This is a genomic window from Brevundimonas poindexterae (assembly GCF_020524625.1).
GTDB classification, from domain to species: domain Bacteria; phylum Pseudomonadota; class Alphaproteobacteria; order Caulobacterales; family Caulobacteraceae; genus Brevundimonas; species Brevundimonas poindexterae_A.
On the sequence record NZ_JAIVLL010000001.1, the window covers coordinates 110,869 to 220,428 of the forward strand.

At 67.5% G+C, this 109,560-nt stretch carries 120 protein-coding genes and 3 tRNA genes (2 of these 123 cut by a window edge); 79 read left to right on the forward strand and 44 right to left on the reverse strand.

Translation table 11 applies throughout. The features are described from left to right. The 3 genes from LC068_RS00560 to alr all read right to left on the reverse strand — a co-directional run. Positions 1-345 carry the 5' portion of a CvpA family protein gene (locus LC068_RS00560; protein WP_226633654.1) on the reverse strand. The gene continues 249 nt to the left of window position 1, outside the view, so the window shows 345 of its 594 coding nt (coding positions 1-345); it begins with the start codon at positions 343-345; its stop codon lies beyond the left edge, outside the window. Between the two features lie 165 nt (positions 346-510). Next, entirely contained in the window at positions 511-1,887 is a 1,377-nt protein-coding gene (gene radA / locus LC068_RS00565) for a DNA repair protein RadA (protein WP_226633655.1), read from the reverse strand. 74 nt (positions 1,888-1,961) lie between these two features. Continuing rightward, entirely contained in the window at positions 1,962-2,999 is a 1,038-nt protein-coding gene (gene alr / locus LC068_RS00570) for an alanine racemase (RefSeq protein WP_226633656.1), read from the reverse strand. 108 nt (positions 3,000-3,107) lie between these two features. On the opposite strand from alr, the gene LC068_RS00575 reads away from it, so the two are divergent. Then, positions 3,108-3,899, forward strand: coding sequence for a hypothetical protein (locus LC068_RS00575; protein ID WP_226633658.1), 792 nt, complete (start codon positions 3,108-3,110; stop codon positions 3,897-3,899). A 31-nt stretch (positions 3,900-3,930) separates the two neighbouring features. On the opposite strand, the gene LC068_RS00580 is transcribed toward LC068_RS00575, so the two are convergent. The 6 genes from LC068_RS00580 to rpsF all read right to left on the reverse strand — a co-directional run bounded on the left by LC068_RS00580 (position 3,931) and on the right by rpsF (position 8,476). Beyond that, positions 3,931-5,052 carry a hypothetical protein gene (locus LC068_RS00580; RefSeq protein WP_226633659.1) on the reverse strand — a complete coding sequence of 374 codons (1,122 nt, stop codon included), beginning with the start codon at positions 5,050-5,052 and terminating at the stop codon, positions 3,931-3,933. 97 nt (positions 5,053-5,149) lie between these two features. Continuing rightward, complete coding sequence (locus tag LC068_RS00585; RefSeq protein WP_226633660.1) at positions 5,150-6,631, reverse strand: replicative DNA helicase; 1,482 nt, start codon at positions 6,629-6,631, stop codon at positions 5,150-5,152. 82 nt (positions 6,632-6,713) lie between these two features. Next, positions 6,714-7,091: a hypothetical protein gene (locus LC068_RS00590; protein WP_209119310.1), complete on the reverse strand. Its 378-nt coding sequence runs from the start codon at positions 7,089-7,091 to the stop codon at positions 6,714-6,716. Positions 7,092-7,228: 137 nt separating this feature from the next. Continuing rightward, positions 7,229-7,813, reverse strand: a complete 585-nt coding sequence (gene rplI / locus LC068_RS00595) for a 50S ribosomal protein L9 (RefSeq protein ID WP_226633661.1) — start codon at positions 7,811-7,813, stop codon at positions 7,229-7,231. A 1-nt stretch (position 7,814) separates the two neighbouring features. After that, positions 7,815-8,090 (reverse strand): 30S ribosomal protein S18, encoded by a 276-nt coding sequence (gene rpsR, locus LC068_RS00600; RefSeq protein WP_209119308.1) that lies wholly within the window; start codon positions 8,088-8,090, stop codon positions 7,815-7,817. 11 nt (positions 8,091-8,101) lie between these two features. Then, a complete protein-coding gene (rpsF, locus tag LC068_RS00605) occupies positions 8,102-8,476 on the reverse strand; it encodes a 30S ribosomal protein S6 (protein WP_226633662.1) in 375 nt (124 codons plus the stop codon). A gap of 252 nt (positions 8,477-8,728) precedes the next feature. On the opposite strand from rpsF, the gene LC068_RS00610 reads away from it, so the two are divergent. The 3 genes from LC068_RS00610 to LC068_RS00620 all read left to right on the forward strand — a co-directional run bounded on the left by LC068_RS00610 (position 8,729) and on the right by LC068_RS00620 (position 11,648). Continuing rightward, complete coding sequence (locus LC068_RS00610; protein WP_226633663.1) at positions 8,729-10,102, forward strand: class II 3-deoxy-7-phosphoheptulonate synthase; 1,374 nt, start codon at positions 8,729-8,731, stop codon at positions 10,100-10,102. Positions 10,103-10,109: 7 nt separating this feature from the next. Continuing rightward, entirely contained in the window at positions 10,110-10,661 is a 552-nt protein-coding gene (locus tag LC068_RS00615; RefSeq protein WP_226633664.1) for a prephenate dehydratase domain-containing protein, read from the forward strand. A 237-nt stretch (positions 10,662-10,898) separates the two neighbouring features. Continuing rightward, positions 10,899-11,648 carry a chorismate mutase gene (locus LC068_RS00620; protein ID WP_226633665.1) on the forward strand — a complete coding sequence of 250 codons (750 nt, stop codon included), beginning with the start codon at positions 10,899-10,901 and terminating at the stop codon, positions 11,646-11,648. 10 nt (positions 11,649-11,658) lie between these two features. Here the strand turns inward: LC068_RS00620 and panC are convergent, their stop codons facing one another. After that, positions 11,659-12,519: a pantoate--beta-alanine ligase gene (gene panC, locus LC068_RS00625; RefSeq protein WP_226633667.1), complete on the reverse strand. Its 861-nt coding sequence runs from the start codon at positions 12,517-12,519 to the stop codon at positions 11,659-11,661. Positions 12,520-12,595: 76 nt separating this feature from the next. Here panC and LC068_RS00630 point away from each other — a divergent pair, with 76 nt between their 5' ends. The 3 genes from LC068_RS00630 to LC068_RS00640 all read left to right on the forward strand — a co-directional run bounded on the left by LC068_RS00630 (position 12,596) and on the right by LC068_RS00640 (position 14,463). Then, on the forward strand, positions 12,596-13,264 hold the full coding sequence (locus LC068_RS00630; RefSeq protein WP_226633670.1) for an SPOR domain-containing protein: 669 nt from the start codon (positions 12,596-12,598) through the stop codon (positions 13,262-13,264). Positions 13,265-13,366: 102 nt separating this feature from the next. Continuing rightward, positions 13,367-14,194, forward strand: a complete 828-nt coding sequence (locus LC068_RS00635; protein ID WP_226633672.1) for a division plane positioning ATPase MipZ — start codon at positions 13,367-13,369, stop codon at positions 14,192-14,194. Further along, the gene (locus LC068_RS00640; RefSeq protein ID WP_226635472.1) at positions 14,191-14,463 is read left to right on the forward strand and encodes a J domain-containing protein; all 273 of its coding nucleotides are present in this window, start codon (positions 14,191-14,193) and stop codon (positions 14,461-14,463) included. Before LC068_RS00635 ends, LC068_RS00640 begins: the two co-directional genes overlap by 4 nt. On the opposite strand, the gene LC068_RS00645 is transcribed toward LC068_RS00640, so the two are convergent. The 3 genes from LC068_RS00645 to LC068_RS00655 form a co-directional block, all read right to left on the reverse strand. Then, positions 14,460-14,954: an FKBP-type peptidyl-prolyl cis-trans isomerase gene (locus LC068_RS00645; RefSeq protein ID WP_226633674.1), complete on the reverse strand. Its 495-nt coding sequence runs from the start codon at positions 14,952-14,954 to the stop codon at positions 14,460-14,462. The two genes, LC068_RS00640 and LC068_RS00645, sit on opposite strands and share 4 nt — an antisense overlap. A gap of 41 nt (positions 14,955-14,995) precedes the next feature. Further along, positions 14,996-16,318 (reverse strand): D-alanyl-D-alanine carboxypeptidase, encoded by a 1,323-nt coding sequence (locus LC068_RS00650; RefSeq protein ID WP_226633676.1) that lies wholly within the window; start codon positions 16,316-16,318, stop codon positions 14,996-14,998. A 168-nt stretch (positions 16,319-16,486) separates the two neighbouring features. Continuing rightward, complete coding sequence (locus LC068_RS00655; RefSeq protein ID WP_226633678.1) at positions 16,487-17,299, reverse strand: hypothetical protein; 813 nt, start codon at positions 17,297-17,299, stop codon at positions 16,487-16,489. Between the two features lie 464 nt (positions 17,300-17,763). Between LC068_RS00655 and LC068_RS00660 the strand changes: the two genes are divergently transcribed. From LC068_RS00660 to clpA, 4 genes are all read left to right on the forward strand, one after another. After that, entirely contained in the window at positions 17,764-18,234 is a 471-nt protein-coding gene (locus tag LC068_RS00660) for a hypothetical protein (RefSeq protein ID WP_226633681.1), read from the forward strand. Between the two features lie 224 nt (positions 18,235-18,458). After that, positions 18,459-18,929 carry a phasin family protein gene (locus LC068_RS00665; RefSeq protein ID WP_226633683.1) on the forward strand — a complete coding sequence of 157 codons (471 nt, stop codon included), beginning with the start codon at positions 18,459-18,461 and terminating at the stop codon, positions 18,927-18,929. 171 nt (positions 18,930-19,100) lie between these two features. Then, positions 19,101-19,430: an ATP-dependent Clp protease adapter ClpS gene (gene clpS, locus LC068_RS00670; protein ID WP_209118008.1), complete on the forward strand. Its 330-nt coding sequence runs from the start codon at positions 19,101-19,103 to the stop codon at positions 19,428-19,430. Between the two features lie 15 nt (positions 19,431-19,445). Then, positions 19,446-21,761, forward strand: a complete 2,316-nt coding sequence (gene clpA / locus LC068_RS00675) for an ATP-dependent Clp protease ATP-binding subunit ClpA (protein WP_209118006.1) — start codon at positions 19,446-19,448, stop codon at positions 21,759-21,761. A gap of 69 nt (positions 21,762-21,830) precedes the next feature. Here clpA and LC068_RS00680 read toward each other — a convergent pair whose 3' ends face one another. Then, complete coding sequence (locus LC068_RS00680) at positions 21,831-22,151, reverse strand: CsbD family protein (RefSeq protein ID WP_226633685.1); 321 nt, start codon at positions 22,149-22,151, stop codon at positions 21,831-21,833. A gap of 104 nt (positions 22,152-22,255) precedes the next feature. Next, positions 22,256-23,023 carry a pseudouridine synthase gene (locus tag LC068_RS00685; protein ID WP_226633687.1) on the reverse strand — a complete coding sequence of 256 codons (768 nt, stop codon included), beginning with the start codon at positions 23,021-23,023 and terminating at the stop codon, positions 22,256-22,258. A 284-nt stretch (positions 23,024-23,307) separates the two neighbouring features. Here LC068_RS00685 and LC068_RS00690 point away from each other — a divergent pair, with 284 nt between their 5' ends. After that, positions 23,308-23,805: a type 1 glutamine amidotransferase family protein gene (locus tag LC068_RS00690; RefSeq protein WP_209118001.1), complete on the forward strand. Its 498-nt coding sequence runs from the start codon at positions 23,308-23,310 to the stop codon at positions 23,803-23,805. Positions 23,806-23,812: 7 nt separating this feature from the next. On the opposite strand, the gene LC068_RS00695 is transcribed toward LC068_RS00690, so the two are convergent. Continuing rightward, positions 23,813-24,439 carry a DUF938 domain-containing protein gene (locus tag LC068_RS00695; protein WP_226633689.1) on the reverse strand — a complete coding sequence of 209 codons (627 nt, stop codon included), beginning with the start codon at positions 24,437-24,439 and terminating at the stop codon, positions 23,813-23,815. Between the two features lie 220 nt (positions 24,440-24,659). Here LC068_RS00695 and LC068_RS00700 point away from each other — a divergent pair, with 220 nt between their 5' ends. Beyond that, positions 24,660-26,507, forward strand: coding sequence for a phosphoenolpyruvate carboxykinase (GTP) (locus tag LC068_RS00700; RefSeq protein WP_226633691.1), 1,848 nt, complete (start codon positions 24,660-24,662; stop codon positions 26,505-26,507). Between the two features lie 48 nt (positions 26,508-26,555). Further along, positions 26,556-27,524 (forward strand): NAD(P)/FAD-dependent oxidoreductase, encoded by a 969-nt coding sequence (locus LC068_RS00705; RefSeq protein ID WP_226633693.1) that lies wholly within the window; start codon positions 26,556-26,558, stop codon positions 27,522-27,524. A 21-nt stretch (positions 27,525-27,545) separates the two neighbouring features. Here the strand turns inward: LC068_RS00705 and LC068_RS00710 are convergent, their stop codons facing one another. Further along, a complete protein-coding gene (locus LC068_RS00710) occupies positions 27,546-28,280 on the reverse strand; it encodes a TonB family protein (protein WP_226633695.1) in 735 nt (244 codons plus the stop codon). 148 nt (positions 28,281-28,428) lie between these two features. Between LC068_RS00710 and LC068_RS00715 the strand changes: the two genes are divergently transcribed. Beyond that, on the forward strand, positions 28,429-29,211 hold the full coding sequence (locus tag LC068_RS00715) for a transglycosylase SLT domain-containing protein (RefSeq protein WP_226633697.1): 783 nt from the start codon (positions 28,429-28,431) through the stop codon (positions 29,209-29,211). A 98-nt stretch (positions 29,212-29,309) separates the two neighbouring features. Continuing rightward, positions 29,310-30,455 carry a DUF2336 domain-containing protein gene (locus LC068_RS00720; protein ID WP_226633699.1) on the forward strand — a complete coding sequence of 382 codons (1,146 nt, stop codon included), beginning with the start codon at positions 29,310-29,312 and terminating at the stop codon, positions 30,453-30,455. Positions 30,456-30,479: 24 nt separating this feature from the next. Here LC068_RS00720 and LC068_RS00725 read toward each other — a convergent pair whose 3' ends face one another. The 3 genes from LC068_RS00725 to LC068_RS00735 form a co-directional block, all read right to left on the reverse strand. After that, positions 30,480-30,956, reverse strand: coding sequence for an Hpt domain-containing protein (locus tag LC068_RS00725; RefSeq protein ID WP_226633701.1), 477 nt, complete (start codon positions 30,954-30,956; stop codon positions 30,480-30,482). 62 nt (positions 30,957-31,018) lie between these two features. Beyond that, entirely contained in the window at positions 31,019-31,795 is a 777-nt protein-coding gene (locus tag LC068_RS00730; protein WP_226635402.1) for an NAD kinase, read from the reverse strand. Between the two features lie 45 nt (positions 31,796-31,840). Continuing rightward, positions 31,841-32,983 (reverse strand): DUF2336 domain-containing protein, encoded by a 1,143-nt coding sequence (locus tag LC068_RS00735; protein ID WP_226635404.1) that lies wholly within the window; start codon positions 32,981-32,983, stop codon positions 31,841-31,843. Between the two features lie 178 nt (positions 32,984-33,161). On the opposite strand from LC068_RS00735, the gene LC068_RS00740 reads away from it, so the two are divergent. The 5 genes from LC068_RS00740 to LC068_RS00760 all read left to right on the forward strand — a co-directional run bounded on the left by LC068_RS00740 (position 33,162) and on the right by LC068_RS00760 (position 39,616). Next, on the forward strand, positions 33,162-33,926 hold the full coding sequence (locus LC068_RS00740; RefSeq protein WP_226633703.1) for a class II aldolase/adducin family protein: 765 nt from the start codon (positions 33,162-33,164) through the stop codon (positions 33,924-33,926). Continuing rightward, positions 33,923-34,711: a hypothetical protein gene (locus LC068_RS00745; protein WP_226633705.1), complete on the forward strand. Its 789-nt coding sequence runs from the start codon at positions 33,923-33,925 to the stop codon at positions 34,709-34,711. The genes LC068_RS00740 and LC068_RS00745 overlap by 4 nt, the downstream gene beginning before the upstream one ends. A gap of 111 nt (positions 34,712-34,822) precedes the next feature. Next, positions 34,823-35,920 (forward strand): efflux RND transporter periplasmic adaptor subunit, encoded by a 1,098-nt coding sequence (locus LC068_RS00750; RefSeq protein ID WP_226633707.1) that lies wholly within the window; start codon positions 34,823-34,825, stop codon positions 35,918-35,920. After that, entirely contained in the window at positions 35,920-39,099 is a 3,180-nt protein-coding gene (locus tag LC068_RS00755; RefSeq protein ID WP_226635406.1) for an efflux RND transporter permease subunit, read from the forward strand. The genes LC068_RS00750 and LC068_RS00755 overlap by 1 nt, the downstream gene beginning before the upstream one ends. A gap of 127 nt (positions 39,100-39,226) precedes the next feature. Continuing rightward, on the forward strand, positions 39,227-39,616 hold the full coding sequence (locus LC068_RS00760) for a hypothetical protein (RefSeq protein WP_226633709.1): 390 nt from the start codon (positions 39,227-39,229) through the stop codon (positions 39,614-39,616). Positions 39,617-39,666: 50 nt separating this feature from the next. Here the strand turns inward: LC068_RS00760 and LC068_RS00765 are convergent, their stop codons facing one another. Both LC068_RS00765 and LC068_RS00770 read right to left on the reverse strand, forming a co-directional pair. Next, on the reverse strand, positions 39,667-39,948 hold the full coding sequence (locus LC068_RS00765; protein ID WP_226633712.1) for a hypothetical protein: 282 nt from the start codon (positions 39,946-39,948) through the stop codon (positions 39,667-39,669). A 114-nt stretch (positions 39,949-40,062) separates the two neighbouring features. Next, the gene (locus tag LC068_RS00770; protein ID WP_226633714.1) at positions 40,063-40,557 is read right to left on the reverse strand and encodes a c-type cytochrome; all 495 of its coding nucleotides are present in this window, start codon (positions 40,555-40,557) and stop codon (positions 40,063-40,065) included. 173 nt (positions 40,558-40,730) lie between these two features. Between LC068_RS00770 and LC068_RS00775 the strand changes: the two genes are divergently transcribed. Genes LC068_RS00775 through LC068_RS00785 form a run of 3 tightly spaced genes read left to right on the forward strand, consistent with a single transcriptional unit; the run spans position 40,731 to position 43,564 of the window. Further along, positions 40,731-41,033 carry a FeoA family protein gene (locus LC068_RS00775; protein ID WP_226633716.1) on the forward strand — a complete coding sequence of 101 codons (303 nt, stop codon included), beginning with the start codon at positions 40,731-40,733 and terminating at the stop codon, positions 41,031-41,033. Then, complete coding sequence (feoB, locus tag LC068_RS00780) at positions 41,030-42,889, forward strand: ferrous iron transporter B (RefSeq protein WP_226633719.1); 1,860 nt, start codon at positions 41,030-41,032, stop codon at positions 42,887-42,889. Before LC068_RS00775 ends, feoB begins: the two co-directional genes overlap by 4 nt. Before the next feature lie 12 nt (positions 42,890-42,901). After that, on the forward strand, positions 42,902-43,564 hold the full coding sequence (locus LC068_RS00785; protein ID WP_226633722.1) for a prepilin peptidase: 663 nt from the start codon (positions 42,902-42,904) through the stop codon (positions 43,562-43,564). On the opposite strand, the gene LC068_RS00790 is transcribed toward LC068_RS00785, so the two are convergent. From LC068_RS00790 to LC068_RS00800, 3 genes are all read right to left on the reverse strand, one after another. Beyond that, on the reverse strand, positions 43,551-44,177 hold the full coding sequence (locus LC068_RS00790) for a TetR/AcrR family transcriptional regulator (RefSeq protein WP_226633724.1): 627 nt from the start codon (positions 44,175-44,177) through the stop codon (positions 43,551-43,553). The genes LC068_RS00785 and LC068_RS00790 overlap by 14 nt on opposite strands. A gap of 26 nt (positions 44,178-44,203) precedes the next feature. Beyond that, a tRNA-Thr gene (locus LC068_RS00795) sits at positions 44,204-44,279 on the reverse strand. Positions 44,280-44,342: 63 nt separating this feature from the next. Further along, positions 44,343-44,786: an HIT family protein gene (locus tag LC068_RS00800; RefSeq protein WP_226633726.1), complete on the reverse strand. Its 444-nt coding sequence runs from the start codon at positions 44,784-44,786 to the stop codon at positions 44,343-44,345. 127 nt (positions 44,787-44,913) lie between these two features. On the opposite strand from LC068_RS00800, the gene LC068_RS00805 reads away from it, so the two are divergent. The 14 genes from LC068_RS00805 to gmk all read left to right on the forward strand — a co-directional run bounded on the left by LC068_RS00805 (position 44,914) and on the right by gmk (position 57,601). After that, the gene (locus tag LC068_RS00805) at positions 44,914-45,267 is read left to right on the forward strand and encodes a phage holin family protein (protein WP_226635408.1); all 354 of its coding nucleotides are present in this window, start codon (positions 44,914-44,916) and stop codon (positions 45,265-45,267) included. A 58-nt stretch (positions 45,268-45,325) separates the two neighbouring features. Then, on the forward strand, positions 45,326-45,832 hold the full coding sequence (locus LC068_RS00810) for a DUF2059 domain-containing protein (protein ID WP_226633729.1): 507 nt from the start codon (positions 45,326-45,328) through the stop codon (positions 45,830-45,832). Further along, positions 45,829-47,103 (forward strand): Nramp family divalent metal transporter, encoded by a 1,275-nt coding sequence (locus LC068_RS00815; RefSeq protein WP_226633731.1) that lies wholly within the window; start codon positions 45,829-45,831, stop codon positions 47,101-47,103. The genes LC068_RS00810 and LC068_RS00815 overlap by 4 nt, the downstream gene beginning before the upstream one ends. Positions 47,104-47,179: 76 nt before the next feature. Beyond that, positions 47,180-48,136 (forward strand): ACP S-malonyltransferase, encoded by a 957-nt coding sequence (gene fabD, locus LC068_RS00820; protein WP_226633734.1) that lies wholly within the window; start codon positions 47,180-47,182, stop codon positions 48,134-48,136. 79 nt (positions 48,137-48,215) lie between these two features. Then, complete coding sequence (fabG, locus tag LC068_RS00825) at positions 48,216-48,956, forward strand: 3-oxoacyl-[acyl-carrier-protein] reductase (protein ID WP_209117961.1); 741 nt, start codon at positions 48,216-48,218, stop codon at positions 48,954-48,956. Between the two features lie 91 nt (positions 48,957-49,047). Beyond that, complete coding sequence (locus LC068_RS00830; protein ID WP_226633736.1) at positions 49,048-49,929, forward strand: OmpA family protein; 882 nt, start codon at positions 49,048-49,050, stop codon at positions 49,927-49,929. Between the two features lie 11 nt (positions 49,930-49,940). Then, on the forward strand, positions 49,941-51,263 hold the full coding sequence (locus tag LC068_RS00835; protein ID WP_226633739.1) for a voltage-gated chloride channel family protein: 1,323 nt from the start codon (positions 49,941-49,943) through the stop codon (positions 51,261-51,263). Between the two features lie 11 nt (positions 51,264-51,274). Further along, positions 51,275-52,534 carry a hypothetical protein gene (locus LC068_RS00840; protein ID WP_226633741.1) on the forward strand — a complete coding sequence of 420 codons (1,260 nt, stop codon included), beginning with the start codon at positions 51,275-51,277 and terminating at the stop codon, positions 52,532-52,534. A gap of 20 nt (positions 52,535-52,554) precedes the next feature. Continuing rightward, positions 52,555-53,100 carry a hypothetical protein gene (locus LC068_RS00845; RefSeq protein WP_226633743.1) on the forward strand — a complete coding sequence of 182 codons (546 nt, stop codon included), beginning with the start codon at positions 52,555-52,557 and terminating at the stop codon, positions 53,098-53,100. Between the two features lie 251 nt (positions 53,101-53,351). After that, on the forward strand, positions 53,352-53,591 hold the full coding sequence (locus LC068_RS00850) for an acyl carrier protein (RefSeq protein WP_092312098.1): 240 nt from the start codon (positions 53,352-53,354) through the stop codon (positions 53,589-53,591). Positions 53,592-53,697: 106 nt separating this feature from the next. Continuing rightward, positions 53,698-54,978, forward strand: a complete 1,281-nt coding sequence (gene fabF, locus LC068_RS00855; RefSeq protein ID WP_226633746.1) for a beta-ketoacyl-ACP synthase II — start codon at positions 53,698-53,700, stop codon at positions 54,976-54,978. Position 54,979: 1 nt separating this feature from the next. Further along, entirely contained in the window at positions 54,980-56,089 is a 1,110-nt protein-coding gene (gene mltG / locus LC068_RS00860; protein ID WP_226633749.1) for an endolytic transglycosylase MltG, read from the forward strand. Then, the gene (locus LC068_RS00865) at positions 56,086-56,970 is read left to right on the forward strand and encodes a YicC/YloC family endoribonuclease (protein WP_226633751.1); all 885 of its coding nucleotides are present in this window, start codon (positions 56,086-56,088) and stop codon (positions 56,968-56,970) included. Before mltG ends, LC068_RS00865 begins: the two co-directional genes overlap by 4 nt. Further along, complete coding sequence (gene gmk / locus LC068_RS00870) at positions 56,960-57,601, forward strand: guanylate kinase (protein ID WP_209117957.1); 642 nt, start codon at positions 56,960-56,962, stop codon at positions 57,599-57,601. Before LC068_RS00865 ends, gmk begins: the two co-directional genes overlap by 11 nt. Positions 57,602-57,605: 4 nt before the next feature. Here gmk and LC068_RS00875 read toward each other — a convergent pair whose 3' ends face one another. Genes LC068_RS00875 through LC068_RS00890 form a run of 4 tightly spaced genes read right to left on the reverse strand, consistent with a single transcriptional unit; the run spans position 57,606 to position 59,362 of the window. Next, positions 57,606-58,034 carry a VOC family protein gene (locus LC068_RS00875; RefSeq protein ID WP_226633753.1) on the reverse strand — a complete coding sequence of 143 codons (429 nt, stop codon included), beginning with the start codon at positions 58,032-58,034 and terminating at the stop codon, positions 57,606-57,608. 17 nt (positions 58,035-58,051) lie between these two features. Next, positions 58,052-58,528 carry an SRPBCC family protein gene (locus LC068_RS00880; protein WP_226633754.1) on the reverse strand — a complete coding sequence of 159 codons (477 nt, stop codon included), beginning with the start codon at positions 58,526-58,528 and terminating at the stop codon, positions 58,052-58,054. 2 nt (positions 58,529-58,530) lie between these two features. Further along, positions 58,531-59,031, reverse strand: coding sequence for an SRPBCC family protein (locus LC068_RS00885; RefSeq protein WP_226633755.1), 501 nt, complete (start codon positions 59,029-59,031; stop codon positions 58,531-58,533). After that, a complete protein-coding gene (locus tag LC068_RS00890) occupies positions 59,015-59,362 on the reverse strand; it encodes an ArsR/SmtB family transcription factor (RefSeq protein ID WP_226633756.1) in 348 nt (115 codons plus the stop codon). The genes LC068_RS00885 and LC068_RS00890 overlap by 17 nt, the downstream gene beginning before the upstream one ends. Positions 59,363-59,506: 144 nt before the next feature. Here LC068_RS00890 and LC068_RS00895 point away from each other — a divergent pair, with 144 nt between their 5' ends. The 6 genes from LC068_RS00895 to LC068_RS00920 all read left to right on the forward strand — a co-directional run bounded on the left by LC068_RS00895 (position 59,507) and on the right by LC068_RS00920 (position 66,454). Continuing rightward, the gene (locus LC068_RS00895; protein WP_226633757.1) at positions 59,507-59,995 is read left to right on the forward strand and encodes a nuclear transport factor 2 family protein; all 489 of its coding nucleotides are present in this window, start codon (positions 59,507-59,509) and stop codon (positions 59,993-59,995) included. Then, a complete protein-coding gene (gene recO / locus LC068_RS00900) occupies positions 59,995-60,726 on the forward strand; it encodes a DNA repair protein RecO (protein ID WP_226633758.1) in 732 nt (243 codons plus the stop codon). The genes LC068_RS00895 and recO overlap by 1 nt, the downstream gene beginning before the upstream one ends. A gap of 53 nt (positions 60,727-60,779) precedes the next feature. Beyond that, positions 60,780-62,462 (forward strand): M20/M25/M40 family metallo-hydrolase, encoded by a 1,683-nt coding sequence (locus tag LC068_RS00905; protein WP_226633759.1) that lies wholly within the window; start codon positions 60,780-60,782, stop codon positions 62,460-62,462. A 102-nt stretch (positions 62,463-62,564) separates the two neighbouring features. After that, positions 62,565-64,766 (forward strand): DNA topoisomerase IV subunit A, encoded by a 2,202-nt coding sequence (gene parC / locus LC068_RS00910; RefSeq protein ID WP_226633761.1) that lies wholly within the window; start codon positions 62,565-62,567, stop codon positions 64,764-64,766. A 96-nt stretch (positions 64,767-64,862) separates the two neighbouring features. Then, positions 64,863-65,432 carry a LemA family protein gene (locus LC068_RS00915; protein ID WP_226633762.1) on the forward strand — a complete coding sequence of 190 codons (570 nt, stop codon included), beginning with the start codon at positions 64,863-64,865 and terminating at the stop codon, positions 65,430-65,432. A gap of 5 nt (positions 65,433-65,437) precedes the next feature. After that, positions 65,438-66,454, forward strand: a complete 1,017-nt coding sequence (locus LC068_RS00920; protein WP_226633763.1) for a M48 family metallopeptidase — start codon at positions 65,438-65,440, stop codon at positions 66,452-66,454. Here the strand turns inward: LC068_RS00920 and LC068_RS00925 are convergent. Together LC068_RS00925 and LC068_RS00930 are read right to left on the reverse strand one after the other, a co-directional pair. Further along, positions 66,451-67,185 carry an arginyltransferase gene (locus LC068_RS00925; protein ID WP_226633764.1) on the reverse strand — a complete coding sequence of 245 codons (735 nt, stop codon included), beginning with the start codon at positions 67,183-67,185 and terminating at the stop codon, positions 66,451-66,453. The genes LC068_RS00920 and LC068_RS00925 overlap by 4 nt on opposite strands. A gap of 136 nt (positions 67,186-67,321) precedes the next feature. Continuing rightward, the gene (locus LC068_RS00930) at positions 67,322-68,221 is read right to left on the reverse strand and encodes a flagellar motor protein MotB (RefSeq protein WP_226633765.1); all 900 of its coding nucleotides are present in this window, start codon (positions 68,219-68,221) and stop codon (positions 67,322-67,324) included. A gap of 103 nt (positions 68,222-68,324) precedes the next feature. Between LC068_RS00930 and LC068_RS00935 the strand changes: the two genes are divergently transcribed. Genes LC068_RS00935 through LC068_RS00945 form a run of 3 tightly spaced genes read left to right on the forward strand, consistent with a single transcriptional unit; the run spans position 68,325 to position 70,254 of the window. After that, a complete protein-coding gene (locus tag LC068_RS00935) occupies positions 68,325-68,831 on the forward strand; it encodes a flavin reductase family protein (RefSeq protein WP_226633766.1) in 507 nt (168 codons plus the stop codon). Further along, positions 68,828-69,706 carry an NAD(P)-dependent oxidoreductase gene (locus tag LC068_RS00940; RefSeq protein WP_226633767.1) on the forward strand — a complete coding sequence of 293 codons (879 nt, stop codon included), beginning with the start codon at positions 68,828-68,830 and terminating at the stop codon, positions 69,704-69,706. The genes LC068_RS00935 and LC068_RS00940 overlap by 4 nt, the downstream gene beginning before the upstream one ends. After that, the gene (locus LC068_RS00945) at positions 69,643-70,254 is read left to right on the forward strand and encodes a hypothetical protein (protein ID WP_226633768.1); all 612 of its coding nucleotides are present in this window, start codon (positions 69,643-69,645) and stop codon (positions 70,252-70,254) included. The genes LC068_RS00940 and LC068_RS00945 overlap by 64 nt, the downstream gene beginning before the upstream one ends. Here the strand turns inward: LC068_RS00945 and LC068_RS00950 are convergent. Together LC068_RS00950 and hemB are read right to left on the reverse strand one after the other, a co-directional pair. Next, entirely contained in the window at positions 70,211-70,939 is a 729-nt protein-coding gene (locus LC068_RS00950) for a carbonic anhydrase (protein ID WP_226633769.1), read from the reverse strand. The two genes, LC068_RS00945 and LC068_RS00950, sit on opposite strands and share 44 nt — an antisense overlap. Before the next feature lie 102 nt (positions 70,940-71,041). Continuing rightward, positions 71,042-72,046, reverse strand: a complete 1,005-nt coding sequence (gene hemB, locus LC068_RS00955) for a porphobilinogen synthase (protein WP_226633770.1) — start codon at positions 72,044-72,046, stop codon at positions 71,042-71,044. Between the two features lie 110 nt (positions 72,047-72,156). Between hemB and LC068_RS00960 the strand changes: the two genes are divergently transcribed. From LC068_RS00960 to LC068_RS01045, 18 genes are all read left to right on the forward strand, one after another. Beyond that, complete coding sequence (locus LC068_RS00960; RefSeq protein ID WP_226633771.1) at positions 72,157-73,296, forward strand: isobutyryl-CoA dehydrogenase; 1,140 nt, start codon at positions 72,157-72,159, stop codon at positions 73,294-73,296. A gap of 8 nt (positions 73,297-73,304) precedes the next feature. Beyond that, positions 73,305-74,366 carry an enoyl-CoA hydratase/isomerase family protein gene (locus LC068_RS00965; protein WP_226633772.1) on the forward strand — a complete coding sequence of 354 codons (1,062 nt, stop codon included), beginning with the start codon at positions 73,305-73,307 and terminating at the stop codon, positions 74,364-74,366. A 36-nt stretch (positions 74,367-74,402) separates the two neighbouring features. Then, the gene (locus LC068_RS00970) at positions 74,403-75,197 is read left to right on the forward strand and encodes a class I SAM-dependent methyltransferase (protein WP_226633773.1); all 795 of its coding nucleotides are present in this window, start codon (positions 74,403-74,405) and stop codon (positions 75,195-75,197) included. 58 nt (positions 75,198-75,255) lie between these two features. After that, positions 75,256-76,026 carry a class I SAM-dependent methyltransferase gene (locus LC068_RS00975; RefSeq protein ID WP_226633774.1) on the forward strand — a complete coding sequence of 257 codons (771 nt, stop codon included), beginning with the start codon at positions 75,256-75,258 and terminating at the stop codon, positions 76,024-76,026. 73 nt (positions 76,027-76,099) lie between these two features. Then, positions 76,100-77,005: a 3-hydroxyisobutyrate dehydrogenase gene (mmsB, locus tag LC068_RS00980; RefSeq protein WP_404825179.1), complete on the forward strand. Its 906-nt coding sequence runs from the start codon at positions 76,100-76,102 to the stop codon at positions 77,003-77,005. Between the two features lie 129 nt (positions 77,006-77,134). Further along, positions 77,135-78,361 (forward strand): 5-aminolevulinate synthase, encoded by a 1,227-nt coding sequence (gene hemA / locus LC068_RS00985; protein WP_226633775.1) that lies wholly within the window; start codon positions 77,135-77,137, stop codon positions 78,359-78,361. A gap of 22 nt (positions 78,362-78,383) precedes the next feature. Further along, complete coding sequence (locus LC068_RS00990) at positions 78,384-78,548, forward strand: DUF6898 family protein (protein WP_226633776.1); 165 nt, start codon at positions 78,384-78,386, stop codon at positions 78,546-78,548. After that, complete coding sequence (locus tag LC068_RS00995) at positions 78,548-78,913, forward strand: hypothetical protein (protein ID WP_226633777.1); 366 nt, start codon at positions 78,548-78,550, stop codon at positions 78,911-78,913. Before LC068_RS00990 ends, LC068_RS00995 begins: the two co-directional genes overlap by 1 nt. A 67-nt stretch (positions 78,914-78,980) precedes the next feature. After that, a complete protein-coding gene (gene glyA, locus LC068_RS01000; RefSeq protein WP_319002468.1) occupies positions 78,981-80,264 on the forward strand; it encodes a serine hydroxymethyltransferase in 1,284 nt (427 codons plus the stop codon). A 6-nt stretch (positions 80,265-80,270) separates the two neighbouring features. Beyond that, positions 80,271-80,756 carry a transcriptional regulator NrdR gene (nrdR, locus tag LC068_RS01005; protein ID WP_209117908.1) on the forward strand — a complete coding sequence of 162 codons (486 nt, stop codon included), beginning with the start codon at positions 80,271-80,273 and terminating at the stop codon, positions 80,754-80,756. Continuing rightward, positions 80,753-81,385 carry a bifunctional diaminohydroxyphosphoribosylaminopyrimidine deaminase/5-amino-6-(5-phosphoribosylamino)uracil reductase RibD gene (gene ribD, locus LC068_RS01010; protein WP_226633778.1) on the forward strand — a complete coding sequence of 211 codons (633 nt, stop codon included), beginning with the start codon at positions 80,753-80,755 and terminating at the stop codon, positions 81,383-81,385. The genes nrdR and ribD overlap by 4 nt, the downstream gene beginning before the upstream one ends. Next, positions 81,386-81,976, forward strand: coding sequence for a riboflavin synthase (locus LC068_RS01015; RefSeq protein WP_226633779.1), 591 nt, complete (start codon positions 81,386-81,388; stop codon positions 81,974-81,976). It begins immediately after the preceding gene. Further along, positions 81,973-83,106 (forward strand): 3,4-dihydroxy-2-butanone-4-phosphate synthase, encoded by a 1,134-nt coding sequence (gene ribB, locus LC068_RS01020; RefSeq protein ID WP_226633780.1) that lies wholly within the window; start codon positions 81,973-81,975, stop codon positions 83,104-83,106. Before LC068_RS01015 ends, ribB begins: the two co-directional genes overlap by 4 nt. Further along, entirely contained in the window at positions 83,103-83,564 is a 462-nt protein-coding gene (ribH, locus tag LC068_RS01025; RefSeq protein ID WP_226633781.1) for a 6,7-dimethyl-8-ribityllumazine synthase, read from the forward strand. Before ribB ends, ribH begins: the two co-directional genes overlap by 4 nt. Next, positions 83,561-84,085 (forward strand): transcription antitermination factor NusB, encoded by a 525-nt coding sequence (gene nusB / locus LC068_RS01030; RefSeq protein ID WP_226633782.1) that lies wholly within the window; start codon positions 83,561-83,563, stop codon positions 84,083-84,085. The genes ribH and nusB overlap by 4 nt, the downstream gene beginning before the upstream one ends. Then, a complete protein-coding gene (thiL, locus tag LC068_RS01035) occupies positions 84,085-85,074 on the forward strand; it encodes a thiamine-phosphate kinase (protein ID WP_226633784.1) in 990 nt (329 codons plus the stop codon). Before nusB ends, thiL begins: the two co-directional genes overlap by 1 nt. A gap of 43 nt (positions 85,075-85,117) precedes the next feature. Beyond that, on the forward strand, positions 85,118-85,543 hold the full coding sequence (locus LC068_RS01040; protein ID WP_226633786.1) for a hypothetical protein: 426 nt from the start codon (positions 85,118-85,120) through the stop codon (positions 85,541-85,543). Positions 85,544-85,715: 172 nt separating this feature from the next. After that, on the forward strand, positions 85,716-87,845 hold the full coding sequence (locus LC068_RS01045; protein ID WP_226633787.1) for a sodium-translocating pyrophosphatase: 2,130 nt from the start codon (positions 85,716-85,718) through the stop codon (positions 87,843-87,845). 63 nt (positions 87,846-87,908) lie between these two features. Here the strand turns inward: LC068_RS01045 and LC068_RS01050 are convergent, their stop codons facing one another. Next, positions 87,909-89,243, reverse strand: a complete 1,335-nt coding sequence (locus LC068_RS01050) for an FAD-binding oxidoreductase (protein WP_226633789.1) — start codon at positions 89,241-89,243, stop codon at positions 87,909-87,911. A 114-nt stretch (positions 89,244-89,357) separates the two neighbouring features. Then, complete coding sequence (locus LC068_RS01055) at positions 89,358-89,834, reverse strand: outer membrane protein assembly factor BamE (RefSeq protein WP_226633791.1); 477 nt, start codon at positions 89,832-89,834, stop codon at positions 89,358-89,360. Positions 89,835-89,922: 88 nt separating this feature from the next. Here LC068_RS01055 and LC068_RS01060 point away from each other — a divergent pair, with 88 nt between their 5' ends. The 7 genes from LC068_RS01060 (at position 89,923) to LC068_RS01090 (ending at position 94,080) form a co-directional block, all read left to right on the forward strand. Next, positions 89,923-90,453, forward strand: a complete 531-nt coding sequence (locus tag LC068_RS01060) for a ubiquinol-cytochrome C chaperone family protein (RefSeq protein ID WP_226633793.1) — start codon at positions 89,923-89,925, stop codon at positions 90,451-90,453. Continuing rightward, positions 90,450-90,974 (forward strand): YceD family protein, encoded by a 525-nt coding sequence (locus LC068_RS01065; RefSeq protein ID WP_226633795.1) that lies wholly within the window; start codon positions 90,450-90,452, stop codon positions 90,972-90,974. The genes LC068_RS01060 and LC068_RS01065 overlap by 4 nt, the downstream gene beginning before the upstream one ends. A gap of 66 nt (positions 90,975-91,040) precedes the next feature. Continuing rightward, positions 91,041-92,138, forward strand: a complete 1,098-nt coding sequence (plsX, locus tag LC068_RS01070) for a phosphate acyltransferase PlsX (RefSeq protein ID WP_404825180.1) — start codon at positions 91,041-91,043, stop codon at positions 92,136-92,138. Beyond that, the gene (locus LC068_RS01075; RefSeq protein WP_226633799.1) at positions 92,135-93,112 is read left to right on the forward strand and encodes a beta-ketoacyl-ACP synthase III; all 978 of its coding nucleotides are present in this window, start codon (positions 92,135-92,137) and stop codon (positions 93,110-93,112) included. The genes plsX and LC068_RS01075 overlap by 4 nt, the downstream gene beginning before the upstream one ends. A gap of 75 nt (positions 93,113-93,187) precedes the next feature. After that, complete coding sequence (locus LC068_RS01080) at positions 93,188-93,490, forward strand: integration host factor subunit alpha (protein WP_209117882.1); 303 nt, start codon at positions 93,188-93,190, stop codon at positions 93,488-93,490. A gap of 13 nt (positions 93,491-93,503) precedes the next feature. After that, positions 93,504-93,932, forward strand: coding sequence for a MerR family transcriptional regulator (locus LC068_RS01085; protein ID WP_226633802.1), 429 nt, complete (start codon positions 93,504-93,506; stop codon positions 93,930-93,932). A gap of 71 nt (positions 93,933-94,003) precedes the next feature. Then, positions 94,004-94,080: transfer RNA gene (locus LC068_RS01090), tRNA-Pro, on the forward strand. A gap of 63 nt (positions 94,081-94,143) precedes the next feature. Here the strand turns inward: LC068_RS01090 and LC068_RS01095 are convergent. From LC068_RS01095 to LC068_RS01105, 3 genes are all read right to left on the reverse strand, one after another. Then, positions 94,144-94,407: a DksA/TraR family C4-type zinc finger protein gene (locus LC068_RS01095; RefSeq protein WP_226633803.1), complete on the reverse strand. Its 264-nt coding sequence runs from the start codon at positions 94,405-94,407 to the stop codon at positions 94,144-94,146. 66 nt (positions 94,408-94,473) lie between these two features. Further along, positions 94,474-94,680, reverse strand: a complete 207-nt coding sequence (locus LC068_RS01100; protein ID WP_226633804.1) for a DUF2842 domain-containing protein — start codon at positions 94,678-94,680, stop codon at positions 94,474-94,476. Beyond that, a complete protein-coding gene (locus tag LC068_RS01105; protein ID WP_226633805.1) occupies positions 94,680-94,931 on the reverse strand; it encodes a transglycosylase in 252 nt (83 codons plus the stop codon). Before LC068_RS01105 ends, LC068_RS01100 begins: the two co-directional genes overlap by 1 nt. Positions 94,932-95,062: 131 nt before the next feature. Here LC068_RS01105 and LC068_RS01110 point away from each other — a divergent pair, with 131 nt between their 5' ends. Further along, positions 95,063-96,163, forward strand: a complete 1,101-nt coding sequence (locus tag LC068_RS01110; RefSeq protein WP_226633806.1) for a COX15/CtaA family protein — start codon at positions 95,063-95,065, stop codon at positions 96,161-96,163. Here LC068_RS01110 and LC068_RS01115 read toward each other — a convergent pair. From LC068_RS01115 to LC068_RS01125, 3 genes are all read right to left on the reverse strand, one after another. Next, the gene (locus LC068_RS01115) at positions 96,132-97,520 is read right to left on the reverse strand and encodes an alkaline phosphatase PhoX (RefSeq protein WP_226633807.1); all 1,389 of its coding nucleotides are present in this window, start codon (positions 97,518-97,520) and stop codon (positions 96,132-96,134) included. The two genes, LC068_RS01110 and LC068_RS01115, sit on opposite strands and share 32 nt — an antisense overlap. A gap of 91 nt (positions 97,521-97,611) precedes the next feature. Further along, positions 97,612-99,681: a DNA topoisomerase IV subunit B gene (gene parE, locus LC068_RS01120; protein WP_226633808.1), complete on the reverse strand. Its 2,070-nt coding sequence runs from the start codon at positions 99,679-99,681 to the stop codon at positions 97,612-97,614. Positions 99,682-99,685: 4 nt separating this feature from the next. Then, positions 99,686-101,029 (reverse strand): O-antigen ligase family protein, encoded by a 1,344-nt coding sequence (locus LC068_RS01125; protein WP_226633810.1) that lies wholly within the window; start codon positions 101,027-101,029, stop codon positions 99,686-99,688. Between the two features lie 127 nt (positions 101,030-101,156). Between LC068_RS01125 and LC068_RS01130 the strand changes: the two genes are divergently transcribed. From LC068_RS01130 to LC068_RS01150, 5 genes are all read left to right on the forward strand, one after another. Beyond that, positions 101,157-101,462 (forward strand): ETC complex I subunit, encoded by a 306-nt coding sequence (locus tag LC068_RS01130; protein ID WP_209117866.1) that lies wholly within the window; start codon positions 101,157-101,159, stop codon positions 101,460-101,462. A 27-nt stretch (positions 101,463-101,489) separates the two neighbouring features. Next, positions 101,490-101,566: transfer RNA gene (locus LC068_RS01135), tRNA-Arg, on the forward strand. Positions 101,567-101,629: 63 nt separating this feature from the next. Next, complete coding sequence (locus LC068_RS01140; RefSeq protein ID WP_226633812.1) at positions 101,630-102,757, forward strand: amino acid ABC transporter substrate-binding protein; 1,128 nt, start codon at positions 101,630-101,632, stop codon at positions 102,755-102,757. 30 nt (positions 102,758-102,787) lie between these two features. Then, positions 102,788-104,101 carry a dicarboxylate/amino acid:cation symporter gene (locus LC068_RS01145; RefSeq protein WP_226633814.1) on the forward strand — a complete coding sequence of 438 codons (1,314 nt, stop codon included), beginning with the start codon at positions 102,788-102,790 and terminating at the stop codon, positions 104,099-104,101. A 376-nt stretch (positions 104,102-104,477) separates the two neighbouring features. Further along, complete coding sequence (locus LC068_RS01150; RefSeq protein WP_226633816.1) at positions 104,478-105,050, forward strand: hypothetical protein; 573 nt, start codon at positions 104,478-104,480, stop codon at positions 105,048-105,050. Positions 105,051-105,136: 86 nt separating this feature from the next. Here the strand turns inward: LC068_RS01150 and sseA are convergent, their stop codons facing one another. From sseA to LC068_RS01165, 3 genes are read right to left on the reverse strand one after another with little or no spacing between them, the layout of a single operon-like run. Beyond that, a complete protein-coding gene (sseA, locus tag LC068_RS01155) occupies positions 105,137-105,964 on the reverse strand; it encodes a 3-mercaptopyruvate sulfurtransferase (RefSeq protein WP_226633818.1) in 828 nt (275 codons plus the stop codon). Positions 105,965-105,968: 4 nt separating this feature from the next. After that, on the reverse strand, positions 105,969-107,189 hold the full coding sequence (locus tag LC068_RS01160; protein ID WP_404825181.1) for a class I SAM-dependent methyltransferase: 1,221 nt from the start codon (positions 107,187-107,189) through the stop codon (positions 105,969-105,971). Between the two features lie 36 nt (positions 107,190-107,225). Further along, positions 107,226-108,671 (reverse strand): cryptochrome/photolyase family protein, encoded by a 1,446-nt coding sequence (locus LC068_RS01165; RefSeq protein ID WP_226633820.1) that lies wholly within the window; start codon positions 108,669-108,671, stop codon positions 107,226-107,228. Positions 108,672-108,798: 127 nt separating this feature from the next. On the opposite strand from LC068_RS01165, the gene kdsA reads away from it, so the two are divergent. Beyond that, a protein-coding gene (kdsA, locus tag LC068_RS01170; protein ID WP_226633822.1) for a 3-deoxy-8-phosphooctulonate synthase crosses the window boundary here: on the forward strand, positions 108,799-109,560 show its 5' portion. It continues 105 nt past the right edge of the window; 762 of the gene's 867 nt are visible here — the first part of the coding sequence; it begins with the start codon at positions 108,799-108,801; the stop codon falls past the right edge of the window.

The following is a 109,560-nucleotide window of genomic DNA, read 5'->3' on the forward strand; positions in this document are numbered from 1 at the left end:
GATCAGGACCAGCGCCCGGGCCAGTCCGACGAAGATGCCGAAAAACCGGTCGATGCCGCCCAGATGCGGATGGGCCTGGGCCCTCCGCGACAGGGTCGACCCGAAGATGCGCACGCCGAAATAGACCAGAAGGAAGCTGGCGAGCGCCGCCAGCAGGGTCCCGGCCCAGTCGGGATCGACCAGCGACTTGCCGATCGGGGCGGAGAAGGGCAGGGCGATCAGGGCAATGAAGGCCGCCAGCACAAAGCTGAGCAGGGTCAGAAGCTCGCGCGTGCCGCCCCGGATCCAGCCCGCGGCCCCCGAGGCCAGCAGCACCAGTACGGCAAAGACGTCATAGGCGGTCATGGCGTCTCCTCCCCATTGCAAATGGGGAGGGGGACCGCGAAGCGGTGGAGGGGCACTTTTCGCCCCGCTGACCTGTTCCGGATCGCCTCACAACCCCTCCGTCTCGTCGGCTGCGCCGCCGATCCACCTCCCCGTTCGCGGCGCGAACAGGGAGGAGACAAGCATCTAATACCTGCTTTGCGAGATTCGTTCGACCGCCTCGGCCAGGCGGCTGAGCGAGGTGGCGGCCATGTCGGTGGGCTCGTGACTGAGCGGGGGGCAGAGTGCCTTGTCAAAGCCCAGCTTCATGGCCTCGCGCAGCCTCGCTTCGGCCCGGCCCACGGCCCGGACCTCGCCCGACAGGCCGATCTCGCCAAACACGACGCAGCCGCGCGGCAGGGGTTTGTCGCAGACCGAGCTGATCAGCGCAGCGGCGGCGGCGAGGTCGGCGGCCGGCTCGTTGATCTTCAGTCCGCCGGCGACGTTCAGATAGATGTCGCGGTCGCCGAAGCCGAGGCCACAGCGCGACTCCAGCACGGCCAGCACCATGGCGAGGCGGCCGGAATCCCAGCCCACCACCGCCCGACGCGGCGTGCCATAGGCCGACGGCGCCGACAGGGCCTGGATCTCGACCAGCACCGGGCGTGAGCCCTCGATCCCGGCAAAGACGGCGGTCCCCGGTTCGCGCTCGGCCCGCTCGCCATTCTGGTCGCCGAGGAACAGGGAGGAGGGATTGGTAACCTCGCGCAACCCCGTGTCGCCCATTTCGAAGACGCCGATCTCGTCGGTGGCGCCAAAGCGGTTCTTGCCGGCGCGCAGGACCCGGAACGGATAGCCGCGCTCACCCTCGAAATTCAGCACCGCATCGACCATGTGCTCGACCACCCGGGGTCCGGCGACCTGTCCGTCCTTGGTCACATGGCCGACCAGGATCATGGCCGGCCCGCCGGCCTTGGCCAGCCGTACCAGTTCGGACGCACAGGCCCGGACCTGGACGATCGAGCCGGGCCCGGCCTCATGCACGTCGGACCACAGCGTCTGGACGGAATCGATCACCACCAGATCAAAGGCCTCGCGCTTCAGGGTGGCGACAATCTCGCGCAGGGCCGTGGCCGAGGCGAGGGCGACGTCGGCCTCCGACAGGCCCATGCGCCGGGCGCGCGAGCGGATCTGCTCGACCGCTTCCTCGCCGGACAGATAGGCGACCTTGGCGCCCTTCAGCGCCGCGCGGGCGCAGACCTCCAGCAACAGGGTCGACTTGCCGACCCCCGGATCCCCGCTGATCAGCAGGGCCGAGCCGGGCACCAGGCCGCCGCCGCACACGCGGTCGAACTCTCCGACGCCGGTGATCAGGCGGGGCGGATCGGGGTTTTCGGAGCGCAGGTCCTCGAACTGGATGCCGCGCGCACGCTTGGTCGTGGCCGGCCTGAGCGCTCCGGGCGGGGCGCTTGAAGTCTCTTCCGTCAGGCAGTTCCATTCGCCGCAGGCGGAACACTGACCCGCCCATTTGGCATGGACGGCCCCGCAGACGCGGCAGATGTATTGGGATGAGTCACGAGCCATGCGGTTCGCTTACACCGATTTCGGTGCCGGGCGCAGAGGGTCGGGAGTGGCCTGCGACCGATCCTGACGTAGCCCTACCCGGTGTAGGTGCGATCCACCCGGCTGCCGACCGAAGTCAGCAGCTCATAGGCGATGGTGCCGGTGTCGCGCGCGGCATCGTCGATCGGCCGGTTGGGGCCAAACAGTTCGACCCGGTCGCCCTCGACCACATCCAGTCCGGTAATGTCGACCGCCAGCGCGTCCATGGATATCCGCCCCAGAATCGGCCGCAGCTGCCCGGCGACGAAGACCTGGCCCCTCGGGCTGGTGGCGCGCATGACGCCATCGGCATAGCCCGCGCCGACGGTCGCGACGGTCAGCGGCTGGTCGGCCACCTTGCCCCGGGCATAGCCGACGCTCTCGCCGACGGGGACCGGCCGCACCTGCAGAATCGGCGCGCTGAAGGTGGCGACGGCCTTGATACGCGGGTCGGGCCGCCCCTCGGGTCCACCGCCCCACAGGCTGATGCCGGGCCGAACGGCGTCGAAGCCATAGTCGGGCCCCAGGAAACAGCCGCCTGAATTGGCGAAGGAGGCGGGGATGTCGGGATAGCGACTGCGGACGTCGGCAAAGGTGTCGCGCTGTTGCCGGTTCATCGGGCTGTCCGGCTCATCGGCGCAGGCGAGGTGGCTGATCACCAGTTCCAGTCCGGGGAAGGCGGCCGGGGCCTGCTCCGGGCGAAAGCCCAGCCGGTTCATGCCGGTGTCGATGTGCAGGCCGCACGCGCCGCCGCCCGCCTCTTGCCAGCGGGCCAGTTGATTGGCGTGGTTGATGACCGGGCGGAGGTCTGCGTCTCGAAGGGCTGCCGCGGCGCCTGCGGTGCATCCATCCAGCACATAGATGATGGGGGTCGCTCCCATGGCCTCGCGCAGGGCCAGACCCTCGACCAGACGGGCGACGAAGAAGGTGCCCGCCCCCGCCTGCATCAGACGGGTGACGCAGGCCTCGGCGCCGAGGCCATAGGCATCGGCCTTGACCACGGGCTGTACCGGCCGCCCGGTCAGGCGTTCCAGCGTGTGGAAATTCTGTGCGAGGGCGTCGAGATCGACGGAAAGACTGGCCGGGGAGAGCATCCCCGGCTTATGCCGCAACCTGTAGGGCCTGCGAACCGGTTTGACGGAAATTTCCGACCGCCTTCAAACGGGATTGCCAGACGACCGGAAATCGCGCCTTCCTTCGGAATGAGCACGCAGCCGGTTCGCGACGATCTCCTCACCCTCGCCGCGATCGGCGTGCTGGCCGCGCTGACTGCCGTCGCGTCCCACGAGCTGGTGGGACACAGCGCGGGATGCCTCGCGGCGGGCGGCGAGGTAAGACTGGTCACGACCATCTTCTTCCGCTGCGACGGTGGCAATGGCCTGACCGATCTGGGCGGGCCATTGGGCAATCTGGCGTTGGGTGTGCTGGCGATGGCCCTGACGGCCAGCCGTCGTGTCAGGCTGAAGGAGATGCGGGTCTTTCTGCTGCTGACCGGGGGCTTGGCACTGTTCTGGTTCTTCTCGCAGCTCGTCGTGAACGGTCTGACGGGTTCCGGTGACTGGAGCTTTGCCGCCGGTCAGCTCGCATGGCCGTCGTCGTGGCGTGTCGTCGCCGTGGCGGTGGGCGCGCTGGGCTACGACCTGACGCGTCGCGGCCTGACACGAGGCATGCGGACGCTGTCGGCGGGCGGAGACCCGGCCGGCGACAGGCGACGGTTCCTGGTCCCTTGGGCGGCGGGCATGATAGCGCTCACGGCATCGGCCGCCCTGTTTGCCGGTGATCGACTGGGCGGCATTCGCGACACAGCCCTGACGCTGGGACTGGCCCCACTGGGACTGGTGCTCGCCCTGGTTCTGGCAGAACGGTTCGGCCCCACGGCGCAAATGCCGTTGCAACCGATCCCGCGCCGCCGGGCGTGGATCATAGCTGCCGGGGTCCTGTACGCAGCGTTCTGTCTGATCGTGGCGTCGGGACTGGGTGGCGGTGCGCTATAACCGGGACGTAGCCGCCACCCGAATTCTCCTGCTAGCGAGCCGACCGGGCGGCGTCCCGCAGCGTTTTCATGCGCTCAAGGTGCACGCGGGCGTGATTGATCGCGTTTCCGAAGGCGACATGCGGCGAAAACTCGGCCGGCGCCGAGACATAGGATCCGGCCATCAGGCCCCCCGAGATACGGCTGACTGTGCGCCCGTCCGGCAGGGTTTCGACCAGCTCCTGGCCCTCGCCCTCAAAGGTCGGCACAGCCGTCTGGTTGAGGTCGAGCAGGAGGTAACGGCTGGCCAGGGCGTGAGCGTTATCGACCTCGGCCCGGATCAGGCGACCGTCGTCCTTGAGCCATTCGCGCGTGAGGAAGATGGATATCTCGGCACGGGTCAGCTTGTTGTCGCGTGCCTCTTCGAGCTCCCGGGTCATGGCCCGATATTCGTCCGTTCCTTCTGCGGGCAGGGCGCCGGACTCGTCCCGAGCGCTGTTCTCGATCGAGGCGATGAGTTCTTGCTGCAGCTCAGGGGTCAGCTCCGGGACCGGCAGATGTGCCGAATAATAGACGAAGGTGTTTCTGTAGGTCGGTCCCGACAGCTCCGCCTTGGGCGGCGAGTCTTCAAACGTGTAGGGTGTGACGTACGGAATCTCCTCGCTGCTGTAGCTCGCCGTGATCGTGATCATCAGCGTGGTGGCGTCCTCGGACAGCCAATAGGTGGCCGCAACCTCGATCGCATCGTCTTCGGGCGTGGCTGGCGCCAGCCTTTGAACCGACGTCACCTCGGAAAAGGTCACGCCGGCCCCGGAGTCATCAACCGGAACCAGAGCCAGAAGACTGCCCGTCAGGGAAGCGTTCAGCGTGTCGACCGGCATCACCACAGCGATCTCGTCGGCGGCCTGTGAGGCCCGCTTGCTGGGACCGTAGTTCATCATCGCATCCAGACCTGCGGAGACGAGCGCACCGACGAGACCGTATGGGGCACCTGCGGCCGAGCTGTTCTGCATGAACCAGGTCTTGCCGACCCCGTAGTCGTTCTCGACAACCACGACCCGCGTCGAGCCCATGGCCGCAATCTGGTCGGTGTTAAGAGGTCTCGCCTGAGGCACAGGTGTACCGGCGCAGGCAGCAAGAGACATCGCGCCAAGCGCGGCAATCAGAATACGCAATGGAATCCCCCCAAGGAACGAGCGCGACCTCCCGCCGCTGCTCAGCCTTGATTTATTGACGGTTTTCCAAACCTGTCAATCGACCGCCACGGGAATTCTACTCGTAATTGCTGCTGTCGTAGCGGTTGTCGTGGGCGAGGTTGCCGAAGCGGGTCGTATCGGCGTCGAACGACAGCCGGACCGTGCCGATCGGGCCGTGACGCTGCTTGCCGATGATAACCTCGGCGACGTGCTGCAGCTGGTCCATGTCCTGCTGCCACTTGAGGTGTGCCTCGGTGCCCTCTCGCGGCTCGGACCGGCCCAGATAGTAGCTTTCGCGATAGACGAACATGACCACGTCGGCGTCCTGCTCGATCGAGCCCGATTCCCGCAGGTCGGACAGCTGGGGCCGCTTGTCGTCGCGGCTCTCGACCTGACGCGACAGCTGCGACAGGGCGATGACGGGCACGTTCAGCTCCTTGGCCAGCGCCTTGAGGCCCCCGGTGATCTCGGAGACCTCCTGCACCCGGTTCTTCTGGCTGTTGGCGTCGCCCACGGTCAGCAGCTGCAGATAGTCGACGATGATCAGGTCCAGCCCGTGTTCCTGGCGCTTCAGGCGGCGGGCGCGCGCGGCCAGCTTGGAGATGGGCAGGCCGCCGGTGGCGTCGATATAGAGCGGGCTCTCGCCGATCTCGATGGCGGCATCGCGCAGCCGGCCATAGTCGGAAGCGTCGATCTCGCCCTTTCTCAGCCGGTCGGACGAGATGCCCGAGGCATCGGCCAGAATCCGCATGGCCAGCTGTTCGGCGCTCATTTCCAGCGAGAAGAAGGCCACCACGCCGCCCGATACGGTCTTGCGGCCCTCGGGTGTCGGCTCCCAGCGATAGTTGCGGGCCACGTTGAAGGCGACGTTGGTGGCCAGCGACGTCTTGCCCATCGACGGGCGACCCGCGAGGATCAACAGGTCAGAGGGATAGAGACCGCCCAGTTTCTGGTCGAGGTCATCCAGCTGGGTTGCAAGGCCCGCCAGCTTGCCGTCTCGCTGATAGGCCTCGCCCGCCATCTGCACCGCACCGGCCAGCGCCGTCGAGAAGCTGACGAAGCCCGACGACGGCTTGCCCGTTTCGGCCAGGGTGTAGAGCGACTGTTCGGCGCTTTCGATCTGGTCCAGCGCGGGGGTTTCCGGGTCCGGCGCCGCCCGGGTGATGTCGCCACCGATACGGATCAGGTCGCGCCTGAGGGCCAGGTCATAGATGACCCGCGCATAGTCCGGCGCATTGGCTGCGGGCGGGGCCCGGTCCACCAGATCGGCCAGATAGCGCAGGCCGCCGAACTGTTCGAAGGCCGGGTCCTGTTTGAAGCGCCCCATCAGCAGGGTGGGCTCGGCCAGCAGGCCCTGGCGGATGTGATCCTCGATCACGTCATAGAGCCGCTGGTGGAACGGCTCGTAGAAATGACTGCCCCGCAGCTTGTCCGACAGGCGCTCGAAGGCCGAGTTGTCGAACAGCAGACAGCCCAGCAGCGCCTGTTCGGCCTCCAGGTTGTGAGGCAGGGACTGGGGACCGGCGTCGGACGGGGAGAGGGCAGCGAGGGCGTTCATTGGTTAACGTGTAACCGATGCGGCCCCCCGGAGTCAGGGGTTGTCCTGTCTTGGCCGGGGACGGATTGGCGGGGGCTGTGGATCAGCCGCCCGGACAGGGATAACGCGAGGCCAGCCAGGACCGGATGCCGTCCGTCACCGTCATGCGCTGGCGGCGGGACTGCGGAATGCCGTTCAGATAATCCAGCAACTGCCGCGGATTGAGGTCGAGGCGCTCGGGCGGGCAGGCGGGGGGCGTGCGACCGGCGGCGCGGGCGTCGCGGATCTCGCGGCCGACGGCGGTGAAGGCGCGTTCGGCCTCTCCCTTCAGCCGGTGGGCGTCGGGCATCAGCATGGCCGCAGGGTTCATCGGAATGCGATTGGCCCGGGTGACGAAGGTGTCCAGGTTCATGGCCGCCTGGGCATGGGCGACCCCCGCCAGAACGACGACCGCCAGAGCGATCAAAGCACCGATACGCATGAGACCCTCCCTCGATGGCGGGAGAGTTGTCCGGCCTCGTGTCAAAACTGGGGCGCGGTGCAGGCCGGGATCCCGCCAAGAAAAAGGGCGCGCCACCCGCAGGAGACGCGCCCTGATCTGTCGTCGATCCGCAGGGATCAGGCTTCTTCGCCGAAGCCTTCCTGTTGACCGGCGCCGCCTTCGATGAGGTCCGCGGCAGCCTGTTCGGCGGCCTGACGCTCGTCATCGAACTGCGAGCGGATGACGTCCTCACCGCGCGCCTGACGCTCGGCTTCATCGGCCGAACGCGCGACGTTCATCTTGACGGTGGCCGAGACCTCGGCGTGCAGGCGGACCTGCACCTCGTGGACGCCCAGCGTCTTGATGGGGAAGTGCAGCACGACCTGCGAGCGCTCGACCTTGCCGCCTTCAGCCTGGATGGCCTCGGCGACGTCGCGCCCGGCGACCGAACCGTACAGCTGACCGGTTTCACCGGCCTGACGGATCATCACATAGGTCTGGCCGTCGATCTTGTCGGCGATCTTCTGGGCCTCGGCCTTGTTCTTGTCGTTGCGGGCCTCGATGGCGGCGCGTTCGACTTCGAAAGCCTTCAGGTTGGCGGCAGTGGCCCGGCGGGCCTTGTCGCGCGGCAGAAGGAAGTTACGGGCGAAGCCGTCCTTGACGGACACGACGTCGCCGATGGCGCCGAGGTTCTCGACGCGTTCAAGCAGAACGACCTTCATCTTACTTCACCACATAAGGCAGGAGGGCCAGGTAACGCGCGCGCTTGATGGCCTTGGCCAGCTCGCGTTGCTTCTTTTGCGACACCGCGGTGATGCGCGACGGCACGATCTTGCCGCGCTCCGAGATGTAGCGTTGCAGCAGCTTGACGTCCTTGTAGTCGATCTTCGGCGCGTTATCGCCCGAGAACGGGCAGACCTTGCGGCGACGATAGAACGGACGACGGGCGGGGCCGTCACCGACGGGGGCGCCCGGCTTGGGGGATTGGGTATCGGTCATGTGGCCGGTCCTTATTCCGAGGCGTTGGAGGAATCGTCGCGCGACGAGCGTTCACGCTCGCGCTCGCGACGGGCCAGCAGGGGCGACAGTTCCAGGTCGAGTTCCTCGACGCGGACGGTCAGCCAGCGCAGCACGTCTTCATTGATCGACAGCTGACGCTCGACCTCGGCCATGGCGGCCGCCGGGGCGTCGATGGCGAGCAGCGAATAGTGCGCCTTGCGGTTCTTCTTGACCCGGTAGGTCAGGTTACGCAGGCCCCAGTACTCGATCTTGGCAACGGCACCGCCGCCTTGCTCGACAAGACCCTTGATCGTTTCGTTGAGGGCTTCGGCCTGTTGCGCGCTGATATCCTGGCGCGACATGACCGTGTGCTCGTATAGAGCCATCGTCATCTCCCTTGTGGGGCTCGGCATGGAGTGACCGGGTAAGTCGGCTCCACGATGGTTCCCGAAGCGGCGGCCGGAAGGCATTCCCGGACCCTTTGACATTCCGCACCGGGACCGAGGCCCTGGAAAGCGGCGGCGTATAGGGGATTTCCGCCCGCACGGCAAGCGCGCGCGGTCACCCCTCTCTATCCTGCGACCGAATGGCTTCAACCGTTTATTGTTCGGGAAGCTTCAACGCCCTATCTTGGCGGTATGACCCGCCGCTGGACCCCTGATAGCTGGAGAGAGAAACCCGTCGTGCAGATGCCGACGGACTATCCGGACGCCGGTGCGCTGGCGGCCGTCGAGGATGAACTGCGGGCCCTGCCGCCGCTCGTCTTCGCCGGAGAGGCGCGTCGCCTGACCGACCGGCTGGCGGATGTCGAGGCGGGGCGGGCCTTCCTGCTCCAGGGCGGCGACTGCGCCGAGAGCTTCAAGGAGTTCTCGACCGACAACATCCGCGACACCTTCCGCCTGATCCTGCAGATGGCGGTCGTCCTGACCTTCGCCGGCCGCAAGCCCGTTGTGAAGGTGGGCCGGATCGCCGGCCAGTTTGCCAAGCCGCGTTCCTCCTCTGTCGAGGCCATCGATGGCGTGGAGCTGCCCAGCTACCGCGGTGACATCATCAACGGCATGGGCTTTACGCCCGCCGAGCGCGTGCCCGACCCCCAGCGCCTGCTGAAGGCCTATCACCAGTCGGCCTCGACGCTGAACCTGCTGCGCGCCTTCGCAGGCGGCGGCTATGCCGATCTGTACAACATTCATCGCTGGACCCTGGGGTTCGCGGCCGACAACACCTATGGCGCGCGCTACCGCGAGCTGGCCGACAAGATCGGTGAGGCCTTGGCCTTCATGGAAGCGGTTGGCGTGACGCCCGAAAGCCATCCCGACCTGTCCCGGGTTGAGGTCTTCACCAGCCATGAGGCCCTGCTGCTGAACCTAGAGAGTGCGCTGACGCGGCTGGATGGGGCCACCGGGGAATGGTTCGACACCTCGGCCCATATGGTCTGGATCGGCGAGCGCACCCGCCAGCCGGACGGCGCCCACATCGAATTCGCCCGCGGCATCCGGAATCCGATCGGCCTGAAGTGCGGGCCGACGATGGAGCCCCACGACCTGCTGGCCCTGCTGGATATCCTGAACCCGGAGAACATCCCCGGGCGCATGACGCTGATCGGCCGGTTCGGCGCGGACAAGGTCGGCGAGCGCCTTCCGAAACTGATGCGCGAGGTGAAGGCCGCAGGCCGCCGGGTCATCTGGTCGATCGATCCGATGCACGGCAACACCCTCAAGGCCGGAAACGGCTACAAGACCCGCCCGTTCGAGCGGATCCTGAGCGAGGTGCGCACCTTCATCGATGTGGCCGAGGCCGAGGGCGTGCATCCCGGCGGCGTCCATCTGGAGATGACGGGCCAGAACGTCACAGAATGCCTGGGCGGCGCCCAGATGCTGACCGAGGACGACCTGAGCAGTCGCTATCACACCCATTGCGATCCGCGCCTCAACGCCGACCAGGCGCTGGAGCTGGCCTTCCTGGTGGCGGAACGCCTGACGTCGGGACGCCAGTCCCGATCTGCTGCGGCCTGAGGTCATCATGGCCCGGGGACGCGTCGCCTATCAGGGGGCACCGGGGTCCTTCAGCCATGAGGCCTGCGCCGTGCTGCGGCCGTGGGATGAACCGGTCGGCCACGAGACCTTCGCCCAGGCCATCGATGCGGTCCGGCAAGGCGATTGCGACTGCGCCCTGATCCCCGTCGAGAACAGCCGGATCGGCACGGTTCAGCCCGCCAGCGATCTGGTCGCCGCGTCCGGGCTCGAGGTCCTGGCGGAAGTCTGGCGGCCCATCCGCCTGGCCCTTATGGCGCCCGAGGGGGCGCGTCTGTCGGACATCCGCACGGCTGAAAGCCATCCGGCCGCACTGGGCCAATGCACGGGAACTTTGGCGGACCTGGGGCTCAAGGCCGTCGAGGCCTATGACACCGCCGGGGCCGCCCGCGCCGTGGCCGAGGCAGGAGACACCAGCCGCGGGGCGCTGGCGCCCACCGGGGCGGCCGAGATCTACGGATTGTCGATTTTGCGCAACGACATGCAGGATTCGGCCGATAATCGGACGCGATTTGTCCTGCTGGGCCGGAAGGGCGCTTGACGGCGCACGATTTCTGCGGGCATCACCGACCCATGGCCACCAAGCGCGCCCTGACTGCCGCTTTTGACGCCCGCGCTTTCGCGGCGTCGGCCCCCTATGCCTACGGCTTCTATTTCTACGGCTTTCGATACGCCGGCTGAGGCGTCCGGACCCTGTTCCTGACCTCTCACCGGCGACCGCTCCCCTCGGAGCGGCGGACTTCGGCCCCCCCGATCCTCCCCCTCGAAAGTTCTGAAGATGCCCCTGACCCTTGTGAAATCCCCCGATCCGACCGCCGACCTTGAACGCATGACGCTGGCTGCCCTGCGGCACGAGATCGACGAGATCGACGCCGAGATGGTGTCGCTGTTCCAGAAGCGCCTGGCGCTCGCGGACCGCGTCGGCAAGGCCAAGGACGCCCCGACCGGCGGCTTTGTGAAGCTGCGTCCCGACCGGGAGCAGGCCGTGCTGGCCCATGTGCTGCAGGGCGCACGTCCCGACACGCAGGAGGCCGTCGAGGCCCTGTGGCGCGAGATCGTGGGCCATGGTCTGGCGCGTCAGGGCCAGCTGGCCGTGCGGGTCTGGGCCCCGGTCGAGCCCGCGCGTGCCTTCGACGCGGCCCGCCTGCGCTTCGGGCGCGCCGCGGAGCTGAAGTCCGAGCGCGATCCCCAGGCCGCCCTGGCCTTCGCGGCCGAGGGCAAGGGCGTGGCGGTCCTGGCCATCAATGCGGGCGACCCGTGGTGGATGGGCCTGCGCCGTGAATGGTCGACCCTCAGCGTCTTCGAGGGCTTCGGCAAGGGCGTGCCGACAGCTCTGGCGGTCGGGCGGATCGATCCCGGCGCCCTGCCGCGCGGGGACCGGGTACTGGTCACCGCGGGCGGTGACGCGGGCGATGGCTCGGGCGCAGGGCGACGCGGGCTGGACACCCACCATGGCTGGAGCCTGTCGCTGACCTCGGCGGCGGTCGTGCCCGGTGGCCCCGAGGGCTGCGTGGGCGCCATCGCCTGACGGCGGCGGCTCAGACCGCCATATTGTCGATCAACCGGGTGCGCCCCAGCCATGCGGCCGCCAGGATGCGCAGGGGCGCGCCCGTGGCTCCGTCGACCGGTGCCAGAGTGTCGGCGTCGCGCACGGCGACATAGTCCACGCTGGTAAAGCCGTCCGCGACCAGGGCCGCAGCGGCGTCTTGTTCGACCGTGGCGATCGGGGCGCCTTCCCGAACGCGGGCGGCGGCGTCGGCCAGCCGGCCATTGAGGCGGCGGGCGATCGCCAGCTCCTCGTCGCTGAGGTACGCATTCCGCGACGACAGGGCGAGGCCGTGCCCGTCCCGCTCGGTCGGCACCCCGAGGATGCGCGTGGGGATGTCGAGGTCCGCCGCCAGCCGGGTAATGACCCGCAGTTGCTGGTAGTCCTTCTCGCCGAACAGGGCGACGTCGGCCTGGACCTGGTTGAGCAGCTTGGCCACGACGATGCAGACCCCGCCGAAGAAGTGCGGGCGATGGTCGGTCTCCAGCCCGAGGGCCGGGCCGTCCATGGCGATCCGGGTGGCAAAGCCCTCCGGATACATGGTTGATGCGGTCGGGGCATAGAGCAGGTCACACCCGGCCCCGGCCAGCAGCCCGGCATCGCGCTCCAGCGTGCGCGGATAGGTGTCCAGGTCCTCGTGCGCGGCGAACTGGGTCGGGTTGACGAACACGCTGGTGACCACGCGCCGGGCCTCCATGCGGGCCTGCTCGACGAGGCGCAGATGGCCCTCATGCAAGGCGCCCATGGTCGGCACGAAGGCGACGGCCTCGCCCGCCGCGCGCCATCCGGCCACCGCCGCGCGGACGTCCGCGGGCGTGTGGGCACGGGCGAGGAGGGAAGCGGCTGTGGGCATGATCAGACCCCGTTAACCTATCTACTTAAGGGTGTTCGTGAACCGGGCTGAAATGCGCTCCGGGTAGGGTCGCCTTATGACGTCCGCAGAAGTGTCCCGTCCAGTGCAGAAGCGCCGCGTGGGTATGGCCCTGATCCTCGGAGGGGCCCTGACCCTGTCGGGGTGTGGCTGGGTCGAGCATGACCCTCACCGGTTCGAACAGATGGCCGAGCGTGTCGCCGCCATCCCCGTCAGCCTCGACCGACCCGGCAAGACCCCGCTGGAAACACCCCGCAAGGCCGCCGAGATGGGCTTGCGCGAGGGGCGCCCCGGTGCTGTTCGCGTCGAGGTGATGGATCCGCACGACCTCTGGGAGGCCCGCGACGGCGCCATGGAAGGCCTGGTGCAGGCGGCTGCGCCGGCGATCGCCGAGGCCGCAGTGGATGCCGTCGAGACGCGCGTCGCCGATGCCGTGCCGGAGCTGCGGGTGCGCCCGGTCTCGACCCGACCCGCTGCGCGGCCGCGCGAGGATGGGTCGCTGGTCCAGCTGGGCGCGTTCGGCAGCGAGGCCTCGGCCCGCACGGCCTGGGCCCGCATCCGCGCTGCCGCTCCCGAGGTGCTGGGCGACATGACCCCCCGCTACGAGCCGGTGACCGTCGACGGACGCCAGCTGGTACGCCTGAAGGTCCCTGTTCCGGCCTCCGGCGCCGCCGCGGTCTGTGCCGCCGCGCGCATCCGCGATCCGTGGTGCCAGAGGGGCACTTAGGGCCGCTTCCCGGACCCTGCGGCCAAAGAGGCGTTGACCCGGACGGGTCTGCCCCCGATTTTGCCCCGGGCCCCGCATGAGTCGCGGGACGGGATCGAGTGCATGAAGCAGCCAAAAGTCATCGTGGTCGGCAATGAGAAGGGCGGGGCGGGCAAGTCCACCCTGGCCATCCATATCGCCGTGGGCCTGCTGTACTCGGGGCGGAGCGTGGCGCTGCTGGACCTGGACCTGCGCCAGCGGTCCATGGCGCGCTTCTTTGACAATCGCCGGGCGTGGATGGTGGCCAATGGACAGAAGCTGCCCCTGCCGGTCGAGCCGGACCTGGGCGACGGCAAGGCCTTGGCGCGCGCGCCCGAGGAGGAGCAGCTGGCCCGCTTCGAGGCCGCCTTCGCCGAGGCCCGCCAGATGGCCGACGTCGTGCTGATCGACACCCCGGGCGGAGACACCCCCCTGTCGCGCAGGGCGCACGGGCTGGCGGACCAGATCGTCACGCCGATGAACGACAGCTTCGTGGACTTCGACCTGCTGGGGCAGGTGGACCCGGTCACGCTGGACCTGATCCGGCCCTCGATCTACTCGGAGAGCGTGTGGGAAGCCCGCAAGAACCGGGCGATCGCGGGCGGGACGCCGATCGACTGGGTGGTCGTGACCAACCGCCTGGCGGTGGCGGCGGCGCGGAACCGGCAGCGGCTGACCGACCGGATGAAGAAGCTGGCCAAGCGGATCGGCTTCCGCATCGGGCCGGGCCTCCGGGACCGGGTGATCTACCGGGAGCTGTTCCCCTTCGGGCTGACGGTGGCGGACCTGTCCAACGAGATCCGGCCGGTGGCGGTGTCGCTGGCCCATGTGGCAGCGCGGCAGGAGATGCGCTCCCTGATGATGGCGCTGGGACTGGAGGGGGCCGAGGCGGCCTTCGACGTCACGGAATGATGCTGCTGGCGGTCCTCGCGGTGGGGGTGGCCTTCTGGGCCCTGGTCCAGCTGGGCCGCCGCGCCGACGCCGAGAAGCGGGCCCGCAGGGGCGCCATGCCCCTGGCCGAGGCCCGGGCCCTGCTGGGCGTCGGCGAGGGCGCCAGCGCCCGGGAAATCAACGACGCCTGGCGGCGGCTGATGGCGCGGGCCCACCCCGATCAGGGCGGAACCGAGGGGCTGGCGGCCCAGCTGAATGCCGCCCGGGACAGCCTGCTCGACGCGCGCTAGAGGACGTCGAGCAGCTCGACGCGGAACAGCAGGACCGAGTTGGGCGGGATCTCGTCGCCGCCGACCCAGCGATTGCCATAGGCGAGGTCGGCCGGGATGACGAAGTCGTAGGTCTCGCCGACGCGCATCAGGGCCACGCCCTCGGTCCAGCCCTTGATCACCCGGTTCAGCGGGAACTCGGCCGGCTCGTTGCGGGAATACGAGCTGTCGAACTCGCGCCCGTCGATAAAGGTGCCGCGGTAGTGGACGCGGACAGTGTCGGTGGCGGCCGGCTGGCGCGCGTCGCGGTGGGCGCGGCCGACGCGGCGATACTGCAGGCCGCTGTCCGTGGTAGTCCAGCCGCGCCGGTCACCATTCCACGCGAGATAGGCGACCTGACCCGCTTCCCAGCCCGCCTGGCTGGGCACGACGTCGGCAACCGGCGTGGCCGTGGCGCAGGCCGAGAGGGTCAGGGCCGCGAGGGCGGGCAGGGGGGTATGGTGCAGCTTCATGCGGGGGACGCTATCAGGCCTTTCCGGGGAGGCAAGCCGGATCAGTTCGGCCGCACGACCATACAGGTGACATTGCGGGCCGAGAGGGTCTCGCAGGCCGCGCGGGCCTGCTCCTCGGTGAAGCCGGTGAAGCGCGACCGGTACCAGCCCTGCGCCTCCTCCACCGACTGACCACTGCCGCGGAAGGTGGAGCGGAAGCGGCGGTTGACCTCGGTCAGCCAGTCAGCGGCCACGGTCCGGTCGCGGAAGGCGCCGACCTGGACACCCCATGACGGGGAGGGGGCCGCACGGCGGGCGGGCGTGTCGCTGTTGAGACGCGCGGTCGTGCTGGAGGGGAGGGTGGCGGGGCCGGAGGTCAGGACCACATCGGGGTCGCGGTCGCCCATGGCCTGGGCCAGCGGCGCCGGCGGCGCGGGCGTCGCCGAGGCATAGACGACGGGCGGCGGGCCGGGCGGCGTCGCCGGGCCGATGCCGTAGCCCTTTTGCTCGAAATAGAGCTGGGCGACCTCGATCCGCTCGCCATGGGCGCGCTTGTCGGCGATTTCGAAGCCGGTATCCATCAGCTCCTCGACGTGGGCATTGCGGGTGGCGCTGCTGCGGCCCCCGAGCACGACGGTGATCAGGCGGCGGCCGTTGCGAACCGCCGAGGCGGCCAGATTATAGCCCGAGGCATTGGTGTAGCCGGTCTTGATGCCGTCATAGCCGTGGCCCGAGCGGAGCAGGCCGTTGGTGTTGCGGTATTCGCGGCCCTGATAGGTCCAGTTCGAGACACCGAAAAAGCGGTAGTACTGGGGGTAGTCGCGCATGACGGCGCGGGCCAGGACGGTGATGTCGCGGGCCGTGGTGATCTGGCGGCTGTCCGGCAGGCCGTTGGCGTTGACGAAACGGCTGTCGGTCATGCCCAGCTGTTCGGCCTTGAGCGTCATCATACCGGCGAAGCGGGCCTCGGACCCGGCGACGTGTTCGGCGAGGGCGACGGCCATGTCATTGGCCGAGCGGAGCGCCGTGGCCTGGATGGCGTCGGCGACAGTGATTGTCTGGCCGGCGGGCAGGCCCAGTTTGGACGGCGGCTGGGAGGCGGCGCGCGGCGAGACGCGGATGACGTCGTCGAGCTGGATCCGGCCCTCGGTGATGGCCTCGAACACCAGATAGAGGGTCATGACCTTGGTGATGGAGGCCGGATAGCGGCGGCTGTCGGCGTGGCGGGCGAACATGACCTCGCCGGTCGCGGCATCGACCACAATGGCGGCGTAGCGCAGATTTTCCTGCGCCTGGGCCTGGTGCGAGAAGGCGGGCAGGGGGCCGACGGCCAGCAGCGAGAGGGACAGAAGCAGGGCGACGGCACGCCGGAGAATGAGGGGCATCGAGTTGTTCTGCCTTCTGAATCAAACAAAAGCGTACACGCGACCCCGTGCCGATCGGCAGGCCGCACAGGCGGAATGGTCTTACCCTATCATGAAGATCGAGGGTTTCATCGGGGTTAAGAGCCGGTGAACGGAGTTGTGAACGCCGTGAGTGGCGAGTGGCGAGTGTCAGCTATCGGGTCGGAAAATACCGTCTGAATGGTCTGAATGGTCTGAAAGCGGTGCGGGCAAATCCTCCCCCATTGGGGGAGGGGGACCATCCGAAGGATGGGGGAGGGGGCTGACCTCGGCGGCATCGACGCCGAAGGGTGGCACTGCCCCCACCACCCCGGCGCTACGCACCGCGGTCCCCCTCCCCCGAGGGGGGAGGATTGCCGCGTCTGCGCCTCCCGCGGCCTCCCCCTGCAACTGGTCGAGTTGGCGCAGCTTTGCTTCCAGGGCGGCGAGGTCGGCTTCGATGGCCTCGGCGACGGGATCGGGGGCGGGCTTTGCCGGACGGGGCGCGGGGCGGCGGGCGAGCTCGAGCAGGCGGACGTGCAGGCGCATCCATCGGCCGGCCTCGGTCGCGTGGCCCCTGAGGATCGCGCGGTTGAGGCGGATCAGGGCATGGGCGGCCATGTCGGCGGGATCGGGAAGGCCCTGTTCCCGCTCAAGCTCCAGATCGACGGGGTCGGGTTCGGGCTGGTCCTGTCGGCGCCAGCCCTCGGCGGCGGCCCGGTTGCGCAGGGTGGACAGGCGCATGCCGTAGCGGTCGCAGACGACCGGGGCGGACTCACCCGCCAGATAGTCGGCCCGGGCCCGGGCCCAGGTGTCGTCCGATACGCGGTGATAGCCCGAGCGTGCGCGGGGCTCGCGCTCGGTGAAGATGCCGGCGCATTCGTCGTCGATCGCGGCGCGGTCGGGATCATAGTCGGGATCGTGCCCCGGCCAGTCGCGGGGCCAGTAGCCCTGATCGGTGTGGTTGGGGTCGTGGTGGTTCATGGCGTCCTCCCTGTCTTCAACCGACCAGAGTGCGGGGGCGGTGAGGCAAGGCGAGGAAGTCTGTTCGGGATGCCGTGGGGACGTTGAAAGGATGGGGGAATTGGGGCGTGGCCACGAGGGCCGAGGGGCTCGGCTCAGCATTCCTTCTCCCCTTGCGGGAGAAGGTGCCCCCTGAGAAGGGGGCGGATGAGGGGTCTCTCGGCCGGTTGCCGGAGAGCCTGCATCCTCCGCAACGATGAGCGTTCGAGCGCGGCGCGACCCCTCATCCGAGCCGCTCACGCGGCCCACCTTCTCCCGCAAGGGGAGAAGGGCGAGGTGGGGGCGGTGAAGGGGTTCATCACAGCGGACACGGTGAAGGCACGGGGGCCAAGGGTCCGCATAGGTCGAAGGAACCAGGCCAAACGCGGGTGTTTCTGGCAACAGTCTTGGCTAGAAGAATGGTTTCGTCGAAGGGCTGTGAAGATATGGCACATCACATAGTAGCGCTTATCGGCTCCCAGCAGGCGGTCGCTCGGGTTTTGACCGTTGCGGACACACCGAGCCCTACAACCTTGGGGTCCGAACTGCAGATCGTTCCGTTAGGGTACGAGCAGATCGACCAACTGACCCGGCTTGTGCCGGGGGAGCGCCTCGACGGGTTTATGTATCTGTCAGTCGGGCTCGAGGCGGCGATTCTCAGAGCTGTTGATGGGCTGATGATCGGCTACGTCGAAACCGATTATGTTGGCGGTACGGGGGCTCAGGCAGCGGCGGTGTTTGCAGATGGCGCCGTAACATTCCGGGCAGCCACACCGATACGCAGGGGGCCAGCCAAGCGAGAGGATCCTATCAACACGGCTCTCCGACAGCTCGGCGTAATGGCATCCCCTCAGGTCGACGAGTTTGATACCCTGGGTTTGGGCCGGTTCCGAAACCTAGAGGCTCTGGGGCTATGAGATTGCTACGAAGCCTCCTGAGCACAAGGTTTGAGGCTCACGGGCTGGCTCCGGCTTTTTGAACGCGAGTTCGGGAACAACTCTGACCAAAATTGTGCGTTGCACAAAATTCACTTGAACTCTCTTCGCACTTGCACCATATGGTTCATCAACGCCCCGGAGTGTCATGGGGTGGATCATCAGAGCGGCGCGTGATGCCGCCACCCGAACCAGGAGAGTGACTCATGGCCGATACTGCCGAGACCACCAAGAAGACCGTCGAAAACGCCACCGCCAAGGCCCAGGCCCAGGCTGAGAAGATCCAGGCCGCCGGTGCGCAAGCCGTCCGCGAAGGCATGGACAAGTCGCTGGCCTCGATGAGCGAGCTGAGCGTCCACGCCAAGAAGAACCTCGACGCCGTGGTCGAGTCGGCCGCCGCTGCCCAGAAGGGCACCGAGGCCCTGACCAAGCAGGCCGCCGCCTATTCGCGCAAGTCGTGGGAAGACGGCATGGCCGCCGCCCAGTCGCTGGCCCAGGCCCGTTCGGTCCAGGAAATGATCGAACTGCAAACCAGCTTCACCAAGTCGGCCATCGAGCTGTACGTGGCCGAAATGAACAAGGCCGCTGAAGTCATGACCGCCTCGGTCAAGGACAGCTTCAAGCCGATCAACGAGCGCGTCACCGCCTCGGTCGAGAAGTTCCAGGCCGCTCGCTAACCCCGAGCTTCCTGACGGAACAGGAACGGGCCCCGGTGGAAACGCCGGGGCCTGTTTTCGTTTGTGCCGGAGCGAGGACCGTGAGCTTTCACAAGGAGGTGTGACTGGACGCCGCTTCAATTCGGGACATGATGACCTACATGATCAGTTCTTCCCCGAACCGGACGTCGAATGCCCAAATCCCGGCCTGATGAAACTGGTGGACTGCCCGGATCCGCCGTCGTTACCGAGACCCGCCCGCAGCTGAAGAAGCCTTCGCTGTACCGGGTGCTGATCCTCAACGACGACTACACGCCGATGGAATTCGTCGTCTATGTGCTGGAGCGGTTCTTCGGAAAAAGCCGCGAGGACGCGACTCGCATCATGCTGCTGGTGCACCAGACCGGCATGGGGGTGTGTGGCGTCTATACCTATGAGGTGGCCGAGACCAAGGTCGCCCAGGTCGTGGAGACCGCCCGCAGGCACCAGCACCCCCTGCAATGTACGATGGAAAAGGACTGAGAGGAGCCTTCGCCCATGCCTTCATTTTCCCGTCCTCTCGAAGAGACGCTGCACCGCGCGGTGGCCTATGCCAATGAGCGCCGTCACGAGTATGCGACCCTCGAGCACCTGCTGCTGGCGCTGATCGACGACCCGGACGCCTCGGTCGTGATGAGCGCGTGCAACGTCGATCTGGCGGCGCTCAAGGTGGCGCTGACGCTCTATGTCGACAACGATCTGGCGGCCCTGACCACCCCCGACGGTGACGACGCCAAGCCGACCGCCGGCTTCCAGCGCGTGATCCAGCGCGCGGTCATCCATGTGCAGTCCTCGGGCCGCGAAGAGGTGTCCGGCGCCAATGTGCTGGTCGCCATCTTCAGCGAGCGCGAGAGCCACGCGGCGTACTTCCTGCAGGAGCAGGACATGACCCGCTATGACGCGGTCAACTATATCGCGCACGGGATCGCCAAGCGGCCCGGCGCTTCCGAGACGCGGCCGGCCAAGGCCACCTCTCCGGAAGAGGCCGAGGATGCGGCGGCGGCTAAGTCCGGCAATGAGGCGCTGGAAGCCTATTGCGTGGACCTCAACGAGAAGTCGCGCCAGGGCAAGGTCGATCCGCTGATCGGCCGCCAGAGCGAGGTCGAGCGCTCGATCCAGATCCTGTGCCGCCGGACCAAGAACAACCCGCTGCTGGTGGGTGATCCGGGCGTCGGCAAGACCGCCATCGCCGAGGGCCTGGCCCGCAAGATCGTGAACGGCGAGGTGCCGGATGTGCTGGCCGACGCCACCATCTTCTCGCTGGATATGGGCTCGCTGCTGGCAGGGACGCGCTATCGCGGGGACTTCGAGGAGCGGCTGAAGCAGGTCGTCAAGGAACTCGAGACCCACGACAACGCCATCCTGTTCATCGACGAGATCCACACGGTGATCGGGGCCGGCGCGACCTCGGGCGGCGCCATGGATGCCTCGAACCTGCTGAAGCCGGCGCTGGCGTCAGGTACGCTGCGCTGCATGGGCTCGACCACCTACAAGGAATACCGCCAGCATTTCGAGAAGGACCGGGCCCTGGCGCGGCGCTTCCAGAAGATCGATGTGCACGAGCCCACGGTCGAGGACACGGTCAAGATCCTGCGCGGGCTGAAGTCGTACTACGAGACGCATCACAAGGTGCGCTACACTGATGCGGCCATCCGCACGGCGGTGGAGCTGTCCTCGCGCTACATGTCGGACCGGAAACTGCCCGACAAGGCGATCGATGTGATCGACGAGGCCGGGGCCAGCCAGATGCTGCTGCCGGAATCGCGCCGCAAGAAGACCATCGGCCAGAAGGAGGTCGAGGCCGTCATCGCCCGGATGGCGCGCATTCCGCCGAAGTCGGTCTCCAAGTCCGACACCGAGAGCCTGAAGGAGCTGAAGGGCGATCTGGAGCGGGTGGTCTATGGCCAGGAACAGGCCATCGAGCAGGTGTCTTCGGCGATGAAGCTGGCACGGGCCGGGCTGCGCGAGGCGAACAAGCCGATCGGCAGCTTCCTGTTCAGCGGCCCGACGGGCGTCGGCAAGACCGAGGTGGCCAAGCAACTGGCTGCGACGCTCGGCATCGAGATGCTGCGCTTCGACATGTCGGAATATATGGAGCGCCACACCGTCAGCCGTCTGATCGGGGCACCCCCGGGCTATGTCGGACACGACCAGGGCGGGCTGCTGAGCGATGCCGTCGATCAGAACCCGCACGCCGTGGTGCTGCTGGACGAGATCGAGAAGGCCCACCCCGACGTCTACAACATCCTGCTGCAGGTCATGGACAACGGCATGCTGACGGATGCGCTGGGCAAGAAGGTCGACTTCCGCAATGTGGTGCTGATCATGACCACCAATGCCGGGGCTGCCGACAATGCCCGGGCGGCGATCGGCTTTGGCCGGGGCAAGGTCGAGGGTGAGGACGAAAAGGCCATCCAGCGCCTGTTCACGCCCGAGTTCCGCAACCGGCTGGATGCGATCATCACCTTCAAGGCGCTGGACGCAGACACCATCCGTCAGGTGGTGACCAAGTTCATCCTGCAGCTGGAAGCCCAGCTGGGGGATCGCAACATCACCCTGGAGCTGACGGACGAGGCCACCGACTGGCTGGCGAAGAACGGCTTTGACGAGCTGTACGGCGCTCGCCCGCTGGGCCGGGTGATCCAGGAGCACATCAAGAAGCCGCTGGCCGAGGACATCCTGTTCGGCCGCCTGACCAAGGGCGGCCACGTCAAGGTGGCGCTCAAGGACGGCAAGATCGTCTTTGACATCTCGGGCACCGAGACGGCCGCGAAACAGGCCGCCAAGGCGGACGAGGATGCCAACGCCGACTGAGGGCTAAATCGCTCAGGAAAAAGGGCCCGGAGAGCGATCTCCGGGCCCTTCGTCTGTCGGGGGAGGCGTTTAGCGGCGACGGCCGAGCGCACCCAGCAGTACCGCCAGACCGGCGACGATGCCGGTCGTCAGCAGCGGCTTGCGGCGCGCGAAGTCGAGCCCCTTGCGGGCGCTGTCCTGATAGTCGGCGGGGGCCTTGGCGACCAGGCCGTCGAGGCCGTCGATGACGCGGCCATAGGCGTCACGGGCCTTGCCCTTGTATTCGGTCAGATGCCCCTGGACCTGCTGGCGACGATTGCCGGTCAGGCGACCGAGCGCGGCGCGCGCCCGCCCCACCGTCTTCTCGCGGGTGCCTTCGATACGGGGGTCGATAACGGGCTGGTCGGTCATGCAGAGTCTCCTGCTGCGTCTGGGGAAAGGTCCTCCTGAAGCGCATGCGGGAGAGGGCGGTTCCGCCGGTGCCCTGCGACACGGGCGCACGTGGGGAAGGTCGCCTAACGGCCCGCGCCGCTGATCAGGGCGGTGCGTTCGGCGGGGGTCAGGTGACGCCAGCGGCCCTCGGGCAGGTCCTCGAGGCTGAGAGGACCGATATGGGTGCGCCACAGGTCCATGACGCGCAGGTCCAGCATTTCACACATCCGGCGGATCTGGCGGTTGCGCCCCTCGCGCAGGACGAACCGCAGGCACAGCGGCCCCAGCTGTTCGACCTCGGCGCGCTTGAGGGCCCGGCCGTCCAGCGACAGGCCGAAGCGCAGGCGGGCGATCTTGGAGTCGGTGAGGGTGCCGCGCACCCAGACCTGGTAGGTCTTGGGCAGGTCGGCGTCGGGGCCGATGACGGCCTTGGCCACCACGCCGTCGGTCGACAGGATCAGCAGCCCGCGGGAGTCCTCGTCGAGGCGGCCGACCGGCGGCAGGCTGTCGCGCGAGGACGGCAGGGGGCCGTCGCCCAGCTGGGCCGTGGCCGTCAGCAGGCGGGCGGCCGGAATCTTGCCGGGCTCGGGCTGACCCGAGACATAGCCCATGGGCTTGTTCAGCAGGACCGTCATGGCCGAGTCGAGGCGGCGGGTGGCGTCGTCGGACAGGACCAGGGTCTGGCCGGGCAGGATCTTGCGGCCGGCGTCGGTGACGACCTCGCCGTCGATCTGCACCAGACCGCCCGCGATCAGACCCTCGGCTTCGCGCCGCGAGCAGACCCCGGACTGGGCCAGCCATTTGTTCACGCGGACCGGCTCTTCGCCGGAATATTGCCCTGTCCAGGCCATGAGCATCCCTCTTGAAGCGCCTGCCTTAGAGCAAGGGCGCATGGGCCGCCAACCCCCGGAGCGATTGAGGAAATCACGCGGGTTTCAAAGCAATGTGTGGAGTGCTCGCGTTGACTTTGAGTAACGGCTTCCTATATCAGGCCCCTACCAACCGAACCGCGCACGCCTCGCGCCCCGTGATGACAGATCACGGGTCATGGTCGTTTTTATCGATGTAAGGCGCCGCTCCCTGAATATCTCGGGATCGCTGCCGCTCGGGCGTGGCCATAACAGAAGGACTCGTTTTGAAACCTCAAGCCGCCAAGAAATCCCCCAACCGCAATCGTTTCCAGCGCGTTCCGACGCGCGCGCGCATTGGTCTGGCCATGCGCCGCGACATGAATTTCGGCCCGCTCGGCGATGTCGAGCCGATGATCCAGGCCGGTGGCCTGTCGATCGCGCCGATTTCGACCGGCGAGGCCAGCCTGCACGTCAATGGCGTCACCGTGCTGCCGACGGCCAAGGGCAAGGATCTGGAGAGCGGGGATCTGAAGGCACTGGTGGTGCCCGGCGGCTATTCGGATGAAGCCGGGGACAAGGCCGTGCGCGAACTGATCGACATGGCCAAGAGCCAGGGCGTGCCGGTCATCGCCTTTGGCGAGGGCGTGGTCCATGCGACCCGCGCGGCGGGCGCCAACCCGTCCGACTATGTGGATGCGCCGGCCGTGGTGACGGATGGCGACGTCGTGACCATGCTGGCCGACCGGGATGCCCTGTCGGCGGCGACTGCCCGGATCGGCTGAGGGGCGTTCAGACCGTACGGAAGAGGAGGCCGAGGTTGTTGGCCGGCAGGGCGGCGCGCCGCGTCAGCCTGAGCCCGTTGGCCCTGGCCTCCATCACGACGTCTTCGAGGGCGCGCAGACCCCAAGCGGGGTCGCGCGCCCTCAGGCTTTCGTGGAAGGCGAGATTGCTGGGCGCGGTCTCGACGTCCGCCTCGACATAGGGGCCATACAGCATCAGCAGGCCGCCGGGACGGGCCAGTCGCTCGCCCGCCATCCGCATGAGCCCGACGGTCGCTGACCACGGGCTGATGTGGATCATATTGATGCAGACGATGGCGTCGAACCGGCCTTCGGGCCAGGTCGCTGCATCCGCCGCGTCGAGCCGTTTCGCAGGCTTCAGATTGTCGGGGCCGCCCGAGGACTGCCAGACCCGGAGGGCCTCGACGGCAGAGGCATCGATATCGGTCGGCAAGACCTCAAGGCCCGGGTGGGCGCGCGCGATCCCGAGGCCGTGGCCGCCGGTGCCGGTCGCGACCTCGACCAGGCGTCCGGACGCGGGCAGGTGGGGCTTCAGGAAATCGAGGATGTGCGGCAGGTTTCGTTCGCCAGCGGGCGTAAGCAGGGCCGTATCGTGTGCCGTTTGGCGCTCACTCAAAAAAGATTCTCCATCCGTTTTCTCCCCCGAGTAACCGGTTACAGCCGCTTTGGCTGCCGGTTTCAGGGGTATTGCATGTCGCGGCCGGTGAAAAGTTGCAGCAGTTGACCTCGGGTCCGCGAGGGTGTTTTGAGCGTGTAACAGAGCGTGATCGTTGCGCTCTATGGGGGGTATGTCGGCGAAGATCGACGCTCCCGGACGACGTTCAGGAGCGCGTTTCATGGCCCAATCCTCCATTCCCGGTTTGCACCCTGCACCGACCCGCCACGCCCGACTGGTGGCCTGGGTTGAGGAGATCGCCCGGCTGACGAAGCCGGACCGTGTGCACTGGTGCGACGGCTCGGAGGCCGAGAAGGCCGCGATCGTCGCCGACCTGATCGACAAGGGCACGCTGCGCCAGCTGGACCCGGTCAAGCGTCCGGGCAGCTATTATGCCGCGTCGGATCCGCGCGATGTGGCGCGCGTCGAGAGCCGCACCTTCATCTGCCCCGCCGATCCGAAGGATGCCGGCCCGACCAACAACTGGGCCGACCCGGCCGAGATGCGCGACCGGCTGAACGGGCTATTCGACGGCTGTATGGCGGGCCGGACGATGTATGTCGTGCCTTTCTGCATGGGGCCGCTGGGCTCGGAGATCAGCGCGCTGGGCGTCGAGATCACCGACAGCGGCTATGTGGCCGTGTCGATGGGCATCATGACCCGCATGGGCAAGGATGCGCTGGACGCGCTGGGCGACGACGGGATGTTCGTGCCGGCCGTCCACACCCTGGGCGCGCCGCTGGCGGACGGCCAGGCCGATGTGCCGTGGCCCTGCAATGACGACAAATGGATCGTGCATTTCCCCGAAACGCGGGAGATCTGGTCCTATGGCTCGGGCTATGGCGGCAACGCCCTGCTGGGCAAGAAATGCTACGCGCTGCGCATCGCCTCGGTCATGGCCCGCGATGAGGGCTGGCTGGCCGAGCACATGCTGATCCTCAAGCTGACCGATCCGAAGGGCCGGGTGAAATATGTGGCCGCGGCCTTCCCCTCCGCCTGCGGCAAGACCAACCTGGCCATGCTTCAACCGTCGATCCCGGGCTGGAAGGCCGAGACGGTCGGCGACGACATCGCCTGGATGCGCTTCGGCGACGACGGGCGCCTGTATGCCGTGAACCCGGAAGCGGGCTTCTTCGGCGTGGCGCCGGGCACCAGCCGCAACACCAACCGGAATGCGCTCGAGACGCTGGCGACCAACACCGTCTTCACCAATGTGGCGCTGACGGCGGACAATGATGTGTGGTGGGAGGGCCTGACCAAGGAGGCCCCCGAGGGCCTGACCAACTGGAAGGGGCAGCCGCACGATCCGGCCTCGGGCGAGCCGGCGGCGCACCCGAACGCGCGCTTTGCGGCCCCTGCTGCCCAGTGCCCGACCATCGCGCCCGAGTGGGAAGACCCGAAGGGCGTGCCGATCGACGCCATCCTGTTCGGGGGACGCCGGGCCTCGGCCGTGCCGCTGGTGACCGAAGCGTTCGACTGGGACCACGGGGTGTTCCTGGGTTCGACCGTGGCGTCGGAAGGCACGGCGGCGGCCGAGAACAAGGTCGGCGAACTGCGCCGCGACCCGTTCGCCATGCTGCCGTTCTGCGGCTACAACATGGGCGACTACTTCGCCCACTGGCTGGCCATGGGCAAGAAGAGCGACCCGGCCAAGCTGCCGCGCTTCTACTTCGTCAACTGGTTCCGCAAGGGCCCGGACGGAAAGTTCGTCTGGCCGGGCTTTGGCGACAATGCGCGGGTCCTGAAGTGGATCTCGGAACGGCTGGACGGCGAGGCCGGGGCGGTCGAGACGCCGGTCGGCCGGGTGCCGACGCGCGAGTCGCTGGATCTGGACGGGCTGGACCTGACCGAGACCGACCTTGAGACCCTGCTGGACGTCGACGCCGAGGTCTGGACCGAGGAGGCGTCGCGCATTCCGGCCTTCTTCGAGACCTTCGACGATCGCATGCCGCAGGCGCTGTGGGACCAGCTGAAGGCGCTGGAAGCCCGTCTGGCGGACGCGCGAAGCGCCTCGCTGGCCGCCGAATAGGTCAGGCGACGACTTGATTTCGGGTCACGTCCGGTCGATGCACCGGGCGTGACCTTTTCCTGTGACATTGTGGTGCTGGGCGCGGGCGCCCTCGGCCTGGGCGTGGCCGCAGAGCTGCGCGCGCGCGGTCGGGACGTCCGGGTGGTCGACCCCGGCGGGGCCAACGCCTCCTCGGTCGCGGCCGGCATGATCGCACCGGCGATGGAGAGCCTGCTGGACCCATGGGACGCCGATCCGGCGGGGCGCGCCGCCCTGTTGCGGCAGGCGCGGGACCTGTGGCCGGGGTTCGCCGAGCGGCACGGCATTGAGCTGATCCGGGACGGGGTGGACTGGATCGGCGAGGATCCGGACGGGGTGGCGGCCCGGCTGGACGCGCTGGGCTTTGCAGCCGGGCGCACGGCAGCGGGCGTGTTCTGTCCCGAAGACTGGCGGGTCGATCCGGCGCGGGCCTTGGCGGCGCTGGGACAGGGCCTGGAGCGTATTGCCGTCCGGGCCAAGGCGGTTGTGGCCGTCGACGGGGGCTGGCGCGTGACGCTGGAGGACGGGAAGGCGCTGTCCGCCCGGCAAGGGGTGCTGGCGACCGGCACGACCTTTCCGGCTCTGCCCGAAGCAGCGGCGCGGGCTGTGGGGGCGGTCTCGGCGATCGGGGGCAGGCTGGCGTTCACACCCCGGGCGCTGGTCGAACGGCCCGCGCGCTTCACGGGCGGCTATCTGGTGCCGATGGGCGAGGGCACGGTGATCGGGGCGACGATGGAGGTCGGCGGTCTGGCCGGAGATGCCGCAGCCCTGCAGGACGGCCTGCTGGCGCGGGCCCGGCGGGCGCTGGGGCTGGACGAGCTGGGACCGATGGAATGGCGGACCGGCGTGCGCGGCGCGACCGCCGACGGCCTGCCGCTGACGGGGGCGGTGCTGCCGGGACTGCATCTGGCGCTGGCGCCGAGGCGGAACGGCTGGCTGATGGCGCCGACGGTCGCCGCGCGGACGGTCGAGGGGATCGAGGCGCACCCGAAGGGCTGACGCCCCGATCCCGGATCGCCCTTATTCCGGCAGGGTGAAGCGGATGCCTACATTGACGCGGGCGCCGCCGACGGGCTGGCCGTCCACCGTGCGCGGGCTCATGCGGAAGTCACGCGACAGACGGGTGGCGGCGCGACCGAAGCCGTAGCCGCCGGGCGTTTCACTGACCACCTGACAGTCGGTCAGGGTGCCGTTGACCCGCACCGTGCAGCTAAGCGTGGCCGAGCCGGTAACCCCGGCGGTGATGGCCCGGTCCGGATAGGCGCGCATCAGGGCCTCGCCGCTGGGTCTGCGGACCCAGTCGGGCTGGGTGATGACGGGCGGTCCGGCGGGCACGGTCTCGACCGGCGTGGTCCCGGTGCCGCCGGGCGTCGGGTTCTCGATCGGCTTGGTCAGGGTGATGGCCGGGCCGGTCGTCTGGGTCGGGACGTCCGGGATGACGGCGATCAGCGGTTCGGTCGCCCGCTCCGGCGCGACCGGATTGTGGATCGGCGGATTGGGCGCCGGGGGCTCGGGCGTGGGCTCGGTCTTCGGCGGCGGCGGCGTGTAGAACTCCATGACGATGGTGTCCTTCGGCTCGGCGGTGGGCGTGTAGGCCATCTCGATCCGCTGATAGTAGAGGGCCACCCCTGCACCGACGTGGGCGGCCACCACCACGCCGAGGGCGACGAGCGTCGCCGGCGACAGCTTTTTGCGGGTGTTGCCGTATTCCAGGGGACTGATCAGGCTGGGGCCACCGGCGTGCGTCATCATCATGGTCGTCTCTCCCTTATGCCGTCCCCACAGCACACCCTGAGGCGAGTGGGCGCTGACCTTGCGGCAAGTTTGAGGCGAAACCGTTGTGCGGCGATCACGGTTACGGCGGTTAAGATTCAATTAACCATGACTGGTCAGCCTTCGCACCATGACCATCGGTGCGATTCCCTCCCAGGGCGGTGTCGAGGCGGCCATCCGGCGCGCCTCTGCCTCCACGGGTGTGGACTTCGACTTTCTGCTGAAGACGGCCCAGCGCGAGAGCGCCATGAACCCGGGTGCCAAGGCCCGGACGTCGTCGGCGGCGGGCCTGTTCCAGTTCATCGAGCAGACCTGGCTGTCGACGCTCAAGCAGTACGGCGGGCGGCACGGCTATGGCCAGTATGCGGACCTGATCTATCGCGGGCAGGACGGGCGCTGGCGGGTCGACGGGGCGGCGCGCAATGTGGTGCTGGACCTGCGTTATGACCCTGTCGCGGCTTCGGCCATGGCGGGCGAGCTGACGGCCTCGAACGCGGCCTATCTCCGCGGGCGGATCGGGCGGGAACCGACAGCCGGCGACCTGTATGCGGCGCACTTTCTGGGGCCGGCCGGAGCCGCGCGTCTGGTCGAGGCGGTGAACACCCAGCCGGGGGCGAGCGCCGCAGCCTTGTTCCCGCAGGCCGCCGCCGCCAACCGGCCGATCTTTTATCGCGACGGGCGCCCGGCGACCGTTGGTGAGGTCTATGCCAACCTGTCGAGCAAGGCCGGGCAGGGCGCGCCAGCGGCGGGCGGAGCCATGCCCGACCCCCTGTCGCCCAAGGACAGGGCGCTGGCGGACCAGATGGACCGGATGCGGCAGGACCAGGGCCTGTTGGCGCTGCTGCTGGGACAGGACGGGGATCAGGCAGACGCCGGGTTCCGCCGGGCGTTCGTGGGCATTGCCGACGCCTGATCCAGTCCGCGTGGTAAACTGTGCGTTAAGCCTGTCACGCGCATGCTTCGAACCGGGAATCGGGGCACACCGGTTGATCTGAAACAGCTGAGTCCAAGATGACGGCCTTTCGCGCACGCCTGACCGAGTTTGATATCCGCCGGCTGGTGAAATCGACCGATGAGGACGAACGCGCGGCCGCGGCCCACAAGCTGTGCCGGAATATGGATCGGGTCGAGCTGACCCCCGAGGACCGCGAGGCGGCCGAGAAGATCCTGCGCGTGCTGGCCCATGACGCCGCCGAGCTGGTGCGGCGCGCGCTGGCGGTGACGCTGAAATCCTCGGACCTGATCCCGCGCGACGTGGCGCGCCGTCTGGCCGCAGATGTCGATAGTGTGGCCCTGCCCATCATCGGCTTTTGCCCGGCCTTTTCGGACGAGGATCTGATCGAGATCGTCAAGGCTGGCTCGTCCGCGCGACAAGTGGCCGTGGCGGCGCGGCCGACCGTGGGACGCGATGTGTGTCAGGTGCTGGCCGAGACCGGCAGCCGCGAGGCCGTGCGCACCCTGGCGGCCAATGACAATGCCGATCTGGCCGAAGGGGCCATGTCCGTCGTCCTGGACCGGTTCGCCGAAGCGCCCGAGGTGGTGACGGCGCTGTCCTACCGGCAGGTGCTGCCGCCCGATATTACCGAGCGACTGGTCGCCCATGTGTCGGAGACGGTGCGCGAGCATCTCATGACGCGCCATGCCATCGCGCCCGAGGCGGCCATCCGGCTGTCGGCGCACGCGCGCGAGCGGGCGACTCTGGATCTGGTCGACCAGGCCGCCAGCACCACTGACATGGCAACCTTCGTGTCGCGGCTGAATGGGCGGAAGGCGCTGACCCCGTCGCTGCTGCTGCGGGCGCTGGCCCGGGGGCAGGTGACCTTCGTCGAGCATGGTCTGGCCGAGCTGTCGCAGACGCCGCATTCGCGCACCTGGCTGATGGTGCATGATGCGGGGCCCTTGGGGCTGAAGGCCATCTATGACCGGGCGGGCCTGCCGCCGCGGCTGTTCCAGGCGTTCCGGTCGGGCATCGACACCTGGCGGGCCCTGCAGGCCGAGGGCGCGGACTTCAGCACCGAGACCTTCCGACAGCGCATGCTGGAGCGGTTCCTGACGCAGCGCCCGAATGTGCCGCGCGAGGATCTGGCCTATCTGATGGAGCGTCTGGACCGGTCGCCGCTGTCGGAAGACATGGAAAAGGCCGCAAACGCGGCCTGATCCGTCCGACAGGAAGAGTGGGGCCTAGCCGTTGTGCTCGGCCACGCGGGCTTCGAGCGTTTCCGCCAGCATCTGGCCGACCGGATGATCGTCGGTCTGGATCTTGTCGCGGACCGCGGCGCGGATGGCGTCAATATGGGCGTCGATCAGGACGACCGGGGCGCTCATACGCTTTTCCGGAGCATCCATGAGCTTGCACAGCGACCCTGCAAGCCGGGTGACCAGCGGATATTGGTAGGTGGTGCCGAGACCCTTGAGGTCGTGGGCGCGGAAATAGAGGCCTTCGGCCGTCTCGGGGGTGTAGCCCTGTTCGCGGATGGCGGTCTGGGCGGCCTCGAGCTTCACGATCTCGTCCTGCAGCCACTGGCTGAATTGGGCGGACATGGCCTGCAGGGCCTCTTCGGCCTTGGCGATTGCCGCAGCATCAATACCGCCGAATCCGCCACCCACCTTCAGGCGAAGGGTGTTCGGGGGACGAATGACCTGGGCCGGACCGCTCATCGGCTACTCCTGCATAAACCTGGGCGAGATCATGCGGAGGGGGTCTTAAGAAGCCGTGACTGTCAGCCGGTGAACTGTTCGGACAGGACCCGTTCCTCGAACGAGCGGCCGGGGTCGAACATCATGGTGAGGTCGATATCGCGCCGTTCGCAGACGTCCACGCGGCGGACGCGGCGGACCTCGAAACTGTCGGCCGTGGCGCTGACCGGGCGCTTGTCGGCCTCAAGCACCTCGAAGCTGACGCGGGCCTCGTGCGGCAGCAGGGCGCCCCGCCAGCGGCGTGGGCGAAAGGCGCTGATGGGTGTCAGGGCCAGAATGCGGGATTCCAGCGGGATGATCGGGCCGTGGGCCGAGAGGTTGTAGGCGGTCGAGCCGGCCGGCGTGGCGATCAGGCAGCCGTCGCAGGTCAGCTCCTCCATGCGCACGCGATCATCGACCCGGATGCGGAGCTTGGCGCTCTGGCGGGTTTGCCGCAGCAGGGAGACTTCGTTGATGGCCAGGCCGCTGTGGGTGGCGCCGCTCTCGCTCCAGGCGTCCATCTGCAGCGGATGGATGACCGTCCGGTTGGCAGCGGCGAGGCGGCGGAGCAGGTCGTCTTCGTCATAGTCGTTCATGAGGAAGCCCACCGAGCCGCGGTTCATGCCGTACACGGGCGTGCCGCGCGACAGATTGGCGTGCAGGGTCTCCAGCATGAAGCCGTCGCCGCCAAGGGCCACGATCACGTCCGCCTCGGCCGCCGGCACATGGGCATAGCGGTCGCGGAGGCGCACGAGGGCCGCCTGGGCCTCGGGACGTTCGCTGGCGGCAAATGCCAGCCGGGGAGCAGGAGGAGGAGTCACCGCCACAGGTGAGACCGGGGGTCGCGACTTGTCAAACGAAGTGCGTCAGCGAACCGGAGTTTCGCCGTCGCCGATCAGGGCGAGGAACGCGCGCTGCGCGGACTGGGGCGAGATGGCCCCGCGCTGCCAGACGGCCTGACCGGCCTCGCCCGGAGGTCCGCCGTTGATCTGGCGGATTTCGTACAGCAGGGGCGGGAAGACGGCCCGGTCGATCCCGACGGCCGCACAGGCGTAATAGAGGGGCTCGGGTGTGGTGTGGGTCAGGCAGGCCTTGACCTGGGTCATGGAGAAGCCGCCCAGCACCGACAGGGCGTGGCGGAACAGACCCATCTTCTTTTCACGGACCGCGCGGATCAGATAGCCCGGGCGCAGCTGGCCGGCGGCCTGAAGCTTGGTGACCAGTCGGCGATCCATCTCGTCGCGGTCGTCATCGACGAGTGGAGGCGTGACAGTGCCGTAGCCGAGCGACGTAAAGGCCTTGTCGACGGACTGATCCACGGCCTCGTCGAGCCGCAGGTCGGCGATGGCGAAGCGCTCGCCCATCGATTCCCGGAGCGCCGCCCCGACCCAGGCGTACATCTGGCGGGCGAGGGTTTCGTTCATGCGCGGGTGGCGGGTCAGCGGCGCGCGCAGGGCGGCCAGCCGGCGCGAGTGCTCGACCAGCCGGCGCAGGCCCTCGGCGCTGATCTCGGCCGTGGCATTGCCGGCGAGCGCGGTCAGGGGGGCGGGGTGGGCCTGATCCAGGATGGCGTCGGCGACGCGGGCGCTGAGGTTGGGGCGGCGGGCGACCTCGATCTGGTGCTCCAGGCTGGCCTTGACGAGGATGGCGAGCAGGTCCTCGTCCTTCAGGATCGGGCTGCTGGCGATCAGGGGGCGAGCGATCTCGATCTCGTCGAGGGCGAGGATGTTGATCAGGGCCGGCGGGGCCCAGCTGGCCCTGGCCAGGCGCTCGGACAAAGCGCGGCGGATGTCGTGCTCGGCCTGACGCGCGAGGGTCAGGAAGATGTCGGTCAGGACCGGCGAAAGTTCCTGGCTGGCGGCGTCGGGATGCTGGTCGCAGAGCGCCATGACGCCCAGCAGGAGGCGCTGGCGATCCTGATGCGTGCGGCTGTGGGCGAGGGTCAGCAGGGCGCTCGCATCCGCGCCGGAGGGCGAGGACAGGGCGGGGTCTTGCTGGGCGGCTGCCATCACGATCGACAACTCCGATGGGTGTCCGGGGCGCGCGCCGTCAGACGTTAACCGCACTATCGGTAAACTCGGTGAAGACAGGGTTAACCACATCTTGCCGAGCGTGGCCGTGGAGGGGTGCGGCTTGACCGCAGGCTCGTGTAGCGCGAGTTTCCCATCGCAACCGAGGAGTGTGAAGATGGCCGATGGAGCCTCTGCGTCGCTGAAGTCCCGCGTGTCCGAAGCCGAATGGCAGGTGCGGGTCGAGCTGGCCGCCCTGTACCGGCTGGTGGCCCTGCACGGGTGGGACGACATGATCTTCACCCACATCTCGGCCCGGGTGCCGGGACCGGAGCACCACTTCCTGATCAACCCCTATGGCTATTATTTCGAGGAGATCACCGCCTCGTCGCTGGTGAAGGTCGATCTGGACGGGAACATCGTTCAGGAGACGACGAACTTCATCAATCCGGCCGGCTTCACCATCCACTCGGCAGTGCATGCCGCCCGCGAGGATGCCCTGTTCGTGATCCACCTGCACACGGTGGCGGGGGTCGGCGTGGCGGCGCAGCAGCACGGCCTGTTGCCGGTCAGCCAGAACGCCTGCCTGTTGCAGCACCAGGTGGCCTATCACGGCTATGAGGGGCTGGCGCTGAACCACGACGAGCGCGAACGTCTGGTCGCAGATCTGGGCGACAAGCCGCTGATGCTGCTGCGCAATCATGGCACGCTGGCAGTCGGTCAGACGGCGGCGGCGGCCTGGGTCGGGATGTTCTTCCTGGAGCGGGCCTGCGCCCAGCAAATCGCGGCCCTGTCGGCGGGCCCTGACAAGGTGCTGATCGCGCCCGATGCGGCCCAGGCCGAAACGAAGGAGCAGGGCAAGGGCATCGGTTTCATCTCGGCCCTGGCCTGGCCGGGGGCCCTGCGGATGCTGGATCGCAAATCGCCGGGCTACGACGCGTGACACCCGCGCGGGGGCTGGCAATCGGTCTGGCCCTCGCGACGGCGGCCGCGATCGCGACCCCTGTTGACGCCGGCGGCTGGACAAAGAAGCGCGGCAAGGGCCAGCTGATCCTCAAATATGAGGCGATGCGCGCGACGAACGGATTTGACCCCGACGGCAACCGGGTGCCGCTGATGGTGGCGCGCCGGGACCGGAGCCTCGGCCTGTTCGCGGAGTACGGGCTGACCGACCGGCTGACGCTGGTCCTGAAGACGGACTGGCAGAGCGGGTCGGACGCCTTCGTCGACTATGAGGGGCGCGGGCCGCTCGAGGTCGGTCTGGCCTGGCAGCTGTATCGCGACGACGCCCACGCCGTCGCCCTGCAGGTCAGCTATGCGGACGGGGGTGAGGGCCGCAATGCAGGCTATGCCCTGCCGGGCGAAGGCACGGCGGATTGGGAGGTGCGACTGTCGGGCGGACGTTCGGTCACCCCCGATCAGCCCGTGTTCGGCGTGACGACCGTTTTCCTGGATGTGCAGGGGGCGCGGCGCTTCCGGAACGGGCTGGAGGACGAGACCCGCGTCGATCTGACGCTGGGGGGCCGGATCGGGCGGGACTGGCTGGTTCTGGGGCAGCTGTACGGCGGTCAGGTCGACGAGGGCGGGCCACGCTGGCTGTCGTCGGAAACCTCCGTGGTGCGGGACTTCGGGGACTGGAGCGTGCAGGTCGGGTGGCGGTCGGCTGTAACCGGACGTGAAACCCCGCAGTCGGAGGGCTGGGTTTTCGGCCTGTGGCGGCGCTTCTAGGCCCGCGAAACTTTCCGCGACGGAATCCGTAACTCCCTGCGTTCCTAAAGAGGAATTGCGTCTGCCTGCCAGACGGCTATTGCAGGCTCGCAGCCAGGGATTCTTTGTCACGTGATCAAGCGCCACTTCCTCCTCGTCGCCGCAGCCGTTCTGATTGTGGTGATGGCCGTTGCGGTCATCGTGCGCCTGTCGTTCGCCGATGCGGGCGAGGGCGGCGGACCTGGCCGGGGCGGCGGCGGACGCGGCGGTGGCCAGGAGGTCGCGGCGGTCCAGGTGGCCGAGCGGACCTTTTCGGACAGTCTGCAACTGGTGGGCGTGGCGCGCGGCCAGCGTTCGGTCAATATCGTCTCCTCGACCAGCGAGCTGATCACCCGGGTGATGTTCCGCGATGGACAGTCGGTTCGCGCCGGCGCGCCGCTGGTCGAGCTGCAGACGCGCGAGGAAGACGCCGACATCATCGAGGCGCAGTCGCGGGTCGATCAGGCGCGGCGCGACTATGAGCGGACGAGGGATCTGGCGGAGCGCGGCATCGCTCCCCGGGTGACCGCCGAGCAGGCCGAGGCCGCCCTGCGCGCCGCCGAGGCCTCGCTGGACGCCGCCGAGGCCCGCCGGGGCGACCGCATGATCCGGGCGCCGTTTTCGGGCGTGCTGGGTTTGACATCGGTTACCCCGGGGACTCTGGTCGGACCGGGCACGGTGATCACCACGCTGGACGACATCAGCACCATCCGGATCGATTTTCCGCTGCCCGAGCGCTACCTGGGCCGGGTGCAGTCGGGCACGCCGATCAGCGCCACGGCCGACGCCTTTGCCGGGTCGCAGTTCACCGGCCGGATCGCCCGGGTGGATACCCGGATCGACGAAGTGACGCGTTCAGCCACGGCGCGCGCGGAAGTGCCCAATCCCGAGGGTCGTATCCGACCGGGTATGTCGATGCGGGTGACCGTGCGTCAGGGGCAGCGGCAGGCGCTGGCCGTGCCGGAGTCCGCGGTGCAGTACGAGGGCGAGGGCGCCTTCGTCTATCGCGTGGCGAATGGCGAGAGAGGCCAGATTGCCCAGCGTGTTGAGGTCGAGGCGGGGGCCGTCGAGGGCGGCTATGTCGAGATCCTGTCGGGCCTGGACGCCGGTGACACGGTCGTCGCGACCGGTCTGAACCGCATCCAACCGGGTGCGCCGGTGACGGTCGCCGGCCGGAGTGCCGGTCAATGATGCTGTCGGATGTCGCCGTCCGGCGGCCCGTCTTCGCGGCGGTCGCGGCCATCGTGCTGTGCGTGATTGGCCTTGCAGCCTTCTTCTTCCTGCCGGTGCGGGAGCTGCCGGACGTCGACCCGCCGATCGTGTCGGTCAACACCTCCTATGCCGGGGCCTCGGCCGAGGTGATCGAGAACCGGATCACCGAGCCGATCGAGCAGCAGGTGGCCGGTATTCCGGGCGTGGAGCGGATCGAGTCGACCAGCCGCGACGGACGCTCGAGCGTGCGGATCGAGTTCAGTCTGGACCGCAACATCGACGACGCCGCCAATGATGTGCGCGACCGGGTCTCGCGCGTGGCCGGACGGCTGCCCGATCAGGCCGAGCCGCCGGGCGTGGCCAAGGCGGACACCGACAGCCAGCCGGTGATGATCCTGTTCCTGCGCTCCACGACGATGAACCGGATGGAACTGACGGACTATGCCGACCGGTATCTGATCGACCGACTGTCGACCGTGCCGGGCGTGGCCCAGGTGCAGATCTATGGCGAGCAGCGCTATGCCATGCGCGTCTGGCTGGACCCCGCTGCCATGGCCGCGCGGGGCCTGACCGTCCAGAACATCGAACAGGCCCTGACGACCCAGAATGTCGAACTGCCGGCCGGCGCGCTGGAGTCAGGCGCCAAGGACTACACCGTTCGCGTGGCCCGCAACTATGCGACGGCCGAGGACTTTGCCCAGATGCCGATCGGCACGGGCGGCTCGGCGTCGGCGCCCGGTTCGAGCCCGGCGGTGCAGGGCGATGTGACCTATGTCACCCGGCTGGGCGATGTGGCGCGCATCGAGGAGGCTCCTTCGGAGGACCGGCGTCTGTTCCGGGGGAACGGGCTGGACCAGATCGGTCTGGCGATCACGCGTCAGGCCCAGTCGAACGATCTGGCGATCTCGGATGCGGTGACCGAAATGGTCCAGACCATCCGGCCCAGCCTGCCGGACGGGGTGGAGCTGGAAGTCGGCTCGGACAATTCGGTCTTTACCGCCCACGCCATCGACGAGGTCTGGATCACCATCGGCATCGCCCTGGCGCTGGTGGCGCTGGTGAATTTCGTCTTCCTCGGCAGCCTGCGCGCCGCCTTTATCCCGTCGATCGTGGCGCCGATCTGCCTGCTGTCGACCTTCATCGTGCTGGCGCCGCTGGGCTTCTCGCTGAACCTGCTGACCTTGCTGGCACTGGTGCTGGCCATCGGCCTGGTGGTCGATGACGCCATTGTGGTGACCGAGAATATCCAGCGGCGTCTGGATCACGGCGAGCCGCCGCTGGTGGCTGCCGAGCGCGGGGCACGCCAGGTGTTCTTTGCTGTGGTGGCGACGACCGTGGTGCTGTTGTCGGTGTTCGCGCCGCTGTTGTTCCTGCCGGGCTATGTCGGACGCCTGTTCGTCGAGCTGGCCGCCGCTATCGCCGCCGCCGTGGCCTTCTCGGCCTTTTTGGCGCTGAGTCTGTCGCCGATGCTGGCGTCGAAGATCCTGCGCCCGGCCTCGGGTTCGGGCTGGCTGACGCGCCGCGTCGACCGGACGATGGACCAGGTCAAGAATTCGTACCGCAACTCGCTGGACATGCTGCTCGGTCGGCGGGCGGCCGTCTGGGGCGTGGCCGGGCTGATCCTGCTGGTCGCGGCGGGTGGTGCCTTCATGTTCGTGAACCTGCCCAATGAACTGGTGCCCGATGAGGACCGGGGCCGGGTCAGCGTGCGGGTGCAGGGGCCCGAGGGCGCGGGCTTTGACTACACCCGACGTATCATGCTGGGGCTGGAGCCGATCCTGGCCGAGTACAAGGCCTCGGGCGAGGCGGACAGCTATCTGGTGTCGGCGCCGGGCTTTGGCGGCGGCAGCTTCAACTCGGGCAATGCGGTGATGATCCTGTCGGACTGGTCGGAGCGTCACCGCTCGGCCGCCGAAATCTCGGCCGAGATCAACGGACGCCTGCGGAGCCAGACCGATGCCCAGGTGAACGCCAGCGTGCCGGGCAGCTTCCAGCGCGGCGGGGGCAATTCGAACAGTATCGAGATGGTCGTGACCGGCTCGGACTATGGCGAGATGTACCGGTGGCTGCAGCCGGTGCTGGCCGCGGCACAGGAATATCCCGGGTTCTCGCGCCCGCGGCTGAACTATGAGCCCAATGCCCCGCGCCTGCTGGTGGATGTCGATCCGCAGACGGCGGCCGCGCTCGGCGTGTCGTCGCAACAGATCGGCCGGACGCTGGAGACCATGTTCGGTTCACGCCGGGCCACGACCTACATCAAGGGCGGGCAGGAATACGATGTGATCCTGCAGACCGAGCGCGACAACCGGCGCGAGGTCAGCGATCTGGGTGCGCTGTATGTGGCGACCGGCAATGGCGATCTGGTGCCGCTGTCGTCCGTGGTCAGCACCAAGACGTCGGGCGATACGCCGGACCGGCGCCGTCAGGATCGCCAGCGCGCCATCAGCCTGCAGGCCGATCTGACGGAGGGCACGACACTGGCGGACGCCATGGCCTTTCTGCAGGCCCGCGCCGACGAGCAGCCGCAGGGCGTGGTCAATGTGCAGTGGGACGGCGCCGCCCGAGATCAGCGCGAAGCCGGCAATGCGGTGGCCTGGGCCTTTGGTCTGGCGCTGGTGCTGGTGTTCCTGGTGCTGGCGGCCCAGTTCGAAAGCTGGATCACGCCGGCGGTCATCATGCTGACGGTGCCGCTGGCGGCGGCCGGGGGCCTGTTCGGTCTGGTGATGGCGGGGTCGAGCCTCAACATCTATTCGCAGATCGGGCTGATCATCCTGATCGGGGTGGCGGCCAAGAACGGCATTCTGATCGTCGAGTTCGCCAACCAGCTCCGGGATCAGGGGCGGTCGGTGCGCGAGGCGATCATTGAATCCTCGACCCTGCGTCTGCGGCCGATCATCATGACCTCGATCGCGACCGCCTTCGGGGCTCTGCCGCTGGTGCTGTGGCAGGGGGCCGGCGCAGGCAGCCGCCAGACCATCGGTGTGGTGATCTTTGCCGGGGCGATCTTTGCGACCCTGCTGACCCTGTTCGTCGTGCCGGTGATCTATGGGGTGCTGGCCCGCTTCACGCGTTCGCCCGAGTACACGGCCCGCAAGATCGAGGAATGGGAAGCGCAGGAAGTCGCGGCCAATGATGCCCTGCCCAAGGCTGCTGAGTAGGTCGGGTCAGATCGTGGATCCCCTGAGTGACGTGCCATGCTCCCCAAAAGCGGACACCGCTAACGTCAGCTAAGGGTGGTTAGCGGACCTTCCAGATCATAGGTTCAAGGCCGTCAGGAGCGAACCGATGCGTCATCAGCCGAACATCGAAATGGTTATGGATTGCCTAGCGGAGTTAGGCAGTCGCGAGGAGCAAGAGCGGCTTTGGCTGTCTTCCGGAGCCGACGGCACCGAAGTCTCCTCACCCGTCGAAGCCGTTAGCGCGCTTTTCGACCACAGTGGGCTGGGAGACGCGTTGGACTGGTCGTGGCGTCAGCGGGAAGGTGGGCGCGAGGTGTCGGACGAGCGGGTCTATGACGACCAGATCGATGAGGGGATCAGAGCCTTACGCGAGTTGCTGAGGAAACTCCCCACTGCGTCCCCTCAGCACGTGATCGACTCTCCTGAGATGGCGGACGTAAGGATCGCTGCGCGTCACCTGCTATCCGACCTTCGGCAAGTTGCCGTCAAACAATAAGCCGCGAACAGCCGCTTCGGGTCGAAATCGGACATTTGGCTCCGAGGTCGTCAGATCGCCTCCACCCGAAGCCTCAGCCAGTCAGGCAGGTCCATGGCCACCAAGAAGAAGTCGTCGACATAATCGAGCCCAGCACGCTCCAACCGCCGATGAAGTTCTGTAGCTGCTTCCTCTCCGAAGCATGGCCCGAAAATCAGGAGCTCCGAGCCAACGCCGCGACAATCCACACCGGTCAGGAGCGCGGTGAGATCAGCCTCGCTGAGGCCGAGACGTCTCATGGCTTCGCGGCGAACAATAATGTCGTGATGGGCTGTTATCGCGACGGACGTCATCTCTCGATGTTAGGCGCTTTGGCCTTTCTCGCAAACGGACGCTCCTATGGGCAGGTATGGGTCGGGAACAGACATTGCACTGTCGCTTGCAAGCGGACCCGCAGGATCGGCGTTTCAGGGGTACGCACCCTGGCGCGGTGAGGTCTCGACCTTGAGCCAGGCGATGACGTCGCGGCGGTCCTGATCGTCGGGCACGCCGGGGAAGTTCATCTTGTTGCCCGGCAGGAAGGTGCGGGGGTTGGCCAGCCAATGGTCGAGGCGGTCGCCGTCCCAGGCGAAGTCGGCCTCCTGCAGCGCCTTCGAATAGGTGTAGCCCTCGTGCCGGCCGGCGGGGCGTCCGAACAGGCCCCAGAGGTTGGGTCCGGTCATGTTGGGACCGCCCTCTGTGACCGTGTGACAGGCCCGGCAGCGGGCGAAGACGCGGCGTCCGTTCTCGTAATCCGCCTGGTCGTAGGGCGCCGGAAGGGCGGCCATGGCCAGGGTCACCTGTTCCGGCGTCAAAGGCGGGCGGGGGGGCGCAGCGGGAACCTTCGCGCTGTCGTCGCCACAGGCGCTCACGCCGAGGGCGAGCGTGGTGAGCAGGGCGGGGAAGAGGATGGACGACTTCATGACAGGCTCCGTATCAGCCCCCTCTGGATAGGAGGGTGCGGCAAAACGGACAACAGGCTGGACGGCGGCGACCCGCACCTGATAATCAGTGTCAACTGGATGGACGCGCGGCCCGGGTGCCCGCGTCCGGACGCATTCCGCTGAACCTCCCCGACGGGCAGTACGCACGCTTCATGACCGACATCATTCGTTTGAGCCAGGCCCGCAAGGGTCAGGAAGGCCGCATTCACACCGTCGAGGCGATGGAGGACAACCCCGCCGACGCCCAGGAGCTGGAGCGTCGCCTGCTGGAGTTCGGACTGATCGAGGGCGCGCGCGTGGGCCTGATTCACGAAGGGCCGGTCGGTGCCGATCCCGTGGTGCTGAACGTTGAGGGCATGCGGATCGCCCTGCGCCGGCATGAGGTCAGGGGGCTGACGCTCAGGCTGGGGGATGCCGACCTCGACCTCGACGGCGAGGCGCGCGTATCGGCATGAGTGAGTCCACGACGACGGTTGCGCTGGTCGGAAATCCGAACAGCGGTAAGACGGCCCTGTTCAACGCCCTGACCGGAAGCCGGCAGAAGGTCGCCAACTATGCGGGGGTGACGGTCGAGCGGAAGGCCGGCGCGATCAAGGCTCCGGACGGCACGCCGATGACGGTGCTGGACCTGCCGGGGACCTATTCGCTGCGGGCGCGCAGCCCCGACGAGGTGATTACTCGAGACGTAGTGCTGGGCCGCCGGCCCGAGGATGTGCCGGACGTTCTGGTGGTGGTGGCGGACGCCACCAATCTGCGGCTGGTGCTGCGGCTGGCGCTGGAGATCAAGGCCGTTGGGCGCCCGGCGGTCATGGCGCTGAACATGTACGACATCGCCGAGCGCCAGGGTCTGAGGATCGACCTCGAAGGCCTGTCGCAGGCGCTGGGCATGCCGGTCGTCACGACCGTCGCCACGCGCAAGCGGGGTATGGACAGCCTGCTGGAGGCCGTGCAGGCGGTGCTGGCCTCGACGGCCGCCCGGCCCTCGACCTGGCACGAGCCGGGCGCCTCTGAAATCCGCGCCGCGCATCGCGAGGCCGGGCGCATGATGTCGGCCCATGTGAAGCCGCCCGAGCGGCCCGACACCCTGACCGGGAAGATCGACAGCGTGCTGCTGCACCCGGTGGGGGGGCTGCTGATCCTGCTGACTCTGCTGTTCGTGATGTTCCAGGCAGTGTTCAGCTGGGCCGCGCCGGCCATGGACGCGATCGACATGGGGCTGGCCGGTTTTGGCGGCTGGGTCGCGGGCGTTATGCCGGACGGTCTGCTGCAGAGCCTGATCGTGGACGGGCTGATCGCCGGCGTCGGCAGCGTGCTGGTGTTCCTGCCGCAGATTCTGGTGCTGTTCCTGTTTATCCTGCTGCTGGAGGACTTTGGCTATATGGCGCGGGCCGCCTTCCTGATGGACCGCATCATGGGCGGGGCGGGCCTGCACGGCCGGGCCTTCATTCCGCTGCTGTCCAGCTTCGCCTGTGCCATTCCCGGGATCATGTCGGCGCGGGTAATCGACTCCAAGCGCGACCGGCTGACGACCATTCTGGTGGCGCCGCTGATGACCTGCTCGGCGCGCATCCCGGTCTATACGCTGATCATCGCCGCCTTCATCCCGCGCGAGACCGTGTGGGGCTGGATCGAGCTGCAGGGGCTGGTGATGTTCGGCCTGTATGCGGCGGGCATTCTGAGCGCGCTGATCGTCTCGTTCGTGATCCGCAAGATCTTCTGGAGAGGCGCCTTCGAGCCCTTCATGATGGAGCTGCCGGCCTACAAGATTCCGGACCCGGGCAGTGTGGCGCTGAACCTGTGGCAGCGGGCGCGCATCTTCCTGGAGCGGGCCGGGCGGATCATCCTGCCGCTGATGGTCGTGGTGTGGGCCGTCTCGACCTTCCCCGGGCCGCCGCCCGGAGCGACGGGGCCAGCCATCGACTACAGCCTCGCCGGCATGATCGGACGGGCGCTGGAGCCGCTGTTCGCGCCGATCGGTTTCAACTGGCAGATGGTTGTGGCGCTGGTGCCGGGCATGGCCGCGCGCGAGGTGGCCGTGGCGGCGCTCGGCACCGTCTATGCCGTGGCCGATGCCGAGAGTGCGGTCGGTACACTGGCCAATGTGCTGTCGCTGCAGTGGTCTCTGGCCACAGGCCTCGCCTTCCTGGCCTGGTATGTGTTCGCGCCGCAGTGCGTGGCGACGCTGGGCGTGGTCAAGCGCGAGACCAATTCGTGGCTGTGGATGTGGGTCATGACGGCCTATATGTTCGCGCTCGCCTATGGCGCGGCCTTTGTGGTCTATCGGGTGGCCGTGGCGTTCGGCCTCGGCTGAGACGGAGCGGACATGCTGGCGGCGACGATCGGGATCGGACTGGCGGGCCTGATCGTCGGGGTTGCTGTCTCGCGGCTGAGCCTGTGGCTGGCGGCGACCGACGAGGCGCCGCAGAAGCCATCGAGCCTGAAGCGGGATGCGGTGCTGGCGCTGGCAGGCGGCGGGCTGGGCCTGTGGGCCGCGCTGGCGTCACCGGAGCTGTCGATCGCCCTGTTCGGCGCCTTGCTGGGCTGGCAGCTGCTGATGCTCGCCGTCGTCGATTTCGAGAATTTCTGGCTGCCGGATGTGCTGACCTGGCCGTTGGTGGCGACCGGTCTGCTGGCCGCCTTCGTGGCCGAACCGGAGGCTCTGATGGCGCGAGCGATCGGAGCGGTCGCGGGGTTTGCCGCCCTGTGGCTGATGGGCTGGCTGTACCGGCGGATGCGCGGGCGCGACGGACTGGGAGGAGGGGACCCGTTCCTGATGGCCGGGGCCGGGGCCTGGGTCGGCTGGATGGGTCTGGCCAGTGTGATGCTGTGGGGCGGGCTGGCGGGCATCAGTCTGGTGATCGCGCGGCGGGTGACGGGCAAGGCGGTCAGCGGTCAGGATGCCCTGCCGTTCGGTGTGTTCCTGGCGATCGGGATCTGGCTGACCTGGCTGTACGGCCCGCTGGGGATGGCGGTCAGCGGCCGGTGATCAGGCGGACGAGGATGTGGGCCGTGGTGTCGATGATGGCCCGGTCGCTGTCGGCGCGCTTCAGCAGATTGAAACTGGCGGCAGCGGACTCGGCGATATTGGCGACTTCGTAGGAGGCCAGCCGGGGGTCGTAGCCCTCCGGGTGAAGGCCGGCGTGGGCGGCCTGGGCGATGCGGCGCTCCAGCGCCAGGTGCAGGCGACGCAGGCGACTGACGCGGGCCTCGACAAAGGCCGGTGCGCCGCGGTCGGCCATCATCTGCTCGACCCGGATGATAGCGCCATGGCGCGCCCACAGGGCCAGCATGTCCATGATCAGGGCCCGCGCGTGGGTCAGGCCCTGACCGCCCGACCAGTCGGCCTCAAGGTGATGGGCCAGGCCCTGCCAGTCGCTGGCAACCTCCTCGCAGAGGGCCAGCAGGGCTTCGTCGAGGGTATCGAAATAGGTGTAGAAGGTCGGAGCCGAGATGGCGGCCGCCTGGGCCAGGTCGGCAATGCGGATCTCGCCCATGTGGCGCTCGGCCAGCAGGGTGCGCAGCGCGTCGAGAATGGCCGTCCGGGTGCGCCCGCCCCGCGCCCCGATCCTGTGTCCCAGCTTGTTGACGGCGTCAGCCATGGTGCCCCGCGCGAGGGGGAGGGAGGTGGTGCCGGTTGCAGGAATCGAACCCGCGACCTTCGGTTTACAAAACCGCTGCTCTACCAGCTGAGCTAAACCGGCGCCGGGCGGTTATGCGCAGGGGCGGGGCCCCGCGCAAGGGGGCGTGTGCAGGTGCAGCACGCCCTAGGCCGGTTCGAGGGCGGCGGCCACCTTGTCGGCAAGGGCGCGCAGGTGATCGCTGTCGGCCATCGGGGCGTGGCCGTGGCCCTTCATCGGACGATCCGACCAGCGCGGGACGATGTGGAAATGCAGGTGGAAGACGGTCTGGCCGCCGGCTTCGCCGTTGAACTGCATGATGCTGAGGCCCTCGGGCTTGAGGGCCTTTTCGGCGGCGCGGGCGGTGCGGCGGACGGCCCGGGTGATCCGGTCCAGCACGTCGGGCTCGACCTCCAGCAGGTTGCGGGCCCGGGAGGTCTTGGAGATCACCAGCATATGGCCCTCGGACTGGGGGAAGACATCCATGAACACCCGCACGTGGTCATCTTCCCATACGGTGACGCTGGGGATGTCGCCGCGCAGGATGCGGGCAAAGATGTTGTCGGGATCATAGGTGCCGTGCAGGCTCATGCGGGGCTCTCCGGTCTGACTCGCGGGACCCTAACACGGCCTGCGCCGGTCGGGAGCCATTGACCGGGTCGTGCGCTGTGTCGGAGGATTTGACCGGGGCCCGGTGCCCGAATGCGGAGACAGGATGATGGTGCGGTTTATCGTTCAGGCGCTGGTGACGATGCTGGGGCTCTGGCTGTCGTCAAAGATCATCGACGGCGTAGCCTTTACGTCGACCGGCTCGCTGATCGCTGCGGCCATCATCCTCGGGATCGTGAATGCGATTGTGCGGCCCATTCTGGTGGTCGTGACCTTCCCCATCACGGTGATCACCCTGGGGCTGTTCCTGCTGGTGGTGAACGCCGCCATGATCGGGCTGACGGCCAGCTTCCTGGGGGGATTTGTGGTCGACGGCCTGATGCCGGGGCTCGGCGCGGCGATCGTGACCGGCATCGTCAGCTGGATTGCCGGTGCCTTCATCCAGGACGAGCCGCGCGGCTGAGGCTGCTTGCCAGAGCGCCCGGCCCGGGCCATCAAGGGCGTTCATGCGGGAGGGGTGAATGCTCAGGATTGTTGCCGGATTTTTCATGGCGCTGGTGCTGGCCGGCCCCGCACTGGCGCAGGATGCGGACTATGCCCGGCGCGAGGCGCTGGCCCGACAGGTCGTGGACCTGATTGATCCGGGCGAGGCGCTGGAAGCTGTGCTGATGACCCTGCCCGATGTCATCGCGGCCGAGAGCACGGACATGTCGCCGGATGAGCGCGCCCTGTTCAAATCGGTGATGATGACCAGCTTCCGCGAGGCCATGCCGCCCTTCATGGACCGGATATTCGAGGCGATGGTGCCGCTCTATGCCGAGACCTTCACCGTGGCCGAGCTGGAGGCCATGCTGGTCTTCTATGCCACCCCGGAGGGCCGCTCGATCATGAAGAAGAGCCTGGCGCTCGGTGCCGAGGCGCAGCAGTTGTCCATGGCGCTGTTGCCCGGCTTCATGGAGGACATGGCCGTCAGCGTGTGTCGCCAGCTGGACTGTGACCCGGCCGAATTCCTGGCGGACATGCAGTGACCGCGCCTGTCCGGCCCCGCCTGTCTCTGGTCGGGCCGGGGATTGTCGTGGCCGCAACCGGTATCGGCGCGGGGGACCTGCTGGCCACCCTGATCGCCGGGGGACGGTTCGGCTATGTGCTGCTGTGGGCGGCACTGGTCGGGACCCTGCTGAAGATTGCGCTGGCCGAGGGCGTGGGACGCTGGACGCTGGCCTCCGGGCGGACGCTGTTTGACGGCTGGGCGCGACTGCCGGGGCCGTCGGTGCGGGTCGGCGGCGGGCAGAGGCTGAACTGGGCCGGGCTCTATTTCGGCATCTACGCGATCATCTGGGGCTTTGTGTACGGGGCCAGCGCCATGACGGCGACCGGCCTGCCGCTGACGGCGCTGTTCCCGGTTCTGGACCTGAAGACCTGGGGCATGATCTCGGGCGTGATCGGCCTGATCCTCGTCTGGCTGGGCAGCTACGGCCTGTTCGAGAAGATCATGACAGGGCTGGTGGCCATCATGTTCGTCACTGTCGTCGGGCTGGCTGTGCTGGTGTCGCCCGACCTGCCGCGCCTGATCACCGGCGTGTGGCCCAGCCTGCCCGAGGGGTCGGGTTTCTACACCCTGGGCCTGATCGGCGGGGTGGGGGGCACGATCACCATGGCGGCCTATGGATACTGGCTGACGGCCAAGGGCTGGCGCGGTCCGGAGTTCATGTCCGTGATGCGGTGGGACAACCGGATCGCCTATGGCATGACCGGCGTGTTCGTCGTGGCCATGCTGATCGTCGGCGCCGAACTGTTGCATGCGGCGGGGATTGCGCTGGCCAGCGGAGACCGCGGCCTGCTGAACCTGTCGGACGTGCTGCGGGAGCGGTTTGGACAGCCGATCGCCATCCTGTTTCTCGTTGGCTTTCTGGCGACGACCTTTTCCAGCCTGATCGGGGTGTGGCAGGGCGTCAGTCTGATGGTCACCGACTTTGTCGCCCATGCGCTGGGCCGGTCCGACGATCCGGCCATGACGGGATCGAAGTCTCCGGCGTTCCGGGGCTATCTGCTGTGGTTGACCTTCCCGCCGATGGCCCTGTTGTTCATCGATCGGCCATTCGGCCTGATCGTGGCCTATGGGGTGCTGGGCAGCCTGTTCATGCCCTTCCTGGCCGGGACCCTGCTGTGGCTGCTGAACGGTCGGGACCAGCCGGTCGAGTGGCGCAGTCACTGGCTGTCCAACGCCTCGCTGGCGCTGGCGGCGCTGCTGTTCGCGGTTCTGGCCGGGCAGCAGCTGTACGAGATCATCGCGGGCTGAGCCCCGTCGCGCTTGCCGTTGCGACAGGCTTGGCCTACCCCTCCGCACGCGGAATCACAGCTATGGACCCGGACGCATGACCCTCGCCTTCCTCTTCCCCGGACAGGGCAGCCAGACCGTCGGCATGGGCGGGGCCCTGGCCGGCGCCTTCGCCTCGGCGCGCGAGGTGTTCGACGAGGTGGATGACGCGCTGGGCCAGTCGCTGTTCATGCTTATGCGGGAAGGTCCCGAGGATCAGCTGACCCTGACCGAGAATGCCCAGCCGGCGCTGATGGCCGTGTCGGTGGCGGTGATGCGAGTGCTGAAGGCCGAGTTCGGCGTGGATGTGACCCGCGCCGGTTATGTCGCGGGGCATTCGCTGGGCGAATATTCGGCCCTGTGCGGGGCGGGGGCGATCAGCCTGGCCGACACCGCCCGCCTGCTGAAGCTGCGCGGTCAGGCGATGCAGCGCGCCGTGCCGGTCGGCAAGGGCGCCATGGCCTCACTGATCGGGCCGAAGACGGATCTGGCGCTGGCCGAGGCGGCCGCTGCGGCGGGCTCGGAAGTCGGCGTCTGCGTCGTCGCCAATGACAACAACGCCGGCAATATCGTGATCTCGGGTGAGAAGGCGGCGGTCGATCGTGCGATCGAAAAGGCCAAGGAACTGGGCGCCCGCGCCATTCCGCTGAACGTCTCGGCCCCCTTCCACTGTCCGCTGATGCAGCCGGCGGCCGATGAGATGGCCGAGGCGCTCGCCGATGCGAAGATCATCGCGCCCGCCGTACCCGTGATTGCCAATGTGACCGCCCGCCCCGAGACCGATCCCGAGGTGATCCGTCGTCTGCTGGTCGAACAGGTCACCGGCCGGGTGCGCTGGCGCGAGAGCATGGAGTGGATGGCCGGTGAGGGCGGCGTGACCCGCTTTGCCGAGGTCGGCTCGGGCAAGGTGCTGACCGGGATGGCCAAACGCATCGCCCCCGACGCCGAAAGCCTGGCCCTGAACGCCCCGGAGGACCTTGAGGCGTTCGCGAAGTCAGTGACGAGTGGCGAGTGACGAGTGGCGAGCCCTTTTGCCACGCCGCCTTGTTGCCTCGCCACACGCCACTAATCACTCGCCACTTGGAGAGATATTGATGTTCAACCTTTCAGGAAAAACCGCCCTTGTGACCGGGGCTACGGGCGGCATCGGCGGAGCCATCGCCCGGGCGCTGCATGCGCAGGGCGCGACCGTGGTGCTGTCGGGCACGCGCGAGGCGGTGTTGGCCGACCTGGCAAAGGAGATGGGCGAGCGGACTTTTGTCGCCGCCGCCAATCTGTCGGATGCGGAGTCCGTCGACGGCCTGATCGGCCGCGCCGAAGAGGCCGCCGGGGCGCCGCTCGATATCCTGGTCGCCAATGCGGGCATCACCAAGGACGGACTGTTGATGCGGATGAAGGACGAGGATTTCGAACAGGTCCTCAAGGTCAATCTGGAGAGCTATTTCCGCCTGTCGCGCGCCGCGTTGAAGGGGATGATGAAGCGCCGCTCGGGCCGCATCATCGGCGTGACCTCGATCGTCGGCGTGACCGGCAATCCGGGCCAGACCAACTATGCCGCGTCCAAGGCCGGCATGATCGGCTTCTCCAAGTCGCTGGCGCAGGAGGTCGGCAGCCGCGGCGTGACGGTGAACTGTATCGCGCCCGGCTTCATCGCCAGCCCGATGACCGATGTGCTGAACGACCAGCAGCGCGAGACCATCCTGTCCAAGATCCCGGCGGGCCGTCTGGGCACGGGCGACGAGATCGCCGCCGCCGCTGTCTATCTGGCCTCGGACGAGGGCGCCTATGTCACGGGCCAGACCCTGCACGTGAACGGCGGCATGGCGATGATCTGAGGTCGCGCCCGATCGCTATGCAACTATAAGTATTGCCTAACGCATAACTCGCGCATAACGTTCACCCGTTCAACCGACGGGGGGCTTGGGCGTGGATCAAGGGCGGCGGTCATGTCTGCTGGGGCTGGCTGGCCTCGGAGCGGCGGGACCTGCGCTGGCGCGTCAGGACGTCTACCGTGCCGAGGACACGGTCGAGCTGGAGCATGAGGACCGGGTCTTTCGCCTGAACCGGGCGGTGGACCGGCTGCGGGTCGACCCCCGGCCCCGGTTCTCGGTCACCCGCGTGCCCCGGTCTCGGATGCCGGCGAACTTCAATGTGTCCGTGCCGGTCCTGCGAGTCGCCTTCTCCGAACGGACCTTCTTCGACACGGCCGAGTGGCGCATCCTGCCGGGCGGGCTGCAGGCCGTGGAAGCGGTGGCCGCCGCCGCGCGCGGCGAGGCGCCGGACGTTGCCATCTTTGTCGCCGGGCACACCGACAATGTCGGCGGCGACGAATACAATCACAATCTGTCGGTGCGCCGGGCAGACGCCGTGTCCGAGGCCATGATGGGTTTCGGCGTGGGCGAGGTGGCCCTGTGGCGCGTCGGCTTTGGCGAGGCGGCGCCGCTCTACGCAAACGACAGCGATCTGCACCGGGCCTACAACCGCAGGGTCGAATTCCTGTTCGGCGCGCGGGTGGAGCCGGTCGTCGATGTGCTGACGGCCCAGCGCGAGGCGCAGGTCTGCATCTCGGCCAGCGAGACCGAAAGCCGGCGCTGCCTGATCGAACTGCCGCGCCGTGACACCTTTGAAGCCGTTCAACTAACCCGCCGCCAGACAGGCGTGGGCGGAGACGGGCGCGTGGCGGCAACCGGTCGGCCCGGCGGGCGATCCGCAGCGGGTCCGTCGAGGCCCGCCGTGACGGCAGCCGCGCCGCGCACCCTGGTCATTCCGCTGAGGCGGCCCCGGACAATCGAGACACCGCGTCGATGAAAGGCAATCCCATGGACAAACGCGTCGATGCAGAAATCTTGCTGGCGGACCCCCCGCGTGACGAGGCGGATCCCCTTGCGGCCTGGCGGGCGCTGGACCTGTCGGATCGGTCGCCTTTGTGCACCGAACTGCTGGAGGGCCTTGAGCGCGAGCAGTCGGAGCAGGGGCGGATCGATCTGACCGACGAACTGGGCAGCTATCCGCACGGGCTGACGCCGGAGATGCTGGGGTGGTTTCAGTCGCGCATCCAGCCGGTGCGAACGGCGGCGCTGCAGCATCTGAGGTCGGGCTTTGGATCGGCGACCCTGGGCAAGACGGCCATGGGGCGGGGCACCCTGGTTGAGGCGGAACGGGCGCGGAACCAGCAGGACCGGCTGATGGCCTATCACCGCATTCACAGCGACCTGCGCCGCAATCACCACGAGCGGATCGACGAGCGCGATGCGCGCCAGCGTGAGTTCGAGGAAGCGCGGGCCGAGCACGGCAACCGCGACCCGGTCATGACCAATCCGCTGCTGTACTGGGGCGGGCTGATCGCCGTCGTCGGCATCGAGATCGCGGTCAATTTCGACAGCCTTTTGAAGCTGCCGATGATCAAGAGCGGCATGTTCGCGGTGGGCATGGCCATTCTGGTGGGTCTGGCCGTCGGCTTTGCGGCGCACGTGCACGGCACGGTGCTGAAGCAGTGGCACTACTGGTTCAACAGCTTCGACCGGACGCGGGTGTGGAAGGCCAGCCGCAAGGTGGCCATCGGCGGGGTGCTGCTGAGCCTGGCGCTGGGCCTGATCGGCTGGTCGCGGATGTTCTACGTCATGCCGCTGATCCAGCTGGCCGAGGTGACGGGGGAGACGCCGCCCAATCTGGTCTTCTCGATCCTGTTCATGACGCTGAGCAATGTGATCGTGTACGGCGTCGGGGTCATCTGGGCCTATTTCCACCACGACGAGGACCCGGACTATCCGCCCAAGCGGCTATCCGCCGACAAGGCCCAGGCGGCCGTTGCGACGGTCGCGCGCGGCATCAATGCCCGTCTGAAGGAAGCCGACGACAAGGCCGCCCACCGCGAGAAGGAGCTGGATGCGCTGGAAAAGGCGCAGAAGGGCAGCACCGCCTGGGAGAGCAACAGCAAGGCGCTGGCGGCCTTTCGGGCGGTTGATCGCAAGGTCGAGGCGGCCCTGCACCGCTACCGGACGGCGCTGGTGAAGCACATGACGGAACAAGGGCTGACCCCCCGGTTCGTCCAGCCGCTGGTGACCCGGGACGATGCGGGGCGGGAAGAGGTCCTGACCGGCGCCGGCTATCTGGGTCGGCCGATCACCCTGAAACTGCTGTGAGGGAGGGGGCGATGCGGTACCTGTTCATGGCTGTGGCGCTCGGTCTGGCGCTGGTCGGATGCGGGCCGGATGACGATGAGACCGGTGGCAAGGGCGTCTCTCGGGCTGCCCTCAATGAGGTCTGGTGCACCCGCGATGGACTTGACCAGCCGCTGCGCCAGACGATTTTCGTGGTGGACGAGCGCGCCCTGACGCCTGGTACCGGCGCCGAATTCCGGACGGGGAATGCGCGGCTTTTCGAGGCGCTAAATGCCGTGGCCAGCCCGGTCGAGGGCGTGAACTCGGGCGTGATGGCGCCGCGCGAGCGCCTGACCGTCTATCTGGCGCCGGCCGACGGCGGAGCCCCTCGGATGGTGTTCAGCGGGTGCGCGCCGGGATTGTCGGCCGAGGAGCGGGCGGCCGTGCAGGCAGAGCGTTCCGGTATCGGCGATTTCGTCGGCGGCACCCTGTCGGGCGAAATGGAGACGGCCGTCGAGGCCTATAATCGCGCCTTCATCCTGGGCGTCGTGCGGATGGGCGACATCCCCGCACCGCCCCCGGTGCGTACGGGAGACTTCGGGCGGTCGAGCCTTGTGTCCTCGCTGCGATCGGTGCGCGATCTGGGGCGCGATGGCGAGGGCGTGCCCCGCTATTTCATCTTCACCGACTTCACGACCTTTCCGGACTTCCCGGACGTGACCGCCGCGCGGGAGGCCGGGTTCGAGCTGGCGCGCGAGGCGCGGCTGACGCTGGGCGGCGCCGAGGTCGTTCTGGTCGGATCGGGGAGCAACGGCAAGCCGAGGGCGCGGGATTTCGCGACGGCCTTTTTCCTCGGCAGTCAGGGCGAATTGCTGGGCTGGGGTGGAGGAGCTCTCGGATCACTGCCCGCCGCCCCTGTTGAGGTTCGGCGATACAGCGGCGAGCTGATCTATCCCGACACACGCTATCCCGTGCGGCTGATCCTGGGCCACGATGCCCAGAACCGACTGGTGAACAGCTGGCTGATCGTCACTTCGGATGCGGAGTGGGCCACGCCGCTGGGCGGGTCGCTGAAATGCACGGGCGACGTCTGCGAACTGCTGTCGGACAACAGCGGGCTGGGCCAGCGCTGGACCACGCATCCCGACGGGCCGCCGCGGTTCACCGCGGACATGCCGTTCAGCGGCATGCGAGGCATCTCGGCCGAGATCACCCCGGAATCCGTGCGGGGCGAGATTTCCGACCCTGACGTCGATGGCTTTGAGGACGCGCCCAACGTCCGGAGCCTGCCGTTCGAAATGACACCCTTCTGATCAACCACGGGGAGAGAGTGATGAAGACGTTTGTTGTGCCCGGCCTGGCGGCCTGTCTGATGCTGTCCGGCTGCGCGACCTCGGGATCCGCCATGGAGCGGGCCTGGCAGCAGTGCGGTGTCGCAGTTGTCGGCGGCGCCATTATCGGCGGTATCATCGGCAACAATACCGGTAACGGCGACGCGCAGCAGGGCATGACGACCGGCCTGTTGACCGGCGGCGGCATCTGTGCGGTCCTGCTGGCCATGGCCTCCGAAGAGGACAAGCGCCGAATCCGCGAAGCCGAGTACGCCGCGCTGGAAACCGGCCAGGTGCGCGAGGACAGCTATATCGGTGAGGACGGCAAACGCCGCACCATCGTGGTGCGGACACAGGATGCCCCGGCGAAGACCTGGAGCGTTCCCGCCGCGGAAGACGGCAAGGAGGCCGAGACGGCCAGCATGACGGATATCTGCCGCTATCGGCAGACGACCCTGAGCGTCGAGGGCACCGGATCGGGCTCGCTGGACGCGGAACTGGTCTGTCGCAATCCACAGACGCGGGAATGGGAAGTGCAGCGCGCCTAGGGCGCTCGGCGTGATCCCCGGCCGACAGCGGAATATCCGTTGTCGACTGGCCGAGTGAACCGGTGCTTGCTTCCGGGGGCTCTCCATAATGTCAGCGCGGGGTGGGCTTCCCCCCGCGACCGACTGTGCTAAAGGGCAGGGCACGACGGGGGCGTGAGTCCCGATCGGGCTTGCGCCGTCGTCCTCGCCGTCCTACGGCAGGCATACAAGACAACTGCCGCACCGTGCGGCTTATCAAGGCAGAGACACCCATGTCCGATACTCTGGAACGCGTCCGCAAGATCGTCATCGACCACCTGGACGCTGACCCCGACAAGGTCACCGAGAAGGCCAGCTTCATCGACGACCTGGGCGCCGACTCGCTCGACAACGTCGAACTGGTCATGGCCTTCGAGGAAGAATTCGACATCGAGATCCCGGATGATGCCGCCGAGCACATCCAGACGGTCGGCGATGCCGTGAAGTTCATCGACGAGAAACTGGCGGGCTGATGCCCGGCTGAAACCGGCCAGATGGCCGCCGTGGTGTGCCCCTAGCGGGCCCGCCCGGCGGCCATTAGTGTTTGTGGCGACAGTGGAATCGATAGGAGCCGCCAAGATGCGTCGTGTCGTGGTGACGGGACTGGGCCTTCTGACCCCTCTGGGGGCGGGCGTGGAACACAGCTGGAAGGGCATTCGGGAGGGTCGATCGGGCATTCGCCAGATCACCGCTTTCGACACCGAGGGCTGGGGCTGCACGATTGCGGGCGAGGTCCCGAGCGTGGACGGGCGTGGCGGCGGCAAGCCGGGCGAGCCGGGCGTGTTCGATCCAGACGCCATCATGTCGGCCAAGGAGCGCAAGCGCGTCGACAACTTCATCCTGTACGGCATTGCGGCCGCCGACGAGGCGCTGGCCGACGCCGGCTGGAAGCCCGAGACGGACCACGACCGCGAACGCACCGGCGTGATGATGGGCTCGGGCATCGGAGGGCTGGGCCCCATCGCCGATACCTCGCTTGAGCTGGAGGCCAAGGGGCCGCGCCGCATCAGCCCCTTCTTCATTCCCTCGGCCCTGATCAACCTGGCGTCGGGGCAGATTTCGATCCGGCATGGCCTGAAGGGCCCGAACCACGCCGTGGTGACGGCCTGTGCCTCGGGCGTGCACGCCATCGGCGACGCTGCCCGGATGATCGCGCTGGACGATGCCGACGTGATGGTGGCGGGCGGTGCCGAGAGCTCGATCGTGCCGATCGGTATCGCGGGCTTCCTGGCATGCAAGGCCCTGTGCACCGACTTCAACGATACGCCCGAGAAGGCCAGCCGCCCCTATGACAAGGACCACGCCGGGTTCGTGATGGGCGAGGGCGCCGGCATCGTGGTGCTGGAGGAATACGAGCACGCGAAGGCGCGCGGGGCGAAGATCTATGCCGAGGTGATCGGCTACGGCATGAGCGGCGACGCCTATCACATCACGGCGCCGTCCGAGGATGGCGACGGGGCCTATCGCGCCATGGCGGCGGCGGTGAAGCGGGCCGGGATCCAGCCAGGCGACATCGACTATGTGAACGCGCACGGCACCTCGACCATGGCCGACTGGATCGAGCTGGGCGCCGTCGAGCGTCTGGTGGGCGATGCCGCCTCGACGGTCGCCATGTCCTCGACCAAGTCGATGACCGGACACCTGCTGGGCGCGGCCGGGGCCATCGAGGCCGTGTTCACCGTACTGGCGATCCGCGACCAGATCGCGCCGCCCACGATCAATCTGGACAACCCCGAGCGCGAGACCGCCATCGATCTGGTGCCGCACACGGCCAAGCCGATGAAGATCGACGTGGCCATGTCCAACAGCTTCGGTTTTGGCGGCACCAATGCCAGCCTGATCCTGAAGAAGGTCGACTAGCGTGGCGGGCAAGGGGCGGGCGCCGTCCGACACGAAACGCCCGCTGGGGGCCGCGCTGCTGGCCGCATCGGCGACCTTCAGCCTGTTCCTGATCGGCGCGCTGGTCTGGGGCTGGAGCGTCTTCTATGCGCCCGGGCCGGAAGCGCGTCAGGGCGATGCGACGATCGTGGTCCTGCCCAGCGGGGCCGGGGTGTCGGCCATCGGTCAGTCCTTGAAACAGGCCGGGGTGATCCGCTCGACCGATATGTTCAAGGCGGCTGTGACCCTGACCGGAGCCGACCGCAAACTCAGGGCCGGCGAGTATGAAGTGCCGTCGGGCGCCTCGCTGCGCTCGGTCATCAGCCTGCTGGTCAGCGGGCGGGTGGTGCGCCACTTCGTGACCCTGCCGGAAGGCTGGTCGGCGGCGCAGGCGTACGACATCCTGATGGCCGAGGACATCCTGACCGGCGAGATCGACATCCCGGAGGAGGGCACGCTGTGGCCCGATACCTATGAGGTCACGCGCGGCGAGAGCCGGGCCTCGGTGATCACCCGGATGCAGAGGGCCCATGACCGCAACCTGGCCGAACTGTGGGCCCAGCGCAGCCCGAACACGGTCGTCAACTCGCCGGAAGAGGCCGTGATCCTGGCCTCCATCGTCGAGAAGGAAACCGCGGTGGCCGAGGAGCGGCCGATGGTCGCCTCGGTTTTCTCGAACCGGATCCGGCTGGGCATGCGGCTGGAGAGCGACCCGACCATCATCTACGGCATCACCCAGGGGCGCCCGCTCGGGCGGGGCATCCGACGCTCGGAGCTGGATCGCCGCACCGAGTGGAATACCTATCAGATCGACGGCCTGCCCCCGACGCCGATCGCCAATCCGGGCCGGGAAGCGATCGCCGCCGTGCTGAACCCACCCCGTTCGGATGCCCTGTTCTTTGTCGCCGACGGAACAGGCGGGCACGCTTTTGCCTCAACCTATGCCGAACATCAGCAGAATGTCGCGCGCTGGCGCGCGGTCGAACGCCAGCGGCAGGGTCTGCCGCCGGTGGAAGAGCCGGTCGTCGATGAACCGCCGCCCGAGGCCGGGGCCGAGATCACGATCCTGCCCCAGGGCGCGACGCCGCAATGAGTGACCTGTCGGGCATGACCGGCTTTGGCCGTGCCGACGGCAGCCAGGACGGCTGGGTGTGGACGGTCGAGGCGCGTTCGGTGAACGGACGGGGGCTGGAGGCGCGCTTTCGCGGACCGCCCGGATTCGACGGGCTGGAGCGTCACGCCAAGGCCCGCGCCCAGGCGCTGATGAGCCGGGGCCAGGTGACGGTCGGTGTGCAGGCCCGCCGCGAGGCCGATGCGGCCGGCGAGATCGCCATCGATCAGGCGCTGCTGGACCGGTATCTGGCGCTGTCACTGGAGCTGGTCGAGCGGGGCGCCGAGCCGCCTCGTGCGGACGGCTTGCTGGCCCTGAGGGGCGTGCTGGATCGTCCCGAGGAAGACGCCGACGAAGACCGCAAGGCGCGGGTCGAGGCCGCCATGGCCGTCAGTATCGACGAGGCGCTCAAGGCCCTGGTCGCGGCGCGCAAGGTCGAGGGCGGACAGCTGGCGACGCTGATCGCCGACTTCCTCGACCAGATCCGGGCGAACGTCGACCTGGCCGAGATCGAGGCCGCCGCCCAGACCGAGGCCGTGCGCGAGCGGTTCACGCGGCGGATGGCCGAGCTGGCAGGGGACACCCCGGGTGTCGAGGACAAGGTGGTGGTGGAGGCCGCGGCGCTGGCGGCCCGCGCGGATGTGCGCGAGGAACTGGACCGGCTGCGGGCCCATCTGGAGAGCGGGCACCAGCTGCTGGGTCAGCCTCCGGCCGGTCGCAAGCTGGATTTCCTGATGCAGGAGTTCATGCGCGAGGCGAACACCCTGTGCTCGAAATCGGCCACGGTGGAGTTGACTCGGGTCGGTCTGGCGTTGAAGGCCACCATCGATCAGTTGCGTGAACAGGTTCAGAATGTCGAATGAGCGTATGCCCCGGCGGGGTGTCCTGTTGATCGTCGCCAGTCCGTCGGGCGCGGGGAAGACCTCGCTGTGCCGGCGCCTGATGGCGGATCACGGCGGGCTGGAGCTGTCGGTCAGCATGACCACGCGGGCGATCCGGCCGGGCGAACAGGCCGGGCGCGACTATCATTTCGTGGACCGCGAGGAGTTTCAGCGGCTGGTCGAGGCGGACGCCTTCCTCGAATGGGCCAATGTGCACGGCAATCTGTATGGCTCGCCGCGCGCGCCGGTGGACCGCGCCCTGGCCGAGGGCCGGGATGTGCTGTTCGACATCGACTGGCAGGGCGCGCGCGAAGTGGCCCGCCGCTGCCCCGACGATGCGGTGCGGGTCTTTATCCTGCCGCCCAGTCTGGAGGAGCTGCGGCGCCGGCTGGTGACGCGCTCACAGGATGCGGAAGAGGTCATCGACCGCCGGATCGGCAACGCCAAGGGCGAGATCGAGCACGCCGACGAGTTCGACTATGTGTTCGTCAATGACGACTTCGACCGCTCCTATGCGGAGCTGGCCCACATCTATCATGCGGAGCGGTCGCGTCGGTTCCGGAACATCTGGGTCAGTGCCTACCAGCAGGCGCTGCTGAACGAGCGGGTCTGACGCCTCACGCCGGCATGTCCGGGTTGGTGTTGATCATCCACGGCACGCCAAACTTGTCGGTAAAGCCGCCGAAGCCGGGCGACCAGAAGCTGGCGGCGAACGGCATTCGGACCTCGCCGCCGGCTGACAGGGCGTCGAAGATGCGGCGGGCTTCCTCGACATCCTTGAAATGCAGGGTGACGTCAAAGCCGTCCTTCACCTTGTTCATGTCCGGCGTGAAGTCGGGATGCATGTCGCTGCCCATGATCGCCTGATCGCCGACCTGCAGCCAGCAGTGCATCATCCAGTCCTTGATCCGGTCGGGCACGGGCATTTCGGGCGGTCCATCGGAATAGGGCATGGCCGCAGTGATCTCGCCGCCCAACACGCCGGCGTAAAACTCAAACGCTTCGCGGCAGGTGCCGGGGAAGCTCAGACTGGTCACGATCTTCATGGTGGGGTCCCTCCCGTTCAATCCCTGTTTGCGGCCAACCAGGCTTCGAGCCGGTCGGTCGTGCTGGTCCAGCCATGGCGATGGCCGGTCAGGCTCTGCTCGGACTTCAGGCCCTGATGGGTGAAGTCCATGTGGGTCCGACCGTCATCCGTGTCGCTGAACACCACGGTGACGAGCGTGTCAGCGGGCGGGCCATCCTCGTGGCTCTCATCCCATTTGAAGGTGAAGACGAGACGCTCGTTCTCGACGATCTCGCGATAAGTGCCGCCCTGCCAAAGGTCCTGACCGGTTTCGGGCGAACGCAGGCAGATGCGCCAGGCGCCGCCGACCCGCAGGTCCTGCTCGACGCTGACCGCAGGCCATTCGACCGGTCCCATCCATTGGACGGTCATCTCGGGCCGGGTCCAGGCCATCCAGACCAGGGCCCGGGGCGCGTCGAACACCCGCGTCATATGCAGGGTGGGGCGGGTGGCGAGATCCTCGGCGACAGCCATGGTCAGAGCGTCTTCAGCAGTTCAGCCAGCTGGTCCGCGCATTGGCCCCAGCCCTCGTGGAAGCCCATTTGCTCGTGCTGTTTCATGGCCGCCTCGGTCCAATGCTGAGCCTTGGCCGTGTATTTGGTCCGGCCGTCGGGCAGCGGCTCCATGTCGATGCGGCTGACCATGAAGGGATCGCCGGCGGGCCGCCAGTCGGCGGTCAGGCCGTCGGTCGAGACGATGCGCCGGTTAGGGATCACCTCCAGAAAAACGCCGGTGTTCGGGAACTCCTGACCATCGGGCGAGCGCATGGTGAACTGTGTCAGGCCGCCGGGGCGGGGATCACAGACGGCGTCCGTGATGGTCCAGGGTTTGGGGGCCAGCCACTGTTTGATCAGTTCGGGCTCGGTCCAGGCGCGGAAGATCTTTTCCGGCGGGGCGTCGAAGACGCGCTCCAGAACGAGGTCGAAATTATGGGCCGCGCCGTCGGTGTCGCACGGGTTGTCAGTGTCCTCGGCCATCGTCTTTGCCTTTTTGCAGATTTCTCAGATAGCTATCGAGGCGATCGAAGGAGGCGTCCCAATAGCGGCGATAGTGTTCCAGCCAGTCGGCCACGCCCTTGAGGGCCATGGGCTCAAGGCGGGCAGGGCGCCACTGGGCCTCTCGCCCGCGGCTGATCAGGCCGGCCCTCTCAAGCACCTTGAGATGTTTCGACACGGCCGGGAGGCTCATGTCGAACGGTTCGGCCAGTTCGTTGACGCTGGCCTCGCCCTCGCACAGCCGGGCCAGGATGGCGCGACGGGTCGGGTCGGCGAGGGCGGCGAATTTGGCGCTGAGAGGATCGGTGGCCATGGCGGCTTTCGTGCTGAACTGAAAGGTTAAGTAAACCTGCCGTCGTGGGCTGTCAACCGATTGGTTAAATGCAGGGAGCATTTCGGGCGAGACAGCCGGGCGGCATTGAGAGATGTTTGTCCCATGAGCAGGAAGGCAATGACGATGAAGACACTCCTCGCGCTGGCGGCCGTGACAGCGATGCTGGCGCCGGTGCCTGCCCTGGCCCAGTCCGCCGAGGCGCCCGCCGCGGTCATCGACGCCCTCCATCAGGCGGCGCGGGAGGCGGACGGCGCCACCTATTTCTCGCTGTTCACGCCGGAAGCCCGCTTCATCGGGACGGACGCCACCGAACGTTGGACGGTCGAGGAGTTCCGCGCCTATGCCGATCCCTATTTCAGCCGGGGGCAGGGGTGGGACTATCGTGTGGTCCGCCGGGACATCTCGATCCTGCCGATCGAATGCCGGTGCGTGGCGGTCTTCGATGAGGTGCTGGACAATGCCGCCTATGGCACGACCCGCGGGTCGGGTGTGCTGCGCCTGACCGATGACGGCTGGAAGATCGACCAGTATGTGCTGAGCTTTGCCGTGCCGAACGATGTGGCGCGCGATGTGGTGGGCGTCATCCGGGCCGGGGAGACGACCGAGCCCTGATGGAGTTTGAGGACGACGCCTTTGTGCTGGCGGCGCGGTCGCACGGCGATACCGGCGCGGTCGTGGACCTGCTGACGGCGCAGCACGGCCGCCGCATGACCTATGTGCCCGGCGGAGCCTCACGGAAGATGAAGCCGCATCTGCAGCCCGGCTCGCGGGTGCGGGTGGCCTGGCGGGCCCGCGACGACAGTCAGCTGGGGTCGGCGCGGCTGGAGCCGTCAGGCGACGATGTCAGCCAGCTGTTCGACTCGGCCGTGGCGCTGGCGGGCCTGTCGGCCGCCGCCGCCGTGGTGCAGGGGGCCCTGCCGGAGCGCGAGGCCGAACCCGGTGTGTTCGCCGCCATGGAGGCGCTGATGCTGGCGCTGACCGACGATGCCGTCTGGCCCGCCGTATTCATACGGTTCGAACTGGGTCTGCTGGGCAGTCTGGGGTTCGGGCTGGATCTGGAGAGCTGCGCGGTGTCGGGCAGTCAGGACGACCTGGCCTGGGTCAGCCCGCGCACGGGGAGGGCCGTCAGCCGGACGGCGGGCGCGCCCTATGCCGACAAGCTGCTGGCGCTGCCGCCCTTCCTGCTGGGCAGTCAGGCGGCCGTGGTCGAGGGCGACGTCGGCCACGGTCTGGCGCTGACCGGGCATTTCCTCGAGGCCTGGGTCTTCCACCCGCGCGACAAGCCGCTGCCGCCGGCGCGGGACTGGATGATCGAACGGCTCAAGCGATCCGGCTTGTTATAGAGACGGCCCGGAGGCTAGGGTCGCGCCACATTCTGAAAATGGGGAAGAACGCCATGGCGATACGCCGTCTGAAGGGGCTGGGGCTTGCCACCTCCCTGGTGCTGCTGGGGGGGCTTGGAGCCTGCGCCAGCGTCGACACGCCTGCCGTCGCGCAGGTCGCCGCGCCGGCGGCCGACGATGCCCTGCTGGCCGAGCGGATGAAGGCCCATGTGACCTTCCTGGCCGATGATGCGCTGGAGGGGCGGGATACGGGCTCGCGCGGCTATGAGCTGGCGGCGCTCTATGTCGAAAGCCACTACCGCAGCCTGGGCCTGACCCCGGCGGGCAATGCCGAGCGCACCAGCTGGCGCCAGCCGGTGAATTTCGCCGAGATGTCCCTGACCGACGGCAAGCTCCGCTGGACCGGTCCGGACGGTGAGGCTCACGACTGGAGCCAGGGCGATGGCGTGGCCCTGTTCCCCTCCGTGACGGTGGGCGAGGTCGCGCTCGACACCGGCTTTGTGTTCGTCGGCTACGGGCTCGACGTGCCCAGTGCGGGCATTGACGACTATGCGGGCCTGGACGTGCGCGGCAAGGTCGTGCTGGCCATGTACGGCATGCCGGAGGGCCTGCCGAGCGAGCTGGCGGCCCACATGGAGTCGGCCAAGGCGACGACGGCGTTCGAGCACGGCGCGGTCGGCTACATCATGGTCCACTCGGCCGACACGCGAAACATCCCGTGGTCGGCGCTGATGGGCTATTTCGGCGAGCCGCAGACGCGCTGGGCGGATGCCGAGGGCCGGGCCCACACCGACGCGCCGGGCATCCAGGTCGAGGGCTTCCTGTCGCAACAGGTGACCCGCCAGATGTTCGCGGCTGCCGAACAGGATCTGAACGCCATCCAGAATGCAGCGGCCCAAGGCACCTCACCCAAGGGCTTCGCCATTCCGGGACCGGCGTCGGTGCAGCTGACGACCGAGGCCCGCTATTTCGAGAGCCCCAATGTCGTGGCCATCCTGCCGGGGTCTGACCCGTCGGTGGCCGACGAAGTGGTGGTGGTCATGGCGCACCTGGATCACGTGGGTGTGTCCGATGACGAGAACGCTCCCGACCGGATCTCGAACGGGGCCATGGACAATGCGTCCGGCGTCGCGACCCTGATCGAGGTGGCGCGAGCCCTGTCGGTCAGCGAGGAGCGCCCGCGCCGTTCGGTGATGTTCCTGGCGGTGACGGGTGAGGAGCTGGGCCTGCTGGGCTCCAGCCGGTTCGCGGCCGACCCGACCGTGCCGATCCAGAACATCGTCGGCGTGGTCAATCTGGACATGCCGATCCTGACCTATGACTTCGTCGACGTGGTGGCCTTCGGGGCGGATCACTCGACGCTGGGGGCCATTGTGGCGGCAGCGACCGGGGAAGTGGGCGTGGCGACGGTACCGGACTACCAGCCGGAAGAGAACTTCTTCGTGCGCTCGGATCATTATGAGTTCGTGAAGGCGGGGGTGCCGTCGGTCTTTCTGGCGACCGGACCGGGGGGTGAGGGCCGCGAGGCCATCGCCACCTTCCTCGCGGACAACTATCACCAGGTCAGCGATGAGCCCGACCTGCCGTTCAACTGGCAGGCGGCGGCGCGGTTCGCACGCGTCAACACCTCGATCGCCCGGGCCATCGCAGACGGCCAGGCGCCGCCGATGTGGTACGAGGGCGATGAGTTCGGCGACCTGTTCGATCCGGACGGGCCGCGCGCGCCCCGGCCCTGAGGCCATTCCGCACCGCCGTATCCGCCCGCCGGGGTGGAAATCGGCCTAGACTGACCGGAGCGGCGGGCGATTCGTCCGCCGCTCCTCCTTCATATTGATGCCATGACCTTGCACACCCCTCCGCCGGACGGCGGCCGTATCGTTGACGAGCCCATGGGCGAGGCGCTGAGCCGGCGCTACCTGGCCTATGCGCTGTCGACCATCACCAATCGCGCGCTGCCCGATGTACGCGACGGCTTCAAGCCGGTGCACCGGCGCATCCTGTACGCCATGCACCAGATGCGGCTGAACCCGCAGTCGGCGGCCCGCAAATGCGCCAAGGTCGTGGGCGATGTGATGGGGGGCTATCACCCGCACGGCGACGCCTCGATCTATGACGCCCTGGTGCGGATGGCCCAGTCGTTCGCCCAGCGCTATCCGCTGGTCGATGGCCAGGGCAATTTCGGCAATATCGACGGCGATAACGCCGCGGCCATGCGCTACACCGAGTGCAAGCTGACGCCGGCGGCGGTGCTGCTGATGGACGGCATCGACCAGAATGCCGTCGATTTCCGCCCCACCTATGACGATCAGGAGCAGGAACCGGTCGTGCTGCCGGCCGGGTTCCCGAACCTGCTGGCCAATGGCTCGTCCGGCATTGCCGTGGGCATGGCGACCTCCATCCCGCCGCATAATGTCAGCGAGTTGATCGAGGCATGCCTGATCCTGCTGGACGATCCGGAGGCCACGACAGAAACCCTGATGCAGCACCTGCCGGGGCCGGACTTTCCGACGGGCGGGGTGGTTGTCGAGGGGCGGGCGTCGCTGCTTGAGACCTATGAGACGGGCCGGGGTGGCCTGCGCCTGCGGGCGCGCTGGGAGGTCGAGCACCTCGAGCGCGGGACCTGGCGGATCGTGGTCACCGAGATCCCGTATCAGGTGCAAAAGGGCCGCCTGATCGAGGCGCTGGCCGACCTGATCGACCAGAAGAAGGCGCCGCTGCTGGGCGACGTCCGCGACGAGTCCGCCGAGGACATCCGGCTGGTGCTGGACCCGCGGGCGCGGACGGTCGAGCCCGAGGTGCTGATGGAGAGCCTGTTCCGGCTGTCGGACCTGGAGGTTCGCATCCCGGTCAACATCAATGTGCTGGATGCCACGGGCACGCCGGGCGTGATGGGGCTGAAGGCCTGTCTTCAGGCCTTCCTCGAGCACCGGCGCGATGTGCTGGTGCGGCGCTCGAACTGGCGGGCGGAACGGATCGAGAAGCGGCTGCACCTGCTGGAAGGCCTGCGCATCGTCTTCCTGAACCTCGACGAGGTGATCCGCATCGTCCGCGAGGAGGAGCAGCCCAAGGCGGTGCTGATCGCGCGGCTGAACCTGACCGAGGTGCAGGCCGACTTTGTGCTGGATACCCGGCTGCGGCATCTGGCGCGGCTGGAAGAGCTGGCCATCGAGACCGAGTACAAGGCACTGACCGAGGAACTGGCCGGTCTGCGCGCGCTGATCGAGTCGAAGGCGCGGCAGTGGACGCGGATCGGCAAGGATCTGGCCGAGGTGCGCAAGGCCCTGCCGTCGCCGCGCCTGACCACCTTTGGCGAGGCCCCCGAGGGCGCGGCCGCCGCGCCCGTCGAAGCCTTCATCCCGCGCGAGGCGATCACGGTCATCCTGTCGGAGCGCGGCTGGATCCGGGCGGCGAAGGGCAAGGTCGAGGACCCGTCGGAGCTGAAGTTCAAGGAAGGCGACAGCCTGTCCTTCCTGGTGCCCGCCTATACGACCGACAAGTTGCTGGTCGCGGCGACGGACGGGCGGATCTTCACCATCGGGGCGGACAAGCTGGCCTCGGGCCGCGGGCACGGCGAGCCGATCCGTCTGATGATCGATCTGGACGAAGGGGTAGAGATCGTCGCCCTGTTCGCTCACCAGCCGGGGGCGAAGCTGATGGTGGTGTCGAAGGCCGGCTATGGCTTCATCGCGCCCGAAGACGACCTGCTGGCCCAGAAGCGCGGCGGGAAACAGGTGCTGAACGGCGAACTGGCGGTCTGTCTGCGGGTCGCCGGTGACCACGTTGCGGTGATCGGGGACAACATCAAGACGCTGGTCTTCCCGGTGTCCGAACTGCCAGAGATGTCGCGGGGCAAGGGCGTCAAATTCCAGTCGTACCGTCAGGGCGGACTGGCCGATGCCACGGTGTTTGCCGAGGAGACCGGGCCGGAGTGGGTCGATGGTGGCGGACGCCGCCGGAACTGGCCCGACTGGCGTGACTGGCTGGGCAAACGGGCAGCCGTCGGACGCCAGGGACCGAGGGGTCTGCGCAAATTCCGGTAGGGTGCGGCGTTACCGTTCCTGACATGACCCCGATTTCACTTGGGTCCGGGCCCCGGTTCGCGCGATAAGAGAGATCAGAAGCAAGGGAAACCGCTCATGATCACCTGGATCGTTATCGGCGTCATCGTCGTCGTCCTCCTGTTTGTCGTCGTCGGGGCCTACAACCGGCTGGTGGCGCTGGACCAGCGCGCGGACCAGTCGTTCGCCGACATCGACGTGCAGCTGAAGCAGCGTCAGGACCTGATCCCCAATCTGGTCGAGACGGTGAAGGGCTATGCCACGCACGAACGGGCCACCCTGGATGCCGTGACCCAGGCCCGCGCAGCGGCGGCCGGGGCGAACTCGGTCGATGACAAGGTGCAGGCCGAGAACATGCTGACCGCCTCGCTGGGCCGACTGTTCGCCGTGGCCGAGGCCTATCCGGACCTGAAGGCGAACACCAACTTCCAGCAGCTGCAGACCGAGCTGTCGGACATCGAGAACAAGCTGGCCGCGGCGCGCCGCTTCTTCAACAATGCCGTCTCCGAGTTCAACGCCGTGCGGCGCCAGTTTCCGACCGTGCTGTTCGCCGGTCTGGTCGGCTTTGGTTCGGACAAGCCCTTCTTTGATGTCGGCGAGAGTGAGCGGGCCGCCATGTCCGCCGCCCCGCCGCAGGTGCAGTTCTAGGATCCATGCAGGCCGTCGGGCTCCAGACCCATATCTGGGCGAACAACACCCGTTCGATCGTGCTGCTGGCCATGTTCCCGGTGCTGCTGGTGCTGGTGCTCTACGGGCTGCAACTGGTCCTGATGGGATTCGGGATCATTCCCGGCTCGGGCGGAACGCTGGCCGACGACATGGCGCTGGCCGCCGGCATGCTGGGCTGGACCGTGCCGGCCGCGGGTGTGATCGCTGCCCTCTGGTTCGCCATCGCCTATTTCGGCAACCAGGCCATGATCGACGCCATGACGGGCGCCCGGAAGGTCGAGCGGCGCGAGAACCCCGAGCTCTATAACCTGCTCGAGAACCTGGCGATTTCGCGGGGGATGCGCACGCCGACGCTGCGCATCATCGAGACGGATCAGCTGAACGCCTATGCCTCGGGCCTGCACGAGGGTCGCTACAGCGTCACGGTTACGCGCGGTCTGATCACCACCCTGAACCGGGATGAGGTCGAGGCCGTGCTGGCCCACGAGCTGACCCATGTGATCAACAAGGATGTGCGGACGATGGTGATCGCCTCCATCTTTGCCGGGATACTCAGCGTACTGGCGGAACTGGTGTTCCGCGGGCTGTTCTTCTCGCGCGGCGGCCGGAGCAATAACAAGAACGCCGGGCCGCTGATCCTGATCGGACTGGCGATCGCGGCGATCGGCTTTGCCCTGGCTTTCGTCATCCGGATGATGCTGTCGCGCACGCGCGAGTTCGTGGCGGATGCGGGGGCGGTCGAGCTGACCAAGAATCCGGACTCGATGATCTCGGCCCTGCGCAAGATCGAGGGGCGGTCGACTCTGAAGGCCCCCGACGAGGTGCAGGGCATGTTCCTGGACAATCAACCGGAGAAGGCGGGCGTCATGGGCCTGTTCGCCACGCACCCGCCGATCTCGAAACGCATCGAGGCGCTGGTGAAGTTCGGCGGCGGACGCGATTCCGGGCCGTGGTCGCAGCAGACCTATGCGCCGTCGACCTCGGTGCCGAGCGCCGGTTAGGGCAGGTCGCGCCAGCCCTCGCGCGTCAGGGCCTGAAGCGGCCGCAGGCGGGCCTTGTAGTCCATCTTGGCCGAGCCCTGGATCCAGTAGCCCAGATAGACGAAGGGCAGGGCCTGATCGCGGGCCTGCATGAGATGATCCAGAATGGCGAACTGGCCGAGGCTGCGCCGCGCGAGCTGGGGATCGAAGAAGCTGTAGACCATCGACAGGCCGTCCGAGAGCATGTCGGTCAGCACCACCCCGACCAGATCGCCGGGCCCGGCACCCTGGGACGGCAGGCGATATTCGATCAGATGGGTGCGCACGGCCGTGTCCTCGACCATGGCGACATAGTCGTCCCATCCCATGTCGCTCATGCCGCCGCCCGCGTGGCGCGCCAGCAGATAGCGCCGCAGCAGGTCGAACTGCTCCATCGTCGCTTCGGCCTCGACCTGGGCGCGGACCAGATCGGCGTTGCGCTGAAGCACACGCTTCTGCGAGCGGGAAGGAGAGAAGCCGCAGACAGGCACCCGCACCGAGACACAGGCGTCGCAGCCCTCGCAGGCGGGGCGATAGGCGATGTTCTGGCTGCGCCGGAAGCCGGCCTGGGTAAGCTCGTCATTGACCCAGGCGCCGTCGCTGAACGGCAGATTGGCAAACACCTTGCGCTCGATCCGGCCCGGCAGATAGGGGCAGGGCGCCATGGCGGTCAGGTAGAAGCGCAGCTGCCGGGAAGGCACATGGCGGGTCATGCGCGCCCCCCGCCGGGGTGCGGGCGCTTCCGGTCGTGGCGGGAGCCTTGAGCGCGCTTCATGGAGGGATGGGAGACCAGTCCGGCCTCTGGCGCAAGGCCCTTCGCGTGTCGCCTGCGAAGGGTTTGCGCCGACGTCACAGACTGGTGTCGCCCGGCAGGACCGGCGCCTCTCGCAGCAGGATGATCGAGATTCGGCGGTTGCCCGCCAGACTGGGATCATCGGGGTAGAGCGGCTCGGACCCGGCCTTGCCGTTCACCGAATAGATGCGATCCACATCGACACCGGCGCCTTCCAGAATCTGGCGGGCCGCATCGGCACGGCGGGCCGACAGGCTCCAGTCACCCGGCGCACTCGCCCGGTTGGACCCGGCGACCGAGCTGGTGTGGCCGGTGATCGAGATGCGATTGGGCAGGGCGGTGATGATCCTTGCCACGGCGCGCAGAAGGACCTGGGCACGGGCATTGGGCCGGGCCGAATTCTCCTCGAACATCGAGCGGCCTTCCTGATCGACGATCTGGATACGCAGGCCTTCGGGCGTCTGGTCGATGATCAGCTGTTTCGACAGCTCGGCCAGTTCGGGCATCGACTGCATAGCCTGTCGCAGCGATTCGGCGGCGCTGGCGAAGTCGGCGGCCTCGCGGCGGGCGATCTCTTCGCGCAGCTGGTTTTCGCTGGCGCCTGCCAGATTGCTGCTCTGGCCGGCCTCGTCGGGCGAATCGGGAGCCTCCGGGGCCATCTGGGTGATGACCGACATGGAACCCGAGCTCTTGGAGCCGTCGTCGCCCAGCGATGTGCCGCCCAGAATGCCGCCGGAGCCCGAGGTGGTCGTCGAAATGCTGGCAGGGGCGAAGTATTCGGCGATGCCGCGCTTCTGCTCCGGATCGGTCGTATTGATCAGCCACATGAGCAGGAAGAAGGCCATCATGGCCGTCACGAAGTCGGCATAGGCGACCTTCCAGGCGCCGCCGTGGTGGCCGTGTCCCGCGACCTTCTTGACCTTCTTGATGAGGATCGGACGATCGCTCAGGGACATGGGCACCTCGCTTCAGTGTCGGCATGTTTCGGAGATCAAGGTTAAGGCGACGTTTCCCGAAGCGGCGGCTTGTGCGCAGGGAGGCGGACGCTAAGGTCGCGCCGTGACCGACAACTCCCATTCCGATCCCGACGGGGCCGAGGCCCGCGCCTATCGCCGCGCCATGTCGGCCTTCGCCACCGGCGTATGCGTGGTGACCGTCGACAGCGAGACCGGACCGGTCGGCATGACCGTCAATTCCGTGACGTCTGTCTCGCTGGAGCCCCGGCTATTGCTGTGGTGTCTGGACGACCGGGCCGAGCGCGCGGCGGCCTTCATGGAAGGACGGCCGTTCTCCGTACATGTGCTGGGGGCCGGAGAGGCGGACTGGGCCGACCGGTTCAGCCGGCGTGACTATCGCCTGTCGGAGGACGAGGTCGGACGGTCACGATCCGGATCGCCGATCCTGAAGGGTGGACTGGCGCGCTTCGACTGTGTGCTGCACGAGCAGATCGCCATGGGCGACCACCAGATTCTGGTCGGGCGCGTGGCGCATTTCGAAGCGGAGGAGGGGGCCGGCCTGACTTTCTTCCGGGGGCAGTACGGTCGAATCCAGGAGCATGTGGAATGAAGATCGCCTTTTCGGGACTGGGCGTCATGGGCGCGCCGATGGCGGGCCATCTGGTCAAGGCCGGCCATGAGGTGACCGGACACAATCGCAGTCCGGAAAAGGCCCGGGCCTGGGCCTCGGCGAATGAGTCCCGCGCAGTCGGGTCGCTGGCAGACGTGTCGGGCGAGATCGAGGCCCTGATCCTGTGCGTGGGCAATGATGCGGATGTGCGCGAGGTTGTGGAGGCGGCTCTGCCGGGGATGCGCGTGGGCGCGGTGATCATCGACCACACCACCACCTCAGCCAAGGTCGCGCGCGAGATGGCCGACCTGGCCGCTGCGCGGAACGTGGCCTTCCTGGATGCGCCGGTCTCGGGCGGACAGGCGGGGGCCGAAGCGGGGCAACTCAGCATCATGATCGGGGGCGAGGCCGAAGCGTTGGCGAAGGTCGAGCCCGTTCTGGCCGCCTATGCCAAGGCGATCCGGCACATGGGGCCGGCCGGCAGCGGCCAGCTGACCAAGATGGCCAATCAGATCGCCATTGCCGGGGTGGTGCAGGGACTGGCCGAAGCCGTGCATTTCGCCCAGTCGGCCGGCCTGGATACGGACGCCGTGTACGAGGCGATCTCGAAGGGCGCCGCCCAGAGCTGGCAGATGGACAATCGCTGGAAGACCGCAGCGGCCGGACAATTCGACTTCGGCTTTGCCGTGGACTGGATGCGCAAGGATCTCGGACTCGTGCTGGAGGAGGCCCGTGACAACGGCAGCCATCTTGCGCTGACCGCCCTTGTCGATCAGTTCTATTCCGAGGTTCAGGCCATGGGGGGATCGCGATGGGACACGTCGAGCCTGGCAGCACGCCTGCAGTCGCGCGCCCGAAAAAGCGGCGACGCCTGACAACGATCTGGCGTGAGGGCGATGCGAGTCATCCGGCCTGGGCGCTGTGGTGGAAGCTGAAGCGCCATTTCAGCCTGTTTTCGGCGCCGGCCAGCTGGTTCGGCACGCCGGGGTCGTGGACCTATTTTGGCAATGACTTCGTGACAGGGCTGCGGCGGAATGACTCCACCCAGGCGGCCTTCGACCTGCTGGATGCGGCGCCCCACCTGTTCCAGCCGGTTCACGATCTGGCGGCACTGAACCTGAAGCGCCATCAGGAAATGTTCCAGTTCATCGCCCTGCTGTACATCACCGTGCCGCTGACGATCGTGCTGGGCCTTGCCGATCTGATGCCGCAGGGTGTGATCGCCCTGTTCATGGACAACCAGAGACTGGTCCTGTACCTGACGGCGACCCTCGTTCTGGGGGCGGGGATCTATCTGGTTGGTCTGTGGCGCGCGCGGCAGCTGATGTCGGTGCTGGAGCTGTGGCGGATCGAGCGGGGCGTCCCGCCGGCTCCGCCGCTCAAAGGTCCAGAAACACCACCTCGCCCGACTGCATCTGTTTGACGGCGGCGACGATGCGCAGGGTGCCGGCCTCCAGGGCGTCGGCGAGCGAGGCGTCGGCGATCTTGAGCTTTTCGGCGACCCGACGGGCATTCTCCTCAACCGCACGCACGGCGACATCGGCGGCGTCCGAGCGGCGGGCATCCAGCACGGCCGGGATGATCGGCACGATCATCTCTTCCAGCGAGGGGTCGAGCGGGACCACCCCGTCGACGATGGCTTCGGCGGCCGCGACCGCCCCGCAGCCCGTATGGCCCATGACCACGACGAGCGGGCATTTCAGGTGTTTGACCGCATAGACGATCGAGGCCAGGCCCCGGCGATCGACCGTATTACCGGCAACGCGGATTGAAAACAGGCGGCCAAAGCCCTGATTGAACAGGATTGTTGGTGGTGTCCGGCTGTCCGCGCAGCCCACGATGGTGGCGATCGGGTTCTGGCCCTGCTGGAGGGGATCAAGGTCGCCGACCTTGACGTGGCCCAGGTTGTTTTCACCGCGCAGGAAGGCCTCATTGCCGGCCCTGAGCTCGGCCAGGGCTTCGTCCGGCGTCGGACGCGGGGGAGTAGGCGGCACAACGGGCTCAGGTGTCGGTTCAACCGGCCGTTCAAGCGTGGTGGTCTCGCCCGGCACATCGCCAAGGACCGTCACGGCGCGCGGCGCCTTCTTCCCAAAGCCAAAAAAGCCCATGTACCCCCCGGAAGCACGAACGACAGGCACCCCTGCGCCTGACGCCTGAATGGTTAACAGCGTTCGGCGTAAATCCGGTGACAGTGCGTCGCTGTCAAGCGGTCAGCGATTGAGCCATTCGGCGACGCGGGGCGCGAAATAGGTGAGGACGCCACTGCAGCCCGCGCGCTTGAAGGCACCGAGGCTTTCGAGGACGGCGCGTTCCTCGTCCAGCCAGCCGGCGTCGATGGCGCCTTGCATCATCGCGTACTCGCCCGACACCTGATAGGCGAAGACCGGCACCGAGAAGGTCTGACGAACACGCTGGATTATATCGAGATACAGGGTGCCGGGCTTGACCATGACGGCATCCGCACCTTCGGCGATATCCATAGCCACCTCGCGCAGGGCCTCGTCGGAATTGGCATGGTCCATCTGATAGGTGCGCTTGTCGCCGATCAGGGCGCGCGCCGAGCCGACGGCATCGCGATAGGGGCCGTAGAAGGCCGAGGCATATTTGGCGGCATAGGACAGGATCAGGGTGTCCTGATAGCCATTGGCCTCCAGCGCCTCGCGGATGGCCTGAACGCGTCCGTCCATCATATCGGAGGGGGCAACGACATCGGCACCGGCATGGGCATGGATGAAGGCCTGTTCGGCCAGCCGGTCGAGTGAGGCGTCGTTGACGATCCGCCCGTCCTCGACCACGCCATCGTGGCCGTGGTCGGTGTAGCAGTCGAGCGCCACATCGGTGATGACGCCGATCTCGGGCACGGTAGCCTTGATCGCGCGCACCGTTTCGGGGACCAAACCGTCGGGATTGGTGGCCTCGGTGCCGACGGCATCCTTCAGCTGGTTGTCGATGTTGGGAAACAGGGCCACGGCGGGAATGCCCAGATCGCGCGCGCGGCGGGCGGCCTCGACCGCGGCGGCCGTCGACAGACGATCCACGCCCGGCAGGGTCGCAACCGGGACGCGGTCTTCCTTGCCGTCGTGCAGGATCAGCGGCCAGACCAGATCGCCGGGCGTCAGGGTGGTTTCGGCCACCAGACGGCGTACCCAGGGCTGGCTGCGCAGGCGGCGACCGCGGGTCAGGGGAAAGCTGGCGGGAAAGACGGAGCTGGACATGGCGCCTCATACCGCCTGCGACGCTGCGGGCAAAGCGGGTGCGGCCGGTGGGGGTTCAGTTTGCGGCGCCATGCTCTAGAAGGCCTGCAACGAGACAAGAGAGGACCCCCATGGATTTCGCCCTGACCGAAGACCAGCGCGCCATTCAGGACGCCGCCAGAGCCTTTGCCGAGGCCGAGCTGGCGCCGCACAGCGCCGAATGGGACGAGACCAAGCATTTCCCCGTGGACGTCATGCGGCAGGCTGCCGAAATGGGGTTCTGCGGGATCTACACCGGCGAGGAGCATGGCGGCATGGCGCTGGGCCGGGTCGAATCGGCGGTGATCTTCGAGGAGCTGTCGCGGGGCGATGTCTCGACCGCCGCCTTCATCTCGATCCACAATATGGCGACCTGGATGATCGATAGCGTCGGCTCGGCCGAACTGCGCGCCCGCTATGTCCCGGCGCTGGTGACCATGGAGAAGATCGCCAGCTACTGCCTGACCGAGCCGGGCTCGGGCTCGGACGCGGCGGCGCTGCGCACCACGGCGGTGCGGGACGGCGACCACTATGTGTTGAACGGCTCCAAGGCCTTCATCTCGGGCGCGGGCACCAGCGACGTCTATGTGGTGATGGCGCGGACGGGGGCGGACGGCCCCAAGGGCATTTCGACCTTCGTGGTCGACAAGGACGCCCCGGGCCTCAGCTTTGGCGGGCAGGAGCGCAAGATGGGCTGGAACAGCCAGCCGACCGCCATCGTCCAGTTCGATGATTGCCGTGTGCCGGCCGAAAACCTGCTGGGGCAGGAAGGCCACGGCTTCCGCTATGCCATGATGGGGCTGGACGGGGGGCGGTTGAACATCGCCGCCTGTTCGCTGGGCGGGGCGCGACTGGCGCTGGAAACGGCGCAGGAGTACGTCGCCAGCCGAAAGCAGTTCGGCAAGCCGATCGGCGACTTCCAGAACACCCAGTTCAAGCTGGCCGATATGGCCACGCAGCTGGAGGCCGCGCGCCTGATGGTGCTGCGTGGTGCGTGGGCCATCGACACCAACCACCCGGAAAAGACCAAATGGTGCGCCATGGCCAAGCGACTGGCCACCGACGCCTGTTTCCAGATCGCCGACGAGGCCCTGCAACTGCATGGCGGCTATGGCTATCTGAAGGACTATCCGCTGGAGCGCATCGTGCGGGACCTGCGGGTGCACCGCATCCTGGAAGGCACCAATGAGATCATGCGCGTGATCACCGCGCGCGAAATGATGCGGCAGTGAGCAAGGCCATGACCGACGAACCTGAAATCCTCGCGCGCATCCAGTCCGGTCTGGGCCGGATTACGCTGAACCGGCCCAAGGCCATCCATGCTCTGAACAAGGGGATGTGCGACGCCATGATCGCGGCGCTGCTGGCGTGGAAGGACGATCCGGCGGTGAAGTCCGTGCTGATCGACCATGCGGGCGAGCGCGGATTTTGTGCGGGGGGCGACATCCGCATGATCGCCAAGAGCGGGGCAGGGGATGCGTCGGAAGCCAAGGCCTTTTTCCACGCGGAATACCGGCTAAACCACCTGCTGTTCGAATATCCCAAGCCGGTGACGGCCCTGGTGGACGGCATCGTCATGGGCGGCGGCGTGGGCATTTCCGAGCCAGCCGAGGTGCGGATCGCCACCGAGCGGACGACCTATGCCATGCCAGAGACGGGCATAGGCCTGTTCCCCGATGTGGGCGGGGGCTGGTTCCTGCCGCGGCTGCCGGGATTTGTCGGGACCTGGCTGGCGCTGACCGGGGCGCGGCTGAAGGCGGCGGATACTGTGTTTCTGGGCATCCACACCCACTATCTGCCGACCGATGCGCTGGAGGCCTTTCGGGCCATTCTGGCGGCCGATCCGGCCCATCCGGCCGACGTCGCCGACGGGCTGGAGGCCGACGCCGGGGAGCCGCCGATCGAGGCCCATCTGCCGGCCATCGAGCGGCTGTTCGGCCATGACACCCTGGAAGAGATTTTCGCGGCGCTGGAAGCCGACGGCTCGGACTGGGCCAACGCCCAACTGGCGATCCTGAAGACCAAGTCGCCCCAGTCGATGAAGGTCTCGCTGCGCCAGCTGCGCACGGGCGCCAAACTCGACAGCTTCGCCGACAATATGGCGATGGAGTACCGGCTGGGCGGGCGGGTCGTGCGGACCCACGACTTCCAGGAAGGCGTGCGGGCCGTGATCGTCGACAAGGACAATGCCCCGAAATGGTCGCCGGCCGACATTGAGGGCGTCACCGACCAGACACTGGACGCCCTGTTTGCGCCGCTGCCCGCCGATGAGGAATGGACGCCCCTGCCGCAACTGGCGTAAGCCTGCGACCGGGATACACACTGCGGGAGGATGGTCATGCGCCGTCAACTGACACTGCTTGCTGCCATGAGCGCTGGTCTGGTGGCCTCGGGCTGCATCATCATCGCCAATGACGGGGGCGGGCAGACAGTCATCACCCCGACCTCGCCGGCCACCGCGCGGGCCGATACCCGCGTCGCCATCGCCCTTTCGGATCCGCGCCGTCCCGAAGAGGATCGCGCCCGGGATGCCCTGCGCATGCCCCTGCAGGTGCTGACCTTTGCCGGGATCAGCCCCGGCGACCACGTGGCCGACATCCGCCCGGAGGAAGGCTATTTCACCCGTCTGTTCGCCCCGGCTGTGGGCGATGAAGGCCGGGTCTATGCCTTTGTGCCGACCCGGACGGCTGAGCGCGAAAAGCCCTATGCCGATGCGCTGGCGGCGACCTATGGCAATGTGGTGCCGGTCGTCGGCCTGCTGGACGAGATGCGCTTCGATACCCCGCTGGACGTGGTGTTCATGAGCCAGGAATATCACGACTTCCATATCCCGGCGTTCGGCGTGGACGTGGCCCGGATGAACCGCGCCGTCTATGACGCGCTGAAGCCCGGTGGCCTGTATGTGGTGATCGACCACTCAGGCCGGGCCGGGACGGGCAACAGCGAAGTGCAGACCCTGCACCGGATCGAGGGCGACTTCCTCAAGGCCGAGGTCGAGGCCGCGGGCTTTGTCTTCGAGGACTCCAGCCAGGCGCTGGCCAACCCCGACGATGACCGCACCCTCAGCGTGTTCGATGAGTCGATCCGCGGCGAGACCGACCAGTTCATCTACCGGTTCCGCAAGCCGGGCTGACCGCCCTTCGACAAGCGGTTAAGCTTGCCCTCGCGCCATCCGGAGCGCGGGAGGAACGATGATGCGGAAAATCACCCTGCTGGCCGCCTGTGCGGCGCTGGCCCTGTCGGCCTGTGGCTCGATGGATATGTTCGGACCGTCCGACGCGGCGCGTGTCGCGCTGATCGAGGCTGCGCTGGTCGGCCCGCCGCGCACCGATGAGGACCGCGCCCGCGATGCCAGCCGCATGACCGCGGAGACCCTGGCCTTTGCCCGGGTCGAACCGGGTGACCGGGTGATCGACCTGATGATCGGCGGCGGTTTCTTCACCCGGGCGTTCGCGGCAGCGGTCGGCCCCGAAGGCCATGTCACGGCCTGGCAGCCGGATGAGTTTGTCGCCTTCAGCGCGGACTATGGCGTGGCGCTGTCAGCAGCCGATGCACTGCCGAACGTGACCGGTGCGGGTTCGGCGATCAATGCTCCCGACTGGCCGGGCGGCGCGGATGTGATCTTCACCGCCCAGAACTATCACGACCTGCACCTCGACGCCTTTCCCGACGGCACGGCGGCGCGGGTCAATGCGGCGGCCTATGCGGCGCTGAAGCCCGGCGGCTATTATGTAATCGTCGACCATGCGGCTGTGGCGGGGGCCGATGCCTCGGTCGCCGATACGCTGCACCGGATCGACCGCGACCAGGTGGTGCGCGAGGTCACGGCCGCAGGCTTCGTTCTGGACGGAGAATCGGACGCGCTGATCCGCCCGGCGGACCCGATGACCGCCAGTGTCTTCGACCCCTCGATCCGCGGAAACACCAGCCAGTTCATGCTGAGATTCCGCAAGCCCGGCTAAGGTCACGCTGGCCTTGGCTGCCCCGACCGGCTAACCCTCCGCGCAACAAATGCACGCACAGGGAGACGCCGACATGACCATGACCATCGCCTTCATCGGACTGGGAAACATGGGCGGCGGCATGGCCGCAAACCAGGCGAAGGCGGGGCGGCGGGTCAAGGCGTTCGACCTGTCCGAGGCCGCTGTCGCGCGCGCGGTGGAAGCAGGCTGCGTGGCCGCCGGCTCGGTCGTCGAGGCGGTCAAGGACGCGGACGTGGTCATCACCATGCTGCCGGCCGGCCCCCATGTGCTGAAGGTCTATTCCGAGCAGATCATCGGCGCCGCGCCGTCCAGCGCCCTGCTGCTGGACTGCTCGACCATCGACGTCGATACGGCGCGCAAGGTCGCCGGTCTGGCGAAGGAGGCGGGCTATGCCTTTGCCGACGCGCCGGTCTCGGGCGGGACCATGGCGGCGGATGCCGGCACGCTGGCCTTCATGGTCGGCTGTGACGAGGGCGACTTCGCCCGGATCGAGCCGGCGCTGGAGCCGATGAGCCGGGCGACTTTCCGTGCCGGGGACCACGGGGCGGGGCAGGCGGCCAAGATCTGCAACAACATGATCCTCGGCATCACCATGCTGGGCACCTGCGAGGCCATCGGTCTGGCCGAGAAGCTGGGGCTGGACCCGGTCAGGATGTTCGACATCGTGTCCAAGTCCTCCGGCCAGAGCTGGTCGACCACCACCTACTACCCCTGGCCCGGGCCGGTGCCGACCGCGCCGTCGAATCGCAACTATGACGGCGGGTTCGCGACGGCCATGATGCTGAAGGACCTCAAGCTGGCCCAGGACGCGGCGGCCAAGGCCGGGGCCTCCACCCCGCTGGGTGCCCAGACCGAGGCCCTGTTCCAGATGTTCGACCGGCTGGGCTATGGCGGGCGGGACTTTTCGGCCATCCTGCAGCTGCTGCGCGGCAAGCTGGATGAGCTGCCCAAGGGCTGATACGGGCTATTGAGAACCGTTATCAATTAAGGGGTTGCGACCATTTCACCGCACGGTGAACATGGACTTTTAACCGTGTGAGGCGCACAAGGGCCGCGTCAGAAACGCCCAGGCGAGAGACCGCAAACCGTGTTCGACTACAAGGCCGCCTTTGGAAACGCCGTGGACCAGGTCCGGGCTGAGGGGCGTTACCGTGTCTTCGCCGATCTGAAGCGTGTTCGCGGTGAGTTTCCGCGCGCGGTCTGGCGCCGGGACGACGGCACCGAGCAGGACGTCGTGGTCTGGTGCTCCAACGACTATCTCGGCATGGGTCAGCACCCCGCTGTGGTCGAGGCCATGCAGGCCGAGGTCGAGTCGACGGGCGCCGGCGCCGGAGGCACGCGCAACATCTCGGGCACCACCCGTTCCGCTGTGGATCTTGAGGCCGAGCTGGCCGCCTGGCACCACAAGGAAGCCGCCCTGCTGTTCACCTCGGGCTATGTGGCCAATGAGGCGACGCTGACGACGCTGCAGCGCATCCTGCCGGGCATGATCATCTTCTCCGACTCGCTGAATCATGCCTCGATGATCGCAGGCATCCGCAACGGCGGCTGCGAGCGGCATATCTATCAGCACAACGATCTGGCTCACCTCAAGGCCCTGCTGGCGGCAGCGCCGGCCGATGTGCCCAAGCTGATCGCCTTCGAGAGCGTCTATTCCATGGACGGCGACATCGCCGACCTGGCCGGCACCATTGCCCTGGCGCACAAATATGGTGCCCTGACCTATCTGGACGAGGTCCATGCCGTGGGCCTCTATGGCCAGACCGGCGCGGGCATCGCCGAGCGCGACGGCGTGCTGGACCAGATCGACATCATCGAATGCACCCTCGGCAAGGCCGTCGGCGTGATGGGTGGCTATATTGCGGCCGACGCGGTGATCGTGGACGCTGTCCGCAGCTGGGCCGCCGGGTTCATCTTTACCACCAGCCTGCCGCCGGCCCTGACCGCCGGTGCCCTGGCCTCGGTCCGCCACCTGAAGGCCCACCCCGAGCTGCGCGCCGCGCATCAGGCCCGGGCCCAGGCGCTGAAGGACCGCTTCATGGCGGCCGGCATCCCGGTCATGCCGTCGGAGAGCCATATCGTGCCCGTGCACGTCGGCAATCCGGTGCACTGCAAGATGATCTCGGACATGCTGCTGGAAGAGCACGGCATCTATGTCCAGCCGATCAACTATCCGACCGTGCCCAAGGGCACCGAGCGCCTGCGCTTCACCCCGTCGCCGAACCACGACGACGGCATGATGGATGCGCTGGTGACGGCGATGGACAAGCTGTGGACCCACTGCAACGTGGCGCGTCTCCCTGCCGTCGCCTGACGACCGATCCGGCCCCGGCGAGGTGATCGTCGAGCTTGTGCGGAATGGCGCGTACCTGAAATGCTCTGCGGTCCACGTGGCCAGCGGGACCGAGGTCTCGGCGGTCGGGCCCGTGACCGAGCGCAACGGGCTGGAACGCATCGCCCTGGCCAAGCTGAAGCGCGCGTTGGCGAGCGGGAGCGACTGATGTCGGATAAACCCCTTTCAGACCGGCTGCAGGTCAAAAAGGGGCGGACCCTGGCGATCGTCGATGCGCCAGCGGGCCTGGTGGCGGCAACCGGGCTTGAGGCGACGGCCGGTGCCAGTGACGCTGATGTCGTGCTGAGCTTTGTCACGGACCGGGCTGGTCTGGAGCGTTATCTGTCCGGAATAGGCGGCATGACGCGTCCGGACAGCATCCTCTGGGTCGCCTATCCCAAGCTGACGTCGCCGCTTGCGGGGGAGGTCAGTCGTAATCTCGTTCACGGCATGGCCCCGGCCCATGGACTGGATACTGTTGCTCAGGTGGCCGTCGATGCGGACTGGTCCGCCATGCGGTTGAAGCGGCTGTAAGCCACAAGATGTTGTGGTCTCCGGTCGTGGGGCCTAGATAGGGCGACCTTTCAGTTCGGGGATTGCCGTGACCGCTCATACGCATGACGCCTTCTTTTCGCGCAGCCTGTCCGAGGCCGATCCGGACATCTTTGGCGGGATCCAGGGCGAGCTGAAGCGACAGCAGGAACAGATCGAACTGATCGCGTCCGAAAACATCGTCTCGAAGGCGGTGCTGGAGGCGCAGGGGTCGGTCCTGACCAATAAATATGCCGAGGGCTATCCGGGGCGGCGCTATTACGGCGGCTGTGAGTACGTCGATGTGACCGAGGATCTGGCGCGCGCGCGGGCGAAGGAGCTGTTCGGCTGTGCCTTTGCCAACGTCCAGCCGCACTCGGGCGCGCAGGCGAACCAAGCGGTGTTCCAGGCCCTGCTGACGCCGGGCGACACCTTCCTCGGCATGGACCTGGCCTGCGGGGGGCACCTGACGCACGGATCGCCGGCCAACCAGTCTGGCAAATGGTTCCGACCCGTCACCTACAAGGTGAAGGAAGACGGCCATCTGATTGATTATGATCATGTTGCGGAGATGGCCGAGCGGGAGAAGCCCAAGCTGATCCTGGCGGGGGCCAGCGCCTATTCGCGGCACATCGACTTCAAGCGGTTCCGGGAAATCGCCGACTCGGTGGGCGCCTGGCTGATGGTGGACATGGCGCACTACGCCGGTTTGATCGCGGGCGGGGTGTATCCCGATCCGCTGCCGCACGCCCATGTGGTGACGACCACGACGCACAAGACCCTGCGCGGTCCGCGCGGCGGCATGGTGCTGTCGAACGACGTCGATCTGGGCAAGAAGATCAACTCGGCCGTCTTCCCCGGCCTGCAGGGCGGGCCGCTGGAGCATGTGATCGCGGCCAAGGCCGTGGCCTTCGGCGAGGCGCTGAAGCCCGAGTTCAAGGCCTATGCGCAGCAGGTCGTCGACAATGCGCGCGCGTTGGCTGCCGTGCTGGTGGAGCGGGGCACGCACATCGTCTCGGGTGGCACCGACAGCCACCTGATGCTGGTCGACCTGCGGCCCAAGGGCGTGACGGGCAAGGCCACCGAGGCGGCGCTGGAGCACGCCCTGATGACCTGCAACAAGAACGGCGTGCCGTTCGATACGGCGCCCTTCACCGTGACCTCGGGCGTGCGTCTGGGCACCCCTGCGGGCACGACGCGGGGCTTCGGCGTGGCCGAGTTCCAGCAGATCGGGCACTGGATTGCCGATGTGATTGACAGCATGCAGGGCGGGGACGAGGCCGATCCCGAGGTCTCGCGCCGGGTGGCGGGCGAGGTGCGTGATCTGACCACGCGCTTCCCCATCTATGGATAGACATCGATGAAGTGCCCGTTTTGCGGCCATGCCGACACCCAGGTGAAGGACAGTCGTCCGTCGGATGACGGCGCGGCGATCCGGCGCCGTCGGATGTGCCCGTCATGCGAGGGGCGCTTCACGACCTTCGAGCGGGTGCAGCTGCGGGAACTGGTGATCCTGAAGCGGAACGGGCGGCGCACGCCGTTCGACCGCGACAAGCTGGAGCGGTCGCTGGGCATTGCGCTGCGCAAACGTCCGGTGCAGCCCGACCAGATCGAGCAGATGGTCAGCCGCATCGTGCGCCAGCTGGAGAGCCTGGGCGAGACCGAGATCCCGTCCAGCGTGGTGGGCGACTTCATCATGAAGGCGCTTAAGGGCCTGGATGATGTGGCCTATGTCCGGTATGCGTCTGTTTACAAGGACTTCCGGCATACGGGCGACTTCGCCCGGTTCCTCGGCGACGAGGGCTACAATGACGACAAGCCGGGTGGCGACGGCCAGCCGGAATGACCGGACGCCCCACCGTCACGCTGAAGCTCGCCACCTCGCTGGATGGCCGTATCGCCACGGCTTCAGGGGAGTCGCAGTGGATTACGGGCGAGGCCGCGCGGCGTGAAGGCCACCGGCTGAGGGCCGGCCATGACGCCATTCTGGTGGGCATCGGCACGGTGCTGGCCGATGATCCGGCGCTGACGGTTCGGTTGCCGGGCCACACCGGCCCCCGGCCCCTGCGTGTGGTGCTGGACAGCCGGCTTCGCACGCCCGGCACGGCGCAGGTCGCAGCGGGCAACAGCCTGATCTTTACGACGGCTTCGGCGCGCCCGATCGGCACGGCGGAAATCATGGAGGTTGTCGAGGTGGAGGGCCGCCCCAACCTGCACGCCGTGCTCGACATCCTGCACGCGCGCGGCATCCGCTCGGTCCTGATCGAGGGCGGGGGCGAGGTCGCGGCCGGATTCCTGCGGGAAAACCTCATCGACCGGCTGGAATGGTTCCGGGCACCGATCCTGCTGGGCAGCGAGGGGCGGCCCTGCGTCGCGGCCCTGTCGCTTGCAAAGCTGGCGGATGCCCCCAAGTTTCGGCGCATATCCGCTGAGATCGTCGGTGACGATCTGTGGGAGCGGCTCGAAAGGATCTGAATGTTCACCGGCATCGTCACGCACGTGGGGCGGGTGCGGCGCATCACGCCGACCGCGCGCGATCATCGCTATGAGATCGAAACGGCATTCGACACGGCCACGGTCGAGCTCGGCGCCTCGATCAGCCATGCCGGCTGCTGTCTGACGGTGACCGAGAAGGGCCCGGGCTGGTTCGCGGTCGAGGTCTCGGGCGAGACCCTGTCGAAGACCACCCTGGGCGACTGGGCTGAGGGCACGCGCGTCAATCTGGAGCGGGCCGCAAGGCTGGGTGACGAACTGGGCGGGCACATCGTTTCGGGCCACGTGGACGGTCTGGGCACGGTCGTGTCGATCACGCCCGAAGGCGGTTCGCACCGGATGGAGATCGAGGCGCCCGCGCCGCTCCATCGCTATATCGCGGCCAAGGGGTCGATCACGGTCGACGGGGTGTCGCTGACGGTCAATGAAGTCGAGGGGCGGACCTTTGGCCTGAACATCATCCCCCACACCTGGGAGCACACGACGCTGGGCGGTCTCAAGGTCGGAAATTCCGTCAATCTGGAGATCGACATGCTGGCGCGTTACCTTGCCAGATGGCAGGAGACGCAATGATGCAAACCGCCCGGCAAACCGACACCCCCATCAGCCCCATCGAGGACATCATTGAGGATGCCCGGAACGGGCGGCCCTATATCCTCGTGGACGCCGAGGATCGCGAGAACGAGGGCGATGTCATCATCCCGGCCCAGTTCGCCACGCCCGACCAGATCAACTTCATGGCCAAGCACGCGCGTGGCCTGATCTGCCTAGCTATCACCGCCGAACGGTCGCGCCAGCTGCGCCTGCCGCCCATGGCCGCGGAGAACCGCGAGAGCATGGGAACCGCCTTCACCGTCTCGATCGAGGCGAAGGAGGGGGTGACGACCGGCATCTCGGCCGCCGACCGCGCCCGGACGGTGCAGATTGCGGTGGATCCGAACCGGGGACCGGACGATCTGGTCTCGCCAGGGCATGTCTTCCCGCTGGTGGCGCGCGACGGCGGGGTGCTGGTCCGCACCGGCCATACCGAGGCGGCCGTGGACATCAGCCGCATGGCCGGCCTGACGCCTGCCGGGGTGATCTGTGAGATCATGAACGACGACGGCACCATGGCCCGGATGCCGGACCTGGTGGCCTTTTCCCAGCTGCACGGCCTGAAGATCGGCACGATTGCCGACCTGATCGCCTATCGCCGGCGGACCGAGACCTTCGTCGAGCGGGTGCTGGATACCGAATTCGACAGCGTGCACGGCGGGCCGTTCCGCATGGTCCTGTACCGCAACACGATCGAGGGCGTGGAACATGTCGCCCTGGTCAGCGGCAAGGTCGACCCCGCCAAGCCGACGCTGGTGCGCATGCACCAGGTGGACTTCGCGGCCGATCTGCTGGGCCACGTCGAGTCGCGTCAGGACTATGTGCCCAAGTCGCTGAAGACTATCAGCGACCACGGCGGGGCCGGTGTGATCGTGTTCCTGCGCGATCCTGAACTGCACGGCCTGGCCGAACGGCTGATGGGAACGCCCCGTCCGCAGGCGGTCGACCGGTCGATCCGGAACTATGGCGTCGGCGCGCAGATCCTGAAGGATCTGGGTGTGCGCGACATGATTGTGATGAGCTCAACCCGCCCCAATCCGACCGCGCTGGAGGGCTACGGCCTGCGCATTGTCGGCTGGCGGGACATGGATGGAGAACCGGTGGCGTGAAGGATCCCGATCGCATTCTGATCGTCGAGGCGCGCTTCTACGACGATCTGGCCGACGCCCTGCTGGAGGGTGCGACCGACGCCCTGAAGGCGCGCGGCGTTCAGTTTGACGTGGTGACGGTTCCGGGCGCGCTGGAAGTGCCGGGCGCCATCGCCTTGGCCGAAGAGGCCGGGCGCTATCCGACCGCCCCGCGCTATGACGGCTATGTGGCGCTGGGCTGTGTGATCCGCGGCGAGACCTATCATTTCGAGATCGTCTCGGATCAGTCGGCGGCCGGGCTGATGAACCTCAGCCTCAAGGGACTGGCGATCGGTAACGGCATCCTGACGACCGAGGACGAGGACCAGGCCTGGGCCCGGGCGCGCCTGAGCGAGGGCGACAAGGGCGGTGGCGCGGCGCGCGCCTGTCTGGAGATGATTGCCCTGAAGAAGCGGTTGCGCGTAGGACTGGGCGCGTGACCGAACCCAATAGCCTGAAATCCGTGCTGGAGCTTCTCGACGAGGCCCAGAAGTCCGGGGACTCCCCGACCCTGACCTCGCGCCAGCGGCGCGCGCGCACCGTCGCGCGCCTGGCCGCCGTGCAGGCCCTCTATCAGATGGAGCTGGCCGGCGAGGGCGTCGATACGGTGATCGAGGAGTTCTCACGCCACCGGTTCGACAGCGATATCGAGGGCCAGATGATGGCCGAGGCCGACGAGGCCTGGTTCGCCGATGTGGTGCGGGGCGTGGTCACCGAGCAGCGGGCGGTCGATTCGGCCATCCGGGCGCGGCTGGCCTCGAACTGGAAGATCGAGCGTCTGGACGCCACCCTGCGGGCCCTGTTGCGGTCGGGGGCGTGGGAGCTGATGCGCAAGCCCGAGGTCGCGCTGGAAATCGTGATCGACGAATACGTCGAGCTGGCCAAGGCCTTCTTCGACGACGCCGAGGCCAAGTTCGTGAATGCCGCCCTGGATGGGGTGGCCCGCGACACCCGGGCCTGATGCCCGCGATCGACGTCGCCGACGAGTTCGAGACCATCCAGCGCCTGCTTGCGCCCCTGGCCCATCCGGAATGGGGCAGGGGGCTGACCGACGATGTCGCCCTCGTCCCGCGGCGCAAGGGGCATGATCTGGTGGTGACCAAGGACGCCATGGTCGAGGGCGTTCATTTCCTGCTCGCCGACCCGCTGGACACGGTCGCCCAGAAGCTGCTGCGCGTGAACCTGTCGGATCTGGCCGCCAAGGGGGTGGAGCCCTTCGGCTATCTGCTGGCCTGCCACTGGTCGCCGCGCTGCGGCTGGCCGGAGCGCAAGGCGTTCGTGCAGGGGCTGGCCGAGGATCAGGAGCGGTTCAGCGTGGCCCTGCTGGGCGGCGATACGGTCTCGACACCGGGACCGGCCGCCTTCTCCATCACCCTGATGGGCTGGACGCCGAAGGGCGAGATCGTTGGACGGGGGGGAGCCCAGCCGGGCGATCTGGTGTTCGTGACCGGCATGATCGGGGATGGCTGGCTGGGCCTGCGGGCCGCCACGGACCTGTTGCGCCTCGAGCCTGAACGTCAGGCGGCGGTCATTGAGCACTACCGCCGGCCTATGCCACGCACCGCCTTTGCACCCGCCATCGCCGCTCATGCCACCGCGGCACTGGATGTGTCGGATGGACTGGTCGCCGACCTGGGCCATCTGGCCCGACAGAGCGGGGTCAGGGTCGATGTGCGGCTGGAGACCCTGCCGCTGTCCATGGCCGGTCAGGCTTGGTTGGACGGACGTGCCGACCCGATTCATGCGCTGGCCCAACTGGCGACCGGGGGCGACGACTATGAGGTCGTCTTCACGGCGCGGCCGGGGGATGAGTCGGCCCTTCGGCGCGAGGCCGAGCGGCATCATCTTCGCCTGACGTGCATCGGCGAAGTGACGGCGGGTGAGGGCGTCCGGGTGCGCTATCTGGGCGAGGATGTGCCCATCAGCCGGCCCGGCTGGGTTCACAGCTAGGTCGGAAACGGAATTCTAACCCCGCCCTGTCAGGGTGGCGGCCATGGATCGCAGACAACTTCTTTCCCTGATCGCGGGCGGCATCGGCATGAGCGCCGCCGGACCGGCCCTGGCCGGCGGCGGTGGGGCCGCGCCCGCCGTCGTCAACCTGCAGGGCGTGGGGCTGCCGGTGATCGCCGATGGCCGCGTGCGCAACTATGTGTTCGTCAGCGTGCGACTGCACCTGTCGGGTTCGGCCAATATGGAAGCGGTCCGCTCCAAAGACGCGCATTTCCGCGATGCGCTGGTCAAGGCGGCCCACCGTACGCCCTTCACCCTGGCCGACAACTGGTCGAGTCTGGACGCAACCGCCCTGTCGCGCGCCATGATGGCGGCGGCCAACCGGATCGCCGGGCGCGGCAAGGTCAGCCGCGTCGAGGTGACCAACCAGGCCGCGCGCCGCAGGGTGGACCCGCCCCGCACCCGGTGATCGCTGTTCGCCTGTTGCGCTTCCCCTGAGCATTTGGCACGTTTCCGCCGCAATTCCCGAGGGACGCAGCGTCGCGTCCATCGCGCACGGGGGGACCGGAAGGCGGACAGAGGCGTAAAGCCCGCCGCGCCAAGGGTCCGGGCGCCTTGCATGAACAGGGTATGGAAACGCCATGACAAACTATCTGTGGCTGGTCATCGCCGCAGGTGTGCTGGGGGTCCTCTATGGACTGGCCCAGACCGCCGCGTTGATGAAGGCCTCTACCGGCACGGACCGGATGCGTGAGATCGCTGCGGCGATCCAGGAAGGGGCTTCGGCCTATCTGAAGCGGCAATACACCACCATCGCCATGGTCGGGATCGTCATCCTGATCGCGGCCTATTTCCTGATCGGGCCCTATGCGGCCATCGGCTTCCTGATCGGGGCCGTGCTGTCCGGGGCCGCCGGCTATGCCGGGATGCTGATCTCGGTGCGGGCCAATGTGCGGACCGCCCAGGGTGCCAGCGAGAGCCTGGCACGCGGGCTGGACCTCGCCTTCCGCTCCGGGGCCATCACCGGCCTGTTCGTGGCGGGCGGCGCCCTGATCGGTGTGGCCGGCTACTATGCCGTGCTGACCGAGGTTCTGGGTCTGGAGCGCGTCGGCCGCGAGGTGATCGACGGTCTGGTGGCGCTGGGCTTCGGCGCCTCGCTGATCTCGATCTTTGCCCGTCTGGGCGGCGGCATCTTCACCAAGGGGGCGGACGTCGGAGGCGACATGGTCGGCAAGGTCGAGGCCGGCATCCCCGAGGATGATCCCCGCAACGCTGCGACGATCGCCGACAATGTGGGCGACAACGTCGGCGACTGCGCCGGTATGGCCGCCGACCTGTTCGAGACCTATGCGGTGACCACGGTCGCCACCATGGTGCTGGCGGCGATCTTCTTCCGCGACCAGCCCTATGTGGACGTGCTGATGCTGCTGCCGCTGGCGATCTGCGGCGTGTGTATCGTCACCTCGATCATCGGCACCTTCTTCGTGCGGCTGGGCAAGTCCCAGAACATTATGGGGGCGCTGTACCAGGGCCTGATCGTGACCGGCGTGCTGTCGGTCGGGGCCGTCTGGTTCATCGTGACCCGTATGGCGCCGCCGCTGATCGAGGCCTCGAACGGCAACAGCTTCGTCGCCATGAACCTGTTCTGGTGCGGCATGGTCGGACTGGCGGTGACCGCCGCCATCGTCGTGATCACCGAATACTATACCGGCACGGGCTTCCGTCCGGTGAAGTCGGTGGCCAAGGCCTCGGCCTCGGGTCATGGCACCAATGTCATCCAGGGTCTGGCTGTCTCGCTCGAGGCCACCGCCCTGCCGGCGCTGGTGATCATCATCGGCATCATCGCCACCTATCAGCTGGCGGGCCTGTTCGGCATCGCCATCGCCACCACCACCATGCTGGGTGTGGCGGGCATGATCGTGGCGCTGGATGCCTTTGGCCCGGTGACCGACAACGCCGGCGGCATCGCCGAAATGGCGGGTCTGCCGGCCGATGTGCGGGTCTCGACCGATGCGCTCGACGCCGTCGGCAACACGACCAAGGCGGTGACCAAGGGCTATGCCATCGGCTCGGCGGGCCTGGGCGCGCTGGTGCTGTTCGCGGCCTATACGTCGGACCTCGACTACTTTGCGGCCAATGCCGCCGAATACCCGTTCTTCGCCGGAATGGGCGCGGTCGACTTTGGCCTGACCAACCCCTACGTCGTGGTCGGCCTGCTGTTCGGGGGGCTGCTGCCCTTCCTGTTCGGCGGGATGTCGATGATGGCCGTCGGCCGTGCGGCCGAAGCGGTCGTCGCCGAAGTGCGTCGCCAGTTCCGCGAAATCCCGGGCATCATGGAGTTCAAGGCCAAGCCGGAATACGGCAAGGCGGTGGACATCCTGACGCGCGCGGCCATCCGCGAGATGATCGTGCCGTCGCTGCTGCCGGTGCTGTCGCCGATCGTGCTGTTCGTGGGCGTGATGCTGATCGCGGACAAGGCGGATGCCTTTGCCGCCGTGGGCGCCATGCTGATGGGCGTGATCGTGACGGGCCTGTTCGTCGCGGTCTCTATGACCTCGGGAGGTGGCGCCTGGGACAACGCCAAGAAGCTGATCGAGGAAGGCCACCATGGCGGCAAGGGCTCTGAAGCCCACAAGGCCGCGGTGACCGGCGACACGGTCGGCGATCCCTACAAGGATACGGCGGGCCCGGCGGTGAACCCGATGATCAAGATCACGAACATCGTGGCCCTGCTGCTGCTGGCGGTGCTGGCCAGCGGCAAGATCGGCTGATCGCCAGTCAAACTCGCTGACAAGGAAACGCCCCGGAGAGCGATCTCCGGGGCGTTTTTCGTTTCAAATCCGGGCCAGCCACGCATCCCACATCTGGTTTCGGAATCGCAGATGCGGATCCCACTGACGCTTGAGGGCCACGAAGCGCTCCAGCCCGGGATAGGCGCGCCGGAGCTGATCCGGCCGGGCATGCAGGCGGTAGGGCAGATAGAAGCTGCCACCGAGGGAAAGCGCGACATCGATCAGCGACCGGGTCAGGGCCGTCATGTCCGCTTCGGCGGTCGGGGTCTTTTCCTGCGAGAACAGCATCACAAGGGCGATGCGCGGTTCGGGAGCGAACGACAGCAGGCTGATCGGATCGGCTTCCACCCAGCGCAAGGTGCAGTTGAGCAGGTCCTGATCAGAGGCCGGGATCAGGCGTCGGCATGCCACGAGGAAGGTGTTCAGCGCCGCAGGCGGCACGAAGTACTCATGAAGGATGTCAGTCCGGTGATCGTCAAACGGCGCAAAGGATTTCACCGACACGTTCAGCAGGCTGTTGCGGGTGGACAGGGGCGACGGTGCGAGGTGCTTTTCCGCCCGCCACCTGAACTGTTTTCCCGGCTCCGAGCCGGTCTGGGCGCGAAAAATCCGCCTTGAGATCCCCTCCATATGGCCGGACGTCCGGGCGGGCGGCAGGGCGCCTTCCGCGTCGGGGACAGGCGTGTGGCTGACCAGCAGGGCTTCTTCCATGAACCGGGCGCGGGCCATGCTGAGGCGCCCGTAGGCCATCTCCACATCCGGCGCATGGACACGGTGCTGGAAGCGTTCGGCGAAATCGTCAGCAGCCAGATCTTCCTGGGCCCGCTGCAGCATCACATTGGGCGCAGCCTGAAGGTCTGCGTCCAGAAGGACGCCCATCAGCCCGTAGCCCCCGAGACAGGCTGAGAAGAGTTCGGGCCCCTGCGTCGGCGAACAGGTCACACGTGAGCCATCCGCCAGCATCACCCGCAGCTGCTTCACCGTGCTGCCCAGTGGTCCATGGGGCACCGCCCATCCATGGGCGTTGACCGAGATCGATCCGCCGACGCTGAAGTCGCAGTTCGATTGCATGACGAGCGGGGACAGGCCCTGCGTGTCCAGCCGGGCAATGACATCGCGCCAGCGAGATCCCGCCCCGGTCCTGTAGACGCCATCGTCCGCCGGTGATGCCGATGCCGCCTTGCCGAGTGCGATTGCGACACCGCCCGCAGGCGGCAGGCTCTGGCCGCCCATCGAATGTCGGGCGCCGGCGACGGTGACGGGCAGGGCGTTGCTGGAACTCTCGAGCACAGCAGGGACACCGGCCGGGATCGCGCTGGCGGGGACGGTGATATTTCGGCTGACACGCGTGGCGTTCAGACCGCTTTGATCGTCCACGACAAGGCGATCGCCGCCCTTTGGCGGCGGGGCCCGGCACGCCGAAGAGGCGAGCGGCAAGGATACGGTTGCTGCCGCCAGGCCCCGTCGTGTGAGCCCGGCCATCGGAAGGACCTAGTCCGGGCGGCGCTGGCCGGGGACGTCCTCGTCGGTGCGGGGCAGCTGGCCGCGGCCGACGTTGCCCAGCAGCTGCTCGATGATGGTCAGCTCGCGGCCGCGGGTCGGGGTCTCGTTCGGGTTCATCGCGATGTCCTGACCGTCTTCGAGGCCAAGGGTGCGCACGCCCGAGACCTTGCCCGCGTCGTCGAAGGTGATCTCGGTCACATTGCGCTGGGCCACGAAGGCGCGGTTGAAGGTGTATTTCCGCGTGGTCTGGCTGATGTAGTACCAGACGCTTTCTTCCTCGAAGACCGAGGTGGCCGACGGCGAGCCCAACTGGGCCAGCACGGTCTCGCGGGTGTCGGTGCCGGCCACGATGTCGGCGGGCTTCACATCGATCGCCTGAAAGCCGTGGACGCCCACGACGGGCGCGCAGGCCACGAGGCCGGCGGACAGCACAAGGGCGGCGGCGAGAGACTTGGTACGGTTCATGGACAGCGCCTGCGACAAGACAAGGTCTTTGACCTAGACCCTGCCGCGTCCTAGTTCAACGTCGCGGCGGAAAAGGGGCCGTTTGATCATGCTGAAAAAACTTCTCGGCCTGCGCGACAGGGCCTCCGCCGGACGGGCGGCCTACGATCTGGCGGTCAGCCGGGCGCGGGACCGTGCCTTCTATGTCGATCACGGGGTCGAGGACCGGATCGACGCGCGATTCGAACTCTACACCCTGCATGTGCTGCTGCTGGTGCTACGCCTGCGCGACGAGGACACGACCGAGGGGCGCGACGCGGCACAGGACCTGTTCGATACCTATGTGTCGGCACTGGACAACACCCTGCGCGAACTGGGTGTGGGCGACGTCGAGGTGTCGAAGAAGATGCGCAAGCTGGGCGAGGCCCTTTACGGTCGCATGCAGGCCTATGAGACGCCGCTGCGGGCGGGGGACAGCAGCGGCCTGACCGAGGCGCTGGACCGCAATGTCTATGGCGGCAAGGGCGCGGATCACGCCGCCTGGCTGGCCGACTATGCGCTTACATCGCGCGAGCGGCTGGCCAACCAGCCCTTCCGTGAGGCCCTGAGTGCACCAAACTGGGCGGAGATTACCGCATGAGCGCCGAGCCCCCCGTCCTGACCGAACCGGTCCGCCTGAACCAGATTGGCGAGAAGCGCAGCTTCAGCCTGAAACCCGACGCGGAGACGCGCCGCGCCATCGCGCGCTGGCTGGGCATACTGGAGCTGCCCGCCTTCGAAGCCGAGGTGCAGCTGGTGCCCGCCCACACCGGCTGGCGCCTGTCCGGCAAGCTGTCCGGTCAGGCGGTGCAGGCCTGCGGCCTGACGCTGGAGCCGGTCGAGGAAACGGTCCGCGAGTCCTTCGACCTGAATCTGGTCGAGGCGCCGGAGGGTGAGGAAACCTCCGAGGTCGAGATCACCCTGGATGAGAATGCGCCGGACCTGGTCACGGACGGCCGTATCGACGTCAGCCGGCATGTGCTGGAGCATCTGTCGCTGGCGCTGGATCCGTTCCCGCGCAAGCCGGGAGCAGTGTTCGAGCCGCCCGAGGAGACGGCGGAGATTTCGCCCTTTGCCGTTCTGAAGGATCGTGTGAAGTCACGCGATGATGACGCGGGCTAGGCCCGCAGGACGGTTGCATCCGCCGGTTCGGGCGCTATCGTCCGCCCCCCGAGGCCGAACGGCCCCATGGAGACTTTCTGCTTGTCGAAAACGCTGGTCATCTCGCTGGACGCCATGGGTGGCGATCACGGGCCTTCGGTCGTGGTGGGCGGCATTGCCGACTATCTGAAGGCCCATGAGGATGCCGATGTCCGGTTCATCGTCCACGGCCAGTCCGAGGCGATCGAGGCCCAGGTCAGCGCCCACAAGGTGCCGGCGGCCCGCCTGGATATCCGGCACACGGACAAGTTCGTCGCCATGGACGAAAAACCCGCCCAGGCCCTGCGGCGGGGCAAGGGGTCCAGCCTGTGGAACGCCATTGAGTCGGTGAAGGCCGGCGAGGCGGCGGCCGTGGTCTCGGCCGGCAATACCGGCGCGCTGATGGCCATTTCGAAGCTGCAGCTGCGGATGGCGGCACCGGGACTGGAGCGCCCGGCCATCGTCGCCAGCTGGCCGACGATGAAGGGCATTACGGCGGTTCTGGACGTCGGGGCCAATATCGACTGCGACGCGGCCCAGTTGATCGAGTTCGCCATCATGGGCGAGGCCTTCCAGACCGCTGTCCACGGCACGAAGCGGCCGACGATCGGCCTGCTGAACGTCGGTTCCGAGGACATGAAGGGCCATGAACAGGTGCGCGAGGCCCACCGCCTGCTGCGCAGCGGCGCCTTTGATCTGGACTATCACGGCTTCGTCGAGGGCGACGACATCGCGCGGGGCACGGTCGATGTGATCGTCACCGACGGCTTTACCGGCAATGTGGCGCTGAAGACCGCCGAGGGCACGGCGCGGTTCATCTCGGGCCTGCTGAAGGAGGCCCTGATGTCGGGCCTGCCGTCGCGTCTCGGGGCCCTGATGGCGCTGCCTGCCCTGAAGAAGATGCGCAGCCGGATCGACCCGAATGCCATCAACGGCGGGCCCCTGCTGGGCCTGAACGGCATTGTGGTGAAGAGCCACGGGGGCGCCAGCGCCTATGGATTCGGCAATGCCATCCGCGTGGCGGGCGATCTGGCCCGCAGTGACTATATGACCAAGGTGGGCGCCAATCTGAAGCGCATGACCACGGTTCTGGAAGAGGACGATGCCGGCCCGGCCACGGCCACCGGTGGGGAGACAGCTCAGTGACCCGAGTTCGCAGCGCCGTGACCGGCGTCGGTGCCTATCTGCCGGAAAAGGTCGTGACCAATGCCGATCTGGCGAAATTCGTCGACACGTCGGATGAGTGGATCATCGAGCGGACGGGCATCCGTCAGCGCCACCAGGCCGCGCCCGACCAGCCGACCAGTGATCTGGCGGTCGAGGCCGCGCGCAAGGCCCTGGCCGATGCGGGCAAGAGCCCGGCCGATGTCGATCTGATCATCGTCGCGACGACCACGCCCGACATGACCTTCCCGGCCACGGCCTCGATCGTGCAGCGCAAGCTGGGCGTGCCGGTCGGGGTGGCGTTCGACATCCAGGCGGTCTGCTCGGGCTTCGTCTACGCCCTGACCGTGGCCGACGGCTTTGTCGCGCGCGGCACGTCGAAATGCGCCCTCGTCATCGGCGCCGAGGAAATGACCCGGCTGATGGACTGGGAGGACCGCACGACGTGCGTCCTGTTTGGCGACGGCGCGGGCGCAGTCGTGCTGGAGCCTGTCGAAGGGCAGGGAACACCGGCCGACCGGGGGATTCTGGGCACGGCCCTGCGCTGCGACGGGACCAAGACGGACCTGCTGTACGTCGACGGCGGCCCGGCCACGACCGGCGAGGTCGGCCATCTGCGCATGCTGGGCAATCAGGTGTTCCGCCATGCCGTGGTCAATATCGCCGAAGCCATCACGGCGGCGGCCAAGGACGCCGGCATCGAGGTCTCGGACGTCGACTGGTTCGTGCCGCACCAGGCCAACCAGCGGATCATCAAGGGCGTCGGGGACCGTCTGGGTCTCGATGAGAACAAGGTGGTCTCGACGGTGGCGCTGCATGCCAACACCTCGGCGGCGTCCATTCCGCTGGCCCTCGATTTCGCCATCCGCGACGGTCGGATCAAGCGGGGCGATCTGGTTCTGCTGGAGGCCATGGGTGGCGGCCTGACCTGGGGCGCCTGCGCGCTTCGCCTGTAAAACGAATTTGCGCCTTTCCATTTCAACGGCTTTCAGCCTTTAATGGCGAACTGACTTCAGCGAGGGGAGTGACGCGTGGACAATCACCAGACACTGACCCGGGCCGACCTGTGCGACGCCGTGCATGAGTCGCTGGGCCTGTCCCGGAATGAATGTTCGACGCTGGTCGAGCGAACGCTCGGGCTGATCGTCGAGGCGCTGGAGCGCGGCGAGACCGTCAAGCTTTCGGGCTTTGGCGTATTCCAGGTCCGCGAGAAACGCGCACGCATGGGCCGCAACCCCAAGACGGGCGTGCCGGCGGCCATCCACCCGCGGCGGGTCATCAGCTTCCGCGCCTCCCAGATCATGAAGAGCCGCGTCCACGACGCGGCCGGCTGACCGGAGGGCACGCGTGGCCAAGAGCCCCGACGCCTTCCGCAGCATTTCCGAAGCCGCCACCGAAGTCGGCGTGCCCCAGCATGTGCTGCGCTTCTGGGAGACGAAATTCACCTTCGTCAGCCCGGTCAAGCGCGCCGGGGGGCGGCGCTTCTACCGCGCGCAGGACGTCGAGGTTCTGAAGGGCGTCCGCCGCCTGCTGCACGAGGAGGGCCTGACCCTCAAGGGCGTGGCGCGTCTGCACAAGACCGAAGGGCTGAAGCGCATCCTGGGCGAGGACACCGCCACAGTACCGGTCGATGCCCTGTCTCCCCCGGCGGCGAGAGCCGCAGTTCAAGCCCCTGCGGGGAGCGGACTGACCGACGACCAGCGCGAGCGGCTGACCTCGGTCCTGCGCGATATCGAGGCCGCACGGACGCGTCTGGAAGCCGCGCTCAGCCGCTGAAGCAATATTGTGAGGCCGGGCCCGGATTTGGGTTTGCGAGGGCCGGATTGCCCGTCTATAGGGGGCGCCTCCGGAGCGTGGCGCAGCCTGGTAGCGCACTTGACTGGGGGTCAAGGGGTCGCAGGTTCGAATCCTGTCGCTCCGACCATCTTTGCAAGAAGACGGTTGGCTTAGGGGGTCGCTTTCGGGCGGCCCCTTTGCAATTGCGGGCCTACCGTAGCTGGCTGTCCTTGCTGCCCCGGCGGTTGATGGCGGAGTGGCGGATGGTGGCATCGCGGCCGGACTGGCACTGGACGCAGGTGGTCACGCCGGGCAGGGCCTGGCGGCGGCGCTCGGGGATTTCATCCCCGCATTCGATGCACTCTTCGGTGCCCGGGCCAGAGGGCAGCCGCGCGCGGGCCGAGCTGACGCCGTCGCCGACCGTGTCCTCGATCTGGTCCAGAACCGCGCCGTCGCGTGTCCAGCCGCCTGCCATTCGTCTTCTACTCCGAAACCGTGTGATCCCTCAGATGGGTAAGCGACGGCCGGATTTCAAAGTTCCCTAGCGGGGCGGCGGCTCACGCTCGGCCCAGCGGAGCAGGGGAAACAGGGGGATGCCCCAGGCGATCCCGGCGATCGGATAGAAGATCAGGTCGGTCCAGAACGAGCGGGGCAGGAGGGCGTGGATGGCCAGAACCGCCCAGACATAGAAGGCCAGGAAGGCCACAATGCCGACCATGGCGACCAGTCGGCGGACCCGCACCGGCATCAGCGGGTGTTCCGGAACAGGAAGTGGGCGGCGAGCGCCAGAATCGCCCCGCCCAGCGCCCAGATGACCCACGGCCACTGGTCGAGCGTCGCCACACCGAACACCCGCACGGCCAGGAAGCCTCCGCACAGTGCGCCTGTGAACGCCACGAGCAGGGGGGCCGCCAGTCCGCGACGACCGGTCACGGCGTCAAAGCCCCAGGCGAGGGCCGCCGTCAGCAGGACCGCGACCGCGATGTCCAGATTATCCACGTGCGTCTCCGTTCGTGCGACGGCGTGACCGTCAAAAGCGACTCGATCTTGCCGTCATGGACAGGCATATCGCCTGTACCGAGGTCGGGTCCATCGACCTTGCACTGTACCGTACCCGTGGCGAGCTTTGAATGAACCGTTTTGGCCGGCCCGAACGCAGCGTTTCCGTAGCCCTGTGGCTGTTCCTCGTGGCGGGCCTCGTGTTCGCCATGGTGGTCGTGGGGGGGATTACCCGCCTGACCGGCTCGGGCCTGTCGATCACCGAGTGGAAGCCGCTGCTGGGCGCCATTCCGCCGCTGAACGAGGCCGACTGGCAGGAGGCCTTCCGGAAATATCAGGCGATCCCCCAGTACCAGCTGGTCAATGAGGGGATGAGCCTGTCGGAGTTCCAGGGGATCTACTGGTGGGAGTGGATCCACCGGCAGCTGGGACGGGTGATCGGTCTGGTGTTCGCCCTGCCGTTCCTGGTGTTTCTGGCCGCGCGGTCGTTCCCCTTCCTGCGACGTGTGGGCCTGCCGGCCCTGCCGGACCGGCTGATCTGGCGCTGCGGGGTGCTGCTGCTGCTGGGCGGGCTGCAGGGGGCAGTCGGCTGGTGGATGGTATCGTCGGGGCTGGAGGCCCGTGTCGACGTGGCGCCCGAGCGGCTGGCATTTCACCTGGGTCTGGCCCTGCTGATCTTCGCAGCCCTGATCTGGACCGGGCTGGAGGCCCTGAACGGACCCGAGCGGTCAGATTCGCCGGCGGGCTGGGTGCGCGGCGCGGCGCTGCTGCTGGGTCTGGTGTTCCTGCAATGCCTGCTGGGCGCGCTGGTGGCCGGGGGCAAGGCCGGACTGGTCTATACCGACTGGCCGCTGATGAACGGCGCCTTCCTCGCGCCGGTAAACTGGGGGCAGGGCGCGCTGGCCTTCCTGCACGACCAGGCCCTGACGCAGTTCAATCACCGGATGACGGCCTATGCGCTGATGGTGGCTGTTATCGTCTATGCGATCCAGGCTTGGCGCTGGCGGCTGGCCGAGGGGGCCGGGGCCTCGGCCTGGGTGCTGCTGGGGGTCGTTATGCTGCAGGCCGGGCTGGGCATCGCCACCCTGATGCAGGGTGTGCCGGTCTGGCTGGGTGTGCTGCACCAGGCCGGGGCGGCCGTTGTGCTGGCGACCGCGACCGTCAATCTGTGGCTGGTGATGCGGTCGCGCCCGCGGCGGTTTATCGGCGGACCGAGGTCCATGGGCCTCTGATCGCCAGGGTCATCCCCGGGTACATGATGTTGACGAACAGCACCTGTCCGTCGGGCGAGAAGCAGGCACCCGCGAACTCGGAATTGCCGGTGAAGACGTTGCGTCCGATCGTGTAGACCTGCCCGTCGGGGGTGACGCCCTTCAGGTGGTTGCGGATGGTCGAGGAATAGTTGTCCTCGCAGACGATCAGGTCGCCCCACGGGGCGATGGTGATGTTGTCACCCATGTTGAGGGTCTTTTCGTCGGTGCTCTCGACGAACAGCTGGATCCGGTCGGCGGCACCGTTCAGGCCGGGCTGGATGCGCATCACCTGACCCCGGCGGATCGGGCCGCCCGAGGTCGCGGTCATGTAGAACTCGTCCTTGCCCCACCACAGGCCCTCGCCCCGGGCGACCAGCGCCGCCCCGGCGGCATGGCCCCGCTGGCGCAGGTCGTCATTGGGGGATTCGACGTCTTCCATGTCGATCCAGCGGATCTCGCGCCAGTCGCTGACGGCCCAGAAGCGGTCGTCCTGGTTGCGGGTGTCGGCGCCGGTCACGCCCGCGATCGCCATGGCCTGGAGGCGCCCGCCCTCGGCCAGCTTGCCCGGCGTCTTCGGGATGAAGCGGTAGAACAGGCCGTCGTTCTTGTCCTCGGTCAGATAGACGATGCCGGTGCGGGGATCGACGCAGACGGCCTCGTGCTCGAAGCGGCCCATGGCCTTGAGCGGAACCGGATCGACCAGGCCCTCGGCGGCGACGGGAACCTCGAAGACAAAGCCATGCGGGCGGGTGACATTGCCGGTCTCGGCTGTCTCGGTGTTTTCCTCGCAGGTCAGCCAGCTGCCCCAGGGCGTGATGCCGCCGCAGCAGTTGGTCGAGGTGCCGCTGAGTGAGAGGTGCTGGCTGATCGTCTGGCGGGTGCCGAGATCGTAGACGAGGGTGGTGGCGCCGCCCGGCAGGGGGCGACCGTCCTTGTAGGTGTCATAGGCGCGGGCGGCGTCGATGTGGCGGATACGCTCCTGATGCAGGCCGCCCGGTCCGAGATTACGGTGCAGGGCGCTGGAGCCCTTCAGCTCGTGATTGCGGATCAGGGCGACGCGGCCGTCGCCCAGATCGAAACAGCCCATGCCGTCCGGCTGTCCGGGCACGAACAGGCCGTCGTCCATGGTGTCACCGCTCTGCGAGATCACCTGGTAGGAAAAGCCCTCGGGCAGGTCGAGAAGGCCGGCCGGATCGGTCCGGAGGGGGCCGTAGCCCTCGACCTGGTTGATGTAGGTCTCTTCGCCGGCATCCTGGGCATGGGCATGACGGGCGAGGCCCGCGAAGGCCAGACCGGCTGCGCCAGAGGCCAGCAGTTCACGACGCGCAAGAGACATGAGACACCTGTGGGGAGGACGATGTGGCGCCCTTATGCAACCGCCGGGGCCCGCGCGTCATCACGGTTCGGTGACGATTGCGGGACGGCTGTCACAGATCCAGATCGGCCTGGGCGAAGCGGGCGTTCTGCTGGATGAAATCGAAGCGCGGCTCGGCCTTCTTGCCCATCAGGCGCTCGACCAGATCGGCGATGTCCTCTTCCGACTCCGGCAGGGTGACGCGGGCGAGGGTGCGTTTCTTCGGATCCATGGTGGTCTCCTTGAGCTGGGAGGCCATCATTTCCCCCAGGCCCTTGAAGCGGCCGATCTCGGTCTTGCGACCCTTGAAGGTGGTCGCCAGCAGTTCGTCCCGGTGAGCGTCGTCGCGCGCATATTCCGACAGGCTTCCGGCCTGGATGCGATAGAGCGGCGGCAGGGCCATGAACAGGCGCCCGTGGCGGATCACCTCGGGCATGACGCGATAGAAATAGGTGATCAGCAGGGCCGCGATGTGGGCGCCGTCGACGTCGGCGTCGGTCATGATGATGACCCGCTCATAGCGCAGGTCGTCGAGGCTGAACCGGGTGCCGGGCTGGACGCCCAGCGCCAGCGTCAGGTCCGACAGCTCGGCATTGGCGCGCAGCTTGTCCGCGGTCGCCGACGCGACGTTCAGGATTTTGCCGCGCAGGGGCAGGATGGCCTGGGTGGCGCGATCGCGTGCCTGTTTGGCCGAGCCACCGGCCGAATCGCCCTCGACGATGAACAGTTCGGTGCCCTGGGCGGCCTGTCGCGTACAGTCGGCCAGCTTGCCCGGCAGGCGCAGCTTGCGTGTGGCGGCGGCGCGCTGAACTTCCTTGTCCTTGCGACGCTTGAGCCGGTCCTCGGCGCGGTCGATGACAAAGCCCAGCAGGGTGGTGGCCTGTTTCGGACTCTCGGTCAGCCAGTGGTCGAACGGGTCGCGCACCAGCTGCTCGACCAGCCGGGCGCCCTCGGGTGAGGACAGGCGATCCTTGGTCTGGCCCTGGAATTCTGGATTGCGCAGAAAGACCGAGATCATGGCCCCGGCGTTGGCGATCACATCCTCGGCGGTGATGATCGAGGCGCGTTTTTCGTTCGACAGCTCGCCATAGGCCTTGAGCCCCTTGACCAGGGCGGCCCGGAAGCCGGCCTCATGCGTGCCGCCGTCGGGGGTGGCGACCGTGTTGCAGTAGGACTGGACGAAGCCGTCGGCCTCGCCGAAGCCCGCCGGGCTCCAGGTCACGGCCCATTCGACGGCGCCCGCCTCGCCCTTGCGCTCGACGCGACCGCTGAAGGCCGGGGTGACGGTCTCCAACTCGCCGATACGGTCCGACAGGGCGTCCGCCAGACCGCCGGGGAAATGCAGCACCGCGCTGGCCGGGGTGGCATCGACAATCCGCTCCGGCGCGCAGGTCCAGCGGATCTCGACCCCGCGGAACAGATAGGCCTTGGACCGCGTCATGCGGAACAGACGGGCGGGCTTGAAGGTGGCACCGGTGCCGAAGATCTGCTCGTCCGGACGGAAGCGGATCAGGGTGCCGTGCTTCTTCGATGGCTGGCCCCGCTCCAGCCCGCCGAGGGGCAGGCCGCGCGAGAAGCTCTGGTGCCATTCATGACCGTCGCGCCAGACGGTGACTTCCAGATGGTCCGACAGGGCGTTGACCACGGACACGCCGACGCCGTGCAGGCCGCCGGAGGTCTCATACGCCTTGCCCGAGAATTTACCGCCCGAGTGGAGCACGGTCATCACGACCTCGAGCGCCGACTTGCCGGGGTGTTTCGGGTGCGGATCGACCGGAATGCCTCGGCCGTCGTCGTGCACCGACAGGTAGCCCTCGGCGTCCAGTTCGACCTTGATCAGTTTGGCGTGGCGGGCGACCGCCTCGTCCATGGCGTTGTCGAGCACCTCGGCGAACAGGTGGTGCAGGGCCCGCTCGTCTGTGCCGCCGATATACATGCCGGGGCGTTTGCGGACCGGCTCGAGCCCCTCCAGCACCTCGATCGAGGATGCCGAATAGCCCGTGGTGCCCGCCGGCGCCTCAACCGGCGGGGTCGGAGCGGCGGCCACGGGCGCAGGCGCCGCAGGACGCGCAGGCGTACCGGCCGGCTTTTCGGGCTCGGGCTCGGGCAGGTCGAACAGGGACGGCGAGGAGGAGGGAGGCATGACCTCAGTTTGAAACGATTCGAGGGGAGGTCAGGTAGGCCCCCTCGCGTCGTCGGGCAAGCGGAACCGTCACCCGGTGGCGGCGCGGCAGCGGGTCGGGCGTCAGCGCGCGCGCCGTCAGCGCCAGGAACAGCGCCCAGGGCAGGTTGGCGTGGCTGAGCAACACGCTCTCGGATGCGCTCAGGACCGCGAAAACCAGCAGATAGGCGAGGGAAAAGCCGCCCTCGCGAAATCCCTGTCCGCCCAGCCGCACGATCAGGGCGATCAAAGTGATGAGCATTACCAGCCCCACCATGATCGCGCCAGGCCACCCGACCTGGACCAGCAGGTCGATCCAGCCGTTGTGCGCCGACGGCACCAGCCAGCCTGTCTCCAGTCGCACATAATGGGCGGGGACGGACTCCTTGCCCCAGAAGGCGCTGTAGCCATAGCCGGTCCACGGACGCTCGGCGACGCGCCGCATCAGGCTCTCCCAGATGTCGGTCCGGCCGGTCAGGGACGGATCCTTGCCGAGCGCCTCGAGGATCAGGGCCGAGTTTTGCTGCCACACCAGCAGGCCGATACCCGCACAGGTGATGGCGCCCCAGACCAGCACGACCGACAGGGCCGGGCCGCCGCGCCGCATGGCCCACAGTCCGCCGATAACGCCTAGGCCCAGCAGCAGGCTCAGCAGCGACGTCTTGGACTGGGTGGCGAGCGTCAGGAAGACGCACAGCATGAGGGTGAACAGGGCCGGCCAGGGCGAGCGCCCGGCCTGACCGGGACTGGCCAGCACGGCGGCCGCGGCGATGGAGCTGGCCACCATGACGATGCCCATCTGGTTCTTCTCGTACCAGAGGCCGCGCCACAGGCCGGCGTTGTCGAACTGGTGGATGCCGATCGAGGGGAACGCCAGCACCATCACCAGACTGCCCACTGCCATCACAACTCCGGTGTGCATCAGCAGGCGGGGCAGCTGCGCCCCCGTGAAGGCGGCGCCCAGATAGATGGCAAAGGCACTGGTCATGAACAGGGCGATGACCCGCCGGTCGGTCACCCCCGGATCGATGGACCAGTAGCGCGAGGCCAGCGCCAGCAGGGTCAGCAGACCCAGAATCAGCCAGGCCGGCCAGGCCGCGAACATCCGCCCCGCCCGGTTCAGAATGAGGCCCAGCGTCACCGCATAGACGGGCAGCCAGATCAGCCGAAGGATCGGGGTCTCGCCCTGATCGGGGGCAAAGACCGGGCCGATCAGGGCGCCGGTCAGCATGACGATCACGAATCCGGCCGCCACCTGTTCCCACAGGGGCGGGGCGGGCAGGGGATCAGCCCCCGCACCGGGCACCGAATCGGGTCGCGCTCTGGACACGGACGGACCTTCCGTCGCCCGCCTTAAGGAGCGGTTTAGGCGGGCGCGCTGGACCGGCGGCGCGCTGCTCGCTAAATGGACCGACCACACGGGCACGCGGGTGCCCGATCCGCATACCGAGGCAGACATGTTGGCGCGCATCTACAGACCGGCGAAAACCGCCATGCAGTCGGGCAAGGCCAAGACGGCGGCTTGGGTGCTGGAATTCATGCCCCAGTCGGCGCGCTTCATCGATCCGCTGATGGGCTGGACCGGCTCGACCGACATGAACGGCCAGGTGCGGCTGACCTTCGACACCCAGGAAGAGGCCATCGCCTATGCCGACCGGCACGGCATCCCCTTCCGCCTGCAGGAACCGCGCGAGGCGCCGCTGATCCTCAAGGCCTATGCCGACAACTTTGCCCCCAACCGCAAACAGCCCTGGACGCACTGAGCGTTCCCCGGACTGACCGCGACCCGGGCGCCCTTAGCTCAGCTGGATAGAGCACCCGCCTTCTAAGCGGACGGTCGCAGGTTCGAATCCTGCAGGGCGCGCCAATTCCACGACTTTCGGGCGGCCCGGCGGTTGCGAAGGCGGGGCGGATGCCGTCTATAGGCGGCATGGCGCGTAGCGTTTCGTCCATCATCCGAAAGAGCCTGGCCGGCAGCGCCGCCCTTGTGGCCGTGCTGGTTCTGGCTGCGTGCGGGGACAAGGACGAGCCGACCGGACAGCCGGATGGCGAGCTGGATGGTCTGCCGCCGGTCGAGGCGACGGCTCCGGGCACGATCGGACCGACCTTGGCCGCGGTGCGTCGCCGCGGGCGCCTGAACTGTGGCGTCCACGAGGGGCTGGTCGGCTTTGCCTATACCGACAACCGGGGACAGTGGCGCGGGTTCGACGTGGACTTTTGCCGGGCCATGGCCGCCGCCATCTTCAGCAATCCGGACGCCGTGCGGTTCGTGCCGCTGACGACCGGTCAGAGGTTCGAGGCGCTGCGGCAGGGGCGGGTCGATGTGGTGTGGCGCAACACCAGCTGGACCATGGACCGCGACGTCACCGAGGACGTCAGCTTCGCCGGCACCAACTATTACGACGGGCAGGGCTTTATGGTCCGGCGCTCGCTCAACCTGGCCAGCGCGACCGAACTGAACGGCGCGCGCATCTGTGTGCAGGCGGAATCGACCTCGCAGCTGAACCTCGCCGACTATTTCCGCCTGCGCGGATTGGAATACGAGCCGGTCGTGGTGCCGACCGAGGAAGAGGCCCGCCGCGCCTATGCCGAGGAGCGCTGCGACGCCTTTACGGCCGATGTGTCGGCATTGGCGGCGGCCCGCACGACCCTGGCCAGCCCCGAGCAGCATGCGATTCTGCCGGATGTGATCTCCAAGGAGCCGCTGGGCCCGATCGTGCGCCGGGATGATCCGCACTGGACCCGGGTGGTGCGCTGGACGCTGAACGCCCTGATCCTGGCCGAGGAATACGGCGTGACCCGCGACACGGTCGCCGATCAGGCCGAGGAGGCCCGCGACCCGCGCGTCCGGCGTCTGCTGGGCGTGGAGGGCGAGTTCGGTACGCGGCTGGGACTGTCGGATCGATGGGCGTATCAGGCGATCGCAGCCGTTGGAAACTATGGCGAAATTTTCGGGCGCAATCTGGGATCGGATTCGGCGCTGGACCTTGCGCGCGGCCTCAATGCACAGTGGAACGCGACGCCGTCAGGGCTGATCTACGGCCTGCCGATTCGATAAACGACCAGAACGGACACCCCGGGGGGACCTATGGAAACGACCAAGCGTGGCGGGGTACCGCTCTATCTCTGGATGCTGCTCGGCTTTGCTGTCGGTCTGGGCGGGGGCCTGTTCGTCAACCTGAACGGACTGGTCGTCGATCCCCGGGTGATGGAGCTGATCCAGGCGGTCGGCCAGATTTTCCTGCGCCTGCTGTTCATGCTGGTCATCCCGCTGCTGTTCTCGGCACTGGCGGTCGGCGTGGCCGAGATGGGCGACCTGAAGTCGCTGGGCCGGGTCGGCTTCAAGACGCTGGCCTTCACCATCATGGTCTCGGCCATTGCGGTGGCCATCGGCCTCGGCATGGTAAACTTCTTCCAGCCGGGCGCCGGGGTTGACCCGACCCTGGCCGCGCAACTGCTGGAGGACGGCGCGGACGGCGCCGCCGCCATCGTCGGCAATGCACCCCAGAGCATCGAGGCGGGCCAGTTCTTCCTCGACATGATCCCGTCGAACGTGATCACGGCCGCCGCCGACAACCAGATCCTGCCGGTCATGGTGTTCGCGCTGATCTTCGGCATCGGCATGGTCATGGCCAAGTCGAAATCGACCGACCAGCTGCAGGAGACCCTGCAGGGGCTGCTGGAAGTGATGATGAAGCTGATCAACGCCGTCATCAAACTGGCGCCGATCGCCATTGCCGCCCTGATGTTCAACCTGGCCGCCGTGTTCGGCTGGGACCTGCTGATCCGGCTGGGCGCCTATGCCGGCGTGGCCGTGGGCGCAATGGCGATCCACATGTTCATTGTCTATCCGCTGCTGGTCATGATCTTCGGCGGCATGAGCCCGCTGAAGTTCGCCCGGGGCGTTCGCGAACCCTTCGTGGTGGCCTTCTCGACGGCCTCGTCGAACGCCACCCTGCCGATCGCCATCAAGGCGGCCGAGGAAGAGCTGAACCTGCCGAAGCGAATCTCGCGCTTCGTGCTGACCGTCGGCGCCACCGCCAACCAGAACGGCACCGCCCTGTTCGAGGGGGTGACGGTGCTGTTCCTCGCCCAGTTCTTCGGCATCGACCTGACGATCCAGCAACAGCTGGTGGTGATGCTGGTCTGCATCCTCGGCGGGATCGGCACGGCCGGTGTGCCCGCCGGCTCCCTGCCGGTCATCGCCCTGATCCTGGTCATGGTCGGCGTGCCGGCCGAAGGGATCGGCCTGATCCTCGGCGTGGACCGCTTCCTCGACATGTGCCGGACCACGCTGAACGTGACCGGGGATCTGGTCGCCGCCACCGTGGTCTCGCGCGGCGAGAAGGACATTCCGGCCTCGGTGGCCGGTCCCGAACCCGTCGCGCCGCCGACCTCCTGAGGATCAGCCGGTCTGGGGCAGCGTCGAGCCCGACCGTCCAAGCGCAAACATCAAGCTCGAATGTGGGAGACACGAAAGTCCACAGTCTGAGTCTGTGCATCCATGATCTCAACGGGGGCGCAGGTACAAGAGCGGGAGTTCAGCCTTCAAAACCGCCAAGCCGGTGTATGCTCGTCTTTTTCCGGGACTGGTCTGCAACCTTGTGTGGCAGGCGAGAAGGAACACTAGCCCTAATTGCGCTCCATACTTATAATCAGGCACTTCGGTCGAGATGAAATAGCCGCCTGTGAATACCCTTCAGCAATTTGGGCGATCGCCCTTCGATCGGACCACTGAGGCGTTCAAGTTCCTCCGCAGTGAGGACGTCAATAGAGTTATGCGGGACAATACGCTCAGGCTTTCGTCAGCGGGCGCGGTCCGCGTTTCAGAAAGTGGAGGCGCCGGGTACGGCGATGCAGCCGAGCTCGCAACTCTATGGGCACCAGAGGGTGAAGTGGTCCTGACCAAAGATCACCCGTTCGCTAAGAGAATGGGATACACGAAGGATGGGCCTGTCCGAATGGTGTTTGAGCCGGGAGCAAAAATTAATCTTTCCAGCAATGCTTACCTGTTTTGTGCATCCTCCAATAGATCGTCCGCTTTAATCGCCAGAATGAAGGATGAGTTCGGGTATGATGTTTCGTTCCGCATTCCCGACTTCACCGCTTTAGCCCGACGCATCGTGATTGAGACACCTAACTTTCATAAGTTGTATGTCGGGAAAGTCGAATACCGCGACTTCGATCAACGTCTAGATGAAGTATTTGAGAGAAACGCTATGCATAAGGATACGCGTTTTGCATGGCAGAATGAAATACGCGCTGTTATTGGTGTGCAAAATCCTTCCGATGACTTAATCGTTAAAATTCCCGGCATGGAAGCGTATGTCTGCGACTGGGAGAGTCACTAGAACCTGCGTCTAGTCAAACCGATGGCCTCGACCATAGCTCCAAAATCGTCGTCATAAGACGGTTTGGGTAGAAGACCTCCTGAGGATCAGCCGGTCTGGACGGGGGTGTCCGTGCGGCTCCCCCATTCGGCCCAGCTGCCGTCATAGAGACGGGCCGATCGTCCCAATACGGTCAGGGCCAGCACCAGGATGGCGGCGGTCACGCCTGACCCACAGGTGGTGACCGGCACGGCCGCCGCGTCCAGTCCGCTTGCGCGGAAGCGGGCCTCAAGTTCGGCCGCAGGCCGCAGCCGCCCCTGTGAATCCACCAGATCGGCATAGGGCAGGTTCACGGCACCGGGCATGTGTCCAGGGCGGACGCCCGGCCGGGGCTCGGGACTGTCCCCCCGGAAGCGGGCAGGGCCACGGGCATCCAGCACAGGCGTGTCCCCGGACCGCAGCGCTGTGCGGACGTCCTCCAGCCCGACAAGGGCGTCAGTGTCGAGCCGGGCGTTGAAACGGGCCGGCGCGGGCGTGGCATCGCCGGAGACCGTCTCGCCCCAGGCCTCGCCCCAGGCCGGGAGACCGCCGTTCAGAACCCGGACATCCCGGGCGCCGAAGGTCCTGAGCATCCACCACGCCCGGGGGGCGGAGAACATCGGGCCCGCCTCATAGACGACGATGGTGTCGGCCTCCGACAGGCCCAGCGCCCCCATCGCCTGACCGAAGGCCTCGGCATCGGCCAGGGTGTGGGGCAGGGGAGAGGCCGGATCCGAGACCGCCTCGAGATCAAGGAAGACGGCGCCCGGAATATGGGCGGCGCGGTACTGTCCCTTAGTATCCGTGCCGTCCAAACGCCAGCCGGCGTCGAGCAGTTTCACGGGTTGCGCCGCCATCAGCTCCCTGAGCTCCGCAGCGTCGATCAGCGGCGGCACCCGATCAGCTCCGGTTCAGGGCCAGCTGGATCACATCGGTGCGCCCGCTGCGGAAACCCGCTTCGCAATAACCCAGGTAGAAGTGCCACATTCGACGGAAACGCTCGTCGAAACCCTTCATTCGCTGAATATCGGGCCAGCTGGCGTGGAACCGGCGGTCCCAGGCCGCCAGGGTGTCGGCATAGTCCTGACCGAAGCGCTCGACCGCCTGCCATGCCAGGCCCGCCGCCTCGACGACGGGCTTCAGCCGATCCTCGCTGGGCAGCATGCCGCCGGGGAAGATGTACTTCTGGATGAAGTCGGTGCGGACCGCATATTCATCGAACAGGGCGTCCTGGATGGTGATGATCTGCAGCGCGGCCCGACCGCCCGGGTTCAGCACCTCGGCGATCTTGCTGAAATAGGTGGGCCAGTACTCGCGACCGACGGCCTCGAACATTTCGATCGAGGCCACGCGGTCGAACCGTCCGGCGACGTCGCGGTAGTCGACCAGTTCGATGCTGACCCGGTCGGACAGACCCGCGCGCTGCATGCGCTCGCGGGCGAAATCGTGCTGTTCCTGTGAAATGGTGATTCCGGTGACCCGGGCGCCGACCTCGCGGGCCGCATATTCGGCAAAGCCGCCCCAGCCGCACCCGATCTCAAGCACGGACTGTCCGGCCTGAAGGTCCATCATGCGGGCAAGGTTCTCGTACTTGCGGGTCTGGGCCGCATCGAGCGCCTCGTCCCGCCCGGCGAAGCGGGCCGAGGAATAGGTCATCGTCTCGTCCAGCCAGGCGGCATAGAATTCGTTGCCCAGATCGTAGTGGGCGTGGATGTTCTTGCGCGCGCCCCGGCGACTGTTGCGCCGCAGACGGTGGCTGAACCAGTTGAAGATCTTCATCGGCAGGGCGCCGTTGAACAGGCGCTGGATGTGGTCGTAGTTCTCGACCAGCACCTCCAGCAGGACGGCCAGATCGGGGCTTTCCCAATCGCCCGCCATATAGCCCTCGGCAAAGCCGATATCGCCATTGGCCAGAACCCGGCGCGCGATGGCGTAGTCCCGGATCTCGAGCACGGCGCTGCGGCCGGGGACCTTGCCGACCAGTTCGTGCATCTGTCCGTCGGGCAGCTTCAGCGTCAGCCGCCCCCAGGTCCAGTTGGCCGCCAGAAGCTTGAGGAACAGACCAAAGCCGCGCGGGGCGTGGGCCGGGGCCCGAAGCTCACCCAGGGTCATCGCCGTCATTACTGACCTCCGAAGCAGAGTGCGAAGGCCGGCATTCTACGACTCCTTGCCCAGACTCTTGAAGGCCTCGAGCGCAGCGTCGCGCGCCTCGGCGTGGTCGACGATGGGGCGGGGATAGTTCCGGCCCAGCTGGACCCCGGCATCGGCGCGGACCGCCGGCGGGGCGTCCCACGGGTTATGCAGCCAGCGGTCGGGCATTCGGGCCAGTTCCGGCACCCATTTGCGAACATAGCGTCCCTCCGCATCGAACTTGGTGCCCTGGGACACCGGATTGAATATGCGGAAATACGGAGCGGCATCGGCCCCGGATCCGGCAACCCACTGCCAATTTTGCGAATTGCTGGCCAGATCAGCGTCGACAAGGGTGTCCCAGAACCAGGCCTCGCCCTCGCGCCAGTCGATGCGCAGGTGTTTGACGAGGAAGGAGGCGACGACCATCCGCACGCGGTTGTGCATCCAGCCGGTGGCCCAAAGCTCGCGCATGCCGGCGTCGACCATGGGATAGCCGGTCAGGCCCTTCTGCCAGGCCTCCAGCGCCTTGTCGTTCGTCGCCCACGGAAAGTCGTCGAACTTGTCCTGGAAGTTCGCCTCCGGCAGCGTGGGGAACTGGTGCAGCAGATGGGCGGAGAATTCGCGCCAGCCGATCTCGCGCAGGAAGGACTCGGCCTGACCGTCGGTGACCTTGCCGTCCGACACCGCCGAGCGGACCTCGATCCACACTCGCCAGGGACTGATCTCGCCCCAGTGGAGCGCGGAGGACAGTCGGCTGGTGCCAGCAACCCCCGGGCGGTCGCGGCAGGTGCCGTAGTCCTTGAGGTCCTTGTCGATAAAGTCGCGCAGGCGCCGGGCTGCTGCCGCCTCGCCGACTGCATCCTCATCGAATCCGGCGGCCCAGTCCGGACGGCCGTCATACAGGCACCAGTCTTCCAGCGCCTCGGAGTCGACACCGCTGGAGCCCCGGATCTCCCGCGGAGCCGGGCGCTCGATCGGGTCACCGAGTTGCTCGACCAGGGCGCGATAGAAGGGGGTGAAGACCTTGTACGGTCCGCCGGACTGGGTGGTGATCGAGCCCGGCCGGGCCAGCAGCGAGGCGTTGAAGCCGCGGCACTGGATGTCGTCGGCCTCCAGCGCGTGGGCGATGTCCTTGTCGGCCTCGAAGGCCGCAGGTTCGAATCGACGGTTCATGAAGACCCGGCGAGCGCCGGCCTCCTCGAGCACGTCGCGGAGCACGGCCTCGGCAGGGCCCCGGCGGAGGACCAGGGGCGCCCCGGCCTGTTTCAAATCCTCGCCGAGCGCCTTAAGGCTTTTTTCCAGCCACCATTTGGAAGCCCCACCCCGTGGCCGGCCGTCGGCTGCCTCATCGAGGATGTAGAGGGGCACCACGGGGCAGCCGCTCTCGACAGCCTCGCGCAGGGCCGGGTTGTCGCGCAGTCTGAGATCGCGCCGAAACCAGACGACGACGGGCGACGGATCGTCACTCACGCGCGCACCTCCGGGAAAAACCTGTTATTCAGCACGCATTGCCCCCACATGGCCTCAAGCCCGGTGCAGGGCCAACGCCAATGGCCCCGTCTGGTGCCCCAAATACAGTCTCGGGAAATCGAATAAAGTGAGCCGTCCGAACAGCGTCATCGAAATCAAGGACGGGCTGAAGCGCCCGGTCACCATCGGCGGGGGGCGGCGGATCGTCTTCATCGCCGGCCCCTGTCAGCTGGAGAGCCGCCAGCATGCCCTCGAAATGGCCGGGGCCCTCGCCGAGATCGGCGAGCGGCTGAATGTCGGCATCATCTACAAGACCAGTTTCGACAAGGCCAACCGGACCTCGGCCAGCGCCGCGCGCGGGCTGGGTCTGGCGGACTCGCTGCCGATCTTTGCCGAGATTCGCGAGACCATCGGCCTGCCGGTGCTGACCGATGTCCATTCCGAGGCCCAGTGCACCGAGGCGGCCCAGGCCGTCGATGTCCTGCAGATCCCGGCCTTCCTGTGCCGGCAGACGGACCTGCTGCTGGCGGCCGCCGCGACGGGCAAGGCGATCAACATCAAGAAGGGGCAGTTCCTGGCGCCCTGGGACATGAAAAATGTGATCGCCAAGGTCACGGGGGCGGGCAATCCGAATGTCATGGCCTGCGAGCGCGGCGCCAGCTTCGGTTACAACACCCTGGTCTCCGACATGCGGGCCCTGCCGACGCTGCGCGAGATCGGCTGTCCGGTCGTGTTCGACGCCACCCACAGTGTGCAGCAGCCGGGCGGGCAGGGGACGTCCTCGGGCGGGCAGCGCGAATTCGTGCCGGTCCTCGGCCGGGCGGCCGTGTCGGTCGGTGTGGATGCCGTCTTCATGGAAACCCACCAGGACCCCGACAACGCTCCGTCG

What these genes read in the sequence shown, in the direction of transcription:
- LC068_RS00615 (WP_226633664.1), top strand. Translation starts at nt 10,110, where the DNA reads ATGGCCCGGGGACGCGTCGCCTATCAGGGGGCACCGGGGTCCTTCAGC.
- LC068_RS00620 (WP_226633665.1), top strand. Translation starts at nt 10,899, where the DNA reads ATGCCCCTGACCCTTGTGAAATCCCCCGATCCGACCGCCGACCTTGAA.
- LC068_RS01015 (WP_226633779.1), top strand. Translation starts at nt 81,386, where the DNA reads ATGTTCACCGGCATCGTCACGCACGTGGGGCGGGTGCGGCGCATCACG.
- LC068_RS00645 (WP_226633674.1), bottom strand. Translation starts at nt 14,954, where the DNA reads ATGAAGCTGCACCATACCCCCCTGCCCGCCCTCGCGGCCCTGACCCTC.
- fabG (WP_209117961.1), top strand. Translation starts at nt 48,216, where the DNA reads ATGTTCAACCTTTCAGGAAAAACCGCCCTTGTGACCGGGGCTACGGGC.
- LC068_RS00925 (WP_226633764.1), bottom strand. Translation starts at nt 67,185, where the DNA reads ATGACCCGCCATGTGCCTTCCCGGCAGCTGCGCTTCTACCTGACCGCC.
- LC068_RS00760 (WP_226633709.1), top strand. Translation starts at nt 39,227, where the DNA reads ATGCGTCATCAGCCGAACATCGAAATGGTTATGGATTGCCTAGCGGAG.
- LC068_RS01100 (WP_226633804.1), bottom strand. Translation starts at nt 94,680, where the DNA reads ATGCCGGTGCGGGTCCGCCGACTGGTCGCCATGGTCGGCATTGTGGCC.
- LC068_RS01065 (WP_226633795.1), top strand. Translation starts at nt 90,450, where the DNA reads ATGAGCGCCGAGCCCCCCGTCCTGACCGAACCGGTCCGCCTGAACCAG.
- feoB (WP_226633719.1), top strand. Translation starts at nt 41,030, where the DNA reads ATGAGTGAGTCCACGACGACGGTTGCGCTGGTCGGAAATCCGAACAGC.
- LC068_RS00995 (WP_226633777.1), top strand. Translation starts at nt 78,548, where the DNA reads ATGTCGGATAAACCCCTTTCAGACCGGCTGCAGGTCAAAAAGGGGCGG.
- LC068_RS00890 (WP_226633756.1), bottom strand. Translation starts at nt 59,362, where the DNA reads ATGGCCACCGATCCTCTCAGCGCCAAATTCGCCGCCCTCGCCGACCCG.
- LC068_RS00585 (WP_226633660.1), bottom strand. Translation starts at nt 6,631, where the DNA reads ATGAACGCCCTCGCTGCCCTCTCCCCGTCCGACGCCGGTCCCCAGTCC.
- rpsF (WP_226633662.1), bottom strand. Translation starts at nt 8,476, where the DNA reads ATGGCTCTATACGAGCACACGGTCATGTCGCGCCAGGATATCAGCGCG.
- fabD (WP_226633734.1), top strand. Translation starts at nt 47,180, where the DNA reads ATGACCCTCGCCTTCCTCTTCCCCGGACAGGGCAGCCAGACCGTCGGC.
- LC068_RS01160 (WP_404825181.1), bottom strand. Translation starts at nt 107,189, where the DNA reads ATGACGGCGATGACCCTGGGTGAGCTTCGGGCCCCGGCCCACGCCCCG.
- LC068_RS00835 (WP_226633739.1), top strand. Translation starts at nt 49,941, where the DNA reads ATGGACAAACGCGTCGATGCAGAAATCTTGCTGGCGGACCCCCCGCGT.
- recO (WP_226633758.1), top strand. Translation starts at nt 59,995, where the DNA reads ATGGAGTTTGAGGACGACGCCTTTGTGCTGGCGGCGCGGTCGCACGGC.
- LC068_RS01055 (WP_226633791.1), bottom strand. Translation starts at nt 89,834, where the DNA reads ATGAACCGTACCAAGTCTCTCGCCGCCGCCCTTGTGCTGTCCGCCGGC.
- LC068_RS00635 (WP_226633672.1), top strand. Translation starts at nt 13,367, where the DNA reads ATGAAGCAGCCAAAAGTCATCGTGGTCGGCAATGAGAAGGGCGGGGCG.
- fabF (WP_226633746.1), top strand. Translation starts at nt 53,698, where the DNA reads ATGCGTCGTGTCGTGGTGACGGGACTGGGCCTTCTGACCCCTCTGGGG.
- gmk (WP_209117957.1), top strand. Translation starts at nt 56,960, where the DNA reads ATGTCGAATGAGCGTATGCCCCGGCGGGGTGTCCTGTTGATCGTCGCC.
- LC068_RS01060 (WP_226633793.1), top strand. Translation starts at nt 89,923, where the DNA reads ATGCTGAAAAAACTTCTCGGCCTGCGCGACAGGGCCTCCGCCGGACGG.
- LC068_RS00770 (WP_226633714.1), bottom strand. Translation starts at nt 40,557, where the DNA reads ATGAAGTCGTCCATCCTCTTCCCCGCCCTGCTCACCACGCTCGCCCTC.
- LC068_RS00640 (WP_226635472.1), top strand. Translation starts at nt 14,191, where the DNA reads ATGATGCTGCTGGCGGTCCTCGCGGTGGGGGTGGCCTTCTGGGCCCTG.
- LC068_RS00790 (WP_226633724.1), bottom strand. Translation starts at nt 44,177, where the DNA reads ATGGCTGACGCCGTCAACAAGCTGGGACACAGGATCGGGGCGCGGGGC.
- LC068_RS00755 (WP_226635406.1), top strand. Translation starts at nt 35,920, where the DNA reads ATGCTGTCGGATGTCGCCGTCCGGCGGCCCGTCTTCGCGGCGGTCGCG.
- LC068_RS00885 (WP_226633755.1), bottom strand. Translation starts at nt 59,031, where the DNA reads ATGGCCGAGGACACTGACAACCCGTGCGACACCGACGGCGCGGCCCAT.
- ribB (WP_226633780.1), top strand. Translation starts at nt 81,973, where the DNA reads ATGATGCAAACCGCCCGGCAAACCGACACCCCCATCAGCCCCATCGAG.
- LC068_RS00660 (WP_226633681.1), top strand. Translation starts at nt 17,764, where the DNA reads ATGGCACATCACATAGTAGCGCTTATCGGCTCCCAGCAGGCGGTCGCT.
- rpsR (WP_209119308.1), bottom strand. Translation starts at nt 8,090, where the DNA reads ATGACCGATACCCAATCCCCCAAGCCGGGCGCCCCCGTCGGTGACGGC.
- LC068_RS00590 (WP_209119310.1), bottom strand. Translation starts at nt 7,091, where the DNA reads ATGCGTATCGGTGCTTTGATCGCTCTGGCGGTCGTCGTTCTGGCGGGG.
- hemB (WP_226633770.1), bottom strand. Translation starts at nt 72,046, where the DNA reads ATGTCCAGCTCCGTCTTTCCCGCCAGCTTTCCCCTGACCCGCGGTCGC.
- LC068_RS00800 (WP_226633726.1), bottom strand. Translation starts at nt 44,786, where the DNA reads ATGAGCCTGCACGGCACCTATGATCCCGACAACATCTTTGCCCGCATC.
- LC068_RS00905 (WP_226633759.1), top strand. Translation starts at nt 60,780, where the DNA reads ATGGCGATACGCCGTCTGAAGGGGCTGGGGCTTGCCACCTCCCTGGTG.
- mmsB (WP_404825179.1), top strand. Translation starts at nt 76,100, where the DNA reads ATGACCATGACCATCGCCTTCATCGGACTGGGAAACATGGGCGGCGGC.
- clpA (WP_209118006.1), top strand. Translation starts at nt 19,446, where the DNA reads ATGCCTTCATTTTCCCGTCCTCTCGAAGAGACGCTGCACCGCGCGGTG.
- LC068_RS00840 (WP_226633741.1), top strand. Translation starts at nt 51,275, where the DNA reads ATGCGGTACCTGTTCATGGCTGTGGCGCTCGGTCTGGCGCTGGTCGGA.
- LC068_RS00940 (WP_226633767.1), top strand. Translation starts at nt 68,828, where the DNA reads ATGAAGATCGCCTTTTCGGGACTGGGCGTCATGGGCGCGCCGATGGCG.
- LC068_RS00930 (WP_226633765.1), bottom strand. Translation starts at nt 68,221, where the DNA reads ATGTCCCTGAGCGATCGTCCGATCCTCATCAAGAAGGTCAAGAAGGTC.
- LC068_RS00970 (WP_226633773.1), top strand. Translation starts at nt 74,403, where the DNA reads ATGCGCCGTCAACTGACACTGCTTGCTGCCATGAGCGCTGGTCTGGTG.
- rplI (WP_226633661.1), bottom strand. Translation starts at nt 7,813, where the DNA reads ATGAAGGTCGTTCTGCTTGAACGCGTCGAGAACCTCGGCGCCATCGGC.
- LC068_RS00655 (WP_226633678.1), bottom strand. Translation starts at nt 17,299, where the DNA reads ATGAACCACCACGACCCCAACCACACCGATCAGGGCTACTGGCCCCGC.
- parE (WP_226633808.1), bottom strand. Translation starts at nt 99,681, where the DNA reads ATGCCTCCCTCCTCCTCGCCGTCCCTGTTCGACCTGCCCGAGCCCGAG.
- LC068_RS00725 (WP_226633701.1), bottom strand. Translation starts at nt 30,956, where the DNA reads ATGAGCGGTCCGGCCCAGGTCATTCGTCCCCCGAACACCCTTCGCCTG.
- LC068_RS01115 (WP_226633807.1), bottom strand. Translation starts at nt 97,520, where the DNA reads ATGTCTCTTGCGCGTCGTGAACTGCTGGCCTCTGGCGCAGCCGGTCTG.
- LC068_RS00875 (WP_226633753.1), bottom strand. Translation starts at nt 58,034, where the DNA reads ATGAAGATCGTGACCAGTCTGAGCTTCCCCGGCACCTGCCGCGAAGCG.
- LC068_RS00665 (WP_226633683.1), top strand. Translation starts at nt 18,459, where the DNA reads ATGGCCGATACTGCCGAGACCACCAAGAAGACCGTCGAAAACGCCACC.
- plsX (WP_404825180.1), top strand. Translation starts at nt 91,041, where the DNA reads ATGGAGACTTTCTGCTTGTCGAAAACGCTGGTCATCTCGCTGGACGCC.
- LC068_RS00700 (WP_226633691.1), top strand. Translation starts at nt 24,660, where the DNA reads ATGGCCCAATCCTCCATTCCCGGTTTGCACCCTGCACCGACCCGCCAC.
- LC068_RS00775 (WP_226633716.1), top strand. Translation starts at nt 40,731, where the DNA reads ATGACCGACATCATTCGTTTGAGCCAGGCCCGCAAGGGTCAGGAAGGC.
- LC068_RS00785 (WP_226633722.1), top strand. Translation starts at nt 42,902, where the DNA reads ATGCTGGCGGCGACGATCGGGATCGGACTGGCGGGCCTGATCGTCGGG.
- LC068_RS00630 (WP_226633670.1), top strand. Translation starts at nt 12,596, where the DNA reads ATGACGTCCGCAGAAGTGTCCCGTCCAGTGCAGAAGCGCCGCGTGGGT.
- nrdR (WP_209117908.1), top strand. Translation starts at nt 80,271, where the DNA reads ATGAAGTGCCCGTTTTGCGGCCATGCCGACACCCAGGTGAAGGACAGT.
- LC068_RS00735 (WP_226635404.1), bottom strand. Translation starts at nt 32,983, where the DNA reads ATGGCAGCCGCCCAGCAAGACCCCGCCCTGTCCTCGCCCTCCGGCGCG.
- LC068_RS00845 (WP_226633743.1), top strand. Translation starts at nt 52,555, where the DNA reads ATGAAGACGTTTGTTGTGCCCGGCCTGGCGGCCTGTCTGATGCTGTCC.
- LC068_RS00740 (WP_226633703.1), top strand. Translation starts at nt 33,162, where the DNA reads ATGGCCGATGGAGCCTCTGCGTCGCTGAAGTCCCGCGTGTCCGAAGCC.
- LC068_RS00920 (WP_226633763.1), top strand. Translation starts at nt 65,438, where the DNA reads ATGCAGGCCGTCGGGCTCCAGACCCATATCTGGGCGAACAACACCCGT.
- parC (WP_226633761.1), top strand. Translation starts at nt 62,565, where the DNA reads ATGACCTTGCACACCCCTCCGCCGGACGGCGGCCGTATCGTTGACGAG.
- LC068_RS00950 (WP_226633769.1), bottom strand. Translation starts at nt 70,939, where the DNA reads ATGGGCTTTTTTGGCTTTGGGAAGAAGGCGCCGCGCGCCGTGACGGTC.
- ribD (WP_226633778.1), top strand. Translation starts at nt 80,753, where the DNA reads ATGACCGGACGCCCCACCGTCACGCTGAAGCTCGCCACCTCGCTGGAT.
- LC068_RS00715 (WP_226633697.1), top strand. Translation starts at nt 28,429, where the DNA reads ATGACCATCGGTGCGATTCCCTCCCAGGGCGGTGTCGAGGCGGCCATC.
- LC068_RS00965 (WP_226633772.1), top strand. Translation starts at nt 73,305, where the DNA reads ATGACCGACGAACCTGAAATCCTCGCGCGCATCCAGTCCGGTCTGGGC.
- LC068_RS01145 (WP_226633814.1), top strand. Translation starts at nt 102,788, where the DNA reads ATGGAAACGACCAAGCGTGGCGGGGTACCGCTCTATCTCTGGATGCTG.
- LC068_RS00680 (WP_226633685.1), bottom strand. Translation starts at nt 22,151, where the DNA reads ATGACCGACCAGCCCGTTATCGACCCCCGTATCGAAGGCACCCGCGAG.
- LC068_RS01040 (WP_226633786.1), top strand. Translation starts at nt 85,118, where the DNA reads ATGGATCGCAGACAACTTCTTTCCCTGATCGCGGGCGGCATCGGCATG.
- LC068_RS00880 (WP_226633754.1), bottom strand. Translation starts at nt 58,528, where the DNA reads ATGGCTGTCGCCGAGGATCTCGCCACCCGCCCCACCCTGCATATGACG.
- LC068_RS01110 (WP_226633806.1), top strand. Translation starts at nt 95,063, where the DNA reads ATGAACCGTTTTGGCCGGCCCGAACGCAGCGTTTCCGTAGCCCTGTGG.
- LC068_RS00685 (WP_226633687.1), bottom strand. Translation starts at nt 23,023, where the DNA reads ATGGCCTGGACAGGGCAATATTCCGGCGAAGAGCCGGTCCGCGTGAAC.
- clpS (WP_209118008.1), top strand. Translation starts at nt 19,101, where the DNA reads ATGCCCAAATCCCGGCCTGATGAAACTGGTGGACTGCCCGGATCCGCC.
- LC068_RS00805 (WP_226635408.1), top strand. Translation starts at nt 44,914, where the DNA reads ATGGTGCGGTTTATCGTTCAGGCGCTGGTGACGATGCTGGGGCTCTGG.
- LC068_RS00810 (WP_226633729.1), top strand. Translation starts at nt 45,326, where the DNA reads ATGCTCAGGATTGTTGCCGGATTTTTCATGGCGCTGGTGCTGGCCGGC.
- LC068_RS00710 (WP_226633695.1), bottom strand. Translation starts at nt 28,280, where the DNA reads ATGATGATGACGCACGCCGGTGGCCCCAGCCTGATCAGTCCCCTGGAA.
- LC068_RS00575 (WP_226633658.1), top strand. Translation starts at nt 3,108, where the DNA reads ATGAGCACGCAGCCGGTTCGCGACGATCTCCTCACCCTCGCCGCGATC.
- LC068_RS01130 (WP_209117866.1), top strand. Translation starts at nt 101,157, where the DNA reads ATGTTGGCGCGCATCTACAGACCGGCGAAAACCGCCATGCAGTCGGGC.
- LC068_RS00975 (WP_226633774.1), top strand. Translation starts at nt 75,256, where the DNA reads ATGATGCGGAAAATCACCCTGCTGGCCGCCTGTGCGGCGCTGGCCCTG.
- LC068_RS00960 (WP_226633771.1), top strand. Translation starts at nt 72,157, where the DNA reads ATGGATTTCGCCCTGACCGAAGACCAGCGCGCCATTCAGGACGCCGCC.
- LC068_RS00865 (WP_226633751.1), top strand. Translation starts at nt 56,086, where the DNA reads ATGAGTGACCTGTCGGGCATGACCGGCTTTGGCCGTGCCGACGGCAGC.
- LC068_RS01150 (WP_226633816.1), top strand. Translation starts at nt 104,478, where the DNA reads ATGCGGGACAATACGCTCAGGCTTTCGTCAGCGGGCGCGGTCCGCGTT.
- radA (WP_226633655.1), bottom strand. Translation starts at nt 1,887, where the DNA reads ATGGCTCGTGACTCATCCCAATACATCTGCCGCGTCTGCGGGGCCGTC.
- LC068_RS00945 (WP_226633768.1), top strand. Translation starts at nt 69,643, where the DNA reads ATGGGACACGTCGAGCCTGGCAGCACGCCTGCAGTCGCGCGCCCGAAA.
- thiL (WP_226633784.1), top strand. Translation starts at nt 84,085, where the DNA reads ATGCCCGCGATCGACGTCGCCGACGAGTTCGAGACCATCCAGCGCCTG.
- LC068_RS00895 (WP_226633757.1), top strand. Translation starts at nt 59,507, where the DNA reads ATGAAGACACTCCTCGCGCTGGCGGCCGTGACAGCGATGCTGGCGCCG.
- LC068_RS00650 (WP_226633676.1), bottom strand. Translation starts at nt 16,318, where the DNA reads ATGCCCCTCATTCTCCGGCGTGCCGTCGCCCTGCTTCTGTCCCTCTCG.
- alr (WP_226633656.1), bottom strand. Translation starts at nt 2,999, where the DNA reads ATGCTCTCCCCGGCCAGTCTTTCCGTCGATCTCGACGCCCTCGCACAG.
- LC068_RS00915 (WP_226633762.1), top strand. Translation starts at nt 64,863, where the DNA reads ATGATCACCTGGATCGTTATCGGCGTCATCGTCGTCGTCCTCCTGTTT.
- LC068_RS01140 (WP_226633812.1), top strand. Translation starts at nt 101,630, where the DNA reads ATGGCGCGTAGCGTTTCGTCCATCATCCGAAAGAGCCTGGCCGGCAGC.
- LC068_RS01045 (WP_226633787.1), top strand. Translation starts at nt 85,716, where the DNA reads ATGACAAACTATCTGTGGCTGGTCATCGCCGCAGGTGTGCTGGGGGTC.
- LC068_RS00850 (WP_092312098.1), top strand. Translation starts at nt 53,352, where the DNA reads ATGTCCGATACTCTGGAACGCGTCCGCAAGATCGTCATCGACCACCTG.
- panC (WP_226633667.1), bottom strand. Translation starts at nt 12,519, where the DNA reads ATGCCCACAGCCGCTTCCCTCCTCGCCCGTGCCCACACGCCCGCGGAC.
- LC068_RS00765 (WP_226633712.1), bottom strand. Translation starts at nt 39,948, where the DNA reads ATGACGTCCGTCGCGATAACAGCCCATCACGACATTATTGTTCGCCGC.
- LC068_RS01095 (WP_226633803.1), bottom strand. Translation starts at nt 94,407, where the DNA reads ATGGCAGGCGGCTGGACACGCGACGGCGCGGTTCTGGACCAGATCGAG.
- LC068_RS00610 (WP_226633663.1), top strand. Translation starts at nt 8,729, where the DNA reads ATGACCCGCCGCTGGACCCCTGATAGCTGGAGAGAGAAACCCGTCGTG.
- LC068_RS00720 (WP_226633699.1), top strand. Translation starts at nt 29,310, where the DNA reads ATGACGGCCTTTCGCGCACGCCTGACCGAGTTTGATATCCGCCGGCTG.